The sequence below is a fragment of the Kitasatospora sp. NPDC127060 genome (assembly GCF_042724935.1).
GTDB lineage: Bacteria > Actinomycetota > Actinomycetes > Streptomycetales > Streptomycetaceae > Kitasatospora.
This window is the reverse complement of the sequence record NZ_JBHXEG010000011.1, coordinates 1-111,427: the sequence shown is the minus strand read 5'-3', so window position 1 is coordinate 111,427 and position 111,427 is coordinate 1. Positions and strand designations below refer to the sequence as shown.

Below are 111,427 nucleotides of genomic sequence, written 5' to 3'. Positions count from 1 at the left end.
GGCCACGCGGCGCACCGTCACCGCGGTGGTCATCCCGGCCGACGTGCAGGAACTCGACTACGAGCCCCCGGCCCACACGTTCAAGCAGGTCCCCTCCAGCCTCGGCCTCCCCCACTACGCGCCCGTCCCCGCCGAGGACGATCTCGCGAGGGCGGCGGAGGTCCTCAACGCGGGCGAGAAGGTGGCCATGCTGATCGGCCAGGGCGCCCGGCACGCCCGCGCCGAGGTCGAGCAGATCGCCGACCTGCTCGGCGCCGGGGTGGCGAAGGCGCTGCTCGGCAAGGACGCTCTGCCCGACACCCTGCCGTACGTCACCGGCTCGATCGGGCTCCTCGGCACCCGCGCGTCGTACGAGATGATGCGCGACTGCGACACCCTGCTGGTGGTGGGCTCCAGCTTCCCGTACACCCAGTTCCTGCCCGAGTTCGGCCAGGCGCGGGCGGTGCAGGTCGACCTGGACCCGTCCATGGTGGGCTTGCGCTACCCGTTCGAGGTCAACCTCGTCGGGGACGCCGTCGAGACGCTGCGGCGGCTGATCCCGCTGCTGGAGCCGAAGTCGGACGGCACCTGGCGCAAGACCGTCGAGGACAACAGTGCCCGCTGGTGGGAGGTGATGCAGCGCCGCGCCGAGGTGTCCGCGGACCCGATCAACCCGGAGTACGTCGTCCACGCCCTGGACTCGCTGCTGCCCGAGAACGCGATCGTGGCCGCGGACTCCGGCTCGGCGGCCAACTGGTACGCCCGCCACCTGCGGTTCCGCGACGGGATGCGCGGCTCGCTGTCGGGGACGCTGGCCACCATGGGGCCCGGGGTGCCGTACGTGATCGGCGCGAAGTTCGCCCACCCGGACCGGCCCGCGATCGCGATCGTCGGCGACGGCGCGATGCAGATGAACGGCCTGACCGAGCTGATCACCGCCGCGAAGTACTACCGGGAGTGGTCCGATCCGCGCCTGGTGGTGGCGGTGCTGAACAACCACGACCTGAACCAGGTGACCTGGGAGATGCGGGCGATGCAGGGCGCCCCGCAGTTCGAGCCGTCCCAGAGCCTGCCGGATGTGCGCTACGCCGACGTCGCCCAGTTGTTCGGGCTGCACGGACGCCGGGTGGAGCGCCCGGAGGACGTGGGGCCGGCCTGGAGCCAGGCGCTCTCGGCGGACCGACCGTTCGTGATCGACTTCCGTACCGACCCCGCGGTGCCGCCGATCCCGCCGCACGCGACCTGGGACCAGATCAAGGCCGCCGCCCTGTCCGTCCTCAAGGGCGACAGCGACCGGGGCTCCGTCCTCCGGCAAGGGGTGAAGGCCAAGGTCCAGGAGTTCCTGCCCGGCAACGGCGGGAACTGACCGATGACCGGCCATCAGGACGTCGATCTGGCCGCGCTGGAGCGGGCGCTCCGGACCGAGGTGGACGGCGAGGTCCGATTCGACGCGGGCAGCCGCGGCGCGTACGCGACCGACGGCTCGAACTACCGGCAGGTCCCGCTCGGCGTGGTCGTCCCGCGCACCGTCGAGGCCGGCGCGGCGGCGGTCGCCGTGTGCTCCCGGTTCGGCGCGCCGCTGCTGTCCCGGGGCGGTGGCACCAGCCTCGGGGGGCAGTGCACGAACGAGGCCGTGGTCATCGACTGGACCAAGTACTGCAACCGCCTGCTCTCGGTTGACACCGAGGCGCGGACCTGCGTGGTCGAGCCAGGCATCGTCCTGGACCAGCTCAACCGGCAACTCGCCCCGCACAAGCTGAAGTTCGGACCTAAACCGTCCACGCACACGCACTGCGCGCTGGGCGGGATGATCGGCAACAACAGCTGCGGGGCGTCCGCGCAGGCCTACGGCAAGACCGCCGACAACGTCCGCCGCCTGGAAGTCCTCACCTACGAGGGCATCCGGTTCTGGGCCGGACCGACCGGCGAGGAGGAGTTCGGGCGGATCGTGGCCGACGGCGGCCCCACCGCAAGGCTCTACCAGGGGCTGCGGCACATCGTGGCCCGCCACCTGGCCGAGATCCGCACGGGCTATCCGAAGATCCCGCGCCGGGTCTCGGGCTACAACCTGGACTCCCTGCTGCCGGAGAACGGCTTCGACGTCGCCCGGGCCCTGGTCGGCAGCGAGGGCACCCTGGTCACGGTCCTGCGAGCCGAGCTGGAGCTGGTCCAGGTGCCGGCCGCCGAGGCACTGCTGGTCCTCGGGTTCGACGACATCTACACCGCCGCCGACGCCGTGCCCCGGCTCCTGGAGCACAGCCGGCCCTCCCAGTTGGAGGCCATCGACGGGCGGATGGCCCAGCTGATGCGCGAGGAGCACGCCTACCTCGACTCCCTGGAACGGCTGCCCGAGGGCGACAGTTGGCTGCTGCTCCAGTTCACCGGTGACACGAAGGAGGAGGCGGACGCGCAGGGGTACGCGCTGTTGCGGGCGATCGGCCGCGACGAGGACGACCCGCGGGTGGTGCTCTCGGACGACCCCGCGCGCGAGCAGGAGATGCTGAAGGCCCGCGAGGCGGGCCTGGGCGTGACCGCCCGCCCGCCGGACGGCTCCGAGACCTGGGAGGGCTGGGAGGACTCCGCGGTCGCCCCGGAGAAGCTCGGCGCCTACCTGCGCGACCTTGAGCGCCTGTTCGACCGGTACGGCTACCAACAGGCCTCCCTGTACGGGCACTTCGGGCAGGGCTGTGTGCACACCCGGATCCCGTTCGAACTGCGCGACGGCAAGGGCGTCGAGGCGTTCCGGTCGTTCCTCTTCGACGCCGCCGACCTGGTCGCCTCCTACGGCGGCTCGCTGTCCGGCGAGCACGGCGACGGGCAGGCCCGCGGCGAACTGCTGCCCCGCATGTTCACCCCCGCACTCGTCGAGGCGATGGGCGAGGTGAAGGCGCTGTTCGACCCGGGCAACCGGATGAACCCCGGCAAGGTCGTCCACCCCCACCGCGTCGACGACAACCTGCGCCTGGGGGTCGACTGGCGGCCCCAGCCGCAGCAGACGCACTTCGCGTATCCCGACGACGACCACGACTTCGGCCAGGCGGTGCTGCGCTGCGTCGGCATCGGCAACTGCCGCACCCACCAGGGCGGCGTGATGTGCCCCTCGTACCGGGCCACGCAGGAGGAGGAGCACTCCACCCGCGGCCGGGCCCGGCTGCTGTTCGAGATGCTGGGCGGCCACGACGACTCCCCGGTCACCGGCGGGTGGCGCTCCACCGAGGTCCGCGACGCGCTCGACCTGTGCCTGGCCTGCAAGGGCTGCAAGTCCGACTGCCCGGTCGGCGTCGACATGGCCACCTACAAGGCCGAGTTCCTCGCCCACCACTACCAGGGCCGGCTCCGGCCGGCCGCCCACTACGCGATGGGCTGGCTCCCGCTGTGGGCCGGACTCGCCCAGGCCGCACCCCGACTGGCGAACTCCGCCCTGCACGCCCCGGTCATCGGCCGGATCGGGAAGACGCTGGCCGGGATCGACCCGCGCCGCACCGCACCGCTCTTCGCGCCGGAGTCGTTCCAGGAGGGCCGGCGCCGCGCCGGTCGGCCGCAACCCGACCCGGGTGATCCGCGCACCGTACTGCTGTGGCCGGACACCTTCACCAACCGCTTCCACCCCCACATCGCCCGAGCGGCCGTCCAGGTGCTGGAGGACGCCGGCTTCCGCGTCGCCGTCCCCGAGGAGCCGGTGTGCTGCGGTCTGACCTGGATCTCCACCGGGCAGCTCGCCACCGCCCGCCGCGTCCTGCACCGCACCACGCGGGTCCTGCGTCCGTGGCTGGAAGCCGGAACCCCGATCATCGGCCTCGAACCCTCGTGCACCGCGGTCTTCCGGGACGACGCCCCGAACCTGCTCGCCGGCGACCAGGACATCGCCCGGCTCGCGGCCCGGACGCGCACCTTCGCCGAACAACTCGTCCACCACGCCCCGGACGGATGGCAGCCACCTCGGCTCGACCGGGCGGCGACCGTGCAGACCCACTGCCACCAGCACGCCGCCCTCGGCACCGGGGCGGACCGCCAACTGATGGACCGCGCGGGCCTGGACGCGAGGATCCTCGACGAAGGCTGCTGCGGCCTGGCCGGCAACTTCGGTTTCGAACAGGGCCACTACGACCTGTCACAGGCCATCGCCGAGCAGGGCGTCCTGCCCGCCGTTCGCGACACCCCGTCGAGTTCCCTCGTGCTGGCCGACGGATTCAGCTGCCGCACCCAGATCGACCAGGCCGACACCGGCCGCACCGCCGTGCACCTGGCCGAAGCCCTCGCCCTGGCCCTGGCCGGGCCGCTGCCCGCCTCCCACCCGGAGTCGGCCGTCGCCCGCCCGCGACCGCGCCCGGCGGCGGCCAGGCTGCTCACCACCGGCCTGGCCGGCGCGGCGGCGGGGCTGGCGGCAGGAGCGGTCCTCGCCGCACGGCACCGCCACCGGTCCCGTAGGAGCCACCCTTCCCGCAGGAGGTAGACATGTGGAAATCGCTGCACGAGCGGCTGCACCGCGAGGCCCGCGCCTACGCCGGCGACGAAGACCGCCCGCTGGCCGCCTACTCGGGCTTGATGGCCCTCTACGCCGCCACGGCGGGCGCCGTCACGGCCGCGGCCACGGCCGACCGCCGCGCGCTGCCCGACCCGACCCCGTGGGACGTCGCCCTGAGCGCGCTGGCCACCCACCAACTGGCCCGCCTGCTCGCCAAGGATCCCGTCACCAGCCCGCTGCGCGCCCCGTTCACCCGCTTCGAAGGCACCTCCGGCCCGGCCGAACTCGAGGAGGAGGTGCGCGGCACCGGAGGCCGCAAGGCCATCGGCGAACTGCTCACCTGCCCGTTCTGCATCGGCCTGTGGGCGGCCACCGGCCTCACCGCCGGAGCCGTCTTCGCCCCGCGGGCCACCCGGCTCGCCGCCGCCACCCTGGCGGCACTCGCCGGAGCCGACTTCCTGCAGTTCGCCCGTGCGGCCGCCCAGCACGCGGCTGAGCAGACGTCATGACCTCCGCCGACCACTCCACCATCGCCGACCTGCGGGTACGGGTCCTCGACATCCCCACCGACGGCCCGGAGGCGGACGGGACGCTCGCCTGGGTTCACACCACCATGATCCTGGCCCAGGCCCGCAGCGGGGACACGAGCGGCCTGGGCTGGACCTACGGCGACCCGGCCACCGCCGACGTGATCACCGGCCGGCTCTCCGGCATCGTGACCGGCCGACCGGCACTCGACGTACCCGCCGCCAACGAGGCGATGAGCCGCGCGGTGCGCAACGCCGGCCGCCCCGGCCTGGTCTCCGGCGCCGTCTCCGCGATCGACATCGCCCTGTGGGACCTCAAGGCCCGCCTCCTCGGGCTGCCGCTGGCCGACCTCCTCGGCCGGGCCCGCACCGAGGTGCCCGTCTACGGCAGCGGCGGCTTCACCACCTACACCGACCACCGGCTGGCCGAGCAGCTCGACGGCTGGGCAGCGCAGGGCATCCCCCGCTTCAAGATCAAGATCGGTGAGGGGTGGGGCACCAACGAACGGCGCGACCTGCGACGCACCGGCCGAGCCCGCACCCTGGTAGGCGACGACGCCGAGCTCTACGTCGACGCCAACGGGGCCTACACCCGCAAACAGGCGGTCCGGATCGGCCGGGCCCTGACCGACCTGGGCGTGTCCTGGTTCGAGGAGCCCGTCTCCTCCGACGACCTCACCGGCCTCGCCCACCTGCGCGACGCCGTCACCGCCGACGTCGCCGCCGGTGAGTACGGCTACGACCTGCCCTACTTCGCCCGCATGATCCCGGCGGTCGACTGTCTCCAGGCCGACGCCACCCGCTGCGGCGGCCTCACCGTCTGGCTGCGAGCCGCCGCCCTCGCCGAGGCCCACGGCCTCCAACTGTCCGGCCACTGCGCCCCGCACGCCCACGCCCACGCCGCTGCCGCCGTGCCGAACCTGCGCCACCTGGAGTGGTTCCACGACCACGTCCGCATCGAGAACCTCGTCTTCGACGGCACCCTCGACCCGGCCGGCGGACACCTGCACCCGGGCCGCGACGGCGCGCCCGGGCTCGGTCTGACGGTCCGGGCCGACGTGGCGGAGCAGTACCGTGCGCGCACCTGACGCCGACGGTCGGGCCGAGTCGGCGCCCCCCGCCGCCACCAGCGGCGCTCCGGCCCCGCACGCCCTGCGGGACTACGCGCTGCTCGCCGACGGCGAGCGCGGCGCCCTGGTGGGACCGCGCGGCGACATCGTGTGGATGTGCGCACCCGCCTGGGACAGCGACGCCGTGTTCACCGCCCTGATCGGCGGCCACGGCTGGTACAGCGTCACCCCCACCGGCTCGTTCGTCTGGGGCGGCTACTACGAACCGGGCACCCTGATCTGGCGCTCCCGCTGGGTCACCACCAGCGGGATCACGGAGTGCCGCGAGGCCCTCGCCCACCCCGGCGACCCGCACCGCGCCGTGGTGCTGCGCCGGCTCCTGGCCGTCGACGGGGACGCCCGACTGGACGTGGAACTGAACCTGGCGGCCGGCTTCGGCACCGACCCGCTCCGGGAGCTGCACCGCGACGAGCGAGGCCGGTGGACGGGCCGCGCCGGCAGCCTCCACGTGCGATGGAGCGGGGCACCCGACGCCCACCCGGACGGCACGGTGCTGCGCAGCGCGCTGGCCCTGCCGGCCGGGGCCCACCATGACCTCGTGCTGGAGGTCTCCGACCGCCCGCTGCCCCGCAGCGAGCCGGCCGACCACCTGTGGCGGGCGACGCAGGAGAGCTGGTCCGCCTGCGTGCCGGGCCTCGCGCACACCCTGGGCAGCCGCGACGCCCGGCACGCGTACGCCGTGATGGCCGGCCTGACCACCTCGACCGGGGGCGCGGTGGCCGCGGCCACCACCAGCCTGCCGGAGCGGGCCGAGCAGGGCCGCAACTACGACTACCGGTACGTGTGGATCCGTGACCAGGCCTACATCGGCCAGGCCGACGCCGCAGCCGGCGGCCACCGGCTGCTGGACGACTCGGTGCGGTTCATCACCGCCCGCCTCCTCGAACACGGCTCCGACCTCGCCCCGGCCTACACCGCCACCGGGCACCCCGTGCCCGACCGGCGCACCCTGGACCTGCCCGGCTACCCGGGCGGCTTCGACGTCGTCGGCAACCGGGCCAACCGTCAGTTCCAGCTCGACGCGTTCGGCGAGAGCCTGCTGGTGCTCGCCGCGGCCGCCCGCCACGACCGCCTCGACGCGGGCGGCTGGCAAGCGGCACTGACCGCCGCCCGGGCCATCGCCGCCCGCCACCGGGAGCCGGACGCCGGCATCTGGGAACTCCACGACGACCGCTGGGCCCACAGCAGCCTCACCTGCGCAGCGGGCCTGCGGGCGATCGCCCAGGCCGCCCCGCGCGCCTCCACCGCACGGGCGGGGTCATGGGAAGCACTGGCGGACCGGATCATCGCCGAGACGTCCGCAGAGTGCCTCCACCCCTCCGGCCGCTGGCAACGCTCCGCGACCGACCGCGGCGTGGACGCGGCCCTGCTGATGCCCGCCCTGCGCGGCGCCCTGCCCGCCGAGGACCCCCGCACCATCGCCACCCTGCACGCGGTACGCGCCGACCTCACCCAGGACCACTACGTCTACCGGTTCCGCCACGACCAGCGACCCCTCGAAGACGCCGAAGGCGCCTTCCTGCTGTGCGGCTTCGCCATGGCCCTGGCCGAGCACCAACAGCACGACGACATCGAGGCGGTGCGCTGGTTCGAGCGCAACCGCGCCGCCTGCGGACCACCGGGCCTTTACGCGGAGGAGTTCGACGTCGCCCAGCGCCAGCTGCGCGGAAACCTTCCCCAGGCCTTCGTCCACGCGATGATGCTCGAAACCGCCGCCCGACTCGCCTCCGGTGGTCCGACGACCTGACGCCCGGCCCCCGTCGGTGTCATGCGCCGGGGCGGCGTGCGGCCATGAGGTCGGAGCTGGGGGCCCGCACGAGGTGCAGGCCGTGGGCGTGGAGTTCTTCGGCGAGCTGCTCGGGTGGGGCCGGCCACATGTCGAACGTCTCCCGGGCCTCGCGCAGCAGTTCCCCCTCCCGTTCGACGCGGTAGGTGAAGACCATGCGCAGGATGCCGCGGAAGGGCCGGCGGGTGACCTCCGCGCTGTACAGGTCCGGGCCCACCCGCACCGGCCCCAGCCTGCCCACCGCCTCGCACCCGGCGGGCAGGTCGGCGGGCGGAGGATCGAACAGGAGCAGGCCGCCCGGCAGGAGGGCTGCCGAGATCGCCCGCCAGGTGGAGCGCCTCGTGGCGGGGTCCAGGCATCCGATCACATTGGAGGCGACAGCCAGGTCCGCCACGGCGGCCAGCCCCGCCGTTGCGACGGCTTCGGGGTGCACGGTGACGCGAGCGCGCTGGTCCGCGCCCAGGTGGGCCAGGCGCGACAGCAGGGCGGCGCGCATGGCCGGGGCCGGCTCCACGGCGTGGACGGGCACGCCGGATCTCCGCAGCAGGACGTCGGTGACGATTCCCGTGCCCGCGCCGACGTCCAGGATCGCGTGCCGGGCGCGGGCGGCGGCCTCGGTGAAGCGGCGCTCGGCCAGACGGCGGTCGGTCTCGGCCTGAAGGAGGTCGAAGAACTCCGCGGTGACCGCGTAGCCGCCGGTGCCGCACACGCCCGGGCTACCTGCCCCGACCCGTGAAGCGGGTCGGTTCCGCGAGCGCGCTGCCATCGAGGCCGGCCAGGAGGTCGGCGACGTCCCGGTGGACTTCGAGTGCACCCGCCGAGCGCAGGGCCCGCTCGCCGAAGCCCCCCGAGAGCACCGCCACGCACACCACCTTCGCCTGGCCCGCGGCCTGCACGTCCCAGGGGGTGTCACCGACGAACAGCGCCTGCTCCGGTTCGGCTCCGGACTTGGCGAGGGCGGCGCGGACCAGGTCGGGGGCGGGCTTGCTGGCCTCCACGTCGTCGGCGCTGGTGGCGTGGTCGATCGCGTCGTCCGCGTCCAGTGCGCGGCGCATCACCTCCAGGTCCCGCCGGGAGGCGGAGGAGGCGAGGGTGATCGTCCAGCCGCGCCCCTTCAGCGCCCGCAGCAGCTCTGCCGCGCCGTCGAAGGCCCGCAACGAGGGCCAGAAGCGGGCGAACAGCGCCTGGTGCGCCGCGCTGATCGCCTCGTCCTCGCCGCGGTCGCGGTCCTCGCCCAGCAGATGGTCCAGGAGCTGGTCGCCGCCCATCCCGATCGCCCCGTGGATACGGGCCATCGCCGGGGTGTGACCGAACTGCGCGAGCGCCTCGCTCCACGCGATGGTGTGCCGGTAACTGGTGTCGAGCAACGTGCCGTCGACATCGAACAGCGCTGCGGCCGACATCGAACAACCTCCTTGGCTTCTGTCCCGGACCGGCCGGCCCGTCCTTCGACGCTACGTCCCACCGATCGGCACCGCACGGCACCCACCCCGTTTACCGCGCCGCGTTGGGGAAACCCGCAGCAGCATGGAAGCTGTGGAACCCGCACGCCGAACCGTCGTGATCACCGGGGCCAGCGCGGGCATCGGACGCGCCTGCGCGGTGGCGTTCGCCGCCCGCGGGGACCGGCTCGCGCTGATCGCCCGCGGCCGGGCAGGCCTGGACGGCGCGGTACGCGAAGCCGAGGAGGCAGGTGCCGACAGGGTCATCGCCATCGAGGCGGACGTCGCCGACGCCCGCGCGGTGGAGGCCGCCGCCGAACGGGCCGAGGCCGAACTCGGGCCGATCGACGTGTGGGTCAACGATGCGTTCGCCTCCGTCTTCGCGCCCTTCACCGAGATCGACCCCGAGGAGTTCCGGCGCGTCACGGAGGTCACCTACCTCGGCTACGTGTTCGCCACCCGCGCCGCGCTGGCGCGGATGCTGCCGCGCGACCGCGGGGCGATCGTGCAGGTCGGCTCGGCCATCGCCTACCGGGGCATCCCCCTGCAGAGCGCCTACAGCGGAGCCAAGCACGCCATCCAGGGCTTCAACGAGGCCCTGCGGTGCGAACTCCTCGCCTCCGGCACCCGGGTGCGCACCACGATGGTGCAGATGCCGGCCGTGAACACCCCGCAGTTCGACTGGGTCCGCTCCCGGCTGCCCAACCGGGCCCAGCCGGTGCCGCCGATCTACCAGAGCGAGGTCGCCGCGCGCGCCGTCCTGTTCGCGGCCGATCACCCCGGGCGGCGCGAGTACTGGGTCGGCGGCAGCACGGTGGCCACCCTGGTGGCGAACGCGATCGTGCCCGGGCTGCTGGACCGCTACCTGGCCAGAACGGGGTTCGGTTCCCAGCAGGAAGACCGCGGCCGGCGGGCCGCGGACCCGGACAACCTGTTCGAACCGGTCGACGTGAAGCGCGATTTCGGCGCCCACGGCCGGTTCGACGACCGGGCCCGCGGGCGCAGCCGGCAGCAGCAGGCGGCGCACGCCCTCGGCGGCCTCGCCGACGCGGTGCGGCACGCAGCCACACGGGTGCAAGCGGGTTTGCCCGCCGCCGGCGACGGGTTCCTCTCACGGATGCGGGGAGCACGCGCCCCGCAGCGATCGGACAGGAGTTTCTGACCATGCCTCGCGGATCGAGCCCCAAACGGGAGCGGCAGTACGAGCACATCAAGGACAGCGCGCTGGAGCGCGGCGAGAGCGAGAAGCGCGCCGAGGAGATCGCCGCCCGTACGGTGAACAAGGAACGCGCGCGACACGGGGAGTCGAAGACCGCCAGTCGCAGCTCGTTGAAGGACATGTCCTCCTCCCGCCGGGGCGGGCTGCGCTCGCACAGCGGTGCGCAGGGCCCCACGAAGGAGCAGCTGTACAACGAGGCCAAGCAACGCAACATCCACGGCCGCTCGAAGATGAACAAGAAGCAGCTCGAACACGCCCTGGGCCGTTAGGAGTTGGTGACCGTGGATACCGTTCCCGTGCCGCCCGACCCCGACATCACCCCCACTCCCCCGCCCCAGCCCCCGCAGCCGCCGGGCCCGCCCCAACCCGTGGAGCCGCCCGGTCCGCCGGAGCCGGTCAGGCCTCCCGTGCCACCGGATCCGCCGCCGCCCGGGCAGCCCCGCCCGCCGGAACCTCCCGACTGACCCGAAGCCGCGAGGCACGGCCGGTCCGTGGACCCGCCGGGTGCCGCCAGGCGGCCGGCCATGGCCAACGCCCGAGGACGACAGGAGGTCCGGTGCTCGCCCGGCTGGTGGAGATCGTGGTGTGGGGTGCCGTGCTGACCGGACTGACGGTTGTCCTCATCAGTTCGGTGTCACCCGTCGAGATGGCGGTGGCAGGCGCCGCCGCCCTGGGCGGGGGACTCGCCGCACAGCAGATGCGCCGGGCCGCCGGCGTCCGCATCGCGGGCGGCCGGGGCGCGGGGCGGGCACTCCTCGTCCTGCCACGCGCCGTCCTGCGGGGGCTCGCCGTACTGGTGGCGGACCTGGTCACCACGCCGACCGCCGGAGTGCGGCGCGTGAGGCTGCGCCCCGGTGCGGCGGCCGCCTGGGCCGGCGCGCTGATCGCCGCGTCGCCGGACACCTGCGTGATCGACGTCCCGAACGACGACGAGGTCGTCGTGCACGCCCTGCGCCCCGGTGCCGGGCCGGTCGAGGAGGCCGTGGCCAGCCCGGAAGCGGCGCCGTGAACGCCTGGAGCGCGGCCGCGCTGGTCCTGCTGGGAGGCCCGGCACCGGTGTGCCTGTGGGTGGCGGCGCGCGGCACCGCGATTCGCCGGCTGCTCGGGGCGTCGCTGCTGTCGACGTCGGTCGGCGCGGTGTTCCTGCTGCTGCCGATGGCGTACGACCGTTCCTCCTACCAGGACCTCGCGCTGATGCTGGCCGTCCTGGCCCCCGCCGGCACCCTCGTCTTCACCCGCTTCGTCGCGGGCCACCGGCACAACGCCCGCTCGCACGATTCCACGCCCGAGACCTGACAAGACCGCGCGCCGCTCGCCACGGGCGTGGGAGGGAGTCCGGATTGACGCCGCGCCATGTGATCGTGCTGGTACTGCTGTGGGCCGGTGTGGGGTGCGTGCTGCTGTCGGCGGCCGCGGTGCTGCGGCTGCGCGGCACGCTGATGCGCCTGCACGCCCTGGCCCCCGCGTCCTGTGCCGGATTGCCGCTGATCGCCGCGGCCGTCGCCCTCGACCAGGGGACCGGCCGGGGAGCCGCCAAGACGCTGTTCATCGGCCTGGTCTTCGCCGTCGGAGGGACGGTCACCACGATGGCCATCGGACGCGCCGCCCGCCAGGCCGGGGCCGACGACGGGAGCGGGGTGTGAACCAGTGGCTCATCGGCGTCGCCGTCGCCTTCGTCGTCATCGCCGCCACGGTCGCGGTCCTCACGCGTGACCCGGCCCGCCAGGCCGTCGTCCTGTCCGTGCTGGGCCTGGGCCTGGCGGTACTGTTCACGGTCCTCCAGGCCCCCGACGTGGCCCTGTCCCAGCTGGCCGTGGGCACCGCGCTGACCCCGCTGCTGATCCTGCTGACCGTCCGCAAGGCCACCCGCCGTTCCACCCGCACCGGCGACCCGGGCGCCACCGGCGACGACGGGGAGCAGAAGTGACGGCCCGCACCCGGTTGCTGGTGTTCCTGGCGTCCGCCGCCGTGATCGCCGCGTTCTTCACCGCCGCGTGCACCCGGCTCCCACCGTTCGGAACGGACAGCCACCCCTACGGGCAGCGGGCGGTGGCGGCGGCCCTCGACCGGCGCACCGCCAACGTCGTCTCCTCCGTCAACTTCGACGTCCGCGCCTTCGACACCCTCGGCGAGGAGTCCATCCTCTTCGGTACCGTCCTGGGTGCCACCCTGCTGCTGCGCCGGGCCCGCGACGAACGCCACCGCCGCGCCGAAGCCGAACGGGTCATGCCCACCACCCGCCTGTTCGGCAGCCTGCTGCTGCCCGTCACCCTGGTCGTGGGCGTGTACATCGTCGCGCACGGCCAGCTCAGCCCCGGCGGCGGCTTCCAGGGCGGCGTCGTCCTCGCCACCGCCCTGCATCTGGCCTACGTCGCCGCCGACTACCGCGCCTTGAAGAGGCTTCGCCCGCTGGCCGTCCTGGACGTCGCGGACTCGCTCGCCGCCGCGTCCTACAGCCTGGTCGGCCTGGCCGGGCTGATCGCCGGCGGCGCGTTCCTCAAGAACGTGCTGCCGCTGGGCACCTTCAACACCATCACCTCCGGCGGCACCGTTCCGGTCCTGAACGCGGCCGTGGGCATCGAGGTCGCCTGCGGCCTGATCGCGCTGCTCGCGCACTTCCTCGACCAGGCCGTCGAACTCACCGACCCCGACCAGCACGAGATCGGAGACAGCTGATGGGGACGTGGGTCTTCCTGGCCGCCGGATGGGTCCTGCTCATCGCGCTGTACGGCCTGGTCACCAGCCGCAACCTCATCCACGCCATCGGCTGCCTGGCCGTCGCCCAGTCCTCCACCTACCTCCTGCTCCTCGCCGTCGGCTACCGCACGGGCGCCACCGCCCCTGTCTACTCCGACCTCACCCCCGGCACCCGCCCGGTCGTCGACCCCGTCGTCCAGGCCCTGGCCCTGACCGACGTCGTCGTCGGTGCCACCGTCACCGCACTGCTCCTCGCCCTGACCATCCAGCTGCGCAAGCGCCACCACACCGTCGACCCCCAGGCCCTCACCGGTCTCAAGGGCTGATCGCATGGCCGGAGCCGCCCTGCTGCCCCTCGCCGTGGCCGTCCCGCTGCTCGGCGCGGTCCTGCTCGCCATCACCGGGCGCACCCTGCCCCGGACCGGCTGCGACATCCTCGCCACCACCTGCGCCGGCGCCGAGGTCGTCTGCCTCGCCCTGCTGTGGAGCCGCGCCGACGGGCAGGTGGCGACCGCGGATCTGGGCGGCTGGCCCGCCCGTCTGGGCATCGTGCTCGCCGCCGACCCCATCGGCGCGGGACTCGCGCTCCTCGTCGCGGTCCTGGTGCTCGCCGTCGTGGTCTACTCCTGGCGGTACTTCGAGGAACCCACCGGCCGACACGCCGGCGCCTTCCCCGCCCTGATCCTGCTGTTCGAAGCCGGCATGGCCGGTTTCGCGCTCACCGGCGACCTCTTCAACGCCTTCGTCTTCTTCGAACTCATGGGCGCCGCCGCCTACGCCCTGACCGGCTACCACATCGAAGACCCCCGTCCCCTGCACGGCGCCCTCACCTTCGGCATCGTCACCTCCTTCGCCGCCTACTGCTCCCTCCTCGGCATCGGCCTCCTCTACGCCCGCACCGGCGAACTCAACCTCGCCCGCCTCGGCCGGCAGCTGGCCGGCCACCACGCCGACGCGCTCACCGTCGTCGCGTTCGTCCTGATCTGCGCCGCCCTCCTGGTCAAGGCCGCCGCCGTGCCCTTCCACTTCTGGTTGCCCGACGCCCACGCGGTGGCGCCCACGCCGGTGTGCATGCTGATGTCCGGCGCCATGGTCGAACTCGGCGTCTACGGCATCGCCCGGATCTACTGGACGGTCTTCTCCGGCCCCGGCGGCATCCCCCAACCGGTCTTCCGCACCACCTTCACGACCCTCGGCGTGCTCACCGCCCTGGTCGGCGCGTTGATGTGCTGGCAGCAGCGCCATCTCAAGCGCCTGCTCGCGTTCTCCACCGTCAGCCACGTCGGACTCTTCCTCATCGGCGTCGCCCTGCTCACCCCCGACGGCGCCACCGGCACGGCGGTGTACGTCGGCGCGCACGGCCTGGTGAAGGCCGCGCTGTTCGCGCTCACCGGGGTCCTGCTGGACCGCTACGGCTCCGTCGACGAACACGGCCTGCACGGCAGAGCACGGGAGCTGCGCGCCGTGGGTGTGCTGTTCATCGTGGGCGCCCTGGCGCTGGCCGGGCTGCCCCCGTTCGGCACCGGCCTCGGCAAGGCCCTCACCGAGGACGCCGCCGGGCACTGGCAGCCCTGGCTGCCCGCCGTGTTCGTCATCGCCTCCGCCGTCACCGGCGCCGCCGCCCTCCGGGCGGGCCTGCGGATCTTCTTCGGCACCGGCCCAGCTCCGCGCACCCGGCCGGACCAGGACGAGACCACCGGCGAGGGCGAGGAGCCCGAGATCCGCACGCCGCAGCGCACCCTGCCACCCGTGATGGTCGTCGTCCCGGCCGTCCTGATCGGCCTCGCCGCGCTCCTCGGCGCGCTGCCTGCCGTCGCCGCCTCGCTCGCCCGCGGCGCGGCCCTCTTCACCGACCCCGCCGACTACGCCGCGGCCGTCCTCGCCCAGCCCGGCGCGGCACCCGGCGCACCGCCGGCGGCCGACTGGACCACGACCGGTGCGCTGCTCGGCCTGCTGTCCGCCGGCGTCGCAGCCGCCCTGGCCACCGGCGCGGTCCGCCGGAGCACTCCCCTACTGGCGGCCCGGCATCCCGCGGCCCGGGCCGTGCGGGCGCTGCGCCGCCTGCACTCCGGGCACCTGGGCGACTACCTCGCCTGGCTCGCCCTCGGCGTCGGGGTGCTGTGCGCCGCGATCGCCGCCCAGATCTGAACCCGGCCCCCTGCTGCGACGTCGACCGCCCGCTCGTTCGCGGTTGGCCGGGCACGCGGCGGCCCCGGCCGCTCGGACCGGGACCGCCGACAGCGCGTGGCCGCGACGGAGCCGTCAGCCAGGAGTGATCCGGCCGCGCCAGCCGCCCGCCTCCCGCCCCTCGTGCTCGATGAAGTCCTTGAAGCGGTGCAGGTCCCCCTTGACCCTGCGGTCGACCATGCCCAGCACGTCGCCGGTCTTCTCGGCGATCCCCTCGGGCTCGAAGTCGATGGCCAGGTTGACCCGGGTGTGCCGGTCGTCCAGCCGCTGGAAGGTGACGACGCCCTTCTGGCTGACGTCGCCGTCCGTCGTCCTCCAGGCGATCCGTTCGTCGGGCAACTGATCGACGATCTCGGTGTCGAACTCGCGGGAGACGCCGCCGATGCTGGTCCGCCAGTGGTTGTGCCGGTCGTCCAGCTGGGTCACCGCCTCGACACCCTCCATGAAGCGCGGGAACTCCTCGAACAGGGTCCACTGGTTGTACGCGGTGTGCAGCGGCACCTCGACGTCGACCGTCTCCTTCACCATGCTCATGTGGGCCTCCTTGCGGGTTTGGCGGTCGGGGCTCTCCCGGCCGCCAACGCGCCTGCCCGCTCGGCGGCGCCCCAACCGCTCTCACGAAACCGCGTTCGGCGACGGCGCCGCCGCACCGCGATCGACGCAGCCGGGCCTGACGGTTCTAAGGTCTGCGGCGGGCTTCGACCGCGGCGCGACCCGCCAGTGCGCCGGCGTAGACGGTGTAGCCCACCCCGATCAGCCAGGACTGGACGATCAGCACCGTGCCGACCGTCCCGTAGGAGACGGCGTTGGACACCAGCAGGGGTGCGAAGACCAGCCGGGAGAAGAGGCGGAGTCCGGCGAGTGCCACCATGGTCGCGACTGCTCCCGGCAGCAGGTCCCTGGTTGGGACGCGTCCGGCGAGCAGCAGGCGCTGGAGCCACCAGAACAGCAGGATGCCGCCGATGGTCGTCGCGGCGATGCGGACGGTGGGCTGCAGGGTCGAGTGGCGCCACGGCGTGCCGCTCAAGGCGGCGAGCACGATGTACCCGACCAGTGCGGCCAGGCCGAGGGCCTGGCGCCAGACCGTGTGCCACGGACCGCGGTCCAGCTCCCAGATGCGTTCGTAGACTCCCTGGATCGCGGCCATGAGGGAGACCCCGAAGACGGCCAGCGCGGCCAGGCCGAAGCCCGTGGTGGTGCTGAGCACCTGGCCCCGGGAGACGAAGAGCCGGTTGACGGCTACGGCGCCCTGGCCGCTCAGGCCGAGGCCGTCGGTGATCCACTCGGCGATCCCGGTGCCGCGCGAGGGGAAGGCCGCGGCGATGACGATGAGCAGCGGGACGAGGGTCACGAAGAACAGCGCGGCGAACGCCATCGACCGCTGGAGCAGTTCGATCGTGCGGCCCTGCTCCCATGCGCTGCGAGCAGCCTCTCGCAGGACCCGCCACGAGGCACGACTGGGCGGCGTGGGCCGGCTGCGGCGAGGCACGTCAGGCGCTCGGGGCGGCGGGCGACGGCGGGCGGTTCAGGGGCACTGGATCCTCACTGTTCTCGGCGCCCGTTGGCACATCCCGTCAGGATGCCATCCGGCGGCGTGCATCGGCGATCCGCCGTTCCAGCCTGCGCCCCGGGGTGGCGGAAACCCGCTTCAGGTCTGGTCCTCCAACCGGATCGCCTCTTCCAGGGATTCGACCGCTTTGTCGGTGTGTCCACTGCGCTGTTCGAGCAGAGCGGCGGCGATCGAGTCGAGTTTGCGCTGGATGGCGTGCTCGGCGCGCCGTTCCGAATTCTTGAGCAGGGCAAGGAGCAGCAGCGTCACGGCGGTCATCAGATCGCCGATCAGCAGCTCCCAGCCGAGGGCGAGGCCGGCCGCGTGGACGGCGACGAAGGCTGCCACCAGCAGCAGGCACACGAGGAAGAACACGGGCGAGCTGGTGAAGTTCGAGGCGCGTTCGGCCACCCGCCCGAAGCGGTTGTGCCCGCCGCCTTCGCGCTCAGCGGGATGCCGGAATGACATGGGCCCTGCCTGCCTGTCATGGGGTCCGGGTGCCGGGTCGCGGCGGGTTCGGCTCGTCGTTCCCCTCCGGGTGCCCGCCCTTGGCACGGACGTCCGCCGGGGTGGGAGCCACGATGTCGCGCGTGCGCGCGGACCGCTCCCGCTCGTGCTCTCCGTCCCGGGCGGTGTCCTGGTCGGAGGTGTGCTTGTCGGGCGCGTTCACGATGGTGTCCTCTCGCCTGGTGTCCGCTCCGGCCGGAGGGGACACCAGGCGGCTGCCCTGCTTCCCCGGTTCCACACCAGGCGCCCCGGTGACTCACCGCTCGTCGGCGTGTCACCGGGAGGAGCCACGCGCCCGGGAGCGGGGGCCACGGCGTTCCCCACCCTGCGCTCTGCTGCCGGCCGGACCGGCTCACCCCGTTCCCCGTCGCGGGCGCGGAGCGGCCCTGCGGACCCGGCCCGCAGGTGGTTCAGGAGACGGCCGGGCTGCGGCGCTCAAGCAGGATGACGTCGCGCCACCGGTCCTGGTGACGGCCAAGGCGTTCGCGTGTGCCGACAACCCGGAAACCGGCCTTGGTGTGCAGGGCGAGGCTGGCGGTGTTCTCCGGGAAGACGCCGGACTGCACGGTCCAGATCCCGGCGGCGTCGGTGGAGTCCAGCAGCGCCCGCAGCAGGGTCAGGCCCACGCCCCGACCCTGGGCGGCGGGGTGGACGTAGACGGAGTGCTCGACCACCCCGGCGTACGCGCACCGGTCCGAGACCGGCGCGACGGCAGCCCAGCCCAGCACCCGGCCGCCCCCGTCGAGGGCGACCAGGCGGTGCCGGGCGAGGCGGGAGGCGTCGAACGCCTCCCAGGTGGGGGCGGTGGTCTCGAAGGTGGCGTCGCCGCCGTCGATCCCGGCCTGGTAGATCGCCAGCACCTGGTCAGCGTGCTCGGGGAGCATCCCGGTGACGCTCACCCCGGTCGGGCTCACGCCACCGCCTCGATACCGAGCTCGGCGAGCAGGGCGCGGATGCGCCGCTCGATGGCGTCGCGGATCGGCCGAACGGCCTCCACGCCCTGGCCGGCCGGGTCCTCCAGCTTCCAGTCCAGGTACCGCTTGCCGGGGACGTAGGGGCAGGCGTCGCCGCAGCCCATGGTGATCACCACGTCCGACACCTGGACGGCCTCGGTGGTGAGAACCTTCGGGGTCTCGGCGGAGATGTCGATGCCGACCTCGCGCAGGGCCTCGACCACGGCCGGGTTCACGGTGTCGGCCGGGGCGGAGCCGGCGGAGCGGACCCGTACCCGGTCCCGGCCGAGGTGGGTGAGGAAGGCGGCGGCCATCTGGGAGCGGCCGGCGTTGTGGACGCAGACGAACAGCACGGACGGGACGGCTGGGGTGCTCACGGGCGGGTTCTTCTCTCTCGTGCGGTGTGGGATTGTCGTCGGGTCAGCGGCCGGAGGCGGCCGGGTGGTGCTCGCCGTGGGGCACGAGGACGTCGTCGGCGACCGCAGCGGCGGGCCTGCCGAACAGCACGGCGACCAGGCCGACGCCCACGGCCAGGCCGACCAGCTGGGCGGCGACGAACGCCGGGACGGAGGCGGGCGCGATGCCGGCGAAGGTGTCGGTGAACGCCCGGCCGATCGTCACGGCGGGGTTGGCGAAGCTGGTGGAGGAGGTGAACCAGTACGCGGCGCCGATGTAGGAGGCGACGGCGACCGGTGCGAAATGAGCCCGCTCGGCGCGGGCCAGGCCGAAGACCAGCAGGATCAGGCCGGCGGTGGCGACGACCTCGCCCAGCCACAGGTGCGGGGCCGAGCGGTCGTGACCGGACCAGTGGACGAGCGGCTCGGCGAACATCGCGTCGGCGAGGACGGCGCCGCCGATCGCTCCGGCGATCTGTGCGGGCACGTAGGCGGCGACCTCGCGCGGGCTCAGACCCTCGCGCTCCCTGCGGCCGGTCCACCAGGCGGCCAGGGTGACGACCGGGTTGAAGTGGGCGCCGGAGACCGGGCCGAGCAGGGCGATCAGCACACCGAGGCCGAGGACGGTGGCGAGCGAGTCGGCCAGCAGTTGCACGCCGACGTCGTGGGACAGCTCGGTGGCCTGGACACCGGCGCCGACCACGATCGCCACCAGGGCGGCGCTGCCGACCAGCTCGACGGCGGCCCGGCGGGCCAGGGGTATTCCGGTCATCTCGCCCCCACCGCCTCCGCGGTGCCGGCCGGGGCCTTCAGCAGGGACGACAGTCGGGCCAGGGCGGCGGGCAGTACCCAGTAGTAGACCCAGGTGCCGCGTCGCTCGGAGCCGACGAGGCCGGCCTCGCGCAGCACCTTCAGGTGGTGCGAGATGGTCGGCTGGGAGACGTCGAACGGGCCGGTCAGGTCGCAGACGCACGCCTCGCCGCCCTCATGTGAGGCGATCAGCGACAGCAGCCGCAGCCGCACCGGGTCCGACAGCGCCTTGAACGTCTTCGCCAGCTCGGCGGCGGTCTCTTCGCCCAGCGGCTCGCGGACCATCGGCGTGCAGCACGCCGCCTGATCGTCCTGGCCGAGCACCGGCAACTCCAGATTCGACATATGTCTATGTTGACAGCCATCTAAGCTTCGCGGCAAGCTCGCTGTATCGACATATGTCGAAACAAGACCTCGGATCGAGGAGCCCGCCATGTCCCGTGTTCAGCTCGCCCTGCGCGTCGCCGACCTCGAAGGCTCGATCGCCTTCTACTCCAAACTGTTCGGCACCGAGCCGACCAAGCTCCGCCCTGGCTACGCGAACTTCGCCATCACCGAGCCCCCACTCAAGCTCGTCCTGATCGAAGGCGAGAGTGGCGCGGACACCCGCCTGGACCACCTCGGCGTCGAGGTCGAGTCCACCGAGCAGGTCGCCGCCGCGAGCACCCGCCTCAAGGAGGCCGGCCTGGCCACCTTCGAGGAGAACGACACCTCCTGCTGCTATGCGCTCCAGGACAAGACGTGGGTGCACGGCCCCGGCAAGGAACCCTGGGAGGTCTACGTCGTCAAGGCCGACGCCGACACCCTCGACAAGGCGACCACCGCGCCGGACGCCTCCTGCTGCACCCCCGACGCATAGGCCGTCGACCCCGCCCTGTGGCTGAACCCGGACGCGGTGGAGCCAGGAGGGCCTCACGCGCGACGTACGCGGGATAGGGGCACCAGGGCGCCAGGGCGACACCCGTGGAGCCGCCAGCCCAAGGGGTGCGACGGCCTTCACAATCCAGGTCCGTGCAGTCGGCATAGCCTTCGGCGCCGGAGGCGGAGCTCGCCCCCGGCTCCGGAGCGGCCGGGTTCAGGCGCCGGTCGGGGTGTGGGTGTGCCAGGCGTTGTAGCCACCGAGGAGGTCGGAGACGTCGGCGCGACCGTGGTGGCGCAGCCTCGCCGCCCTGGGCCGCTGACCGGCCCGGACGGCACGGGGGTGCGTGCGGGCGCAGGACGGCCTCCTCCCCGTCGAAGGGCTGGCAACTGCCATCCGGTGGCCGGGAGTTCGAAGGCGACCCTGGCTCCCAGCTCCGCCCCCGCCCCCGCCCCCGGGCGGTGCCGCGCCAGGTCGGCGAAGGACCGCCGGGCGTCGATGGCCGTCTCCGGCGGGTGGTCACGGCCTGGCGGTCACCGCCCGGTGGTCACGGCTTGGTGGTCACGGCCTCCGCCGTGGGCGCCTTCCCCTCCTCCGGTTCGGCCGCCGGCACCACCGGCTCCGGCAGGCCGCGGAACAGCGCCCAGCTGAGCAGCGGCATCGCCACCAGCGGCACCAGCGCCGTCCGCAGCGAGGTCGCGTCCGCCAGCCCCCCGATCAGCGGGCTGGCCAGGCCGCCGACGCTCACCGTCAGCCCGAGGGTGATCCCACTCGCCGTGCCGATCCGCGACGGCAGGTAGTCCTGCCCGAGCGTGACCTGCAGCGAGAACGGCACGTACAGGCCCGCCGAGGCCAGCGCCACGCACCCGTACAGCCCCGGGCCGGGCACCACCAGCACCCCGGCCACCGCCACCGTCGCGGCCAGGTACGACCAGCGCGCCACCGCGACCCGCCCCCACCGCTCGGCCAGCGCCCCGCCCAGCAGCGAGCCCACCGCGCCGCCCGCGTACAGCACCACCAGCGCCGCCGTACCCGCCGCCGGGCCACCGCCGAGGCGCTGGGCGGCGTACAGCGACAGGAAGGTGCTCAGCCCGGTGAAGACGATCGACCGGCACACCACGGCCAGCGACAGCCTGACGAAGGAGGCCCGGTCGTCCCGCCCCGGCCGGCTCGCCGTGCCCACCCCGGCGGCCCGGCGCCGGGCCAGCTCACGCAGCACCGGCAGGCACAGCACCGCCCCCGCCAGGGCCGGCAGCACCAGCAGCGGGGTCAGCCGCAGCCCTCCGAGGCCGACCACGGCGGCGACCAGCAGCGGGGCCGCCGCGAAGCCCAGATTGCCGCCCAACGAGAACCAGGCCATCCCCCGGTGCCCGTCACCGCCCGAGCCGGCCACCGCTCGGGCCACCCGGGCCGACTCCGGGTGGTACGCCGCCACCCCGACGCCCGACAGCGCGACCCAGGCGAGCGTCAGCCCGTACGAACCGCCCGGCCCGCTGAGCGCGATGCCCGCGCCGCCCAGCAGCGTGCTCACCGGCAGCAGCCAGGGCAGTGGCCACCGGTCGGTCAGCGCCCCGAACAGCGGCTGCGCCACCGAGGACAGCAGCGACGCGGCCAGCACCACGCCCGAGACGGCTGCGTAGCCGTAGCCGCGCTCGGCGACCAGGAAGGGCACCAGGGCCGCCACCGCGCCCTGGTAGACGTCCACGCAGGAATGCCCGACGGACAGCAGGGCGATCGCGGTGTTCTGCGACAGTCGTTTCGTCGTTCCGGAGGTACGACCCGTTTGCGTGCTCACCCGGACATGCTCGAACCGGTGCCCCCTGTCAGACTTCCGATAATCTGCCAGGCAATGTCGAGAATCCGCCACGCTCCCGTCGCCCCCACCCGGGCCCGGCTCCTCGCCCACGGCACCGGGATCGACGCCCACCGCCACGACGACCACCAGATCGCCTACGCCGCCCGGGGCGTGGTCGCCATCACCACCGACGCCGGCTCCTGGGTCGCCCCCGGCAACCGCGCGCTCTGGATCCCGGCCGGCACCGTGCACGCCCACCAGGCGCACGGCGAACTCGAACTCCACCTCGTCGGCCTGCCCGCCACCGAGAACCCGCTCGGCCTCGACCGACCCACCGTGCTCGCCGTCGGCCCGCTGCTGCGCGAACTGATCGTCGCCCACACCCGCGCCCCGGACCGGGACGGCCCGGAGGGCTCCCGGCTGCGCGCCGTCCTGCTGGACCAACTGCGCGCCTCGCCCCAGCAGCCGCTGCACGTACCCACGCCCACCACCCCGCTGCTCCAGGCCCTGTGCGCCCTGCTGTACGCCGACCCCGCCGACCGCCGGACCCTCGCCGAACTCGGCCGGGCCGTCGGCGCCAGCGACCGGACCCTCTCCCGGCTCTTCCGCGCCGACCTCGGCATGACCTTCCCCCGGTGGCGCACCCAGTTGCGGCTGCACCGCGCCCTGGTGCTGCTCGCCGAGGGGCAGCCGGTCACCGCCGTCGCCCACCGCTGCGGCTGGTCCTCCGCCAGCGCCTTCATCGACGTCTTCCGCCGCACCTTCGGCCACACCCCTGGTCACGCCGCCGGTCACGTGCCCGGTCACCTCCCTTGGCGCCGCCCGGCGCGCTGACGGCCCCGGCTGTCGGCGCCGGGTGGCAGGCTGGGGGCATGTGCGGCCGCTTCGTCTCCACCACCACGCCCCAGGACCTCGTCTCACTGCTCGGAGAGCTCCGGTGGGACCCTGCCGAGACCTTCGCCCCGAGCTGGAACGTCGCCCCGACCGACCCGGTCCCGGCCGTCCTGGAGCGCGTGGACCGGGAGACCGGCGAGCTGCTGCGCCGACTCCGCCCGCTGCGCTGGGGCCTCGTCCCCTCCTGGTCCAAGGACCCGTCCGGCGGCGCCCGGATGATCAACGCCCGCTCGGAGACCGTCGACACCAAGCCCGCCTTCCGCAAGGCCTTCACCGCCCGGCGCTGCGTCATCCCCGCCGACGGCTACTACGAGTGGCGCGAAGTCCCCGCCGAGGGCGACCGCAAGAAGTACAAGCAGCCCTACTTCCTCAGCACCGGCGGCGTGATGCTGATGGCCGGCCTGTACGAGTTCTGGCGCGACCGCACCCGCGCCGACGACGACCCGCTCGCCTGGCTCGCCACCGCCACCGTCATCACCACCGACGCCACCGACTCGGCCGGCCGCGTCCACGACCGGATGCCGCTCACGATCGCCCCCGACGACCTGCCCGCCTGGCTCTCCCCCACCCACACCGACCCGGCCGAACTCCACCACCTGCTGCGCCGCCCCGCCGACGGCGCCCTGCGGGTCCGCGCCGTCCCACCGACCGTCAACAGCGTGCGCAACAACGGGCCCGAACTGCTCGCCACCGCCCCGGACCCGCTGGGGCTCGCCGACTGACGCTCTGCGAGGATTCCGCTGACAGTGCGTCCGACCGGCACTACGGTAGGCGGGCAGAGCAGGTCACGGGGGCGGGGGCGGCGCAGTGTTGATGTCCATGACGGCACACGTCCGCCCCGAGAGCGGCATGCCCGACCCGGAGCCCTACGAGCAGCGCCGCCGCCCCGGCTCGCCCTCGGCCGCCGGCGGCGACCCGCACGCCGCCGTCCTCCCGCCCGAGGCCGCCCGCGCCGCGCAGACCGTCGACGCCACCACCCCGGCGCCCAACCTGCCGCCCCGCGCCGCCGGCCGACTCGTCGGCCGGGAGGCCGAGTTGCGCGCCGTCGCCGAGGCCCTGGCACACGAGGACGGCGGCGGACTCGTCACCCAGGCCACCACCCTGCACGGCCTCGGCGGCGTCGGAAAGACCAGCCTCGCCCTGCACCACGCCTACGCCCGGGCCGACCACTACCGGCTGATCTGGTGGCTCACCGCCGAGTCCGCCGAGCAACTCGCCGAGGCCTTCGCCGGGCTCGCCGTCCACCTCCACCCCACCTGGGCCCTCACCGCCCCGCCCGGCCAGCAGGTCGAGTGGGCCATCGCCTGGCTGCGCGCCCACGACCGCTGGCTGCTGGTCTACGACAACGCCGAGGACCCCGCCCACCTCACCCCGTACGTCGGCCGACTCCTCGGCTGCGGGCACCAGTTGGTCACCAGTCGGCGCGCCGGCGGCTGGCACCCGGGCATCCGCCCGGTGCGCATCGACGTCCTCGACGCCCCCGAGGCCGCCCGGCTGCTCTGCGGGGCGGCCTACGGCGGCTCGACGGTCGAGCCGGCCGAACAGGACCAGGCCCGTGCCCTCGCCGACGAACTCGGCCACCTGCCGATCGCCCTCGCCCAGGCCGGCGCCTACGTCCAGCAGACCGGCACCGGCTTCGCCGCCTACCGCGAACTGCTGCGCGCCACCGGCCCGGTGGGGCCCGGCGCCGAGTCCACCGTCGCCCGGCTCTGGCGGACCACCCTGCGCACCGTCCAGCACACCGCGCCCTTCGCCGTCGAACTGCTGCGCACCCTCGCCTGGTACGCCCCCGAGGCCCTGCCGCGCGAACTGCTCACCCCCTTCGGGTCCCGCCGACCGGAGGAGGTGGACCGGGCGCTGCGGCTACTCGCCGACTACCACCTGATCACCCTCGGCGACACCGTCACCGTGCACCGGCTGCTCCAGGCGGTGCTGCGCAGCTCCGACTTCCGCGGACGCGCCGAACAGCACCTGGCCGGGGCGGCGGCCCGGCTCTGGCCGGACGCCCGGCCCGAGCTGCGGCGGGCACTGCTGCCGCACGTCCGGGAGCTGGCCGACAGCGGACCGTCCCAGGAACCGACCACCGAAACCATCGCGCTGTACGGACTGGCCGCGGGCGAACTCACCGACCGGGCCCAGCGGGTGTACGCCGTCCGGCTGGTGGAGGCGATGGCGGACGGGCAGCGCCGGCTCCTCGGCGCGGACCATCCGGACACCCTCACCACCCTCGGGCGGCTCGGCCGGCTGCAGGCCAAGACCGGCGACCCGGCACGGGCCGTGGAGCTGTGCCAGGACGTGGTCGCCCGGCGGACCAGGATCCAGGGCGTCGATCACCCGGCCACCCTCGCCGACCGCCACACCCTCGCCCAGGGCTACCGCCGGGCCGGCCAACACGCCCGGTCCGTCGAGGAGTTCCGAGGTGTCGTCGCCGACCGGGCGCGAGTGCTGGGGCCGGACCACCCCGACACGATGCACAGCCGGGCGAGCCTGGCCTACGCCCTGCAAGTGGCGGGGCAGCACCGGGAGTCGGTGGCCGAGTACGAGCGACTGGTGGCCGACGCCGAGCGGGCGCTCGGCCCCGACCACCCGCAGGTGGTGACCCGCCACAGCGGCCTCGCGTTCGCCCAACTCGCCGCCGGACAGCACCGATTGGCGATCGGCCGGTACGAGCAGGTGGTGGCCGACCGCACCCGCATCCTGGGCGCTGACCACCCCGACACCCTGAACGCCCGCAGCTGGCTCGCCGCCGCCCACTCCGACGCGGGCGACCACCTCGCCGCCATCGCCGCCTTCGAGGCCCTCGTCACGGACCGCACCCGGGTCCAGGGCCCGGAGCACCCGCAGACCCTCCACGCGCGTGGGCGGTTGGCGACGGCTCACCGGGAATCCGGCCAACTCTCGCTTTCGATACCCGAGTTCGGCGCTCTGGTTGCCGATTTCGTGCGGGTCCTCGGTCCCGACCACCCGCACACCCTCGGTGCCCGCTCCGATCTGGCCCGCGCCAACCGGCGGGCAGGTCAGGCCCGCACAGCGGTCGAGCAGCACCGTGCCCTGGTGGGCGACCGCACTCGGGTCCAGGGCCCCGAACACCCCGATACCCTGGCAGAACGCCGCCGCCTCGGCTATGCCCTGCGCATGGCCGGCTCGTCCCGCATCGCGGTGGGCGAGCTGGAACGGCTGGTTGCCGACCGGGCCCGGATCCAGGGGCGGGATCACCCGGACACCCTGGAAGAGCGCTCCGGCCTCGCCCGCGCCCTGCACTCCGCCGGACGTTCGCGCGAGGCGCTCTCTCTGCGGCGACGACTCCTCGCCGACCACCGTCGGCTCCACGGCCCTGAGCATTTCGAGACCTTCGATGCCCGCCTGGCCCTGGCCCGGGCGTACAGCCACGTCGGCGAGCACCGCCGCGCAGCCGAGCTGTGCGACGAACTGGTCCTCCACCGGGCCCGGATCCTGACAGCCGAACACCCCACCGTCCTCCACACCCGGATCTGGCAGGCCTGGCTGCACGGCGAGGCCGGACACCACGACCACGCCGTCAGGCTGCGCGAACTCCTGGTGGCCGACCGCAACACGACGCACGGACCCGATCACCCCGGCACGCTCGACTCACGCAAGGGTCTCGCCTACAACCTCCAAGCGGCAGGCCGCGTCCGAGAGGCGGTCACCGTCCGCGAGAGCCTGGTGTCCGACCGAACCCGCCTCCAGGGCCCCGACCACGACGAGACCCTCGACGCCCGGCTCAACCTGGCCACCGCACAGTGCGAGGCCGGCCACTACCGCCTGGCGGCCCGGCTGCTCGACGCGTTGGTCGAAGACGTCACCCGGCTCCTGGGAGCGGACCACCCACGCACCCTCGAAGCCCGGTTCTGGCTCGCCTCGGTGCACCGCAACTCCGGTGACCACCGCCGCGCCCAGGAGGTGTACGAGGCGGTCGCCACCGACCGCGCCAGGGTCCTCGGCCCCGCTCATCCCGACACGTTCGAGACCCGCTACTGGCTCGCCCACAACTGCCTGGAAGCAGAACACCACGCGCGCGCCGCGACGCTGTTCCGAACGCTGGCGGCAGACCTGTCGGGCGCGAACGGACCGGACCATCCCGACACCCTCGACGCGCGGGAGGCGCTGGCGGACGCCGTCTCCGGCACGGGTGACCACAGGCAGGCCCGGAAGCTGCACGACTCGGTCGTGGCCGACCGGAAGCGGGTTCAGGGCTCCGACCACCCGGACACCCTCCACGCCCGGTGGTCACGGGCATGTGCCTTCACCACGGCCGCCGACTACCGCCTCGCCGTCGAGCTCTACACCGAGCTGGTGTCAGACCATCGGCGCGTCCACGGCCCCGACCACCCCAGCACACTCGTAGCACGCTGGTGGCAAGCCATCGGGCACGTCCATGTGGGCGACCACCGGCGCGCGGTCGAGCTCTACACGGTCCTGGTGACCGACTGCACCCGCGTATACGGCCCGGAGCACTTCGACACCCTGTCCATCCGCAGTGGCCTGGCCTGGGCCACCCAATGCTCGGAGGACCACCCACGGGCCATCGCCCTGTGCCAAGAGCTCGTCATCGATCACACACGCATCCTGGGTGCGGACCACCCGTTCACCCTGGCCTGCCGGGACTCCCTCGCCTCCGCGTTCGAGGAGGCGGGAGAACACCGCAGGGCCATCACGCTCCACGAAGCCGTGGTGACCGACCGGACCCGCGTACAGGGCCCCGACCATCCGGACACACTCGCCTCCCGACGTGCACTCGCCTCCACCCACTGCGAGGCCGGCGACTTCCGGAGCGCGGCCACGCTGTACGAGCGTGTGGTCTCCGACGCCCAACGGGTACTCGGCCCGGAGCACCACAAGACCCTGGACGCCCGATTCGACCACGCCCGCTCGCTGGCGGCGGCGGGCGTCCACCGTGCTGCGGAGGAGGTGTGCACGGCGCTGCTGGCCGATCAGGAGAGGATTCAAGGTCATGACCACCCGCACACCCTGTCCGTGCGTTCTCAGCTCGCCCGGCTGGTACGCCGGACCGGTGATCTCAGCCGCTCCGATTCCCTGTTCACGGAACTGATCGCTCACCACACCCGGCTCCACGGTCCCGATCACCCCAACACCCTCGAGAAGCGCGCCGAGCTCGCGCTCAATCATCATCTCGCCGGTCGAGGCCGTCAGGAAATCGGTTGCCGACAGGCACTGGTGACTGACCATCAGCGCCTCAACGGGCCTGACCACATCGCCACGCTGACCGCCCGGGTCGAACTCGCCCACGCCACCCGCTCCGGGTGGCACCACAAGGAGGCCGACGCACTTTACCGGGCGCTCCGGAACGACTGCGCGCGGATCCTGGGGACCGGCCACCCCGCGACCGTCGCCGCTCGGAACGGCATCGCGTCGAACCTCTTCGCGGCGGGAGACTATGCGGAGTCCGCCGGACACTACCGCGACACCCTGGCCATCGCCGTCGAAGCGCTCGGGCCAGAACACTCCGGTGTGCAGATGATGCGACGCCACCTCGCTGCGGCCCTGCTCATGGGCGGCGAACACCGAGGCGCGATCGCCGAACTCCCGCCCTTGGCGAAGGACTGGGCCGAACCGATCGGTCCCCGTCTCCCCGCGCTGGTACGCGCCGGGTGCACGCTTGCCTTCGCCCATCACCTCGACGGGGAGCAGGAGGCGGCCGTGCGGCTGGCCGCCGACCTCGTCGACGCTGCCACCGGCGCCCTGGGTCTTCCGAACAGTACGACGATCACCGCCCGGCTGACCCAGGCGCTCCTGCTCGCCGACGGCGCCCGCCCGCTGCGGGCCGTCGTCCGGCTGGAGGAACTCGCCGAGGCCTGCGCCGCCAGCCGGGGCCCGCGCAGCGCCCTGACCCTGGAGGTCCGCCAGGCCCTCGCCCACGCCCGGCTGCGGGCCGGAGACGCCGAGGGGGCTCTCCGGGTCCACGAGCGGATCGTCGCCGACCGGATCCCGGTGGGCGACGCCTCCCCGGTCGCCGTTCTGCTCGCCGGCCACCGAGACGCCGACGACGTCGCCGCCAGTATCGGCGCCGCACGCCCCGGGCCGCTGCCGCTGTTGCCCACCCTGGCCGTAGGCCTGGCGCAGGCCCTCGCCGCAGACGGGCGCCGCGACACCGCCCGTGAGCTGCTGGCGGCAGTTCGCGCCGGGCGTGACGCCCTGATGGACCCCGGCCACCCGCTGGCGGCCGAGGCCCGTGCTGCGCTGGCCCGGCTCGACCACGTGGAGCCGACGCCGACCCCCACTCGCGCCGAGCTCAGCCGGCCCGCGCCCGCTGCCCTGCTCCCCCGCCGCTCGCGCGGCTCCATGCACCGCGTCGCCGAGTCGCCGAGCCCCCGCCCCGCCTGGCGCCCCCGGATCTCCCTCACCGAGGACCCCGCCGTTGGGGCCACCACCCACCTGGAGCTGCGCCTGGAGTCCGCCGACGGCGCCGCCGACCCGGCCGCCCTGCCGGAGCTGCGCCTGGTCGCCGCCGTCTCCCCGGACGCGCGGCTCGACCCGCCGGTGGCCGACCACAGCCCGGCCGGCGGGCCCGCCCGGTTCGCGCTCACCCCGGCCGCACCCGGCCCCCACACCGTCCGGATCACCGTCTTCGACCGGGGCCACGGCGCCGTCCTCCAGGACCTCGCCGCCGTCGTGGACGTCCCAGCCGATCCGCGAGTTCAGGAGCAGGAGTAGATCGACGTGCCCCGGGACCTCCAAGTCGTCGTCCGGCAGAATCCCTCCGCCGACTACACCCGGCTGCCCCAACAAGCGGGCCCCGCCAACGGGATGCCTCCCAAAGGCCCGGCACCCCTCGATCTGGTGGTCTCGCTCCGCCGCCACGGCGACGAACTGCACATCAGCGCCTTCCGCCCGGGCGAGCGTGCCCCCAGCACCCGTATGCACCGGGCGCAACTCGCCGTCCCCGCGACCGTTCTCCTCGCCAATGCCGCCCGGCTGCGAGGCATCTGGCGGGACCGGCTGATCGGCTACGACCCCGACCCGCTGAACCCCTACCCGTTCGCGACCGCCGTCGACTTCTCCCCGTACGCCGTCGTCGCCGAGCGCAAGGTGGCCGAACTCGCCGAGGAGGGACGGTACTTCCTGGAGACGATGTTCGACGGGGCGGACCGCAGCCTGGTGCGCTTCCGGGAGTACCTGAGCCGCACCCTCATCGAGCACGGCTCGCTGCGGATCAGCTTCGACTCCGACCTCCACCTCCCCTGGCCGATGCTCGCCGTGGACGGCGACCAGCCGGACCCGTGGGCGGACTTCCTCGGCCACCGGCACCAGATCGAGCAGACCGGCGCCGCCTACCCGCCGATCCAGCCGCCCAACTCGGCCCGCGCCAAGCCCGTCACCAGCCTCAACACCGACGACCAGCTGACCGGCATCGGCCGGGCGCCCGAGGTCCGCAAGCTGCTGGAGGACCGCTCCCAGCTGACCGTGCGGACCGAGTCCGACCTCCTCCTGGAGGCGCTGTCCACGGCCGTGCTGGACGAGGACGTCATGTACTTCTGGTGCCACGGCCAGTTCGTCGCCAACGACTCCCCGTACGAGCAGCTCGCCGTCCGGCTCTCCGACGACCGGCACATCGACGCCGAGCTGGTCCGCCGGCACCGCCGCCGCCACCTGGACCGGCCGGACGCCGTCTTCCGGCCGTTCGTGCTGCTGAACGCCTGCCACACCGGGCAGTCGGCGGCCGGCGAACTCGACCACCTGGGGCGGGCGTTGGTCGACCTCGGCGCGGACGGCGTACTCGGTCCGCAGCTGCAGATCCCGCAGGAGTTCGCCGCCGAGTACGCCTTCGCCTTCCTCGACCACTATCTGACCGGCGAGTTCACGGCCGGCGAGATCACCCAGCAGCTGGTGCGCTGGTTCGCCCGCGAGTACCGCAATCCGCTGGCACTGGCCTACTCCCTGCACTGCGGCATCGACAGCATCCTGGAGCTCAACCCGTGACCACCACCGCCGCACCGACCACCGGACCGACCGCCGTACGACCCGCTGTACGACCCGCCGCGGTGGACCTGGACGAGAGCGGTCGGCTGCTCGTGCCCGGGACGGCGACGCCCGTCCCCGACGCCCGGGTCGCCGAGCACCTGGCCCGGCACCTGCGGATCCCCGAGTGGGCGACCGACCTGTTCGTCTACGTCCACGGCTGGCAGACCGGCGCCGACGCCGCCCACCGGACGGCCGCCGCCCTGATCGACCGGGCCGCCGCCCTGCACCGCGCCGCCCCGGCCGCCTACCCCGGGCTCGCCGCCGGGTTCCGGCCCTGGTGCGTGGTCGTGCGCTGGCCCTCCTCCAGCCTGCCGTCCCTGTCCGGGTACCGGCGCATCCGGGACCGGGCGCACGCGATGAGCGCACGCGGCCAGGCCGGGCGCATCCTCGGCCACCTGCTCGGCTACCTGGACTCCGGCCGGGGCCGCCCGGACGCCCCGCGCGTCCTGGCCAACCGCCACGGCCAGTACCTCCACCTGCTCGGGCACTCCTTCGGCGGCCGGTTCCTCTGCGAGGCCGTCCAGTACGCGGCGGACCGCCCGGCCGGTCCGCCGGTGCTGGGCTGGTCGTCCCGGCCCGGCGACCCGAGCCGCCCGTTCACCGTCGACAGCGCCCTGGTCTTCCAGATGGCCGCGCCGCGCGACGCCTTCACCCGGCTGTTCCCCCGGCTGTTCCTCGGCCCGGGCCGGGCCGGTGCCCCGCTGCGCGGTCCGCTGGTGCTCACCCACTCCCGCTGGGACCGCGCCACCGGCTTCTGGCACCTGCGCGCCGAGGGCCTCCCGGGCATCGGCCACTCCGGCACCGGCTCCGCCCCGGTGGCCCAGTTCAGCACCCGGCTCCGCCCGGCCGACTCGCCGTACCCGCACGCCGAACTCGACCACCCGCTCGTCAACATCGACGCCGGCCACGTCTACCGGGGCGGCCTCGCCACCCGGCTGAACCCCTCCGGCGCCCACTCCGACTTCCAGCACCCGGAGTCCGCGCACCTGCTCCTCAGCCTGGCCGCCCACTCCCGCTGAGCCGCCCGCTCCCGCTGGCCCGGGCGCCACGGCCTCGCCGAGCGCCACGGCCGCGGGGCCGCTACGGCCTCGGGGCCGCAGGGCCGCTACGGGGTCTCCGCCCGGGTGAACCCGTGGCTGCGCTCCACCTTGGCCACGTGCAGCGTGTAGCTCTGGTACCACTCCGCCCGCCCGCGCCGCTGCGCCGCCCGGTGCTCCGCGTCGCGCTGCCACGCGCCGAGCGCCTCGGCGTCGCGGAAGTAGCCGACGGTGATGGCGAGACCGCCGGGTGACTGCGCGTGGTCCATGCCCAGGTACCCGGGAATGTCCTTCACCAGGTCCTCCATCCGCGCGTTGGTCTCCCGGTAGCCGGTCTGGTCGGGCGTCCGCACGGCGCTGAACACGGCCACGTAGTAAGGAGGTTCGAAGGCCTGGATGGGCGTGACGGCTGCTCCCTGGTGATCGCTCATGGCGCCACCGTAGGGTGCGGCGTGCCCGGCGATCCAGCTGTCCCACCCGATCGGGGACGCTTCAGGGACGCCCCGTCCCGGTGACGCGCGAAGGGCACCGGCCGGAGTGCCGCAACACCCCGGCCCGCGACACCCCGGCCCTGGCCGACCCCGGCCCTGACCGTTCAGACCGCCGGTGTCAGCGCTGGCGGACGGCCGTGAAGCCGCACACCGGTGTGCAGAGCGTGACGATGCCGCTGTAGCGGTAGTTGGTCCGCCCCCGCGAGATGGTGTGGACCGTCAACTTCTCCCGCAGGGTGGGCTGGTGGCAGCGCGGGCAGACGGCCTGGACCCGCTTGCCCCAGGGCCGCTGCGGGTTGAGCTTGGTGATCGACACGCCCATCAGCAGCACGGCGAGGCCGGTGCCGCCGAAGCCGACCGCCTGCCACACGCCCTTGCCGGACTCCCGGCGGTCGATCATCTCGTCGTAGCCGAAGGTGCCTCCGCCACCGTGGTTGGACCAGATCCGGCACTCGTCGGACCGGGTCATGGTCTTGCCGTCGCAGTCCGGGGGGCTGGTCGGGTCGGACTTGCCGACGACCAGCGCCAGGAAGAGGCCGAGGCCTGCCAGGAGGACCAGGAACACCAGCGCCGTCGCCCGGCTGCGGCCGGTCTGCAGGCGCGTGCGCTCCTTCACCGCCGTATCTATCACGGCGTGCGCCATGTTGCTGCCGTCGACCGCCACCACGTGTCTCCTGTTGTTCGCATTCGGTACCTCGACGTCCCCCGGCTGACCGGGGTCGACACGAACCCACCATCATCAGGGCGTTCCCGCCCTGGACTTGGTGAGATCTTGACCTCACCGTGACGTGTCCGACGCTCAACTCCGTTGCGTGAGCGACGCGAGGTAGCCGGCCGCCTTCTCGGGGTCGAGGAGCCACTCCTCGACGTCGGCCGGATCGTCGAAGGAGTTGGCGAACCGCTCGGCCACGGCCGCCAGTCGACCGGCCGCACCGAACAGCTCCACCGCGTGCGGGGGCGCCGGCCGGAGCATCGCGTTCGTCCAGGTGGTGACGGGCCGGGCGACGTCGGTCCAGAAGCGGTCGAACGCGGCCTGCTGGAAGTCCCGGTCGAAGGGCTTGTCGCCGTGCGCGAGGATCGCCTCCAGGTAGCGGGCGGCGCACTTGGCGGCGCTGTTGGCGCCCTGCCCGGTGACCGGGTCATTGGTGACGACGACGTCGGCGACGCCCAGCACGGAGCCGCCGCCCGGCAGTTCACCGACCGGACGGCGCACCACCGGGGTGAAGCGCCCGGCCAGGACGCCCCCGGCATCGGTGAGTTCGACGCCGGCCCGGGTGCGGTCGTACTCCCAAGGCGTGAAGGTCCTCATCAACTCCAGCATCACCCGCAGGTGTTCGGTCGGGTCGCGGAGCCCGTCGAAGGCGTCGGCCGGTCCGCCCGGGAGGGCCTCCCAGAGCAGGATGTCGCACGGCCCGTCGGCGGTCAGCGCCGGCATGGTGAAGAACTCGCCGACGCCGGGCACCAGGTTGCAGCGCACCGCCGGGAAGTCGTGCTCGGGGCGCGGCCCGAGCCCGTACACATAGCTCGCGGCCAGCGCCCGCTGCGGCCGCTGGTACGGGGAGCGCTCCTCGTCGCGCTCGAACAGCGAGGCCAGCCTGCCCTTGCCGGAGGCGACCAGCACCAAGTCGTAGGAGCCGGCGAGGTGTTCCAGGTCAGCGGCGTTCACCTGCCGCAGCTCCACCCGGCCGCCGCGCCCGGCGAAGGTCTCCAGCCAGGTGGACATCTTCAGCCGCTGGTCGACGGACTGGGCGTAGGCGTTCAGCCGCCCGACCCAGTCGATCACCCTGGTCCCGTCCGGGGTGCCGACCGAGACTCCCAAACCCTCGATCCGCGGCGCCCGTTCGGCCCACAGGTCCAGGCCGAGGGCACGTTCGGTGCGCAGCGCCGAGTCGAACATGCACTGACTGGACAGCACCCGCCCGTCCCGCACCTCCTGGGCGTCACGGTCCGTCAGCAGCGTGACGTCGTAGCCGTGGGACTGCAGCCCGAGGGCCAGTTGGAGGCCGGCCTGCCCGGCACCGACGATCAGAATCCTGCGCATCGCCCCTGCTCTCCTGGTGGTCCGCTCGACCCGGGCCGCCCGCTCCGGGCCGGTTGCCAGTGGCCTGGATATCAGTCCGGAGCGCGCGCGTCCACGGCGCGGACGGGGGCTCGCGCGCGCCGGGGCGGAGCCGTGCTGTGCCCGGGCGGATCCCGGCGGGTTCCCGGCGGGTTCCGGGCGGGTTCCGGGCGGGTTCCGGGCGGGTTCCGGGGCCGATCCCGGCGCGGATGCCGGCGCGGATGCCGGCGCGGATGCCGGGCGGATCCCGGCGCGATCGGATGTCGACTTGAAAAGTTCTTCAAGTTCATACAGGCTTGCGTGCCGCCGACCCCCGTGCCGCCCGGACAGAACAGGACAGTCAGAGACCATGAGCGACACCCTCCCGCCGTGCCCCTCGTGCTCCAGCGAGTACACCTACGAGATGAACGCCCTGATGGTCTGCCCGGAGTGCGGCCACGAGTGGGTGCCCGCCGAGGGCGGTGCCGGCGCCGAGGGCGCGGGCGCGGGTGAGCGGGTCATCCGGGACTCGGTCGGCAATGTGCTGAGCGACGGCGACACCGTCACCGTGGTCAAGGCCCTCAAGGTCAAGGGCAGCGTCTCGGGCATCAAGGCGGGCACCAAGGTCCGCAACATCCGCCTGGTCGACGGCGTGGACGGCCACGACATCGACTGCCGGATCGAGGGCTTCGGCGCGATGCAGCTCAAGTCCAGCGTGGTGAAGAAGGCCTGAGGCCCGCATGCCGCAGCGGTCCGGGTGAGCACCGCGCTCGTCCGGACCGTCGCCGTCACGGCCGGCCGGCCCGGCGGGGCCGCACCCGGCCGGCGGCGCGTGGCCAACCCACGCCGGACCCCGCAAGCTGATGTGGTCAGCGTGCGCGGGCGCACCCCGCGCCGGTCCCCCGTGACGAAGGATCCCCATGGCCGCCACCACCCCCACCCCCGCCGACGGCGTCGTGCGCGCCGTTCAGGTCGCCGCTCCCGGAGGGGAGCCGAAGCTGGTCGAGGTCCCGCTGCGCGAGCCCGGCCCCGGCACGGTCCGCATCGCCGTCGAGGCATGCGGCGTCTGCCACTCCGACCTGCTGATCGCCGGCGGCATGCTGCCCGGCACCTCTTTCCCGGTCACCCCCGGTCACGAGATCGCGGGCCGGATCGACGCCCTGGGCGAGGGCGTCCAGGACTGGAAGGTCGGTGACCGGGTCGCGGTGGGCTGGTTCGGCGGCAGCTGCGGGCGCTGCGAGGCCTGCCGCCACGGCGACGCCGTCCTCTGCCCCCAGCTGAAGGTGCCCGGCGCCGCCTACCCCGGCGGCTACGCCGACTCCGTGATCGTGCCCGCCGACGCGCTCGCGGCCGTTCCCGACGAGCTGACCGCCGCCGAGGCCGCACCGCTGGCCTGCGCCGGGATCACGGTGTTCAACGGCCTGCGCCGCTCCTCGGCCCGCCCGGGCGACACCGTGGCGATCCTCGGCCTCGGCGGGCTCGGCCATCTGGGGGTCCAGTTCGCCCGTGCGATGGGCTTCCGCACCGTCGCGATCGCCCGTGGTGCGGAGAAGGAGCCGCTGGCGTACCAGCTGGGCGCGGACCACTACATCGACAGCACCGCCGGCGACGTCGCGGAGGCCCTGCAGGCGCTCGGCGGCGCCAAGGTCGTCCTGGCCACCGTCACCAACTCCGACGCGATGTCCGCCACCGTGGACGGCCTGGGCCGCCGCGGCGAACTCATCGTCGTCGGCGCCTCCGTCGATCAACTCGCCATCAACCCGCTCCAGTTGATCGCCCGCGACCGTACCGTCCACGGACACTCCTCCGGCTCCGCGCTCGACACCGAGGACACCCTGCGGTTCGCCGCCCGGACCGGCGTGCGCGCCTGGATCGAGGAGCTACCGCTGGAGGAGAGCGCGGCGGCCGTCGCGAAGATGAGCAGCGGACGGGCCCGCTTCCGGATGGTCGTCACCACCGGCCGCTGAGCCGTTCCGGTCCCGGCCCCCTTCCCTTCCCGGTCCCTTCCCGGTCGCTTCCCGGTCCGTTCCGTTTTGCCCGCTCCGTCCGCCCCGCCTCCTTCGATCGCAGGTCAAGCGTTGGCAAAGACCCCGCCGTTGGGGGGCCGATCGGCAACGCTTAGGCTGATCGCGCTCGAACGACCCTCCGGGCGGCCGCCCTTACCGGCCGCACTCACCGACCCGGGGCGGGCGCGAGGACAACCGGAATACCCAGGGGGACGCAGCGCCATGCGCGAAGAGCACGAACACCATGCCACGGAGCAGTACGACGAGTACGACCACCTCGTGCACACCGGCCGCCAGGAGGACCCGGCCCGCCCGCGGTCCCGCCGCGTGTGGCTGGTGGCCGTCGGCGGGGTGTTCACCGCACTGGTGGTCGTGGCCGGGTACGGCGCCTACACCATGATGAACGCGGTGTCCGGCGGCCCTTCCGCCATCGGGAGCAGCGCCGACCCGACGGCCGCGAAGGAGTCGCGGACGCCGCCGACCACCGAACAGGCCGACGCGGTCGCCAAGGACTTCCTGGCGGCCTGGGGCCGTGGGGACCTCACCGTCGCCGCCGGCCTCACCGACCGTCCGGAGGCCGCCCGGATGGCGCTGACCTCGTTCCACGACGGCGTGTCGGCCCGCTCCCTCACCCTGACCGGCACCGGCCCCGCAGCCACCGGGACGGCGGGCGAGCCCACCGTCGGCTACCGGGTGCGGGCGGAGTTCGACGGCACCACCGAGGCCTGGGAGTACGAGAGCGCGCTGGGCGTCGTACGGGCCTCGGACGGCCGCGTGCTGGTGCGCTGGGCACCGACCGTGGTCCACCCCAAGCTCGCCGCGGGCCGCACCGTCACCGTGAAAGCCATGCCCAACCCGGTGTCGAAGCCCACCGACCGCAAGGGTCGGCCGCTGGACGCCTACCCCTCGTTGCGCTCCGTGCTGCCGCAGATCGCCCCGCCCGACGGTGCCGAGGTCGTCACCGGGCGGGCCGTGGTGCTCACCGGCGGGGGCCAGGACGCGGAGGAGCTGTTCGTGCTCACCCCGCCGAGCGCACCGCAGGTCAAGCTCACCATCGACGCCGACCTCCAGCAGGTCGCCGAGGAGGCGGTGAAGCAGCAGTCCGCGAACGGCAAGCCCGCCTCGCTGGTGGCAGTCCAGCCGAGCACCGGCAACATCCTCGCGATGGCCTACGCCCCGCAGCGCGACTTCAACCGCGCGGTCGGCGGCGGGCAGCCGCCCGGTTCGACCATGAAGGTGATCACCGCGGCGGCGCTGCTGGAGTCCGGGATGACCCCGGACACCGCCGCGCCCTGCAAGGAGACCACCAACTCCCCCAGGAGCTGGCACAACGACGAGCCCGGCAACCACCTCGACTACACGCTCAGCGACGACTTCATCCACTCCTGCAACACCGGCTTCATCGACAAGGGACTGGAGAAGCTCCAGCCCGGCACCCTGGGCACGGTCGCCCGCGACCAGTTCGGTCTGGGCCTGCAGTGGCGGATCGGCATCCCCAGCCGGGACGCCACCATCCCGCTCCCGGGGAACAAGGACGAGGCGGCGGCCGCGTACATCGGCCAGGGCCAGATCCAGGTGAACTCGCTGCTGATGGCCTCGGTCGCCGCCACCGTGCAGAGCGGAACGTTTCGCCAGCCCGTCCTGCGCACGGACGTCAAGCGCGTGACGACCGCAGGAAGACTGCCCGCCGAGGTCGCCCAGGGCCTGCGCTCGATGATGGCCCGGACCGCCGGCCAGGGTACCGCCCGAGCCCCGATGTCCGGACTGAGCGGCCAGATCGGTGCCAAGACCGGCACCGTCGAGGCCGGCTCGGACCAGGCCACCAACAGCTGGTTCATCGCCTACCGCAACGACCTCGCCGTCGCGGCCGAGGTCGAGGGCGGCGGCCACGGCAACAGCGCGGCGGGCGTGGCGGCCGCCCAGGTGCTGAAGGCGGGCGGCCGGGACTGACCGCGCCCGCGCCCACCGCGGTTCGACCCGCTCAGGGGTGTTCCCCCAGCACAGCCCGGTCCCCCCACCGCCGTCACCTGGCCGAGGGTGGCGTCGGGGGGTACGCCGTGACGGCGGTGTGGCCGTCGGGCATCATGGCGCAATGCCCGAACTGATCAACCCGACCGTACGGCTGCGGAGTTCGTTCCTGGCGGCGGTGGCCGAGTTCCGCGCCGAGCCCGGCGGTGCCGTCCCGTGGTTCGTCTCCGACGTCGAGCCGGCCGCCCTGGCCGATCCCGACGCGTTCGCCGGCTACGTCGCGCGCGTCCTCGCCGAGCGTACGGAGGCGGGCATGCGGACGGATGCGGGCGTGCCGATGACGACGCTGTGGTGGGCCGACCAGGGCGAGTTGCTGGGCCGACTGGCGATCCGGCACCGGCTGACGCCGAACCTGGAGCGGGTCGGCGGGCACATCGGTTACGACGTGCGGCCCGGCGCCCGGCAGCGGGGGCATGCGACGGCGATGCTCGCCGCCGCGCTGCCGGTGGCCGCCGCGCTGGGCATCACCGGGGCACTGCTGACCTGCGACGAGTCGAACACCGCGTCCCGGCGGGTGATCGAGGCCAATGGCGGCCATCTCGTCGCGGCGGACGGCGGCAAGCTCCGCTACCTCGTACCGACCAACGCCTGACACCCCGAGGCCCCGATCACTTCCGCAGCCCCGTTCCCCCGCCCCACCCACCACGATCGACTCTGGAAGCCTCTCACATCGGCAGCACCCCGACCCGATGGCCGCGGGCGCGGCACGGCTCCCAGGGGTCGGCATGGCGTCGTCCTGGCCTGAAGGACCGCCCCCACCAGCGAATTACCCACCGGGCTCCACCGGGCTCCACCGGGCCCGCCGACCTCGCCATGCGCCATCGGCGGGCCCAGGAGCCGGGGCCCAGGAGCCGGGCCCCGGGGGCCGGGCCCCGGGGGCCGGGGGCCGGGGTGGGTCAGTTGAACCGGTCCGGGTCCGGGCCGGTGCGCAGACCGCGGTCGCCTGCGGCGATGGCGGCGAGGTCCCGCACGGTGAGCTCGAAGTCGAGGACGTCGAGGTTCTCGCGGATCCGGGCCGGAGTGACGGACTTGGGGATGACGATGTTGCCCAGCTGGAGGTGCCAGCGCAGGACCACCTGGGCGGGCGACTTGCCGGTACGCCCGGCGATGGCGGTGACGGCCGGGTCGCCGAGGACGGCGCCCTGGGCCAGCGGACTCCAGGCCTCGGTGGCGATTCCGTGGGCGGTGTGGAAGGCGCGCAGTTCGCCCTGCTGGAGGCCTGGGTGGAGTTCGATCTGGTTGACGGCGGGGACGAGGTCGGTGGTGTCGAGCAGCCGCTTCAGGTGCGCGGGCTGGAAGTTGGAGACGCCGGCGGCGCGGATCCGGCCCTCGGCCGCGAGCCGCTCGATGGCGCGCCAGGTGTCGGGGTAGAGGTCGCGGGCGGGGGTGGGCCAGTGGATCAGGTAGAGGTCGACCTGGTCGAGCCCGAGTTTGGCGAGGCTGCTGTCGAAGGCGCGCAGGGTGGCGTCGTAACCCTGGTCGGCGTTCCACACCTTGGTCGTGACGAAGAGGTCCTGCCGGGCCAGGCCGGAGGCGGCCAGGGCGCGGCCGACGCCGGTCTCGTTGCCGTAGACGGCGGCGGTGTCGATGCTGCGGTACCCGGCTTCGAGGGCGGAGGTGACGGCGGCGGCGGTCTCGTCGTCGGGGATCTGGAAGACCCCGAAGCCGAGTTGGGGGATCTCGACGCCGTTGTTCAGCCGGACGGTCGGGACGTTGCGGGTGCTCATGGTGGTTCCGGTTCTCAGGAGGTGCGTTGGACGGGGGTGGAGTGGAGCGGCGGTCGACGGCCGCTCAGTGGTGGACGGGGGTCCGAGGCGCGGGGGCGGCGTCCACGGCCGGGCGGTGGTCGCGGCGCTCCAGGGCGGCGGACCAGACGGCCAGGACCAGCGCCGCCGCCGCGAGCAGGGCGCCGACCCAGTTGGGGGCGGTGTAGCCGAGGCCGGCGGAGATGACCAGGCCGCCGAGCCAGGCCGCGAGGGCGTTGCCGAGGTTGAACGCGCCGATGTTGACGGCCGAGGCGAGGGTCGGGGCGCCGTGGGCCTGGTCGAGGACGCGCTTCTGCAGCGGGGGGACGGTGGCGAAGCCGAGGGCGCCGACCAGCAGGACCGTCACGGCGGCGGCGATCTTGTCGTGCGCGGTGAGGGTGAACAGGGCCAGCACCACCGCCAGGCCGCCCAGCGTCCCGTACAGCAGGGGCATCAGCTTGCGGTCGGCGAACTTCCCGCCGAGCAGGTTGCCGAGGAACATCCCGGCGCCGAACAGGACCAGCAGCCAGGTGACGGCGCCGTCGGAGTAGCCGGCGACGTGGGTCATCATCGGGGCGATGTAGGTGATCGCGGCGAAGACCCCGCCGAAGCCGAGGACGGTCATCGCCATCGCCAGCAGCACCTGGGGGTTGCGGAACGCCGTCAACTCACCGCGCAGGCGGGTGCCTTCGGGGCGGGGCATGGCCGGGACGAGCTTGGCGATGCCGAGCAGGCCGAGCAGGCCCAGTGCCGCGACGCCGACGAACGTGGTGCGCCAGCCGACGGCCTGGCCGATGTAGGTGCCCAGCGGGACGCCGACGATGTTGGCGACGGTCAGCCCGGTGAACATGGTGGCGATGGCGCCGGCCTTCTTGTCCGGGGCGACGAGTTCGGCGGCCACCACCGAGCCGATGCCGAAGAACGCTCCGTGGGCCAGTGAGGTCACGATCCGCCCGACGAGCATCAGCGGGAGGCTCGGCGCGACGGCGGACAGCAGGTTGCCGACCACGAACAGGCCCATCAGCAGCATGAGCATCGTCTTGCGGCTGATCCTGGTACCCAGCACGGTCATCAACGGGGCGCCGATGACCACGCCGAGCGCGTAGCCGGTGACCAGCAGGCCGGCGGTGGGGACGGACACACCGTAGTCACCCGCGATCTGGGGCAGCAGACCCATGATCACGAACTCGGTGGTCCCGATCCCGAAGGCCCCGATGGCCAGGGCGAGGAGTGCGAGAGGCATGGCGCGACCCTTCATACGATGACTTCAGCGTCTTACAGGCCTCCACAATAGTTGCAGTCGCCTCATACTTGCAAACGCAACGTTTGCAGTCGCCAGAGACCCGCGTCCGCGCAAGTACCCGCGCCACTGCCACTGCCGCCACCGCCACCGCCACCGCCACCGCCACCGCCACCGTTCAAGATCGTCGATGTTCGCCCCGGCAGCACAGGGCCCGCCACGGACAGCAAAAAAGCGAGGAGTCCAGGGACTCCTCGCCACTGCCAAGCTACCGCGCGAGGGGGGCCTTGCGGCAAGGCCCCCCTCAGGGCGCACAATCGTCGCCCGAGGCCGGAACCTGGCGATTTGCGCGGTTCACACCGTACGCGCGCCGGTGTCCGATGTAGCGGCCTCGTCCGACACTCTCGTTCGACACCCACCGGGGGATGTTCCGATGATCGATGTGATCGTGGTCGGCGGCGGGCCGACCGGCCTGATGCTGGCGATCGAACTGCGGCTCCAGGGCGTGGAGGTGGTGGTCCTGGAGCGGCTGACCGAGCCGACCCGGGAGTCCCGCGGCCAGGGCCTGCACGTGCGCAGCGTGGAGATGATGGACCAGCGGGGACTGCTGGAGCGGTTCCTCGAAGTGGGCGGCCGGTTCCGGATCGGCGGCTTCTTCGGCCACATCCACAAGCCGTGGCCGGAGACCATGGACACCGCCCACGACTACGGCCTGAGCATCGAGCAGCCGGTCACCGAGCGGCTGCTCCGGGAGTACGCGCTGGAACTCGGCGCCGAGATCCGGCGCGGCCGGGAGGTGACCGGGCTCGACCAGGACGAGGACGGGGTGAGCGTCGAGCTGGCCGACGGCAGCCGGCTGCGCTCGCGCTACCTGGTGGGCTGCGACGGCGGCCGGAGCACGGTGCGCCGGCAGCTCGGCATCGCCTTCCCCGGCGAGCCCTCCCGGGTCGACACCCTGCTCGGCGAACTGTCGCTGGCCGCGGAGCCGGAGGTGATCGAGGCCGTGGTCACCGAGGTCCGCCGGAACGAGCTGCGCTTCGGGGCCGTCCCCCGCGGCGAGGGGGTCTACCGCATGGTCGTGCCCGCCGCGGACGTCCGCGAGGAGCGCGGCGACGCGCCCACCCTGGAGGAGTTCCGGCAGCAGCTGCGCGCCACGGCCGGCACCGACTTCGGCGCCCACTCGCCCAGCTGGCTGTCCCGCTTCGGCGACGCCACCCGGCAGGCCGAGCGCTACCGGGCCGGCCGGGCGTTCCTGGCCGGCGATGCGGCGCACATCCATCCGCCCACCGGCGGCCAGGGCCTCAACATCGGCATCCAGGACGCCTACAACCTCGGCTGGAAGCTCGCCGCCGCCGTTCAAGGCCGGGCCCCCGAGGGCCTGTTGGACAGCTACCACGCCGAACGCCACCCGATCGGCGCGCAGGTGCTGGCCAACACCCGGGCCCAGATGACGCTGCTGGGCTCCGAGCCCGGCGCGGTCGCACTGCGGGAGCTGCTCTCCACCCTGATGGACTTCGAGGAGGTGAACCGGTACGTCACGGAGATGGTCTTCGGGGTCGGGGTCCGCTACGACCTGGGCGAGGGCCCCGAGTTGCTCGGCCGGCGGTTGCGGGACGTCCGACTGAAGCAGGGGCGCCTGTACGAACTGATGCGCGGTGGCAGGGCGTTGCTGCTCGACTCCACCGGCGGCCTCTCGGTGGCGGGCTGGGCCGACCGCGTCGACCATGTCACCGACCCCGTCGAGGAGTTGGACGCGCCGGCGGTGCTGCTGCGGCCCGACGGCTACGCGGCCTGGGTCGGCGAGGACCAGGCGAGCCTGGACGACGCGCTCACCCGGTGGTTCGGCCCCGCCACGGCCTGAGCCGCTCAACTCCCCGGCGGCGGGCCCGAGTCGATCCGCAGCAGGGTGTGCTGCACCGTACCGTCCGGCTGGTACACGGTGCGGTACAGGTACGGATGGTCCGAGCCGGGGAGCAGCACGACGCCCTCCTCGACCAGCGGCCGCTGGTCGGCGATGGCCCGGAGCCTGCGGTCGGCGTCGTCGGGGAACTCCGGTTCCCGGGGGCGTCGGTGGCGTCCGGCCACGGCCTGTCCACCCGTCCTTCCGGTGGGTCTGGGCGCCGACGTGCCCCGCCCACCCGGGAGTCCGGGCCGGCGGGGCGTTCGGCGGCTGGTGCCGGGGGTCTCCGGGCTCTACGCCGAGGCGACCTGGATCATCGCGAACGGGGCGCCCTGCGGATCGGCGACCACCGCCATCCGGCCGGCCATCATGTCGAAGGGCGGGGCGAGGACGGTGCCGCCACCGCGGACCACGACGTCGACGGAGGAGTCCGCGTCGTCGACCGCGAAGTAGGTGAGCCAGTGCGCGGGGGTGCCGGGCGGGTCGTTGCTGAGCAGCGTGGCCCCGCCGACCGGGCGGCCGCCGATCTTCAGCTCCCAGTACTCGGTGTCGCCCTCCACCCGCTCGACCTCGATGCCGAAGGCCTCCCCGTAGAAAGCGGTGGCGCCCTTGATGTCGCTGGTGTGCAGCTCGTTCCAGGTCAGCGCGGCGGGCTCGTTGACCACCTGGGCCCCGGAGAAGTCCAGCGCCTGCCAGACGCCGAAGACCGCGCCCTGCGGGTCCGCGGCGATCAGCATCCGACCGAGGCTGCCGACGTCCATCACCGGGACGAGCAGGGTGCCGCCCGCCGCGACGACGGCGTCCTGGGTGGCCTGGGCGTCGGTGCTGGCCAGGTAGCTGGTCCACACGGTGGGCGGCTCCGGCATGCCCTCCGGGGCCATCGCCGGGCCGATGCCGGCCGCGGCCTTGCCGTCGAGCTGACAGACGGCGTAGCCGCCGAACTCGGCCGGGCCGGGCTGTCCCTGCCAGCCGAACAGGTCACGGTAGAAGTCCAGCGCGGCCTGCTGGTCCTTCGCCATCAGATCGACCCAGCACGGGGTGCCGGTCACGTACGGGGTGGTGACTTCGGGCATGGTCGCTCTTTCGCTCGTGCGGTCCCCCGCCAGTCACCCTCCCGTCCCGCCCAGGGATCCGCCACCCGACACGCCGACCGCCAGGCCTCACCCGTCCGGCTCAACGGAGCCGTCGGGCAGTCCCACGGGGGCCTCCGACCACGGGGTTTGACCGCCAGGCCCGGCAGGCCGCCGAACGGCACTTGCTGGCCGGCGCGACCGCCGATCACGGCGTCCGGATCTGGGACGTCTCGGACCAGTCGCCGCCCGGCCGGTCTGCGCCCCCGTCACCCCCGACCAGTGGCGCCGGTACTTCCCCGGCACCCCGTACGACCCGCCCTGCCGCTGACCACCCGCTGACCGGCCACCGGCCCCACTCCGCGCATCCGAACACCCCCCGGGCTCGTTGGTCCTGACGCGGCGCGGGCCGGTGTGCGCTCCGGCCCGCCCGGGCGAACGGGATCCGAGCGAGGAGTGCGACATGGGGCGAATCACCCGGCGGAACTTCGTGACGGGCGCCGCGGGAGCGCTCAGCGGGCTGGTCCCGCCCGGCCCGGCACTCGGGGCCGGCCCGGGCGGGCCACGACGGCAGGCCGTCCCGTCCCGGGCCGAGCACCGCGACGGGGAACGGGAAGGGGAACGGGACTTCCGCGGTATGTGGCTGGCGACCGTGGCCAACCGGGACTGGCCCTCCCGGCCCGGGCTCTCCGCCGGCGCCCAGCGCGCCGAACTCCTCGCCCGTCTCGACCAGGCGGTGGAACGGCGGCTGACCGCGGTGCTGTTCCAGGTCCGCCCGACCGCGGACGCGCTGTGGCCCTCCCCGTACGAGCCCTGGTCGGCCTGGCTCACCGGGGTGCAGGGGCAGGACCCCGGCTGGGACCCCTTGGGCACCGCCGTCATCGAGGCGCACCGGCGGGGTCTGGAACTGCACGCCTGGTTCAACCCGTACCGGGTCGCCACCCACGCGGATCCGTCCCGGCTGGTCCCGTCCCACCCCGCCCGCGTCCACCCCGACTGGGTGGTGACCTACGGCGGGAAGCTCCACTACGACCCGGGCCTGCCCGAGGTCCGCCGCTTCGTCCAGGACGCCGTGCTCGACGCCGTACACCGCTACGACCTCGACGGCGTCCACTTCGACGACTACTTCTACCCGTACCCGGTGGCCGCCCAGCGCTTCGACGACGACGCGGCGTACGCCCGGTACGGGACCGGGTTCCCGGACCGCGACGCGTGGCGGCGCGACAACATCGACCTCCTGGTGCGGGAGACGGCCGAGCGGATCAAGGAGATCGACGGCCGGGTGCGGTTCGGGATCAGCCCGTTCGGGGTGTGGCGCAACCAGGCGGCCGACGGACGCGGCTCGGCGACCACCGCGGGAGTGCAGGCCTACGACGACCTGCACGCCGACACCCGCAGGTGGGTGCGCGAGGGCTGGCTCGACTACCTCTGCCCGCAGCTGTACTGGCACATCGGCTTCGCCGCCGCCGACTACGCCGTCCTGGTGCCCTGGTGGGACGAGGTGGCCCGGGGCACCGGCGTCGACCTGTACCTCGGCGAGGCGCTGTACAAGGCCGGTGATCCGGCCCAGCCCGCCGCCTGGCAGGACCCGGCCGAACTGTCCCGCCACCTGACGCTGGCCCGGCGCTCGCCCTCCGTCCGCGGCCACTGCTTCTTCGCGGCGAGGGACGTCGCCGAGGACCGCATCGGGGCGATGGCACGGGTCGTCGCCGACCACTACCAGCCGGAAGCCCGCTGAGCCCGTCCGGCTCCCGCATTCCAGCGCAGGGCGCCGAGTTCGCAGGGCCTACGGTGCACAGCAGGACCGATGAGAGGCCGTGGGTGCGATGGAACCGACCATCCTGGCGGTCCCCGACTACCCGAACGCGCCGCTGCTGCGGAAGCGGCTCGACGAGGCCCTCGGAGACCGGCCGTCCGGCGAGGCGGGCTGGGTGACGGTGGTCGGCGGTGAGCAGGCGGAGGAGCTGGGCATGCACGGCTCGCCGACCCTGTTGATCGACGGCGTCGGCCCCTTCGCCGAGCCCGGTCAGCCCGCCGGCCTGTCCTGTCGGCTGTTCCGGGACGCCCACGGCGCGCTCTGCGGCGCGCCGACCGTCGAGCAGCTGCGGCAGGCGCTGCGCTCGGCTTCCTGGCGACAGCGACCGCCCTCGCCGAGCGCGCCCTGAACCGGGTGCCGGCCCCGGCCCGTTGATCGACGGCCCGGCCGGGTGCCGCTCCGGCGTTGATCCTGTGTTGATCGGGATGTGGGAGCCTACGGGCTCCACCGGGGGCCGGTGGACAACTTGCAGAGAGGCGCATTCGGATGGCCAAGCACCGCAGCAGCACCCGCATCGCAACCCGGCTCGCCTCGGTGGCGGTGGCCGTGGGGCTGGTCCTCCTGCCGCAGGTCGGCGCGTCGGCGCAGGCCGCGCAGCCGCAGGCGGGTACGCACCAGGCCGCCGGGAGCGCGACCGGGTCGGGTGACAAGCCGCGGATCGACGAGTGGAACGGCACCGGTGCCTGGTGCGTCAGCTGCGTGAAGCCCAAGCAGCGGTAGCCGTGGGGCTCACTCCTCGGCGGGCAGGATGACCAGCTCGCCGAGGAGGGTGGCGACATCGGCGGCGTCCGGGAGGCCGAGGCCTTCGAGGATGGCGTGCGCCTCGTGCAGGCGCTCCCGGGAGGCGGCCGGGCGCCCGAGTTCGGCGAGGGAGCGGCCGAGGACCACCAGTGCGTACCCCTGGTCGCGGCGGGCGCCGATCTCCACGGTGATCGCCAGGGCCGCCTCCGCCTCCTCGGCCGCCTGTTCCGGCCGGCTCAGCGCCAGCAGGGATTCGGCGAGGCGCACGCCCGCCAGTGCCTCCCGGTCGCGGCGGCCCGCGGCGGCGGCCACCGCCCGGCACTCCCGGCAGCGGTCGGCGGCCTCCTGGTAGCGGCCGAGGCCGTGCAGGGCGAGGCCGAGGACGTAGAGGGTGTACGCGGTGCCGACGGTGTCGCCGAGCGCCCGGACCTCGGGCAGGACCCGCTCGCAGGTGTCGGCAGCCTCCTCGGCCCGGCCGTGCCGGACCTTGGCGAGCGCGGCGTTGACGGTGCTGGTCACCGCGCCGGAGCGGTGGCCCAGTGCGCGGGCGAGTTCGACCGACTCCTCGAAGCGGCGGATCGCCTCCTCGTTGCGGCGCAGCGTCTGGGCGATCAGGCCGAGGTCGTTGAGCACCTGGCGCAGGATGACGGTGTCCCCGGCCGCACGGCTGGCCCGCTCGGCGAGTTCCGCCTCGGCGCGGGCCTCGTCCAGCCGGGTGGCAGCGAGGGCGAGTCCGCAGCGCAGGAACCGGGCCCGGCCTTCGGCGAAGCGGTCGCCTCCGGTGGTGGCGGCGCCGACCAGGGCGGTCACCGCCGCTTCCAGTCGGTCGCCGAGCTCGCCGGAGCCGAAGGGACTGAGGGCGATCAACAGGTCGATCACCGGGCGGAGTTCGGTGTCCGGGCCGGCCTCGTCGGCGATCCGCCCGGCCAGCGCGATGGCGCCGGGGCTCTCCGCCCGGACCCACTCCCGGGCGGCCGCGAGGTCCCGCAGCACCGGGCCGGTGGCCTGCCGCCCCTCGGTGGCGGGGCCGCCGAGCGCGCCGGCCACCGGGTCGCCGGGCACCGCGAGCTGGAACGCCGTACGCGCGCCGGCCAGCAGGTGGCCGAGCAGCCGGGCGCGGGCCGCCCGCTCCTCCTCGGGGCCGTCGGAGTCGTCGGAACCTCCGGGGCCGTCAAGGCCACCCACGCCCTCGGTTCGGGAGTTGCGGGAGCTGCGGGAGGTGGAACGGGCGAAGCCGCGCAGCAGGTCGTGGAAGCGGTACCGCCCGGCGCTGAGCGAGTCCAGCATCGCGGCGTCGACCAGGGATTCCAGCAGCTCCTCGGCCTGCTCCGCCGGGCGGTCGAGCAGTGCCGCGGCGGTGTCCAAGCCGAGGTCGGGACCCTCGCCCCAGGCGGCCAGCCGGAAGGCCCGGGCCTGGTCGGGGGTCAGCTGCCGGTAGCCGAGTTCGAAGGCCGCGCCGACGGCCAGGTCCCCCATCCGCAGCTCGTCGATCCGGCGCTGTTCGTCGGCGAGCCGCTCGCCGAGGCTGGCGATGGTCCAGCGCGGGCGCGCGGCCAGCCGGGCGGCGGTGATGCGGACGGCGAGCGGCAGGTAGCCGCAGGCGGCGGCGAGGTCCAGGGCGGCCTGCGGCTCGGCGTCCAGGCGGGGCCGGCCGATCACCCGGCCGAGCAGGTCGACGGCTTCCTCGGGGGTGAAGACGTCCAGGTCCAGGTGGACGACGGCGGGCAGGCTGCTGGGGCGGGTGCGGCTGGTGACCAGCGCGGCGCAGTCGGGCGAGCCGGGCAGCAGGGGGCGGATCTGCGCGGTGTCCCGGGCGTTGTCCAGGACGACCAGCAGGCGCCGACCGTCGGTGAGCGAGCGGAACAGCGCGGTGCGGTCGGCGGTGCTGTCGGGGACGGCCTCGGGCCGGGTACCGAGCGCGGCCAGGAAGGCGGCGAGTACGTCGGCGGGACTGGCCGGGAGGGCGTCGGCGCCGCGCAGGTCGGCGTACAGCTCGCCGTCGGGGAAGGCGCTGCGGGCGCCGTGGGCGGCGCGCACGGCCAGCGCCGTCTTGCCGACGCCGCCCATGCCGACCACCGACACCACCGGCAGGGCGTCCCGGGCGGGGGCGGTGAGGGCGGCCCGGATGGTCTCCACCTGGGCCGAGCGGCCGATGAAGTCTCCTGGTGCGGGCGGGAGTTGGGCCGGTCGCGGCGCACCGGAGGCAGCGGCCGCGGGTGGCGCGGGCGGCCCGGGAGCCTCGTCGGCCGCCACCACGGCCACCTGCGGCTCCACCGAGGCCTCCACGGACTCCTCCCCGCTCAGGATCCGCCGGTGCAGTTCGGTGAGCTCCGGCCCCGGCTCGACGCCCAGTTGCTCCACCAACACCTCGCGCACCCGCCGGAACGCCGCCAGCGCGTCGGCCAGCCGGCCGCTGCGGCTCAGCGCCCGCATCAGCAGGCCGTGCGGTCGCTCGCGCAGCGGGTGCTCGGTGGTCAGCGCGGTCAGCTCGGGAACGCAGCGCGCCGCCCGGCCGAGCATCAGGTCCAGGGCGAGGCGTTCCTCCAGCAGGGTGAGCCGTAGCTCCCCGAGCCGGTCGCGCTGACGCTGGGCGTACGGGCCGGGGATCCCGGCGAGTGGCTCGCCCTGCCACAACTCCAGTGCCTCGTTGAGCAGTTCACGCGCCTGTGCGGGCCGACCGGCCGCCGCCTCGGCCTCGGCGTAGGCCGCCAGCCGTTCGGCCCGCTGGGCGTCCACCGCCCCGGGGGGCAGCGCCAGCCGGTAGCCGTCGCCGAGCGAGACCAGGACGGCCGGCGTGCCGTGGCCCGGTTCCAGCAGTTTGCGCAGCCGCCAGGCGTAGGTGCGCACGGTGGTGGTCGCAGCCTGTGGCGGTTCGTCGCCCCAGAGCGCCTCGATCAAGTCTGCCGCACCGGCGGCCCCGCCCGGGCGCAGCAACAGGACCGCGAGCATCGCCTGCTGCTGCGGGCTGCCGAGCCGCAGCGCCTCGCCGTCGCGCCGCCCGCGCATCGGCCCCAGCAGCGAGAAGCCGAGCCCCGCGAGTCCCTCGACCACGCCGTGTCCTCCCGTTCGGCCGCGGGTCACGCGGCCGTTGATCTTCATTCGTTCGGTGCACAGAGTAAGCGCTGAAAAAGCCCGGTGCCGAGCCCCGGGCGGTGGCCACGGGCGCACGGCACGGCCGCGTTGATCGGTCGTCGATCGGAGCCGGGCGCGCGTTGACCTTCGGTCGATCGGGTGTTGATCGGTCGCGCCTAGTGTTCCTGGCGTCAGGAGGCTGCTGAGCCTGCGGAACAGCGGTCGGCGGCCCGGCCGCTTCTTCTGACGACAACACACTGGATCCCGTTGAAACGATGGTTGGCCATGAACGACATCCTCGAGCTCGATGTCCTGGAGATCAGCGCCCCGGCCCAGGAGGAGACCGAGGCGCAGCACGCGGCCGCCAGCGGCTCCTGGCCGTTCTCCTGCAACTCGACCCGCAACTCGCGCTGCTGCGACTGACCCCGAGTACTCGGTGCGGCGGCCCATTCCCCCCGGCCGCCGCACCGGCCCCCACCGCTTCCCCTCCGCCCCCGTAGGAGCCCGCCGTGCCGGACACGCCGACCTTCGCCTGCGGCGAGGTCGCCCTGCTGCGGGCCGCCGTGCGACCGGCCCGCTCCCTGCCCGAACACCCCTCCCCGCAGGACAGCGACCCCGCCGCACAGGACACCGCCCCCGCCCCGCAGGACACCGACCTCGACCAGCTGCGCGCCGCACTCCGCGACGGGCTGCTGCGCGAGGCCGTCGCCGTTTCCAGCCCCTCGCTCAGCCGGGTGCTCGACCTGGTCGAGGCGGGGCTGCCGATCCGTCCCAAGCAACAGCGCAAGGCGGCCCGGGCGCTCACCCGCTACCGGTTGCGGATGTCCGACCGGGCCACCCCGTTCGGTCTGATGGCCGGGGTCGCCACCGCCCGCTTCGCCGACCGGCCCGCCGTGCGCTGGGGCGGGCGGCCGCGCAAGTCCGCCCGGCCCGACCAGCAGTGGCTGACCGGGCTGGTCGCCGCGCTGGAGCACGAGTTGCCGGTGCTGCGCGGGCTGCGGGTGACCGCCAACGACCTGTGCCGGGTGCGCGACGACCGGCTGGTGCTGCCCTACCTCCCGGTGCCGGGCGCCGAGCAGCGCACGGCCGGGCGGGAGCTGTCGATCCGCCGCACCGCGGCGATCCGCACCGTGCTGGCGCACGCCGCCGAGCCGCTGCCCTGGACGGAGCTGCACCGCGCCGTGCTGGCCGCCCACCCGCAGGTCGAGGCCGCGGCGGTGGACTGGCTGCTCGGCGAACTGGTCCGCACCCAGATCCTGCTGACCGACCTGCTGCCGCCGGCCGCCGAGCCGGATCCGGTCGGGCACCTGCTGGCCCGGCTGCCCGACCTCCCAGTCAAGGCCGAACTGCTGGCCGTGCAGGCCGACTTGGCCGCGTACCAGGGCACCGCCCCCGGTGCCGGACTGCCCCGCTGGCGGGCCCTGACCGAGCGGATGCACCGGCTGCACCCGGCCGAGCGGCTGGTGCAGGTCGACCTCGGCCTCGACGTCGAGGTGCGGCTGCCGCCTGCCGTCCGCCGGGAGGTCGAGCGGGCCGCGGACGCCCTGTGGGCGGTCTCGGCGGGGCGTCCGGGCCCGGCGCACCTGCGGCAGTACCACGAGGACTTCCTGGAACGGTACGGCCTGGGCCGCGCCGTGCCGCTGCTCGAACTGCTCGACCCCGAACGCGGCCTGGGCGCGCCCGCCGGCTACCGGCTGCCGCGCAGCACCCGGGCGCTGCGGCCCGACGAGCCCGCCGACCCTCGCGACCAGCTGCTGCTGGCCCTCGCCCAGCGCGCCGCGGCCGACGGCGAGCGCGAACTGGTGCTCGACGCCGCGCTGCTGGCCCGGCTCAGCGCCAGCACCGGCACCGCGCCGCCCTCCCTGGACCTGCTGGCCGAGCTGCGGGCAGCCTCTCAAGAGGCGCTCGTGGCAGGCGAGTTCACCCTTGTGGTGAGCGGCATCGGCGCCACCGCCGGGGCGATGGCGGGCCGCTTCGCCCCGGTCCTGGGCGAGGCCGGCCGACCGCTGACCGAGACGGTGCGCACCCTGCCCACCGACAACCCGGAGGCCGTCCGCGCCCAGCTGGCCTTCCGCACCCCGCGCGCCCACACCGGCAACGTGGCCCGGGTACCGCAGCTGCTGCCGTACGCCATCACGCTCGCCCAGTTCGCCGACCGGACGGACCCGGCCGTCCTCGGCATCGACGACCTCGCGGTGGTCGCCGACCACGACCGGCTCGCGGTCGTCTCCCGCCGGCTCGGCCGGGAGGTGGTGCCGACGCTGCCGCACATGCTGGCCACCGACGTCCACGCGCCCAACGCCGCCCGGCTGCTGGACGAGCTCTCCCGCAGCGGCGCCGGCAGCTGGCCGCGCTGGCGCTGGGGCGCCGCCGACGCCCTGCCCTTCCTGCCCCGGGTGCGGTACGGGCGTACCGTGCTCAGCCCGGCCCGCTGGCTCCCCGAGGAGCCCGCGCTGCGCGACGCCGCCGTGCCGTACCGGCAGTGGTGCGCGCGGCTGGCGGAGTGGCGGCGGCGCTGGCGGGTGCCGCGCGTGGTGCGGAGCGTCAGCGAGGACCAGCGGATCACCCTCGACCTGGCGGACGACCGCCACCGGGAACTGCTGCACCACGCCTGGACCACCTCCGCCGACGGCCACCTCCAGGAGGTGCCGCCGGAGCCGACCGGCTGGCTCGGCGAGGACGGCCGCAGCAACGAGCTGGCGTTCCCGTTGATCCGCCGCTCCCCCGGGACGGCCCGCACCCCGGCCGTGGCCCCGCCCCGACGCCGCACGGTGCACGGCCCCGGCTCCTCACCCTGGCTGTACGCCAAGCTGTACTGCTCCACCGCCCGGCAGGACGAACTGCTCGACCGGCAGCTGCCCCAACTGCTGGCGGAGCTACCGGCGGCGGTCGACCGCTGGTTCTACATCCGCTACCTCGACCCCCGGCCGCACCTGCGGCTGCGCTTCCACGGCGACCCGACCGCGCTCTGCGCCGAACTGCTGCCCGCCCTCGGCGCCTGGGCCGACCGACTGGCCACCGCCGGCCTCGCCGAGCGACTCGTCCTGGACGGCTACGAACCCGAACTGGAACGCTACGGCGGCCCGGCCGCGATGGCGGCCGCCGAGCGGGTCTTCGCGGCGGACAGCCGCTCCTGCCTGGTCCAGCTGCGACTGCTGCGCGAACGCCGCCTGGATATCGCCCCGTTGACCCTGGTGGCGGCCAACTACGTCGATCTGGCCCACCACTTCGGCGACCTCGGACTGCTGACCCGGCTCCACCGAGCCACCGAACGGCACCAACTGCTGCCGGCCGTAAGGGAACAGGCGCGCGCCCTGATCGACCCCAGCGGCCACTGGACCGCACTCGGCCGACTGCCCGGCGGCAGCGAACTGCTCGCTTCCTGGGACGAACGGGCGGCCGCCGTGGCCGCCTACCGCACCCGCCTCGCCGAACGCTGGAGCAGCACCGACACCGCACTCGGCGCGCTGCTGCACATGCACCACAACCGGCTGATCGGGGTGGACCGCACCGGCGAGGAACGCTCGCTCGCGCTGGCCCGGCGCACCGTCCGGGCGTACCACGGGCGGCTGGCCGCGCTCGGCGAGGCCGGACCGGCACGCGGCCCGGCCGAAGCGGTACTCGGCGCGGCCGAGACGATCGAATGAGCCCGTCCACCGACCACGCCACCACGACCGCCACCGCCACCGCCACCGCCACCGCCGAGCGACCCGCCGACCCCGCAGGAGCGGCCGCATGAGCCCGTCCACCCACCACGCCGACACCATCACCCCGCTGCGCGAACGCGCCGCCACCGCCGTCGCCGCCACTGCCTCCCGGCTCGCCGACCCCGACCGGGTGGCCGCCGCGCTCGCCGCCACCGGCCGCCGGTGGGAGCCGAACGGCCTGGCCGGCGGCGCCCCCGGCATCGCCCTGCTGTACGCCGAACTCGCCCGCTACGACGACACGTTCCGCAACACGGCGCACACCTGGCTCGCCCTCGCCGCCCGCTCGGCCCGGACCGCCGCACCCGGTACCGGGCTGTACGACGCGGTGCCCGCGCTCTGCTTCGCCCTGCCGCGAGCGGCCTCCGGCCCGCAGGACTACCGGGCGGCCCGAGCCCACCTGCGCGGCGAGACCGCCGTCCTGGCCGGGCGGCTGGCCCGGCGCGAGCGGCAGCGGATCGCCGACGGCACGGACCACCCCGCACTGGAGTCCTACGACCTGATCTCCGGCCTGGCCGGGCTCGGCGCCGTCCTGCTCGACCAGGACCGCCCGGCCACGGAGGAGGCCCTGCGCGGCCTGGTGGCGCTCAGCGAACCGCGGGCCGGACTGCCCGGCTGGTGGGTCGCCCAGGACGTCCACCGCTACCGCGCCGTCACCCCCGGGCTGGGCCACGCCAACCTCGGGCTCGCACACGGCGCCCCGGGCCCGCTGGCGCTGCTCGTACTGGCCTGGCGGCAGGGGGTAAGGGTGCCGGGGCAGGCCGAGGCGATCACCCGGCTGGCGGAGTGGCTGCTCGGCGAGGTCCGGACGGACCGGGCCGGGCCCTGGTGGCCGTCCACCGTGGAGCTGACGCCCGGAACAGCGCGGGAACCCGGCCGCCCGTCCTGGTGCTACGGCACCCCCGGCATCGCCCGCGCTCTCCAGCTCGCCGGCCTCGCACTCGACGTCCCCTCCTGGTGCCGCACCGCCGAGGAGGCGCTGCTGGCCGCCCTGGACCGCAGCGGCGAGGCCCTCACCGACGCCGGGCTCTGCCACGGCTGGGCCGGACTGCTGCAGTGCAGCTGGCGGATCGCCCAGGACGGCACCGACCGCCGGACAGCCGAGCGACTCCCCGCCATCGCCGCCCGAATGCTCCAACTCACGGACTCGGACGGCCCGTTCGGCTTCGTCGGGCCCCGGACCAGGAACGGCTGGACGGACGACCCGGCCGGCTTCCTCACCGGCGCCGCCGGAGCCGCCCTCGCCCTGCACACCTTCGCCACCGACCGCGCCCCCGCCACCTGCTGGGACCGGGCCCTACTGCTCGCCTGACCGCCGCCACCACCCGATCGCCCACTCGCCACTCGCCCACGACGACCCGTCCACCGCCCTCGCCCGCATCCTCCGGCCCGCCCCGCCGCCCGCGACCACGACCGGATGCCCGCCGCCGCCCGGGTGCTCGGCACGCTGTACCAGCACGCGCGGGGGCCGGGCCTCCAAGGTCGCCGGTCTCCTGGCACTGATCGAGGCGCTGCTGGCCGATCCCGAGCTGGAGGCCCTCCGTCTGCCCTGGACGCCCTGACCGTCCGGGGCCGGCGGGCCTGGCGGGAATCGTCACCTCCGTGTCCTTGCCGCCAACCGGGCCCGCGGCCAGGCTGGAGGGGTGACCAGCCCGCGCATCGTCTTCGCCGTCTTCCCGGACTTCCAGATCCTCGACCTGACCGGCCCCCATGAGGTGTTCACCCAGGCGGGGCGGCTGACCGGGGGCGTCGTCATCGACACCGTGGCCGCCACGCCCGGTCCGGTGCCGGCCAGCGGCGGTCTCGCCGTCTCCCCGACCCGGACGACCGACGAGTTCGACGCGGCCGACCACCCGGTGGACACCCTCATCGCCGTCGGCGGTTCGGGTGTCCACCGGGCCTGCGAGGACGGCCGGTTCGTCGACTGGTTCGCCCGCACCGCCCGCCGCTCCCGGCGTACCGCCTCGGTGTGCAGCGGCGCCTTCCTGCTGGGCGCCGCCGGGCTGCTCCACGGGCGGCGCGCGGTCACCCACTGGTCGTGCTGCGCCCGGCTGGCCGAGCTCCACCCGCTTGCCACCGTCGACCCCGACCCGATCTTCGTCCGCGACGGCGAGCTGTGGACCTCGGCCGGGGTCACCGCCGGTCTGGACCTCGCGCTCGCCATGGCCGAGGCCGACCACGGCCCGGAGGTCTCCCGCACGATCGCCCGCCACCTGGTGATGTTCGTCCAACGCCCGGGCGGCCAGGCGCAGTTCAGCGCCCAACTGTCCGCCCAGCGACCGGAACGGGCGCCGCTGCGCGAGATCCTCGCCTGGATCGCCGACCACCCCGACTCCGACCTCGGCGTGCCCGCCCTGGCCGCCCGTGCCGCGATGAGCGAACGGAACTTCACCCGGGTCTTCCGGGCCGAGACCGGCCGTACCCCCGCCTCGTACGTCGAGAGCGTCCGGATCGAGGCCGCCCGGCGGCTGCTGGAGACGACGGCCGCCACCCTCGAATCCGTCGCCCGCTCCTGCGGCTTCGGCACCGTCGAAACCCTGCACCGCGGCTTCAAGCGCACCCTGCACGTCACCCCCGGCGAGTACCGCCGGCGCTTCTCCGCCCACCCCGTCCACGCCTGAAAGGCCCGCCCATGCGCATCGCCATCCCGCTCTTCGACGGATTCACCGCACTCGACGCCGTCGGCCCGTACGAGGTTCTCCGGATGCTGCCGGAGGCCGAGGTCCTCTTCGCCGCCGCCGCTCCGGGCGTCCACACCGACGGCGCCGGCTCGCTCGGGCTCCTCGCCACCGCCTCCTTCACCGACGTCACGGCGGCCGATGTCCTCCTCGTCCCCGGTGGCCCGGGCGCCCGCCGCGGGCTCACCGACCGGCCGCTGCTGGACTGGATCCGCCGCATCGACGCCACCAGCACCTGGACCACCTCGGTCTGCACCGGCTCCCTGCTGCTCGGCGCGGCCGGCCTGCTCGACGGCCTGGCGGCCACCACCCACTGGAGCGCCGTCGACACCCTGGAGTCGTACGGCGCCACCTACACGGCGCAGCGGGTCGTGGAGCAGCCCGGCGGCATCGTCACCGCCGCCGGTGTGTCCTCGGGCATCGACATGGCGCTGCGGCTGGCCGAACTGATCGCCGGCCGGGTGCCCGCCGAGGCCTTCCAGCTCGCCATCGAGTACGACCCCCAGCCGCCCTTCGACTCGGGCTCCTACGCCAAGGCCTCCCCTGAGGCGAAGGAGTACCTGGCACACCGTCCGCACCGCTCCGCCGCGCGACCGCAGGGCCGTCCGTAAATCGGTTGAACGCCGGCCGGGGGGCCGCCAGTCTTGCCCGGTGACTCTGGACCTGGCCCCCTACGACCTGACGTGGGCCGACGTGGACCCCGCCCGCCACCCCTTCGACCACGACGACGCCGACCGGGTGGTCCGCGCGCTCGGCCCGGCCCGCCGGGCGCCCGCCCGGCCCGACTTCTCCGTCCTCGACCCCGCGTCATCCGCGTGGCGCACGGACGTGGCCACCCCGTGGACCGACGCGGTGTCCCACGCGCTGGCGCGGCACTACGGCCGGTGGGCGCTGGGCTGGCGCTGGTCGGTCGGCGAGGCGGACCTCGACGGCGGGCCGGTCGGCTCCTGGTGCTGCACCTCGCACTCGATCTCCACCCCGGAGGAGACGGTCGAACGGGTCGTCGCCTCGCTGTGCGAGTGGCGCGACTGGCTGGAGCTGCTCGCCGGCCGGTTCGAGGCGTACCCGCTGGATCCCGCCGACATCGACGGCCAGCGGATCCTCTGGGAGCGTGCCGTCCGGAACCTGATCCAGCAGGTGAGCGACTTCACCGGTCACGAGAGCGCCTGGTACGGGCACTGCGCACTCGTGCTCACCTGGTTCCTCGAGCGCTGGGGATTCGAACCGGTGGCCGCCGAGCGGCTGGTCCGGCAGGCGATCGGCGGCCGGTTCAAGAGCTGGACCGCCCCGGACCTGGTGCTGATCGACGACGTCGCCGAGCGGATCGCGCGCTCGCTGCGCCCGGAGGACAGCGGCACCCGGCCGGACGGCCCCGCCCCGGACCACCTGGCGGACTGGCTCGCCCTACGGGGGGCCGTCGCCTGGCCCGAACCGGCCGCGGCTGCCGCGGGCGGACCGGTGACCCCGGCCCGCGACGGCGCCGCCGGGTCCATCCGCGCCTTCGACGGCGCCATCGACCCCGCCCGGGCGAACGGCCTGCTGGCCGCGCTCGAACTGCTGCGCGCCGACGCCGCCCGCGGTGCGGGCCTCGACTTCGAGCTGATCCGGCGCTGGCAGCAGCGCGTCCTGGGCGCCCCGCAGCCGCCGGGGTTCCGCAGCCTGCCCGCCTTCGCCAAGGAGGGCCGGGAGCGTTACGGCGTCGGACCGGACACCCGGGCCCGGTTCGACACCTGCCTGGCCGAGAGCACGCCGTCCGGCGAGCGCCCCCTCCCGCTGACCGCCCGCGCCGCCCGCGCCTACCTGGATGTGTGCTTCTTCCACCCCTTCGACGACGGCAACGCGCGCTGCGCCTTCCTCGCCCTGGTCTTCGTCCTGGCCCGCGAGGGCGTCGCGCTGGACAGCGTCGACCACCTGCGCCGGATCAGCTACCGCGCCGCCGACCCGTCGGCCCCGGTGTTCCTCACCAACTTCCTCAACTCCCACCTCGCGGAGACCCGCCGCCGGGCAGTCTGAGCACCCCCGCCGGTGCGCACCGGCCCTTTCAGCGGTACCAGGACCGGATCGCCGCCGCGCTCTCCCGCACATCGGCGTGCCCGGCGCGGATCCGGGCGGCCAGCTCGACGGCCTCCTTGGGCTCGGCGGTCACGATCACCCCGGAGGCGCTCAGGTAGGAGGCGGCGACCACGGCGGCGAAGTGCTCGTTGGCGGACTCCAGCGCCGGGACCCGGATCAGCTGGTGCATCAGCGCGGCCGCGCGCTGGTGCACGGCGCCGTACACCGGCACGTCCATGACCTCGTCGGCGTGCCGGGCCACGGCCGCGGCCAGGGTGCCGTAGTCGGCGACGTCCGGGTCGCTCGGCAGGAACTGGTGGGCGATGTCGAGCAGCCACGCCCGGTCGATCCGCAGGATCACGCCGCGTCCGCCGCGGTGTCGCGGGTGCTGCGCGGGTAGGGGCCGAACTCCTCCTCGAAGGCGGGCCCCCAGGCCTGGGCGAAGTGGGCGGCGGCGGTCAGGAACCGCTCGCGCCGCTCGTCCGCCTCCTCCGCCAGCACCCTGCGGGCGTAGTCCGGCAGGCTCATCCCGGCGGCCTCCGCGCGCTGCTCCAGGGCCTCGTGCACGGCGTCGTCCAGTCGGACGTTCAGCTGCTTCATGGCGGTGAGCGTAGCCGCCGCTACCGCCTGCTACAAGGCGGCCGGGCGGCCTCAGAACACCGGTGGCCGCCCCAGCCGGGCCATCCGCCACACCGTGGCCCAGCGGAGCGGGCGGCGCGGCGGGCACGGGGTACGGACGCCCTCCAGGAAGCCGGCGCACCACGCCCGCAGCCCGGCCGCCGGCGGACGTCGGCTCACCGTGTAAAGCGTCCAGGAGGCCAGGTAGAGCGGCACCAGCGGGGCCGGCAGGTGACGCTTGGCCAGCCAGACGCGGTTGCGGGCGGTCCGGCGGTAGTAGCCGGCGTGCCGGGCGGGGTCGGTGCGCGGGTGCCGGAGCAGCAGATCGGCGCGGTAGTGCACGGCCCAGCCGGCGTCGAGGACGCGCCAGGCGAGGTCGGTCTCCTCGTGCGCGTAGAAGAACTGCGCGCAGAACTCGCCCACTTGGGCGAAGACGTCCATCCGGATGGCATGGCCGCCGCCCAGGAAGCCGGTGACCTCCCCGGAGCGCAGCGGGTCGGCGGCGCCGAGGCGCGGGACGTGCCGGCGCTGGGTGTGTCCGGTCTCGTCGGCGATCCGGAAACCGACCACGCCGAGCCGCGGGTCGTCCTCGAAGGCCTCCCGGACCAGCCGGAAGGTGTCGCTGCGGGGCAGCAGTCCGTCGTCGTCCAGGTTCACCACGACGTCCACGCCGCCGAGCCGGCGCAGCCGTTCGACACCGGCGTTGCGGCCGCCTGGGATGCCCAGGTTCTCCGGGAGTTCCACCGCGTGCACCCAGGACGGGAGTTCGGGCAGCCGGACACCCTGGCCGAGGACCACGACCGTCGCGCCGCCGCCTTCCTGCGCGGCCACCGAGTCGAGCAGCGCGCGCAGTTCCCGCGGCCGGTCGCCCATCGTCAGCACCACCACGCCCAGCGTCACGCCCATCCGCCGCCGCTTCCTATCCGCCGTTCTCCACCCGGACCGCCCCGACCACCCGGACCTCCAGCGCGGGCCAGTGCGCCGCCCACCGGCCCAGCCGCTCCGCGTCCACCGGGCCCTGCGGGAGCAACGAGGCATCCGGGTGGAAGGTCACGCAGGTGCCGGTGGTCCCGTCCGGCTCGACCGGCTCCAGGCCGGTGACCGGCAGGCCGTGCTCGTAGCGCTGGGTCCAGGCACCGTTGAGCCGGCGGTTGGTGTGCAGCAGTCGGGTGCTGAGCGCCGCGACCACGGACATGCCCCGGCGCGGGTGCCCGTCCGGGAGCGCTTCCGCCTCCGGGTGGTCGAAGAAGCGCAGGTCCTTGGTCGCCATGACCGGCTTCTTCACCGCCTCGCCGCGCTCGTCGACCCTGGTGTCGGTGCCCCGCCCGTCGTCCCGGACGGAGACCGCACCGTCGGCGTGCAGGGTGACGACGCACCGGCCGCCCCCGCGCGCGTCCGCCTCGTCGGCGGCGTACGCCAGCACCTCCAGCGCCAGGTGCGCCGCCCCGCCGGGTGCGAAGCGCGCCGCGTCGGCCCGGATCCCTGCCAGGTGCTCACCGTCCACGGCGGCGGCCCAGTCATGCGTGGTGTTGCTCCAGGTGCCCCTGCTGGTTCCGTCCATCCGCAGAGTATGCGTCACCGATGCCACACAGATGGAGTGGGGCCGCTCACGCGAGACGACCGAACGTTCCGAACTCACCGGTCGGACCGGATCCGGTTTCTGCGCACGCCCCCACCGTTCCCGCTCCTCGTCCGTCCGATCACCTCACCCCGTACCCGGACCGACGAGCACGACCGGGCGGACAGTTCCTGGCTTCCGAACCGGCCTCCTTCACGACCGCCGGCCCACCGGAACCGTGGTGCACGGGGACCGGCGAGATTCCGCTTGCGGACTTACCGACGTCTGTCGGATTGCCGACCTCAAGCGGGCTGCACGGTCCTTCCCTGCCTTTGGACGGGGGGTGGACCGAGTTGTCCGCCATGTTGCGCCACTGCTGGGCTGCGACGCCCTGCATGAGCCGGTCGTTCAGGAAGCCCGGGGGCCAGCAGGTCCGCTCGTTGGCCTCCGCTCCGGAGAGCGAGGCGATGACGGTCGTGTCGCTCCAGCTGAAATCCGCGTCCTGGAGCAGGGCCCCTTCGAGGTTGGCTCCTCTGAGCTCGGCCGCCGTCACACGCGCTCCGATCAGGTTCGCGTTCCTGAGGTTCGCGCCGGTGAAATCAGCTCCCCGGAGATCGGCGTCACGGAATTCGAAGCCGCTGAGATCCTGGTGCTTGAAGTCCGCGTCCCTCAGGACCTTGCCGCTGAAGTTCAGTCCCTTGATCGAATGAGCATGCGAGTCGAACCCTGGGATCACAGAGGCGATCGCCACATCCGCCCGCCAGGCCGCCACCTCTTCGGACTTCCCGATGGCCTGCTGGAGGAACATCACCGAGAGCCCGACCGCGAAACCAGCGATCAAACCGCCGCCCACCCCGGAGAGCACACTGCTCTCGGCCTGCTTCTCCCCCGTCAGGGCGGGGTGGGCTGCAAGCCGCCAGGCGAGAACCGCAAGGAAGAATCCCGCGAGAACCAGGATTCCTACCAGTATCCATTGCCAAGGGCTGATTCCAGGCATGGGAGACCACAATCTGCGCACGTCACAGTCGAGTTCCGCCGACTGCCTATCGGGGCACGACCCGCACCCGTATAGACCCCGTCTCCACCAATACCAGTCCACGCCGGGCCCCGCCACCGCAGGCCGGTCGGCTCGGCCGCCCCGGCGCCGACCGCCGGGGCGGTTCGGATGCCGCCCGAGGCGGGGCCCGCATCGGGCACTCCTCGTCGAGCACTCCTCGCCGGTGGTCGGCGTTCGCAGCCGCGAGGCATCCCCGCCACTTCCACGAGCACAAGCGTGCCGAGGGCAAGCGCCACAGCCAGGCCGTCCTCGCGCCGGTCCCGTCGACGAGTGAACGTCCCACGAGCCCTGGTCCATGACGGGAGGTACTACGAGCAAGCGCTCTTTCTCACGTCAAGGACTTGACCGCGTTCATCAGGAAGTGACCAGGCGGCGGCCGCTGATCTCGGCCGGACGGATCCGCACCCAGCGGGGCCGGTCGCCGCCCGCCCAGGGAGCCGCGCCGGGCAGGCCGTCCAGGCGCTCGACTTCCTCCGGGTCGTCCACGTAGCGGGCCCTGCCGACGGCGAGCACGCTCCAGCCCCGGCCCAGGTACTCGTCGATGCGGTCGACCTGGAAGGACACCTCCGCGCCCGGTTCCGGGGCGGTGCCGGCGCGTTCGCCGGTGCGGTAGGCGAAGGAGGCCCGGTCGACCACGTAGTTGACGGGGTAGACGGCCGGGCCCGGGCGCACCGGCAGGGCGATCCGGCCGATCCCGTGGGTGCCGACCAGCTCCCAGCACTCGCCGTCGGTCAGGCCGAGCAGCCGGGGCCGCGGGCCGGGCGCGCCCTGGCCGGGCGGGGCGTCGGCGCGGCCCTCCAGGAGTTCCTCCCGGCTGGCGCCGAGGGCGGCGGCGATCCGCACGAACCCGCCGGGGTCGAACTCGGGCCCGGCTTCGAGCAGATGGCGCAGGTACCGGGGGGCCATCGCCGCCTGGTGGGCCAGGGCGTCCTCGGTGAGGCCGAGCCGCTCCCGGCGTTCGGCGATCCGGTGGGCCACGGCGGTGGGGTCGGGATCGGAGGTCTCGTGCACGGTGGTGGCTCCTCGGCTCGCCAAGGGGGTGCCCGGACCGGTGTCCGGGCGGTGACCAGGCCGGATACATCCAAGCGTCCGACTCGCGCCAAGTCGAGGAACAGCAGGGCCCCGTGCGTGTCGACGGCCGCCGCTGGTGGCGGGAACCCCGACCTCGATCCCCCGTCCGCCGCCTGCGATCATCCCCCTGACGCGGAATCATGTCCGCTTCGTTCAACGGGGAACAACGGGGAAGAAGGAGAAACATCCGTGATCGTCGTGACGGGCGCCACCGGTACGGTCGGGTCGAAGGTCGTCGTGGGGCTGCGGGAGCGCGGCCAGGAGGTGCGGGCGCTGGTGCGCGCCGGGTCCGCAGGCCCGGCCGAGTGGGACGCCGAGGTCGAGCGGGTCGCCGCCGACTTCACCGACCCGGCGTCGCTGGACGCCGCCCTGGACGGGGCCGACACCGTCTACCTGCTGGTCGCCGTGCACCCGGAGATGGCCCGGCACGAGCAGAACGTGATCGACGCCGCCGTCCGCACCGGCCGCCGCCCGCGGATCGTGCTGCACGCCGCCGCGGGCATCGAGTACCGGCCCGAGGGCGTGCGCTTCGTCGGCGCCCACCTGGCGGGCCTGGACCACCTGAAGGCCTCCGGCCTGCCGTGGACGGTCCTCGGCCCGAACGGCTTCTACCAGAACTTCCTGGGCACGGCCCCGACCGTCAAGGCCGGCCACCTGGCCGTGCCCGGCGGCGAGGGCGCGGTGTCGTACGTGGACGCCCGGGACGTCGCGGCGGCCGCGGTCGAGGTGCTGGCGACGGAGGGCCACGAGGGCGCGGCCTACACCCTGACCGGCCCGGCCGCGCTCACCCACGGCGAGCTGGCCGAGCAGCTGGGCACCGCCGCGGGCCACCCGGTCGCGTACGCCGCGCTCACCCCCGAGGTGGCCCTGGACGGCCTGCTCAACCTGGGCTGGGACCCGTGGCGCGCGGAGGGCATGGTCGAGTTGTACGGGCTGTACGCGTCCGGTCAGGCCTCGGCGGTGACTTCGGACATCGAGAAGCTGACCGGCCGTCCCCCGCGCTCCTTCGCCGAGTTCGCCGCCGAGCACGCGGACGCCTTCCGCGCCTGATCCGGTGCCGCCCGGGGCGGGTTCGAGACAGGTTCGGGGCGGGTTCGGGACGGGTTCGGGGCGGACCACCGCCCCGCCCCGCCCGGACCCCGCCCCCGCAGTCGTCCCGGTCCGTCGACGCTGCGTCAAGCTCCCCCCGCACACGCCTTACCGTGCGCTCCGGCCGGGCGCATACTGTGCTGCGCGCGGCGAGCGCCCGGCGACAGGGCCATCCCGGACCCGGCCCGGCCGCACCGCGACGGGGAGAAGGTAGATCAGGCGTGGCAGTACTCGTGATCGTCGTCGTGGTCGTCCTGCTGTGGCTGGTGACCGGCGTGCGGGTGGTGCAGCAGTACGAGCGCGGCGTGGTGTTCCGGCTGGGCAAGGTGCGCGGCCAGGTCCGCGAGCCGGGGCTGACGCTGCTGGTGCCGGTGGTCGACAAGATGCGCAAGGTCAACGTCCAGGTGGTCACCATGCCGGTGCCCGCCCAGGAGGGCATCACCAAGGACAACGTCTCGGTGAGCGTCGACGCGGTGCTGTACTTCCGCGTGGTCGAGCCGATCCGGGCCACCGTGGACGTGCAGAACTACGGCTTCGCGATGCTGCAGGTCGCCCAGACCTCGCTGCGCTCGATCATCGGCAAGAGCGAGCTGGACGACCTGCTGTCCGGCCGGGAGAACCTCCACCACGGCCTGGAGGTCATGCTGGAGAGCCCGGCGACCGGCTGGGGCGTGCACATCGACCGGGTGGAGATCAAGGACGTCAGCCTGCCCGACTCCATGAAGCGCTCGATGGCCCGCCAGGCCGAGGCGGACCGGGAGCGCCGGGCCCGTATCATCACCGCGGACGGCGAGTTCCAGGCCGCCGCCAAGCTCGCCCAGGCGGCGAGCATGATGGCCGACACCCCGGCCGCGATGCAGCTGCGCATGCTGCAGACGGTGGTCGAGGTCGCGGCCGAGAAGAACTCGACGCTGGTGCTGCCGTTCCCGGTGGAGCTGCTGCGCTTCTTCGAGGCCTCCACCGCCCGGCTCGCCGAGGGCGCGACCGCGCCCGAACCCGCCGAGGCCCCGGCCGTCCCGCCGCAGGGCGGCGCACCCACCGTCCAGGCCGACGACAGGTGACGTCCGGCCGGCCCGGGAAGTTCCCGGGCCGGCCATAGGTCAGCCCTATGACGTCATAGATCGGAACCGCCTACACCTCCGCGCGCGCAGCCGGTTGGCTGCAAGGGTCCAGACCACTATGGCCTGTCCTCGAACTCCTGTCCGCGGGAGTCCCAGGACAGGCCGCAGGTCCGCTGCGCCCGCCCGGAGGATTCGCCCGCATGACCCGCTCGATCCGAGTCGCCATCGTCGGAGCCGGCCCCGCCGGGATCTACGCCGCCGACGCCCTGCTCAAGTCCGACGCCGCCCAGGCACCCGGCGTCTCGATCGACCTGTTCGAGCGGATGCCCGCCCCGTTCGGCCTGATCCGCTACGGCGTGGCCCCCGACCACCCGCGGATCAAGGGCATCGTCACCGCCCTGCACCAGGTCCTGGACAAGCCCCAGGTCCGGCTGTTCGGCAACGTCGACTACCCGACCGACCTCACCCTGGACGACCTGCACCGCCACTACGACGCCGTGGTCTTCTCCACCGGCGCGATGGCCGACCGCGCGCTCGACCTGCCCGGCATCGACCTGGACGGCTCCTACGGCGCCGCCGACTTCGTCTCCTGGTACGACGGCCACCCGGACGTCCCGCGCACCTGGCCGCTGGAGGCCGAGAAGGTCGCCGTCCTCGGTGTCGGCAACGTCGCCCTGGACGTCGCCCGGATCCTCGCCAAGACCGCCGACGAGCTGCTGCCCACCGAGATCCCCCCGAACGTGTACGAGGGCCTGAAGGCCAACCGCGCCGTCGAGGTCCACGTCTTCGGCCGCCGCGGCCCCGCCCAGGCCAAGTTCAGCCCGATGGAGCTGCGCGAGCTCGACCACTCGCCCACCATCGAGGTCATCGTCAACCCCGAGGACATCGAGTACGACGAGGGCTCGATAGCCGAGCGCCGCGCCGTCAAGCACGTCGACCTGGTCGCCGCGACCGTCGAGAACTGGGCGATCCGCGACGTCGGCGACCGCCCCCACCGGGTGTACCTGCACTTCTTCGAGTCCCCGGTCGAGGTCCTCGGCGAGGACGGCAAGGTCGTCGGCCTGCGCACCGAGCGCACCGAGCTGGACGGCACCGGCAACGTGCGCGGCACCGGGCGGCACACCGACTGGGACGTCCAGTCGGTCTACCGCGCCGTCGGCTACTACTCCGACGAACTGCCCAAGCTGCCCTTCGACCCGGTCTCCGGCACCGTCCCGCACCAGGCCGGCCGGGTCCTGGACGGCGACGGCTCGCACGTCCCCGCCGTGTACGTCACCGGGTGGATCAAGCGCGGCCCGGTCGGCCTGATCGGCCACACCAAGGGCGACGCCAACGAGACCGTCGCCTGCCTGCTGGAGGACCACGCCACCGGCCGGCTGCCCGGCGCCGCCGAGCCCGACCCGGCGGCCATCGAGGAGCACCTGCGCGCCCGCGGCGTCCGGTTCACCACCTGGGACGGCTGGAAGCAGCTCGACGCCCACGAGCGCGAGCTCGGCCGGGCCGAGGACCGCGAGCGCGTCAAGGTCGTCGAGCGCGAGGAAATGCTCCGCAACAGCGGGGCCTGAGTCCCGGCCTCCGGGACTGGACCGCGGGCTCCGGGCCCGCGCCCGGCGACGGGGCCCGGTTCAGGCCCGGACCACCGGCAGCAGCACCTCGTCGACGATCGCCGCCGGGTCGAGCTCCACGGCGCCTCCGCCGCACATCTTGATCCGGTACAGCATCAGCGCCGGCACCACGTCGGTGACCAGCGGGGTGACCGCCCCGGGGCGCACCTCGCCCCGGGCGGTGCCCCGGTCGAGCACCTCGGCGATCAGCGCGGTGGTGGGCTCGACCACCCGCTGCTGCACCAGCTCCAGGAAGACCCTGGCGCGCTGGTGATCGATCTCGCTCATGATCGCGCGGACGGCGGCGCCCAGTTCGCTGAACATCGCGGTGCGCAGCCCGGCCACCACCTCCAGGAGGTCCCCGCGCAGGCTGCCGGTGTCGGGGGCCGGCCGGGCCGGGGGCAGGCCGGCCCGCAGCGCGTCCATCACCAGCTCCTCCTTGGAGGACCAGCGCCGGTAGAGGGCGGCCTTGCCGGTCTGCGCGGCGGCCGCCACGCCCTCCATGGTGAGCCGGGCGTAGCCGTCGGTGGTGAGCTGCTGGAGGGTCGCCCCGTAGATCGCGCTCTCCAGCGCCTCACCGCGCCGGCGGACCGGGGCGGTCGCCGCCGCCGCGCGCACGGTGCCGCCCTGCGTGGTTCGGGCTTGAGCGGTCATGGCCGCACACCTCCAGGGGTTCCCTGTTCACCAGGCCTACGGCCAATGTTAGTGAACGAACCCGTTCCCTCCCAAGGACCCCGCACGACCGGCCGCCGGGGCGCCGCCGCACCCGGGGGCCGCAGGGGTCGGCGCAGCGGTCCGCCCGGTACGGTCGGGATACCGCCCGTTCAGGTGACTCCCGGGCGCTGCGGGCCGGGGCGCCGGAGGTGGTTCCGCTACCAACGAGGGACCACCCGCCCCACCGAAAGGCAGCCCCACCATGGCCGTCCACACCACCTTCGACCGGAGCGCGACCGGCTACAGCCTCGCCCACGCCTACAACCTGGCCAAGGCCGCCGACCTCGCCTACCAGGACGAGGCCACCATCGACCGGCAGGCCCGCGACTGGGGCTTCGACACGGTGCGCCACCACGAGACCCGCTTCACCCCGCCGTTCCCGCTCCAGGACACCCAGGCCTACACCATGGCGAGCGACCGGATGATCGTCGTCGCCTTCCGCGGCACCGAGCCCAAGGAACTGCGCGACTGGCTCACCGACTCCACCACCCCGCCCTGGCCCGGCCCCGGCGGCACCGGTTACGTCCACTACGGCTTCGCCGAGGCCCTGGAGTCCGTCTTCCCCGACGTCCGCAAGGCCGTCACCGAACTGCGCACCGGCGACCAGACCGTCTGGTTCACCGGCCACAGCCTCGGCGGTGCCCTCGCCATGCTCGCCGCCGCCCGCCTCGCCCTGGAGGAGCCCCGGCTGACGGCCGACGGCGTGTACACCTTCGGCCAGCCCCGCACCTGCGACCGGCTCCTCACCGCCGCCTACGACAAGGCGCTCAAGGGCCGCAGCCACCGCTTCGTCAACAACAACGACGTCGTCGCCCAGCTGCCGCCCGAGCCGGCCTTCACCCACATCGAGGCCCTGCACTTCATCGACTCCTCGGGCACCGTCCAGCAGGGCTCCGGCGGCCTCCTCTCCGGCGTCGTCAACCGTGCCAAGGTCCTCGGCTCGGCCGCCTTCGAGCCCACCGGCGAAGGCATCCGCGACCACTTCATGCGCAACTACCTCGCGGCCCTGGAGAAGAACCTGTGACCGGCGGCCGCTGATCCTCGACGGTGCAGGGGCCGACTCCCACCGCGGGTGTCGGCCCCTGCGACACGCCTGCGGGAGAGCCGAGTTCACCGGCCCCGCTGCTCCGTCCGCAGCTCGGCCGCGCTGCCCGTCCGGGCACGCCGCGCCCTCCTCGCGCCGGACCGGCCACGGCCGACACGCGGACGGCACGCCGTGCGGGGCGGGCCGCCCCCGGCGAGACTCGGTCGCAGGACGGCGGCGGGACGCGCCCCGGGAGCGCGAAACGGAGGCGGTCATGCCGGAGCTGCCGGACACACCCGAGCGGCAGGGCGGTGGCCCCGCCCTTCACGAGGTGCTGCTGCACCGGGGTTACCTCGGGCTGCTGCTGGTCGCGGCGCTGGTCGGGGTCCCCGTCTCGCTGGTCGCCTTCGGGTTCGCCGGCCTGGAGCACGAGCTGCAGCACTGGATCTGGGAGAGCCTGCCGGACGCCGCCGGCTTCGCGCGGGCGCCCTGGTGGTGGCCGCTGCCCGCGCTGGCGCTGGCCGGACTGCTGCTCGCCCCGGTCGTCACCCGGATGCCCGGGCGCGGCGGCCATGTGCCGGTGGACGGGCTCGGCGGGCCGCCCAGCCCGCCGCGGGACGTCCCGGGGGTGGTGCTGGCCGCGCTGGTCTGCCTGCCGCTGGGTGCGGTGCTCGGCCCGGAGGCACCGCTGATGGCGCTGGGCGGCGGCCTGGCGCTGCTCGCCGTGCGGGCGCCGGCCCGGGCCCGGAACCCGCGCGTGGTACCGGTGCTGGGTGCGGCGGGGGCCTCGGCGGCGATCTCGACCATCTTCGGCAGCCCGCTGGTGGCGGCGGTGATGATGATCGAGGCGGCCGGGCTGGGCGGCCCGCAGCTGGTGGCGCTGGTCCTGCCCTGCCTGCTCGCCAGCGGTATCGGCGCGTTGGTGTTCACCGGTTTCGGGCACTGGACCGGGCTGGCCACCGGCGCGCTGTCGCTGCCGCACGTGCCCGCGTCCGCCACACCGGACCCCGGTGACTTCCTGTGGGGCGTGCCGCTGGCCGTCGCGGTCACGGTGGTCTGTGTGGCGGGGCAGGCGCTGGGCCGGCGGGTCAAGGCGTTCACCGGCGGCACCGGCGCCCGGCGGACCGCTCTGCGCACCGTCGGCTGCGCGGTCGCGGTCGGCGGCTGCATCGCCGCCTACGCGCTGATCACCGGCCGCTCGCCGGAGGAGGCCGCGCTCTCCGGCCAGGTCACCCTGGGCGCGCTCGCGGCCGACCCGGCCGCCTGGCCGGTGGGCGCGCTGCTCGCGCTGGTGCTGTGCAAGACGCTCGGCTGGGGCATCGCGCTGGGCAGCCTGCGCGGTGGTCCGATCTTCCCCGCCGTCCTGATCGGTGCCGCCCTCGGGGTGGCCTGCGCCCCGCTGCCGGGCCTGGGCACCGCGCCGGCGCTGGCCGCCGGGCTGGCCGCCTCCTGCACGGCGGTGACCAGGCTGCCGGTCACCAGCACCGTGCTGGCCGCGATGCTACTGGGCGGGCAGGCGGCGAACGCGATGCCGCTGCTGATCGTCGCCGGGGTCACGGCCTTCCTCACCGCCGAGCTGCTGCGCGGACGGACCCGGCACACCCGGAGGACCCCGGCACCGGCACGGGTCGACCGGGCCTGACGCCCCCGTCCGGCGGGCTTGTCAACGTTCGGCGCCACCGGTACCCGTACGGGGGACGGCAGGTGAACAAACGCCGATTCCCCGGTGCCCCGCCCGCCCCGTGAGCGATAACGGAGGTGCACCTGCCCGCCCCCACCCGAGGAACCGCCCGATGCCGATCAGCAACTACGGCGTGCTCGCCGCCACCGCCGTCGACCGGCGCCGCGAGGGCGCCACCGGCACCCCGCACTACCAGATCCACCTGCGCGACGCCGCCGGCACCGACTACCGCGCGGCCGTCAACGTGCTGTCCCAGCAGGCCCCTTCGAACCTGCTCTACCTGGCGGACGAGGACTTCCGGCACCCGGTCACCGCGCTGCTCCCGGCCGCCGGCAGCGGCTGGACGGCGCTGGACTCCCGACCGGACACGGCGAGCCTGGACTTCGTCCGGGGCAAGCTCTTCGACCGCACCGCGATGCACGTCCTGCCGCCCGACCTGCCGGGCCCCGGCAACGACCTCGCCGACCTGCTGGACCGCTACGTGCAGCGCGCGATCGCCGACCGGAGCGCCGCCCTGTACGTGTTCGGCCAGCGCTTCGGGCCCGAACCCGGCGTCCCGGACAAGGTGTTCGGCTTCCTGCCTGGCAACGGCGTGCACGACGTCCACATGAACCAGGGAAACAGCGGCCAGTTCCGCAAGGACGACGGGGTGTACCAGGACGGCGGCCTGCTGATCCACCTGCCGGCCGAGAACCGCTGGACGGCGGTGTTCCTCGCCTTCCAGTCGCAGTCCTGGCACACCGACGACCGCACCGGACACGCCCTGCCGGTCTCCGTCCCGCACCCCGCCCGGGAGCCGGAGCGGAGCCCCAGCAGCCAGGCGTAGCACGGCGGTCGGGTGCCCGGGGCCGGCGGCCGGTTCACTTCGCGATCGGCGGATTGGGCCGGGTCAGCCCCCGGTCGTAGGCGAAGATCACCGCCTGCACCCGGTCCCGGGCGCCGATCTTCGACAGCACCCGGCTGACGTGGGTCTTGACGGTGGATTCGGCCAGCACCAGCCGCTGGGCGATCTCGCTGTTGGTCCAGCCCCGGGCGATGGCCACCAGGATCTCCCGCTCGCGCTCGGTCAGCGCCTCCAGCCGAGGGTCCTCCACGGGCGCCGCGCCGGCCGGGCGGACCGGCAGGTGGTGGGCGTAGGCGTCGAGCAGCCGCCGGGTGATGGCGGGGGCCACCACGGCGTCGCCCTCGGCGACGGCCTGGATCCCGGCCAGCAGTTCCTCCGGCCGCGCGTCCTTCAGCAGGAAGCCGCTGGCCCCGGCGCGCAGCGCGGCGTGGGCGTACTCGTCGAGGTCGAAGGTGGTGAGGACCAGGATGCGCGAGCGCCCGCCCCCGGCGACGATCCGGCGGGTGGCCTCGATGCCGTCCATGCCGGGCATCCGGATGTCCATCAGGACGACGTCCGGCCGCAGGTCGGCGGTGAGCCGGACGGCCTCGGTGCCGTGCGCGGCCTCGCCGACCACCTCGGTGTCGGGCTGGCTCTCCAGCAGCATCCGGAAGCCGTAGCGCTGGAGTGGCTGGTCGTCCACGATGAGGACGGTGGTCACGGGTGGCCGCCTGTCGGGTCGGGGGTGAGGTCCAGGACGGCCTCCACGGTCCATCCTGCCCCAGGGCCGGGGCCCGCCGTGACCGTCCCGGCGTACAGGGCCGCGCGTTCGCGCATCCCGGCCAGGCCGTGCCCCTCGCCGTCGGGGCGCACCGGGCGGGCGCCGCCGGGCGGGCCGCTGTCCTGGACGCGCACCCGCAGCCGGGTGGCCTCGGCGGTCAGGGTGACGTGCGCCCGGGTGTCCGGGCCGGCGTGCTTGAGGGTGTTGGTGAGCGCCTCCTGGACGATCCGGTAGGCCATCAGCTGGACGCCGCGGTCCAGTCGGTCCGGGTCGCCGCCGACGGTGTACACCACCTGGGGGCCGGCGGCGCGGATCCGGGCGCACAGCCCGTCGAGGTCGGCGATGCCGGGCTGCGGGTTGAACTCGGCCTCCTGGTCGGCCTGGTCGCGCAGCACGCCGAGCATCCGGCGCAGTTCGCCGAGCGCCTGCCGGCTGGTCTCGCCGATCAGCTGGAGGGCCTCCCGGCCGCGCTCGGGGGAGGCCTGGGCGGCGTAGGCGCCGCCGTCGGCCAGAGTGACGATGACGGACAGGTTGTGGCCGATGATGTCGTGCATCTCCCGGGCCACCCGGGTGCGTTCGGTGGCCGTGGCGAGCCGGCTGCGCTGGTCGCGCTCGATCTCCAGCCGGGCGGCGCGCTCGCGCAGCCCGGCCAGCTGGGCGCGCCGGACGCGCACCGCGATGCCCAGGGCGACGGCCGCGGTGGCGGCGCTGACCAGGAAGAACAGCGCGTCCCCGACCGGCAACCCGCCGCCGGAGACCTCGACCGCGACGAGCGCCATCGCGCCGGCCATCGCCACACAGGACCACGCCAGGTGCCGCAGCCGGCCGTGCAGCGCCAGACTGTAGAGCGCCACCAGCAGGGCGGCGTCGGCGCGCAGGCCCACGCCCAGCGACCACTGCAGCACGAACACCGCCATGATCGCCGCGAAGGCCACGGCGGGCCGCCGGCGGCGCCACAGCAGCGGCACCACCAGGCCCGCCTGGAGGGCCAGGGTGGCCGGCAGCGGCGGCCGGACCAGGTTGATCCGGTGCTCGTGCGGGCCGCCCTCGCCGCGGCCCGAGAACTCGCCGTGGCCGGGGACGAGGTCGGGCAGGCAGAACACCAGGAACGCCGCGACCACCACGGCCGCGTCCAGCACCCACGGGTGCCGGCGGTCGGCCTCGCGCAGCCGCTGGCCGATCCGGGCCAGCCGGCCGAACAGGGGGTGGCCGGACAGCGCGTCGCCGGCCGCCGACGGGCCCGCGGGGGTGGCGTGGTCGTCCTCGCTCACCGGTGGTTCTCCCTGCTGGTCGTACGAACGGAAACGGTGCGGCGCCGGTCTGCTCCGGCGCCGCACCGCGAGTGTCCCAGGCTCCGCCGGGCTCAGGCGTCCGAGCGCGTCAGCCGTACGGCGGCGCCGGCGAGCGCGAGCACCGTCCAGCCGAGGAAGACCAGCAGGCCGGCCGTCGGCGAGAGGGTGGTCGAGTCGTGGTGCAGGGCGAACATCGCCTCACCGGCGTGGCTGGGCAGGTACGGGCTGATGTGGCTCTGCCAGGAGCTGGGCAGCAGCGCGGTCAGGCCCGGGATCAGCATCAGCGAGGCGACCAGGACGGCGATGCCGCCGGCCACCGAGCGCAGCAGCGCGCCGAGGGCGACGCCGATCACGCCGACCAGGCCGAGGTAGAGCCCGGCGCCCAGCAGGCCGCGCACCACGCCGGTGTCGGAGAGGGTCATCGCCGCGCGGGTGCCGGACAGGATGCCGCTGTCCGCCGAGAAGGTGGCGAACACCCCGACGGTGCCCAGCACCAGCGCGATCACGCCGTACACCGCCGCCTTGGACCACAGCACCGGCAGGCGGCGCGGCACGGCGGCCAGGGTGGAGCGGATCATGCCGGTCGAGTACTCGCCGGCCGCGACCAGCACCCCGAGGACGCCGAGCGCCAGCTGGGCGAAGTTGGTGCCGAAGAGGGAGAGGCTGAGCGTGCTCGCGGCGGCGAAGTCACGGTCCATCGGGCGGCCGGAGGTGATCCGCGACTTGAACTGGAAGGCCGCGATCAGGCCGAAGGCGACCAGGAACAGCAGCGCCAGGCCGAGGGTGATCCAGCTGGAGCGCAGCGACCACAGCTTGGCCCACTCCGAGCGCAGCACGCGCGCGGCCGTCACCTTGTAGGCGGGGCGGTCGGGGCGCGGCTCGGCGGCCGTGGAGGACGTCTGGCTGGGGGCGATCGTGGTCATGCCGCGCTCCTCTGGGTGTCGGCGGTGGTCGTGGTGCCGTGGTACTCGACGGCGTCCCGGGTGAGGTCCATGAAGGCCTCCTCCAGGGAGACCGTCCGGGGGGTCAGCTCGAACACCGCGATGCCCTGCTCGGCGGCGGTGAGCCCGATCTCCCGGGCCGTCCGCCCGGTGACCAGCAGTTCCTCCGAGCCGGAGCGGCCGGTGATCTCCACGCCCGGTCCGGCGAGCGCGGAGCGCAGCCGGGCCGGGTCGGCGCTGGCGACCTTGACGACGTCGCCGCCGGCCTGCTGGACCAGCTCCTGCACGGTGGTGTCGGCCAGCAGCTTGCCCCGCCCGACGATGATCAGGTGGTCGGCGACCAGCGAGACCTCGCTCATCAGGTGGGAGGAGACGAAGACGGTGCGGCCCTCGGCGGCGAGCGAGGTGAGCAGGTTGCGGATCCACAGCACGCCCTCGGGGTCGAGCCCGTTGACCGGCTCGTCCAGCATCACCGTGGCCGGGTCGCCCAGCAGGGCGGCCGCGATGCCGAGCCGCTGGCCCATCCCGAGCGAGAACGCCCCGGCACGCTTGCGGGCCACCGACTGCAGGCCGGTCAGCTCGATGACCTCCTCGACCCGGCGGCGCGGGATGCCGTGGGTGTGGGCCTGGGCCATCAGGTGGTTGAAGGCGGAGCGGCCGGGGTGGATCGACTTGGCCTCCAGCAGCGCGCCCACCTCCTGCAGCGGCGCGGCATGCTCGGCGTACCGGCGGCCGTTGACGCGCACCGAGCCGCTGGTGGGCGCGTCCAGTCCGACGATCATCCGCATGGTGGTCGACTTCCCCGCCCCGTTGGGCCCGAGGAACCCGGTCACCGCCCCCGGCCGGACCGTGAAGTCCAGCCCGTCCACGGCGGTCTTCTCCCCGTACCGCTTCGTCAGCTGGTGCGCCTCGATCATCGCTCGCCCTTACGTCCAGGGGCCGGGCCGTCCCGGCCGCCCACGGTTCCACGCTAGGGGCGGGCGCGGCCGGATCCGTGGCACCGCGGACTGATCATCGGACGGCGCGTAGTACCGCGGTACCACACCGTCGCCCTACCCGCGGAAACCCGCTTTCGCCGACCGCGCCGCCTGGCCGAGGATGGTGGGATGGACGATCGGAACGTGACCCTGCGTCAGATGACCCCGGCCGAGTACCAGTCGGCCACCGAGATCCGCGAGGCCGAGACCATCCAGGAGCTGGCCAAGCTGATGCCCGAGGAGCTGGCCCGCGAGCGCGCCCGCCAGGGCACCGCCAGGTTCCTCCCGGACGGCCCGGACACCCCCGGCCACCACCTGGTGGTCGCCGAGGATGAGTCGGGCCGGACGGTCGGCAGCGCCTGGATCGGCCCCGACCCCCGCGCGGAGTCCGGCAGCTCCACCGCCGCCCGGCTCTACGACCTCCGCGTGCTGCCCGAGCACCGCCGCAGCGGCTACGGCGTCTCGGCGATGTCCATGAGCAAGACCGTGCGCGGGTGACGGCCGCCGAGCCCTGCGCGGAGTGCGGCGCGCGCGGGTGTGCCGAGCTGTTCCACGGGCTGCTGGCACTGGACCACTCCCGGGCGGAGCCGTGGGGTCCGCTGCACGGGGTGTCGGTGTCCTGCTTCCTGTTGCAGCACCCGGGCCGGTTGCCCGGGGACGGCGGGGCGGGCGCCCGGGGGCTGCTGCGGGCGTACCTGGCCGGCGGGCTGCCGGCGGTGGAGCGGCTGGTCGGGCGAGCCCGGCGGGCGAACTCGCACCGGGTGACGGGCGGGGCGGGGCATCCCGGGCCCGGGCCTACGCCGGAGCCCGAGCCGCCGACCGCGCCGCGAGGCGGGTTCGCGGTGACGATCGAGCAGGTCGCGCTGGACCGGACGTTCCCGGCCGACGGCTTCGCCGACCGGGTGCGGGACTGGGCGGCGGCCACGCTGGCGGCCTGGGGCGGCGACGGCGGGTAGCCGCCCCGGGACCGGGACGGGACCGTGCGCGTGATCGTCCGCGCCGCCCGGGCCCGCAAGACCCCGGTCGGGAACAGCATGGCCGGCGAGTAGCGGAAGACCCGCCCGGGCGGCGCCGGCCGGGCGGGCAGCGGGGAACCGGCCTGACCGAGGGGCCCGGCCGCAGCACCCCGCCCGTGACCCGTCAGTCCCCGGGGATCCGCAGCTCGCACCAGACCGCCTTGCCCGCACCCGCCGGGCGCCAGCCCCAGCGCAGCGCGAGGCGGCTCAGCAGGAACAGGCCGAGGCCGCCGTTCTCGCCCCTGCCGTCCGAGGGGCGCGGCAGCGGGGGGCACCGACTCGCGTCGCTGACCTCGATCCGCAGCCGGCCCGGGCAGCGAACCAGGATCAGCGCCCCGGGCGCGCCGGTGTGCCGGACGGCGTTGCCGACCAGCTCGGAGACCAGCAGGACGGCGTCGGCCACCACCAGGGGATCGGCCACGTCGGCCAGGAAGGCGGCGGTGCAGGACCGCGCCTCGGCGACGGCCCCCGGCCGGGTGGACAACGGCAGGCGGCGGGCCCACGGCTGCACCGAGGAGCATGACCGCGCGGACGCCAGGCCGCCGCCCATCCGACCGCACCTCCCTCGTCGCTGTCGTGCCCGGTCACCACCGGAACCCGCCACCCGGCCTCCGTCCGCGGTCGAGCCGGGGGCTCAGGGACCCACGCTCAGAGCCCGGTCCTCAACACCCGCGGCTCAGTGCCCGAACAGGTGCCGACCGCGCCGCCGTTGCGGCTCGAGCGGGATGCCGGCGGCCCGGCCGCCCTGCTCGGCCGCGCGCTCCTCCGGGCTCACCGGCGGGGCGCCCCGGGCCTCCAGCGGCGGCGTCGGCTCGACCGGCGCGGTCGGCTCCACCCGCCGGTCCCCGACGTATCCGGCGGTCCGCACCGGGCGCCGGGAGGCGCGCCGGGACGGCCTCATCATGGCGAGTCCCAGGCAGAAGACCAGGGCGAGGGCGAGGCCCGCGAGGAAGATCCCGAGGCTGTCGAGCTTCACGAGATCGTTGCCGAGGATCGTCACCTGGTACTCCGGCCCGCCGCCGAGGTTGTCGGCGATCAGCAGCCCGGTGAAGGCGCCGGAGGCCGCCAGCAGCAGAAGTCCTAGCAGCAGCATGGGGGTTCCCCTTCCGTCCCGTTCTCGGCCCCCCGCTACCAGGCCGCGCCTACCCGGCGGATCCCGTCCGTAACGTTCCGGCGGGGGCGGGTGGCCGAGCGGCGCTACTCGACCTGGACGGCGATCAGGCAGGTGTCGTCGTCGGTGTCGGCGGGGCTGAGGTCGAGCAGCCGGTCCAGGTAGCGCTCCAGGTCCGGGCCGGGCGCCCCGGCGGTCCGGATCAGCTGGTCGACGGACTCCTCCACCGGGCGGTCCCGCCGCTCGACCAGGCCGTCGGTGTAGAGCAGCAGCACGTCGCCGGAGGACAGTCGGGCGGTGTGCTCCTCGTACCGGGCGTCGTCCAGGGCGCCGAGCAGCACGCCGTGCGGCAACGGCAGCACCTCGGCGCCGCCCGGTCCGATCAGGATCGGCGGCAGGTGGCCGGCCCGCGCCCAGCGCAGCCCGCCGCCGACCGGGTCGAGCAGCACGCACACGGCGGTGGCGGTGACCTGCCCCGGTTCGCGCAGGGCGACGGTGTTGGCCCACTCCAGCAGCCGGGCCGGGCCCGCGCCGGTGACGGCCAGGCCGCGCAGGGCGTGACGCAGCGCGACCATGCCGGTGGCCGCGCCGACGCCGTGCCCGGCGACGTCGCCGACGGCGAGCAGCACGCGCTTGCCGGGCAGCGGCAGCACGTCGTACCAGTCGCCGCCGACCCGGTGGCGTTCGGCGGCCGGACGGTAGCGCACGGCCGCCCGCAGGCCGGTCACCCCGAGCGGGGGCGGGGCGGCGGGCAGGATGGCCTGCTGGAGCCGCAGGGCCAGCTGGGCGCTCTCGGCCGTCTCCTGTTCGCTGTCGGCCAGTCGCGCCCGGGTGGCGCCGAGCGCGACCTCGGTGCGGTGCTGGGCGGAGACGTCGTGGTAGGCGCCGCGCACCGCGATGAGCCGGCCCTCGTCGTCGAGGACGGGTTCGGCGATGACCCGGGTGTAGCGGTAGCCGCCGTCCGGGCGGGCCAGCCGGACCACCGCGGAGGAGGTGCGCCGGTGGTGCCGGACGGTGTCGACCAGGCGGCGCACGGCGGATTCGTCGTCCGGGTGGACGTGCCGGTCGAGGCGGCCCAGCGGGACGGGCGGCGCGGCGCCGGGCAGGCCGAAGAGTTCCCGCAGGCCGTCGCTCCAGCGGATCCGGTCGGAGTCGGCGCGCTCCTCGAAGCCGGCGACCCGGGCCAGCCGCTGGGCCTGGCGCAGCAGCGCCGTCTGCTCGTCCTCGGCGGTCCGATCCTCCTCCTGCCAGCCGACCAGGAGCCGCCCGCCGAGCGGGGCGATCGCCAGCCGTACGGTGGCGGGCCGGGCGAGCCGGCCGTCCTGGAAGGCCAGCCGCACCGGCTCGCCCGGCTGGGGGACACCGGTGCGGTGCGCGCGCAGGAGCCGGGCGAACAGGCCGGTGGCGCCGGCGACCGGGTAGGCCTCCAGGAGGGAGCCGCCCTCCAGCGCGTCCCGGGGGCGGCCGAGCGGGTCGCGGAACTCGGCGTTGACCCGCCGGATCGTGAAGTCGGTGACCTGCCCGGTGCGGATCACCGGTTCCAGCAGGAGCGCGGGGGTGAGCAGTCCTTCCAGCAGGACGTCGGCCTCGTCGGGCGCCGGGGGCTCGCCGACCGGGCCGAGGAGGGTCGCGCAGAGTTCGGCCAGCGCGCGCAGCTGGTGGCGCTCGGACGGGCTGAGCGCGGGGGCGGGCCCGGTCCAGAGCACCTCCAGGGCGCCCTGGCGCCGACCCCGGTCCAGCAGCGGCAGGACCGCCCGGGCCGCCCCGGCGGCCACCGACGGCCCCCGGGCGGCCGGGTCGTCCGGGTCGTCCGGCCACAGTTCCGCCGCGCCGACGACGACCTGCTGGGCCGGGGTGGCGATGCCCGGCGGCACCCGGCTCCAGGCCGTGGCCTCTGCGGCGGCGAGGCCGCTGTGCGCGGCGAGGGCGAGCGCGCCGCCCGGCAGGCACTGCCAGACGGCGAGGGCCTGGACGCCCATCGAGGCCTCCAGTTGCTCCAGCAGGCTGTCGGCGGCCCGCTGGAGGTCGTGGTCGGCGGCGACGGGGGCGGGCCCGCCGGCCGACGGCCCGGCGTGCGGCGGGGCCGGGTCGGCCGGCGCCGGGTCGGGGTCCGGGTCCGGGTCCGGGTCCGGCTGGACGGGCACCGGCCCGGGCAGGCCGACGATGTCGCTGGCCAGGGCGGCCACCGGGACGCCGGCCTCGCGCGCCAGCCGGGTCAGCCGAGCGGCCGCCTCGGCGGGCAGGACGCCGAGGCGCTCGGTCAGGACGCCGGTGGCCAGGTCGACGACGGCTCCGGCCCGGGCCTCGGCCCGCAGCCGCTCGACGGTGTCCTGCAGCCGGCGGACGGTCGCCGCGAGGGCCGCTGCCGTTTCGTCCCCGGTCTGCCGCTCCGCGGTCATGACGGGTCCGGGCCGGTGGTCATGTCCCGTCCAGCCAGTCGCGCACCCGGTCGAGCAGCCGGCCGGTGTCGACGGGCTTGGTGACGTGGTCGTCGGCGCCCGCCGCCAGGCTCTTGTCCTTGTCGCCGGGCATGGCCTTGGCGGTGACGGCGATGACCGGCAGGCGTGCGAAGCGTTCGTCGGCGCGGATGGCGGCGATCGCGGCGTAGCCGTCGAGGCCGGGCATCATCACGTCCATCAGGACGAGGTCGGTCTCGGGGTGGGCGCGCAGCAGGTCGAGCCCGCTCGCGCCGTCGGGCGCGTGCAGCACGGTCAGTCCGCTCTCCTCCAGGGCGGAGGCCAGCGCGAAGACGTTGCGCACGTCGTCGTCGACGATCAGGACGGTGCGCCCGGCCAGCCGTCGGTCCGCGGGGGCGGCGGCCCCGGGGCCGGGGGCGCCCGGTCGGCGCTCCGGTGCGCCGTCCTCCTCCGGACGTTCGGGTTCGGTGAGCGGCAGGTGGAACGAGAAGCGGCTGCCCTGCCCGGCGGTGGAGCTGACGGTGAGGGCACCGCCGAGCAGCCGGGCGAGCTCCCGGCTGATCGACAGGCCGAGGCCGGTGCCGCCGTAGCGGCGGCCGGTGGTGCCGTCGGCCTGCTGGAAGGCGCCGAAGATGGTGTCCAGCTGGGCGGGGTCGATGCCGATGCCGGTGTCCTCGATGTGGAAGGCCACCGCGGCCTCCGCCCGGCCGAGTTCGGGCGGCAGCCGCGGCCCCTCGACGCGCTGGATCCGCAGCTCCACCCGGCCGCTGTCGGTGAACTTGACGGCGTTGGAGAGCAGGTTGCGCAGCACCTGGCGCAACCTGGCCTGGTCGGTCACGAGTTCGTCCGGCACGGCCCGGTCGACGGTGACCTCGAAACCGAGGCCCTTCTGGTCGGCGAGCGGCCGGAACCCGGACTCGACGTACTCCAACAGCTCGCGCACGGCGAAGGGTTCGGGGGTCAGCTCCATCTTTCCCGCCTCGATCTTGGACAGGTCGAGGATGTCGTTGATCAGCTGGAGCAGGTCGGTGCCGGCCGAGTGGATGACGCCCGCGTACTCGACCTGTTTGGCGGTGAGGTTGCCGGCGGCGTTCTGGGCCAGCAGCTGGGCGAGGATCAGCAGGCTGTTCAGCGGGGTCCGCAGTTCGTGGCTCATGTTGGCCAGGAACTCCGACTTGTACATCGAGGTGAGGCTCAACTGCCGGGCCCGTTCCTCCAGTTCCTGGCGGGCCTGCTCGATCTCCAGGTTCTTCGCCTCGATGTCGCGGTTGCGCTGGGCGAGCAGCGCGGCCTGCTCCTCCAGTTCGGCGTTGGAGCGCCGAAGCTCCTCCTGCCCGGCCTGCAACTCCTCGGACCGGGCCCGGAGTTCGCCGGTGAGCCGCTGGGACTCGCCGAGCAGTTCGTCGGTGCGCGCGTTGGCCAGCAGGTTGCCGATGTTGACGCCGCAGGCCTCGGCGAACTGCGCCAGGAAGTCCAGGTGGACCTCGGTGAAGGGGTGGACGGAGGCGAACTCCAGCACACCGAGCAGCCATTCCTCCAGGGCGATGGGCAGCAGGACGAGCGAGCGGGCGTCGGCGGCGCCGGCCCCGGAGGATATGACGGCGTAGCCGGGCGGCAGCTCGTCCACGGTGATGATCCGCCGGCTGCGCGCCGCCTGGCCCACCAGCGACTCGCCCAACTTCACCCGCTGATCCGCGAGTTCGCTGCGAGCGCGGCCGTAGGCGCTGATCCGGGCCAGTTCGGTGCCGCCCTCGGTCTCCTCCGCCAGGAAGAAGGCCCCGTACTGGGCGCCGACCAACGGGGTCAGCTCGTCGGTGATCATCTCGGCGACGGCCGTGATGTCCCGGCGGCTCTGGACGGCGGCGGAGAAGCGGGCCAGGTTGGTCTTCAGCCAGTCCTGCTCCTGGTTGGCCTGGATGGTCTCGCGCAGGGACTCCACCATGTCGTTGATGTTGTCCTTGAGTTCGGCGACCTCGCCGGAGGCGTCCACGCTGATCGAGCGGGTGAGGTCGCCGGCCGCGACGGCGCTGGTGACCTCGGCGATCGCCCGGACCTGCCGGGTGAGGTTGCCGGCCAGCTCGTTGACGGTCTCGGTGAGCCGCTTCCACGTCCCGGAGACCCCTTCCACCTCGGCCTGACCGCCGAGCCGCCCCTCGGTGCCGACCTCCCGGGCCACCCTGGTCACCTCGGCGGCGAAGGAACTCAGTTGCTCCACCATGGTGTTGACGGTGGTCTTCAGCTCCAGGATCTCGCCGCGCGCGTCCACGTCGATCTTGCGGGTGAGGTCCCCCCCGGCGACGGCCGTGGTCACCTGGGCGATGTTGCGCACCTGGCTGGTCAGGTTGTGCGCCATGAAGTTGACGCTGTCGGTGAGGTCCTTCCACGTCCCGGCGACGTTCGGCAGCCGGGCCTGGCCGCCCAGGATGCCTTCGGTGCCGACCTCGCGGGCCACTCGCGTCACCTCGTCGGCGAACACCGACAGGGTGTCCACCATGGTGTTGATCGCGGCCGCGAGCGCCGCGACCTCGCCCTTGGCCTCCACCGTGATCTTCTTGGAGAGGTCCCCGCGCGCCACCGCGGTCGCCACCTCGGACATCGAACGGACCTGCCCGGTGAGGTTGGAGGCCATCACGTTGACGTTGTCGGTGAGGTCCTTCCAGGTGCCCGAGACGCCCCGCACGGTGGCCTGCCCGCCCAGGTTCCCGGCCGTGCCGACCTCGCCCGCCACCCTGGTCACCTCGTCGGCGAAGGCGGAGAGCTGGTCGACCATCGTGTTGAGGGTCTCCTTGAGGTCCAGGATCTCGCCGCGCGCGTCCACCCGGATCTTCTGGGTGAGGTCGCCCCCGGCGACAGCGGTGGCCACCCGCGCGATCGCCCGGACCTGGCCGGTCAGGTTGCCGGCCATCGCGTTGACGGAGTCGGTGAGGTCCTTCCACGTCCCGGTGGCGTCCGGCGCTTGGGCCTGCCCGCCGAGCCGGCCCTCGGTGCCGACCTCGCGGGCCACCCTGGTCAGCTCGGAGGTGACCCGGGCCAGCTGTTCGGACATCCCGTTGAAGACCGTGGCGATCTCCCCCAGCACACCCGGCCGGTCCGGGTCCAGCCGGGTGCGGAAGTCGCCGTCGCGAACCGCCGTGAGCCCGGCGAGCAGTTGCCTCAGCGACTGTTCGGCAAGCCCGTTCACAGGGTGCTCGTCCATCGGTCCACCGTCCGGATCGCACGGCCGGGTGCTTCCAGGGCACCACGCCGGCCCGGGGCGGCGGGGCCACCGCCCTGCTCCCACTGTGCCACCGGAGGCCGGGGGCGTCAGCCGGTGCCGGCCCGCCCCGGATCGGCGTGCCCGGGATCAGGGGGGAGCGGCGAGCCCCCGGACCATCCGCAGCTCGGCGGCGGTCCGCAGCGGGTCGTCCGTGTCCACGGCGATCCCGGCGAAGGGCGCGGGCGGGCGCAGCCGCACGCACAGCACGGCGTGCCGGTGCCCGCGCAGCGCGACGAAGTCGCGTCCGTCCTTGTGCCGCCACACGCCCAGGCAGAGTGCGCCGGGGACGGCCAGCCCGGTGTCCCGCAGTCCGCGCAGCGCCCGCCAGCGGTCCGGCTGGACCTCCACCGCCGTGACGGCCTCCAGCGGCGCCCGGACCTCCCGGCGGCGGGCCACCAGGCGTTCCCACCACGCCAGCCGGACGACCAGGTCGCCACCGTCGACCAGCAAGCTGGCCATGCTCCGCTCCCTTCCGCCCCCACGCTTCCGCTCCCGCACGCTTCCGGCCCGGTCAGCCGGGGACGGTGTCCCGCACCCGGAAGGCGTCAGTGGCGCCGGTGAGTTCGAGCATCCGCAGCACCAGTGGCCGGGGCCGGGCCAGTTCGATCCGGCTGCCGTCGGCCGCCGCCCGGGCCCGGGCGTGGAGCAGCGCGTTGAGCCCGGTCGAGTCGCAGAACTCCAGCCCGGCGCAGTCGATCACGACGACGGTGGCGGGCTCGGCCAGGGCCGGTTCGAGGACGGCGTTCAACTCGGCGACCGAGTCGAGGTCGAGTTCGCCGTACAGGGCGATCACGGTGCCCCCGGCCCACGGCGAGGCGTGCGCCAGGAGGACCCCGGGCTCGCCGAGGCGCTCGGAGACCGGGCCCCGGCCCTTCGGCTGCCGGCCCACCATGGCGCTCCTCCTCGTGGTCCTTCGCCCGACGCTGGTCTCCCCCGACGGCCCCCGCAGCGCGCCTGTCCACTGCGGCGCCCGGGAAACACCGGACGGCGATGTCGACCGTTCCGGTCGGCCGGAGCGGTCAGCGGCCGGAAGCGGTTCGGTCCAGCGGGGACGGCACCTCCAGCCAGACCAGCTTGCCGCCGTCCTCGGGCACCGACCCCCAGGCCCGGGCCAGCCGGTCCACCACCCGCAGCCCGTGACCGCCCGGCCGGGCGGGGTCCGCGGACAGCCGCAGCCTCGGCGGCACCGGGCTGGCGTCCGCGACCTCCACCCGCAGCCGGGCGCCGTCCCAGTCCATCCGCAGCTCCCGCGGGCCGCCCGGCGCGTGCAGACACGCGTTGGTGACCAGCTCCGACACCATCAGCAGGACGTCCTCCGTCACCGCCAGCTGCTCCTCGTCGACGGCGGGCATCCACCCCCAGGACCGCAGCGCCGCCCGGCTGAACTCCCGGCTGCGCTGCACCGCGCCCTCGCTGCCCGCGAACGCCAGCCGCCTGGCCCGTCCCGGGCCCGGCGCGGGGGCACCGTCCGGCGGGAACACCGCGCGGCCCCTCACTCCCGGCCGGGTGCGGGGGGCTCGGCGACGGCCCCCGGTGCGGGGCCGGGATCGGGGCCAGGGTCGGGGTCGCGGTCGGCCCGGATCCGCAGCACGGTGTCGGCACCGGTGACCTCGAACAGCCGGGCCACGATGGGGCGCGGCCGAGCGACCTCCAGGGTCCGCCCGGCCGCCTCCGCGTCGATCCGGGCCCGCAGCAGGATGTTCAGCCCGGTGGAGTCGCAGAACCGCAGCTCGGCCAGGTCGACCACGATCCGGCGGACCCCGTCCCGCAGCGGCCGGGCCAGTACGGTGCGCAGCACGTCCGCCGAGTCGTGGTCCAGCTCCCCGGCCACCGTGACGATCCGCTCCGACGCCCGGTCCTCGGCCGCCACGTGCAGGCCCGTGCTCCACTGCTCGCCCTCGCTGGGGACCTCGGTTGGCCCTGGCATCGCGCGCTCCCGGTCCGGTCGGTACGGCAGGGCTGCCGTACCGACCATCATGCCGCGCGGCGGCCGGGACCGCCCGGACGGCCCTCGGAACCACCCGGACGGCCGCCCGCCGGAATCCCGCGCCGAGGTGTACGAGCCCCGCGGCCGGAGAGACGCTGGGGGCAGGACTTCCGTCCGAGAGGCTTCCGGAGGCGCAGGCCGAGGAAGCGGGAGGCGAGCCCCATGAGCGACCAGGACCCGACCCGCGACCGGGCCGCGCCCAAGGACCGGTCGGTACCGCACGAGACCCCCGGCTGAGCCCGCCGTGTCGCGACCCGCAGCGCGCGCCCTGACCGCGCCCCGCCGACCGCGGGGGGCCGGCCCATGGGCGTGAACGGCCCCGGACCGGGCCGACGCCCCCGGCCGCTCGGCAGCCGCCCGCCCCGGGTGGCCCTGCGCCGGGCCCGTCCGGCCGCGCCCCCTGAGCGCGTCCCGGCCGGGCTGCGCACCGCCGCCGGGTACATCTGGCGGCTGGGGCTGCTCGGGGTGGCCGCCTACCTGGCCGTCCAGGTTCTCGGCCAGCTGGAGGTGCCGGTGATCGCGCTGTTCGTGGCGCTGGTGATCACCTCGGTGCTGCGCCCTCTGGTCGACCTGCTCGCCCGGGCACTGCCCCGCTCGCTGGCCGTGCTGGTGGCCTTCGTGTGCGCGGTCGCGCTGGTCGGCGGGGTCCTGGCGCTGGTCGGCACGAACGTCGCCGACCAGTGGACCCAGATCGGCGACGAACTGCGCGGCGGCCTCGGGCGGATCGACCACTGGCTCACCCGCGCCCCCTTCCACCTGCGGCCCGGCACCGTCACGGACCTGCGGGCGAAGCTCGGCTCGTTCGTCTCGGCGCACCGCTCGGCGCTGCTGACCACGGCGCTCAGCGGGGCCGGCCGGGCCGTCGAGCTGGTCACCGGCCTGGCCCTCGCGGTGTTCTGCTCAGTGTTCTTCCTGCACTCCGGCGAGCGGATGTGGGCCTGGGCGCAGCACCAGCTCCCGTCCCGGGCCCGCCCCGCCTGGAGCCGGGCCGGCCAGGCCGCCTGGCAGACCTTCGCGGGCTACACCCGCGGGGTGCTGATCGTGGCGGCGACCAACGCGGTGCTGGTCGGCATCGCGCTGGCCGTCCTACGGGTGCCGCTGGTGCTGCCGCTGATGGTGCTGGAGTTCGTCGCCGCGCTGGTGCCGCTGATCGGCTCCCCGATCGCCCTGGCGGTCGCCGCGCTGGTGGCGCTCGCGGCGCGCGGGCCGGTGGTGGCGCTGCTGGTGCTGGCCCTGATCGTGGTGATCGGCCAGATCGAGGGGCATCTGCTGCATCCGCTGGTGCTGGGCTGGTCGGTGCGCATCCACCCGGTGGCGGTGGCCCTGTCGGTGATCGGCGGCGCCGTACTGGCCGGAGTGCTGGGCGCGGTGGTCGCGGTGCCCGTGGTGTCGGTGGCCTGGGCGGTGCTCAACGCACTGCGGGACCGCCGCGACGAACTGCGGGACCACCGCGCGCGGGGGCACCCGGGCTCCGGGCGCGATGCCCCGGCGGTGGGCGACCACCCGCGCCGCTCCCCGCGCGACCGCTGACGCCCGGAGCAGGGCCGGGCAGGGTCGAGAAGGCCACCGCCTAGGCTGGCCGCACGCCGTCGCACGGCGAGACACACGGGGAGAGGGGAACGTCCATGCGGACGGACGGACTGGTGGAGATCACTTCCGAGGACGAACTGCGCGAGCTGCTCGGTGCGCCGACCCCGCGGGACGCGGCCAAGGTGCGGACCTCCCTGCACGAGCACGACCGCGCTTGGCTGGCCGCCTCGCCGTTCTGCGTGGTCTCCACGGCGGCGGCGGACGGCAGCTGCGACGCCTCCCCGAAGGGCGACCCGGCCGGCTTCACCCTCGTCCTGGACGACACCACGATCGTGGTGCCCGAGCGCCCCGGCAACCGGCGCACCGACGGCTTCCGCAACGTCCTGGGCAACCCCCACGTCGGCCTGCTGTACGTGATCCCCGGCCGCGGCGACACCCTGCGGATCAACGGCCGGGCCCGCCTGCTGCGCGACGCGCCGTTCTTCGACCGGCTGGTGGTCAACGGCCACCGGCCGCCGGTGGCGCTGCTGGTCGAGATCGAGGAGGTGTTCCACCACTGCTCCAAGTCCTTCCTGCGCTCGGCGCTCTGGAAGCCGGAGTCCTGGGCCCCGGAGGCGGCGCCGTCCCGGGCGCGCATCGCCAAGAGCCTGGAGCGGCCGGACGAGGACCTGGCGGACCTCGAGCAGTACTACGGCCCGCGGTACGGCGCCCGGCTCTACGGGTGAGCCGGGGGCGCCGGGGGCGCCGGGGCGGCCCCACGACGGCGGGGTGACACTGGTCGGGGGTCCGGAGGCGCGGCAGCCCGCTCCGACCCCCCGCCCCGCCGTCCGCCCCGCCGTCCGCCCCGCCATCCGCCCTGTCCGAGGAGACCCGCCATGGCCGACCACTCCCCCGCCCACCTGCTCGCCGCCATCGAGCTCGGCGCTTCCGCCCGGGCTCACGGCAACCACCCGTTCGGCGCGCTGCTCACCGGTCCGGACGGGGACGTCCTGCTCACCGCCGAGAACACCGTGCTGACCGACCACGACGTCACCGCCCACGCGGAGATCAACCTGGTCCGCGAGGCCTCCCGCACCCTGGCCCCGCACCAGCTCGCCGAGGCCACCCTCTACTCCAGCACCGAGCCCTGCGCGATGTGCGCCGGGGCGATCTACTGGAGCGGCATCCGGCGGGTCGTCTACGCCCTCGCCGCGCCCGAACTGAACGCCATCGCGGGCGTCGACCCGGACGAGCCGGTCCTCGACCTGCCCTGCCGCGCGGTCTTCGCGGCCGGCGGCAACACCGTGGAGGTGTCCGGTCCGTACCTCTTCGAGGAGGCTTCGGCCGTGCACGTCGGCTACTGGGGGTAGCGGAGCACCCCGGTTGCTCCGACCGGGTGCTCCGGGCTCGGCCCCGGCGGAGGATCGGGATGCCCTGCCCGGCCGGGCCGGGCGTTTCGCACTAGGTTGCCCGCTATGGACGGAAACCAGGCTCACGGCCGGCGGGTGCCCGCGAACCGGCCGGAGCGCGCCGTACGGGCCGTGGACGGGCGGCTCCCGCTGACCGAGGCGGGCAGGCTGCTACTCCGCAAGGCGTTCCCCGACCACTGGTCGTTCCTGCTCGGCGAACTGGCCCTGTACAGCTTCGTCCTCCTGCTGCTGACCGGGGTGTTCCTCACCTTCTTCTTCAACCCGAGCATGGGCGACGTCGACTACCAGGGCCCCTACCTGCCGCTGCGCGGGGTCCGGATGTCCGAGGCGTACGCCTCGACCCTGCGGATCAGCTTCGAGGTGCGCGGCGGCCTACTGGTGCGTCAGATCCACCACTGGGCGGCCCTGCTGTTCGTCGCCTCGATCTGCGCGCACCTGCTGCGGGTGTTCTTCACCGGCGCCTTCCGCCGCCCGCGCGAGCTGAACTGGGTGATCGGGGTGACCCTGCTGACCCTCGCCCTGCTGGAGGGGTTCTCCGGCTACTCGCTGCCGGACGACACCCTGTCCGGCACCGGGCTCCGGATCGCCGAGGGCGTCCTGCTCTCGGTGCCGCTCGTCGGCAGCTACCTCACCTTCTTCGCCTTCGGCGGCGAGTTCCCCGGGCACGCGATCATCCCGCGGCTGTTCACCGTGCACATCCTGCTGGTGCCCGGTCTGCTGCTGGCGCTGATCGGGGCGCACCTGACCCTGGTGGTGGTGCTCAAGCACACCCAGTGGGCGGCGCCCGGCCGGACCAACCGGAACGTGGTGGGGCTCCCCTTCTTCCCCCAGTTCCTGGCCCGCACCACCGGCCTGGCCTTCACCGTCGGCGGCATCCTGGCGCTGTCCGCGCTGGCCGCGGAGATCAACCCGATCTGGCGCTACAGCGCCTACCGGCCCGACGTCGCCGGGGCGGGCGCCCAACCCGACTGGTACATCGGATTCATCGAGGGGGCACTGCGGCTGATGCCTGCGGCCGAGACCGGGGTGCTCGGGCACACCGTCTCCTGGAACGCCTTCCTGCCCGCCCTGGTGGTGCCGGGCCTGCTGTTCGGGGCGTTGTACGCCTACCCCTTCGTGGAGCGCTGGCTCACCCCGGGCGGCGGCGAGCACCACCTGTGCGACCGGCCGCGCAACAAGCCCGTCCGCACCGCGCTCGGGGCCGCCGGGGTCACCTGGTACACCGTGCTGCTGATCGCCGGCGGCAACGACGTGGTCGCGTACGTCTTCGGCGTCTCCGTCAACTCCCTGACCTGGGTGCTGCGGGCGGCGTTCTTCCTGGCGCCGGCGCTCGCGTTCCTGCTCACCCGGTGGCTCTGCCTCGCCCTGCAGGCCAGGGACCGCTCCCGGCTGCTGGAGGGCGACCCGACCGGGCGGATCGACCAGTCGATCGAGGGCGGCTTCGACGGGCACCACCGGCCGGTGCCGGCCGCCGAGCGGTACGCGCTGCTGGTGCGCGACGCCCCGCGACCGGACGAGCCGCGGCCCGGGGCGCCGCGCACCGAACGGGCCCGGGCCGCGCTCGGCTCCTGGTACCACGGCGACCGGGTCGAGCTGCCCGCCACCGAGCAGGAGGCCCGCGCCGTCGCGGCCGTCCTCACCGCGCCGGAGCACCCCGCACCGCCGGCGACCGACCGGCCCGCGCTCCCGGAGCGGCGCGGGCCGGTGAGCCGGCTGTTCCGCCGGCTCAGGCCCCGCCGTCGCCGCGGTCGTGGTACTGGAAGATGAAGCCGAACACGGCGAAGCCGAGCAGCACCGCCCCGCAGACGATCAGCCAGCGGGCGAACACCAGGCCCAGCGCGAAGACCACCAGGCCCGCCGCGGTGAGCACCGGGTAGCCGCTGCGGGCCGGGAAGAAGCCCACCTGCCCGGCGGACTCCACGATCTCGGCCTCCTTGCGGTCCTGCGGCCGCCCGCCGCCGCGCCGCTGGTGCTGGACGAACCAGAACAACGCGACCAGCCCCGACATCAGGAACGCCACCGTCAGGATCGCCTTGCCGGCAGGCTCGTGCGCCCAGAGGCCGTAGACCAGCCCGACCACCGCGAAGAACACCGTCATGACGGCGAACAGCCACCCCTCGGCCTTCATCCCGCCTCCCCCCGTCCGCTCCGGCCGACCTGCGGCTGTCCGGCGCCGCTCGGCGAGTCCTCCGGCGGCACCTCCGGGTGGTGCAGGTCGAAGGCCGGCGACTCGGAGCGGATCCGGGGCAGCACCAGGAAGTTGTGGTGCGGCGGCGGACAGGACGTGGCCCACTCGAGGGAGCGGCCCCAGCCCCACGGGTCGTCCTGGTCGACCCGGGTGCCGTGCCGGGTGGTGATCCAGACGTTGTAGAAGAACGGCAGGTTGGAGACGCCGAGCAGGAAGGCGCCGATCGAGGCGACCACGTTGAGCGTGGTGAAGCCGTCCACCGCCAGGTACGTCGCGTAGCGCCGGGGCATCCCCTGGGCGCCCAGCCAGTGCATCACCAGGAAGGTGGTCTGGAACCCGACGAACAGGATCCAGAACTGCACCTTCCCGAGCCGCTCGTCGAGCATCTTCCCGGTGATCTTCGGCCACCAGAAGTAGAAGCCCCCGAAGGTCGCGAACACGACCGTCCCGAACAGGACGTAGTGCAGGTGGGCCACCACGAAGTAGCTGTCGGTGACGTGGAAGTCGATCGGCGGCGCGGCCAGCAGCACCCCGCTCAGTCCGCCGAACAGGAAGGTCACCAGGAACCCGATCGACCACAGCATCGGGGTCTCGAAGGACAGCGAGCCGTGCCACATCGTCCCGATCCAGTTGAAGAACTTCACCCCGGTGGGCACCGCGATCAGGAAGGACATCATCGAGAAGAACGGCAGCAGCACCTGCCCGGTGGCGAACATGTGGTGCGCCCACACCGACATCGACAGCGAGGTGATGGCGATGGTCGCGCCGATCATCCCGTAGTAGCCGAACAGCGGCTTGCGGCTGAAGACCGGGATGATCTCGCTGACGACGCCGAAGAACGGCAACGCCACGATGTACACCTCCGGGTGGCCGAAGAACCAGAACAGGTGCTGCCAGAGCATCGCCCCGCCGTTGGCCGGGTCGAAGACGTGGGCGCCGAACCTGCGGTCCGCCTCCAGCAGCAGCAGGGCCGCGGTCAGCACCGGGAAGGCCAGCAGCACCATGATCGAGGTGAACAGCACGGTCCAGGTGAAGACCGGCATCCGGAACAGCGTCATGCCCGGTGCGCGCAGACAGGTGATGGTGGTGATGAAGTTGACCGAGCCCAGGATCGTCCCGAGACCGGCCACCACCAGGCCGAGCGCCCACAGGTCCGGTCCCGTCCCGGGCGAGTGCTCCGGCCCGTTCAGCGGAGCGTAGGCGAACCAGCCGAACGCGGGGGCGCCGCCCGCGGTGAGGAAGCCGCTCAGCACCATCAGCCCGCCCAGCAGGAACGCCCAGTAGGTGAAGGCGTTCAGCCGGGGGAAGGCCACGTCGGGCGCGCCGATCTGCAGCGGCATGATCGCGTTGGCGAAGCCGGCGAAGGTCGGGGTGGCGAACAGCAGCAGCATGATCGTGCCGTGCATGGTGAACAGCTGGTTGTACCGCTCGTTCGACAGGAACCCGGTGTCGGGGCCCAGCAGCTGCGTCCGCATCAGCAGCGCCATCAGGCCCCCGACCAGGAAGAACCCGAAGGCCGTCGCCAGGTAGAGGTTGCCGATCACCTTGTGGTCCGTGGTGAACAGCCAGCGCAGCAGCCGGCTGCCCCGCCGCACCCGCAGCCGGACGCGCGGCGGCGGGCCGGTGCCGACGGTGGTGTCGGCGGTGGTGTCGGACGCACTCATGGGACCTCCGCAGCGGAGCCGGACGAAACCCCCGGCAGGGCCCCGTCCTCCCCCGGAACGGCCCGGCCCCGCACACCGGGAGCGACCCTAGCGGCGGCGGGCCGGTGTCACCGGGCGCCACGCGGCACCGGCGGGCGTGCGGCGCCCCGGCTGCGCCGTCGGTGTGCGGATCCGCCCGATCCGGGCACACGCTGGTGTGGGCGGACCGCCACGGGCGTGGACGGACCCGCCACCCGCACACCGAGCCGGGAGGAGCCCGTCATGGCCGCACAGATCAGCTACCGGCGGATCTACGAGGACGCCTCGCCCCAGGACGGGCAACGGGTACTGGTGGACCGCGTCTGGCCGCGCGGCATGAAGAAGACGGACGCGCACCTGGACGAATGGCTGCGCGACGTCGCCCCGTCGACCGGACTGCGCAAGTGGTACGGCCACGACCCGGAGCGCTTCACCGAGTTCCGCCGCCGCTACCTCGCCGAGCTGCGCGACGCCGAGCACCGGGAGGCCGCCGGCCACCTGCGCGAGCTGGCCGCCCACGACCCGCTCACCCTGCTCACCGCCACCAAGGACGTCGACCACAGCCAGGCGGCCGTGCTCGCCGACTGGCTGGCGAAGAAGAAGCACTGAGCGGACGGGTGACCCGACATGACGGCGATCGTCGTCCTGTTCGAACTCGAACAGGACGAAGCCCTCGGACCGGACGGCGTGGAGCCGGTGGTGCTGGCCGTGCACGCGGCGGGCGGCGACCCGGAGGTGCCCGAGGACCCGCTCCCGCGCACCCTGTGCGGCCTGGACACCGACCCGATGGAACACTCCCACTACCGGCCCGCCCGCCCGGGCGAGCCCTGGTACCCGCCAGCCCTGGCCGATCGGCGCTGCGCCGCCTGCGAGGCCGCCCTGCGGGCCCTCTGAGCTCGCAGGGGGGTCGCGCGCCCGCAAAAGTGCTGCCCGCGGGCCGGCCTCGGGTCAGCCCCGGGCGGTGAAGCGGCGCCGCCCGAGCACCACCGCTGCCGTCAGCGGCACGGTCGCCACGGCGGTCACGCCGAACAGCAGGTCGAACCGCCCCTGACCGGCCGCTCCCCCGCCGAGCGCGGTGCCCAGGGCGCTGCCGACGAACAGCGCGGCGACGAAGCAGGAGACGGCCGTCCCACGCGCCTCGGGCACCACCGAGGTGGCCCACGCTTGGAGCGTCGAGTGCAGGAAGGCCCAGCCCGCGCCGAGCAGCACGGCCACCAGCGCGTACGTCCACACCCCCGGCACCAGGGCGGCGGCGCCGTAGCCGACCAGCACCAGGGCGCCGCCGATCGCCGCCAGGCCGTGCGCCGGGACGTACCGCGTCAGGGCCTTCACGGCACGGGTGAACACCAGCGTCCCCGCGCCGTACAGGGCGGTGATCGCACCGGCCGCGGCGTCGGAGAGGCCACGGTGCTCCAGCGCCGGCGCCACGAAGGTCAGCCCGCCCAGCAGCACCGCGCCCTCGACCAGGCCGAGCAGGGCGACGAGGTACGCGAACGGGCTGCGCAGCACCGCGCCGAGCTGCCCGGCCAGGCTGCCGGCCGGGGCGCGTTCCGGCTCCACCGCGCGGCGCAGCCCGATCGCGGCCGCCGCGGCGGCTATCGCGGGCACCACGAACACCAGCCGCCAGTTCAGCCAGTTGGCGACCATCCCGGCGAACAGCGCGGCCAGTCCGTTGCCGAGCCCGAGCGCCGCCATCAGGTCGGCCAGCGCGCCCTGCCGGCGCTCCGGCGCCACCGCGTCCCCGACGAAGCTCAGCGAGGACGGCACGACGGCGCCGAACGCGAAGCCGGTGACCACCCGCAGCGCGGTGAGCACCGCCAGGTTCGGCGCGGCGGCCGAGGCCAGGCCGGCCAGTGCGGCCACCGCCAGGGCGGTACGGATCACCCGCAGCCGCCCGATCCGGTCGGAGAGCACGCCCCAGACCGGTTGTGACAGTCCGTAGGCGAGCGCGTAGCCGCCGGCCAGGGCCACCGCGGAGGACAGCGGGACGTGCAGCGCGGCCGCGACGGTGACCAGCACCGGGCCGATGGCGAAGCGGTCGAAGTTGGCGGTGAACGCGGCGGCCGTCAACGGGAACGGCACCCTGGTGTCCGGCCGGGCGGCGACCGGAGCGGCGGTGCGGGCGATCGGAGTCATGCGTCCCATCCTCGGGCCGCCGCCGGACCCTCCCCGCCCCCAGGCGCTGACGGATCATCCTGGTAGTGGGAGTAACAGCCTCCGCCGGATCGCCGGACCGTACCCTGGGCCCACCATGAACGATCGTGAAACACAGCGCCGCACGGCGCTCGGCGCCTTCCTGCGCTCCCGGCGGGAACGCCTGACCCCGGGTGACGTCGGCCTGACCGGCGGCCCCCGGCGCCGGACGCCCGGGCTGCGCCGCGAGGAGGTGGCGCTGCTGTCCGGGGTGAGCGTGTCCTGGTACTCCTGGCTGGAGCAGGGGCGCCCGATCGCCGCCTCAGGCCAGGTCCTGGACGCGCTGGCCACCACCCTGCGACTCACCTCGGCCGAGCGGCGCCACGTCTTCGAGCTGGCCGGCGAGAACGACGCCGCCCCGCGCCCGGCCGCCGACGGCTGCCCCGCGGTCGGCGACCACCTGCGGGCCACCGTCGCGGCCCTCAGCCCCACCCCGGCCTGTCTGCTGGACCGGCACTGGGACATCCTCGCCCACAACGGGAGCGAGGCCGCCATCTACGACGGACTGGACCAACTGCCCGTCCAGCGGCGCAACATGATCTGGCTCTACTTCGGCTGGCCGCCGATGCGCACCGTCCTCAAGAACTGGGAGGCCGAGTCCTGGGCGGTGCTCGCCCAGTTCCGCGCCTCCGCCGACCGCCACCCCGGCGACCCACGCTTCGCCGAGATCGTCGCGGACGTCTCGACCACCGACCCCGGCTTCCGCGCCCGCTGGGAACGCCACGACGTGGCGGGCTTCAACCCGGCGCTCAAGCGCTTCGACCACCCGCGGCTCGGGCTACTGACGTTCCGCCAGGCCAAGCTGATCGCGGCCGAGGACCCGGATCTGCACCTCGTCGTCCGCCATCCGGCGGACCCGGGCACCCGCCGGGCGATGGCGGCGGTGGCCTCCTGCCCGACCGCACCGGTCGGCGACCCGGTCGAGGCGGCGGCCGACGCCGCCGGCCCTCCCGTGGTTGCGTCGGGTCGGCGCCCGCTCCCGGCGCCGACGGGTAGCGTGCGGCCACGGGCCGCGGCGGCACCGGGCGACGGCCCCGGGAACGGGAGGCGGCCATGAGCGGGAGCGGATCGATACCGGACCTGCCCGGACCGACGCCGCACCTCCCTGGTCCGACGCCGGACCGCCCCGGAGCGACGCCGGACCTCCCGGCGGGGCCGCCCCGCCGAACGGTGCTCCGGCTCGCCATCGTGCCCCTCGCCGCGCCGTCGGCGGCGGTGCTCGCGGCCTGCGGGGGCCCGGAGCCCGCGCCGGCCCCGGGCCCGTCGGCCTCCACCCGGTCGCCCTCGCCCCGGCCCACCACCGCGCGCCCCACAGCCGCCGGCCCGGCCGACTGGGCCGCGCTGGCCAAGGACCTCGGCGGCACGGTCATCGGTCCCCAGGACGGCCGCTACCAGGACGCGAGCCGGCTCTACCAGCCGCAGTTCGACGACCTCCGACCCGCCGGGATCGTCTACCCGGCCACCGCCCAGGACGTCACCACCTGCCTGGCCTTCGCCCGCCGCCACGCCGTCCCGGTCGCGGTGCGCAGCGGCGGGCACAGCTACGCGGGCTGGTCGTCGGGCCCCGGGATGGTCCTGGACGTCGGGGCGATGGCGGGGGTCGGCGGCTCGGGCGGCACGGCCACGGTGGGGGCCGGGGCGCGGCTGATCGACGTGTACGCGGGGCTGGCGGCCGACGGCGTGACCGTCCCGGCCGGCTCCTGCCCGAGCGTCGGCGTGGCCGGGCTGACCCTGGGCGGCGGCATCGGCGTCACCTGCCGGGCGTACGGGCTGACCTGCGACAGCCTCACCGGTGCCCAGGTGGTGACGGCGGACGGGCGGATCCGGCGGGTGGACGCGGACACCGACGCCGACCTGTTCTGGGCGCTGCGCGGCGGTGGTGGCGGCAACTTCGGCGTGGTCACCTCCTTCACCTTCCGCACCCACCCGGCGGCGACCTGCGCGTACGCCTTCCTCTCCTGGCCCTGGTCCGCCGCCGGGTCGGTGGTCGCGGCCTGGCAGAGCTGGGTGGCGGGCGCCCCGGACCAGCTCTGGGCGAACCTGCACCTGGACACCTGGCCGGACGGCAGGCTGCGCCTGACCAGCACCGTCAACCTGCTCGGTCCGCAGAGCGAACTCGCCGACCTGCTCGACCGGCTGGCCGTCGCCCCGGCCACCGCCTCCCTCCACACCGCGCCGTTCCTGGACACCATGAAGGTGCTGGGCGGAGTGGCCGGCTGGTCGCAGGCGGCCGCCCACCTACCGGGCAGCCTGCCCGGCCGGAGCCCCGACGGCCGACTGACCAGGGAGTCGTACGCGGCCCGGTCCGACTTCTACACCAGGCCGATCGACGCGGCCGGGATCGCGGCGCTGGTGGCCTCCGTCGACCGGTACGCCCGGACCGCACCGGAGGGCGGGAGTGCCTCGGTCGCCTTCGACGCGCTGGGCGGCGCGGTCGGCCGGGTCGCTCCCGGGGACACCGCCTTCGTCCACCGCGGCGCGCTGTTCTCGGCCCAGTACATCGCCAACTACCCTTCTCCCGGGGCCGGTTCGGGTCCGGGCGTGGAGCAGTCCCAGGCCTGGCTGCAGGACGTCTGGAGCACCATGCGCCCGTACGCCAGCGGCGAGGCCTACCAGAACTACCCCGATCCGCGCCTGGCCGACTGGGCCCGGGCGTACTACGGCGGCAACCTCGACCGGCTGCGCGGGGTGAAGCGCGGCTACGATCCGGACGGCCTCTTCACCTTCCCCCAGGCCATCACCCCGGCCTGACGCGTGCCCGGTCCGGCCCCGACCGGGCACGTCCCGGCTCAGCCGAAGCCGTATCCGCGCGGCGCCGTCACGTCGAGGGTGTCCCGAAGCATCGCCAGTGCCGCGCCGAGCGGGCTGGAGCGGCCGCCGCTCACCGTGATGTCGCCGGCGTCGGGGCAGCCGTAGACGACCGCCTTCTCCGGGCCGGTGATCGCGTGCAGCGGGTCGCCGGGCTCGGTCCGCTCCAGGCGGACCTCGACCAGCAGCGGCCGGTCGGCGCTCGCGCTCGCCACCGCCCGCAGCCGTTGCCCCCGAGCGTCCGCAGCCACCGCCGCGGCGCCCGTCCCCGCGTCCACCGCCTCCGTACCGACCCTGACGGCGGCCGGCTCCCAGCCCCACAGCAGGGCCGCGAGCAGTCGCACCTTGGTGGCGGCGTCGGCGCCCGACAGGTCGGCCGAGGGATCAGCCTCGGCGATGCCGCGCCGCTGGGCCTCGGCGACCGCCCGGTCCAGGGGGTCGCCCGCCGCCAGACGGTCGAGCACGAAGGTGGCGGTCCCGTTGGGGCAGGCCCGGATCGTCCGGCAGCCGAGACCGCGCACGCCGGTGCGCGCCAGGTCCGCGGTCGGCAGGGCCGCACCGGTCGCCCCGGAGATCCTGATCAGGCTGCCGCCCGACCGCGCGGCCCCGGCGAGTTCGCGCCAGTGGCTCAGCAGGTGGCTCTTCGTGGCGGTGACCACGTGCACCCCGCGCCCCAGCGCCAGACAGGCTTCCTCGGCGGCCTGCTCCCGCGCCTGCGGGGAGGACGGCAGCGACTGGACGAGCACCCGCGCGCCGGTGCGGTCGAGGGTCTGCGCCAGGGAGGCCAACGGGCCCCACTCCGCCCGCGGCGGGACCGGGCCACCGCCGTGGAGTTCGACCTGCGCCGAGCCGACCCGCACCGCCGCGAGCCTCGGCCGGACGCCGTACTCCTCCGCGATGCCGTCACCGTGCGTCAGCAGCCGCTCGGCGTAGGCGCGGCCGACCGGACCGTAGCCGGAGAGGACGACGGCCGGCTCACCGGCCGGCGGGGCCGAGGGGGCGACGGTCCGGACATCTGGTGCGGGCATCCCGCGAGGATACCCGTGGCTGTCCGGGCACCAGCCGGTGGCGGCTGCTGTTCGCCCGCTTCCACGGCCGGGCCACGCCGGGCCGGCGGAACTCGCCGAGGACACCCGGGGGTCAGCGCAGCAGCACGGCCAGCAGTTCCGCGAGGGTGGGCCCGGCGTCCGCCGGGTGGCGCAGTTGCTTGCTCGCGATCACATGGTAGTGGTTGACCCGCCCGCGGCGCTCGTGGGTGAGGTAGCCGGCCGCTTCGAGATCGGCGATGATCCGCTGCACGGCCCGCTCGGTGAGCAGGCAGCGGGCGGCGATGTCCCGCACCCGGATTCCGGGATCGCGGGCGATCTGCACCAGGACGCGGGCGTGATTGGTGAGGAAGGTCCACCCAAGGCCCGCTGGCCGCTCAGTCATGGTCCCAGCCTACGGCCGGTGCCTCACGCCCCGCTGCGACTCGGAAGCCGTCCCGATTCGCCGTCCGGCGCCGTTTGCCTCCCGCGACGGCGGCAACCCGCAGGAGTATGGCCTACCTAGGAGAACCCGTACCGACCGTCCCCCAGCCCCGCCCGCGGAGCGAGCACCCGGACCGGTCCCGGCCCTGGCTGACCGTCCGCACCGGCGGTGCGAGGACGGACGAACCCTCGGGCGCGGTGCTGTTCGGCCGCGACGGCACGCTCCTCCAGAACGTCTCCCCCAACGGCGATCCCGCCATGGTCCACCCGGCGGCGGGCGTCCGGGCCGCCGTCGCCGCGCTGCGCCGGGCGGGCCTCGCGCTCGGTGTGCTGAGCAACCAGCCCGGCGTGGCCCGGGGGCTCTTCGGGCGCGGGCAGGTCGAGACGGTCCACGCCCGGGCCGAGGCGCTGCTCGGCGCGATCGACGTGTGGGCGGTGTGCCCGCACGGGACGCGCGACGGCTGCGCCTGCCGGATGCCCGCTCCCGGACTGGTGACCGCCGCCTGCGGGGCGTTGGGCCTGCCGCCCTCGCGCGTCACCGTGATCGGCTGCGAGGACACCGTGCTCGCCGCCGCGTTGACGGCCGGCGCCCACGCGATCAGGCTCCCCGGGGCGACCGGGCCGATGGCCGGCCGGTACCGGCTCTGCACGCCGACGGCCTGTCCGGCGGCCGGGAGCCCGGCCGAGGCGGCCTACCTCCTGCTGCGGCACTGACCACCGCCCGGCGCCCGCCGGCCCGGCCCCGAACTCCAGGGCCACCGAACCCTCCGACCGCCGAACCCTCCGACCGCCGAACTCCAGGACCACCGAACTCCAGGACGGAGAAGTCGAGATGCGCACCTCCCCCGAATCCCCCGAGCCCGCCGACCGGGACGCCAAGGACGCGGCGCTGGACGCCGCCCGGGCCCCCGATCCGGACGGCCCGCTCACCACCGACCAGGGCGTCCGCGTCGACGACACCGACAACTCGCTCATCGTCGGCGACCGCGGCCCCACCCTGCTGGAGGACTTCCACCTGCGGGAGAAGCTCACCCACTTCGACCACGAGCGGATCCCCGAACGGGTCGTGCACGCGCGCGGCGCAGGTGCCTACGGCTTCTTCGAACCGTACGAGTCGCTGGCCGAGTTCACCTGCGCGGACTTCCTCCAGGAGGCCGGCCGCCGCACGCCCGTCTTCGTCCGCTTCTCCACCGTGCAGGGTCCGCGCGGCTCCGCGGACACGGTGCGCGACGTCCGCGGCTTCGCCGTCAAGTTCTACACCCGGCACGGCAACTACGACCTGGTCGGCAACAACATGCCGGTGTTCTTCATCCAGGACGCGGCCAAGTTCCCGGACTTCGTCCACGCGGTGAAGATGGAGCCCGACAACGAGATCCCCACCGGCGCCTCCGCCCACGACACCTTCTGGGACTTCTGCTCGCTCCAGCCGGAGTCCACCCACATGCTGATGTGGGTGATGTCCGACCGGGCCATCCCGCGCAGCTACCGGATGATGCAGGGCTTCGGCGTGCACACCTTCCGCCTGGTGAACGCCGACGGCCGGGGCACCTTCGTGAAGTTCCACTGGAAGCCGGTGCTCGGCGTCTTCTCCCAGGTGTGGGACGAGGCCCAGCTCACCGCCGGGCGCGACCCCGACTTCCACCGCCGGGACCTGTGGGAGGCGATCGCCGCGGGCGACTTCCCCGAGTGGGAGCTGGGCGTCCAACTGATCCCCGAGGAAGACGAGTTCGCCTACCCGTTCGACCTGCTGGACCCGACCAAGCTGGTCCCCGAGGAGCTGGTGCCGGTGCGCCCGATCGGGCGGATGGTCCTGGACCGCAACCCGCAGAACTTCTTCGCCGAGACCGAGCAGGCGGCCTTCCACACCGCCAACATCGTGCCCGGCATCGACTTCACCAACGACCCGCTGCTCCAGGGCCGCAACTTCTCCTACCTGGACACCCAGTTGATCCGCCTGGGCGGCCCCAACTTCTCCCAGCTGCCGGTCAACCGCCCGCTGGCCGAGGTCCGGGTCAACCACCGGGACGGATACGGCCAGCAGGTGGTGCACCCCGGAACGAGCTACGCGCCGAACTCCGTCGGCGGCGGTTGCCCGTTCACCATGGGCGGCGGCCACCTCGCCGAGGGGGTGTTCGAGCACTACCAGGAACGCATCGACGGCGCCGCGATCCGGCGGCGCAGCCCCAGCTTCGCCGACCACTACGGCCAGGCCGCGCTGTTCTGGCGCAGCATGGCGGACTGGGAGCAGCGGCACATCACCGCCGCGTTCGCCTTCGAGCTGGGCAAGGTCGAGGACGAGGAGGTCCGACGGCGGATGGTCGGCAACCTGGTGCACGTCGATCCGGGCTTGGCCGCCGAGGTCGCCCGGCGGATCGGCGTGCCGGAGCCCGAGGCCACCCCCGACGACCGGGCCACGGCCTCGGCCGGCAACCACGTCGCCGGGCCCCGGACCTCTCCGGCGCTGAGCCTGGAGAACCTGCGCGGCCCGGGCATCCGCACCCGCAGGATCGCCGTGCTGGCCGGGCCCGGCGTGGCCGGCGACCAGGTCCGGGCCGCCCGCGAGCACCTGGGCCGGGCGGGCGCGGGCGTGGAGACGCTCGCCGCGCACGGCGGCCACGTGCTGACCCAGGACGGTGAGCACCTGTCGGTGGACCGCCCGCTGCCCACCACGGCCTCGGTGCTGTACGACGCCCTGGTGGTGCCGGACGGCAGCGACCGTACGCTGCCCGCCGATCCGGACGCCGTCACCTTCCTCGCCGAGGCACTGCGGCACGGCAAGCCGGTCGCGCTGCTGGGCTCGGGCGTGGAGCTCGCCCGGGCGGCCGGGTTCACCGCGCCGGACGAGCTGGCCGGGGTGGCGGTCGGCGCGAACGGCGCGGGCGGGGCGGACAGCGCGAACGGGGCCGACGGCCTCCGGCCCGGGCCGGAGTTCTGGACGGAGTTCGCCGCTCTGGTGGCGCAGCACCGCTTCCCGTCGCGCTGACGCCGCCTCCCGGGGCGACGAGCGCGGCGAAGGCCCGTACGGCTTCCGTACGGGCCTTCTTCCGTTCGGGCCTTCGTGCTGGGTCCGGGAACGGCCGGGAGGCGGTCAGGCGGCGGCGTCGGCCCGGGCGCTCAGGGCGGCGTCGATGCCCCGCAGGAAGTCGTCGAGGTCCCCGGGGTTGCGGGAGGTGAGCAGCCGCCAGTCGTTGGCGTCGTCGGTGACCAGCGGCTCGTCCGTCCAGGTCGCGCCCGCGTTGGCGAGGTCGGTGCGCAGCGACGGGTAGGAGGTGAGCCGCTTGCCGTAGGCCACGCCCGCCTCGGCCAGCAGCCACGGCCCGTGGCAGATGGCGGCGACGGGCCGGCCGGAGGTGGTGAAGGCGAGCACCACGGCGACCGCCTCCAGGCGGAGCCGCAGGCTGTCCGCGTTGAGGGTGCCGCCGGGGATGAGCAGCAGGTCGTACCCGGCGGGGTCGATCTCGTCGAAGGTGTGGGTCGGGCGCACGCGCTCGCCCGGGTCCCGGTCGTGGACCAGGGTGCGGATGTCGTCCCGGTGCGGGGCCGCGATGTCGACCTGGACACCGTTGTCGCGCAGGTGCCGCACCGGAACGAGCAGTTCGTCCTGTTCCACGCCGTAGTTCGTCACGATCGCCAGGACCTTGGTGGGGTGGGTCATCGCTCCTCCTGGGCAGCGTCAGCGGGCCTCGGGCGCGGCCGATCCGCACCCCGGATGCCGGCGGGTACCCGGCCTCGGCGCGGCCACACGGGCACGGCCGGGCGGTTCACCGCTCGTCGTCCCGGCCCTCGTCGCCGTGGCGGCCCCAGGCGCGGGCGTCGATGTCCATGGGCTCCTTCACCCGTGCTCACCGGGCCTCCTCAGTGGTACGGCCGGGGTCCGTCCCGGCCGAGGGCGCGCCTGCCCGCCGCGGAGCGGCGTAACCATCCCACCGGGCCCGGCCCGGTGGCCGTCCGTGGTGTCCCGGGTTTGCATGGGGTGACCGAGCCCCGAGACCCCGGAGGTCCCCGTGTACGAGATGTGGGCCGAACACGACCCGGCGGTGTCACCACCCGCAGTGGTGTGGCACGTGGTGGCGAAGGACGACGCGACGGCGTCACTGTGCGGGCGGTTCCTCGAACCCGCCCAGCGGGTCGTCCCGGCGGGCGACGGCGCGGACGCGGAGGTACCGGACCGGTACTGCGACCCGTGCCTGGTGACCGTCCGTGAGGCGCTCGCGGCCGCCGGCGGCTGACCGACCGGAGGCCGCTCCGGACCGGGCCGGCGGGGTGCCGGCGGTCCAGCCGGGTGGCCCTGACCCGGGCCAGGGCCAGGGCCAGGGCCACCCGCGCATCCGCCTACGCCCGCGGCCGACTCACGGACGCCGTCACCCGGGCCGGGCGCCGCATCGAGGCGCTGAAGCGGTTCCGGGCACTGGGCAACCTCCTCCCGAAACCGTTCACCGACTCCGCCGACCCCGGCCGGGCCCTCATCGCCCCGCGGGACGGAATGACCGGCCCCGACCGGGCCGGGGCCGAGGGTTTGACCGGGCCCGGACCGGCAAGCCGCCCGGTATGAACGCATCGGCACTGCACACCCGCCCTTGGTCCCGTCGGCTGCGCCGCGCCCTTGAGGCGCCGGCGCACTGGGACGTCCTGGACACCCCCGCCCGCCCGCTCGCCGACGCGGTCGAGGCCCTGCCGCTGGGCCCGTACCGGGACGCCCTGCACGGCGTGTGGCTGGGCCACCCGCTCCACCCGGCCCTGGTCCAGCTGCCGATCGGCTGCTGGATGTCGGCAGGCCTGCTCGACCTGGCACCCGGTCGGCGCCGCTCGGCCGACGTGCTGGTGGCGGCGGGCCTACTGGCGGCCGGGCCGGCCGCCCTCGCCGGCTGGGTGGACTGGGCCCGGCTCGACCCACCGCGCCGGCGCACCGGGCTGGTGCACGCGCTCGCCAACTCCGGCGGCGTACTGCTGTACGGCGCCTCGCTGCTGGCCCGGTGCCGGGGACGGCGCGGGCGCGGGCGGCTGCTCGGCCTCGCCGGGCTGGCCGCCGTGTCGGGCGGCGCGGCGCTCGGCGGGCACCTGTCCTACCGGCAGGCCGCCGGACCCGACCGGGCCGCCGCGGTGCCCCGGCTGGCGCCGCCGGACTGGGTCACGCTCGGCGCCGTCGAGGACTTCCCCGTCGGCCGCCCGGTCCGCCGCAGGGCGGGCGAGCTGGCCGTGGTGGTGGTCCGCGACGGCGAGAACTGCCATGTGCTCGCGGAGCGCTGCTCCCACCTCTCCGGCCCGCTCTCCGAGGGCACCGTCGCCGACGGCTGCCTGCGCTGCCCGTGGCACGGCAGCGAGTTCCGCCTTCGCGACGGCCAGGTGGCGGGCGGACCGGCCACCGCGCCCCAGCCCGTGCTGGAGACCCGGGTGCTCTCCGGACATCTGGAGGCCCGGCTGCCCGGTGCCGCCTGACCGGCCCCCGGGCCGCGTCGACGCCGTTTCGGCCGGGCGGAGCGGGGCAGCCACCGGGCCGTGTTCGCCCCCGGCCCGACGGCCCCCCGCAGAGTGAGGTGACACCGCGATGACCGTCGAAACGATCAGGGACCGGCTGCTCGCCGAGTACGGCCGGACGTACGCCGAGGAGGCCGGCATCACGCTGCGGGACAAGCCTTCGCCGCTGTACCGGCTGCTGGTCCTGACCGTCCTCTGCTCGATCCGGATCAGCGCCGGGACGGCCGCCCGAGCCGCCCGGGAGCTGTCCGCCGCCGGGTACCGCACACCGGGCGCGATGGCCGGCTCCGGCTGGCAGGAGCGGGTGGACGCGCTGGGCCGGGCCCACTACGTCCGGTACGACGAGAGCACCGCCACCGCGCTCGGCGAGGGCGCGCACCTGGTGCTCGACCGCTGGCACGGCGACCTGCGCCGACTGCCGGAGGAGGCCGGCCACGACCCCGCCGCCCTGCGGGAGCTGCTGCGGGAGGTCCCGCGGATCGGCCCGGTGGGCGCGGGCATCTTCTGCCGGGAGGTCCAGGCGGTGTGGCCGTGGCTGCGCCCGTACTTCGACGAGCGGGCGTGCCGGGCGGCCCGGGAGCTGGGGCTGCCGCATTCGGCCCGCGGCCTCGGCGGACTGGTCCCGCCGGAGGAGCACGCCCGACTGGCCGCCGCGCTCGTCCGGGTCAGCCTGTCCAAGGACGCGGCGGAGCGTCTGCGGGCCGGGTGACCGGCGGTCCCGGATGTCCGTCGACCCGGCGGGCGGCTGTGGGAGGGTGGACCATGCCCTTGAGCGATTTCCACCTGCGTGCCTCGGTGGCGGTGTCCGACATCCGGCGAGCGGTCGCGTTCTACGAGGGGAAGCTGGGCCTGCGGGCGTTGTGGGCCGGTCCCAGCGCCGCCGTCCCCGACGGCAGCCGCGTCTACGGTTCCGGTGGTGTCCCGGCCCTGAACGTGTACCAGTCCGACACGGCCGGGAGGCCGGCGGCGACCATGGCGGTCTGGTACGTCGACGACATCGACCGGGTCGTCGGCGAACTCACCGCCGCCGGCGTCGACTTCGTGCGCTATGACGGGTTGGAGCACGACGCCGGGGGCATCACCGCCCGGGCCGGTGGTGGACGCATCGCGTGGTTCCGGGATCCGGACGGCAACACCTTCGCCGTCGAAGCCGACGTCTGAGTGCCGGAGCCGTCGACGAACTCCACCGTGATCCGGTGCGGGCGGTGCGGGCGGTCCGGGCGGTCCGGGCGGTGCTGCGAGTCCGTGATCGCTCCCGGGGCCTGACCACCGAACAGCCGCCTCCGTGAGACGCGTCAGGGCGGCGGATGTGACAGCTGTCAGTGCCGAACGGTGACGGAACGGGCTGTCGCGCGGGGGCCCGGCTCGGCGATGCTGATCACGAATCGGTCGAACACCCGTGGGCAGGAGCCCGGCGGGCGTTCGAGGGGGCGACGAGAGACGGGAACGTCAGCATGAAGGTATTGGTGGCCGGAGCCGGGATCGGCGGGCTGTGCCTGGCGCAGGGGCTGGTACGGGCGGGGATCGACGTCCGGGTGTTCGAGCGGGAGGCGGCCGCGGACAGCCGGTACCAGGGGTTCCGGATCGGGCTGGACGCGCCCGGGCTCGCAGCGCTGCGCCAGTGCCTGCCGCCCCGGCTGCACGGGCTACTGGAGGCCGTCACCGGGCCGCTCGCGGGCGAACGGCGGGTGGTGGACGAGCAGTTGACCGAAATCCGGCGGCTCGGCCGGACCGACGGGGGCACCGCCGCCGACCGGCACGTACTGCGGCAGCTGCTGCTCTCCGGGCTGGCGGACCGGGTGGAGTTCGGCCGGGCCGTGGTCGGCTACCAGGAGCTTGCGGACGGCCGGGTGGCCGCCCGGCTCGCGGACGGCGACACCGTGGAGGGCGACCTGCTGGTGGGCGCGGACGGCGTGGGCTCGGCGGTGCGCCGGCAGCTGCTGCCCGGGGCACGGGTCGTCGCCCTGCCCGGCAACTCGGTGCTCGGCCGCACCCCGATGACCGAGCGACTCGCCGCCCTGGTGCCGGGCGCGGGCACACTGGTGCAGGGGGCCGGGGTGAGCCTGCTGATCGGCCGGATGGAGTTCCGCCGGCCACCGCGGTCGGCGGCGGCCGAGCTGGCGCCGGAGGTCGAACTGCCGGACACCACCAGCTATCTGCGCTGGGTGGCGATGCTGCCCGAACCGCTCGACGCCCCGGCCGGGCCGGCCGACTGGGCGGGGGTTCGGGACCGGCTGCTCACGCTGATCGACGACTGGCACCCCGATCTGGTCGAGCTGGTCCGGCGGTCCGACGCGGGCAACAGCTCCCCGCTCACGATCCGCTACGCCGAGCCCGTACCCCACTGGGGCACCGGACCGGTCACGCTGCTCGGCGACGCGATCCACCCGATGCCGCCGAGCGCCGGCCAGGGCGCGAACACGGCGTTGCGCGACGCCGAGCTGCTCTGCCGCTCGCTCACCGCCGTCCACCGCGGTGAGGCCGAACCGGCGACCGCCGTCGAGGAGTACGAGCTGCTGATGCTCGATCGCGGGTTCGCCGCGGTGGCCGACGGCCTGGCCCGGCTGCCGGAGTTCACGCCCGCCCGCTGAGACGGGCCGGCACCCGGCGCGGCCTCCGGGCCGGGCCGGGCCGGGCCGGGCCGGGCCGGGCCGGGCCGGGCCGGGCCGGAGGCGAACGACGGCAAGGTTTCGCGGCCGCCCGCCCGGATAGCCGCTCCGGCGGAAGCGTCCCGAGGAAACGAGGCTGCGATGACCGCGTTCGGCTATTTCCTGTCTTGCGAGGAGTTCACCCCCGCCCAGCTGGTCGACCAGGCCCGACTGGCCGAACGGGCGGGCTTCACCCGGCTGGCGATCTCCGACCACTACCACCCGTGGAACGACGCCCAGGGCAACGGCCCGTTCGTCTGGGGTGTGATCGGCGCGCTCTCCGAGGCCACCCGGCTGCCGGTGACCACGCTGGTCACCTGTCCGACGATCCGGCTCCACCCCGCGGTGACGGCCCAGGCGGCCGCCACCGCGGACGTGCAGCTGCCCGGCGGGCTCCGGCTGGGCGTGGGCACCGGTGAGGCGCTCAACGAGCACGTCCTGGGCGACCGCTGGCCGCCGTTCGACGTCCGGGCGCAGATGCTGGAGGAGGCCGTGGCGGTGATGCGCGAGCTCTTCACCGGCGGTGTGGTCTCGCACCACGGCCCGCACTACACCGTGGAGAACGCCCGCCTCTACACCCCGCCGCGGGACGGCCGACTGCCGGTGTACGTCTCGGCGTTCGGGCCGAAGGCGGCCGAGGCCGCGGCGGCGTACGCGGACGGCCTGGTCACCATGACCCCGGACGCCGAACTGGTCGGCCGCTACCGGGCCGCGGGCGGCGCCGGGCCGGTGGTGGGCGGGCTGAAGGTGTGCTGGTCGGAGGACCGTGACCGGGCGGTCAAGACCGTCCACCGGCTCTGGCCGAGTGAGCTGTTGCCCGGCGAGCTGGCCCAGGTGCTGCCGACGCCGAGGCACTTCGAGCAGGCGACCGAGCTGGTCACCGAGGAGATGGTCGCCGACGCGGTCGTCTGCGGCGACGATCCCCAGCAGCACGCGGACCGGCTGCGGGGCTACGTCGGCGCGGGCTTCGACGAGGTGTACGTCGGCCAGATCGGCCCGGAGCAGGAAGGGTTCTTCGACTTCTACCGCGATCAGATCCTGCCCCTGGTGGCGTAGGACGCCCCTCCCGCCCAGCGCGCGGAGCGAGCACGTCCTCGTCGCCGACGGCGCACACCGCACACCGCACACCGCACACGACGGACCCCCCGTAGCGGGGCCAACCGCTACGGGGGGTCGGAAACGTCAGGACGGTGGCGGAGTCACTCGGGCTCGGCCGTCTCGTCGGGCTCGTCGGCCCAGCCGGGGGCGTCGCGGTCCTCCAGCTGTTCGCGCAGCCGGGCGAGGGTGCCGGACAGCAGCCGGGAGACGTGCATCTGTGAGACGCCGATCCGGGCGGCGATCTCGGACTGGGTGCAGCCGTCCCAGAAGCGGAACTTGAGCACGGTCTGCTCGCGTTCCGGCAGGTGGGCGAGCAGGGGGCGGACGGCGGTGCGGAAGTCGGCGAGTTCGATGCCGGGGTCGCAGCCGCCGAGGCGGTCCAGCATGGCGCTGCCGCTCTCGTCGGTGTCCTGCTCGCGCAGGGCGTCCAGCGAGCTGGGGCGGTAGACCCGGCCCGCCACCAGGCCCTCGGTGGCCTGCTCGACGCTGAGGTGCAGGTCCTCGGCGATCTCCTGCGGTTGCGGGAGGCGGCCGAGTTCCTGCTCCAGCCGGTCCGAGCCGCGGGCGACCGTGAGGTACAGCTCCTGCATGCTGCGGGGGACCCGCACGGGCCACGAGGTGTCCCGGAAGAAACGTTTCATCTCGCCGGCGATGGTGGGGATGGCGTAGGTGACGAACTCGACTCCGCGGGTGGGGTCGTAACCGTCCACGGCCTTGATCAGACCGATCGTGCCCACCTGGAGGATGTCGTCCATGTCCTCGGCACGGTGCCGGAACCGGGCCGCGATGAACCGCACCAGCGGCATGTTGAGCTCGATGATCGTGCCCCGGACGTAGCTGTAGGCGCTGCTCTCGCGGGCGAGGCCCGCCAGGCGCTCGAACAGCGCGTCGCTGAGCTCGCGCGCCTCGGTCTTGCCCATCGCGCGCAGTTCGGTGGTGGTGGGCCTCGGCGGCAGGTCGACCTCGGCGACGGTCGCGGACCCATCCCGGGGGGCGGTTTCCAGAGGGGTGGACACGTGTCCTCCTCGTATCGGGGCGAACGCCCGGCGACGGCCACGGACTGTCGTCCGTCGAGTCGTCGGCTCTTCCCCAGGACCACGGCCCGCTGTCGGCGCGATGGTCCCGGTGGCACCCTGTCCGGGCACCCGCGGCGGTTCGTCCGGCGAACCAGCCGCATGAATGGTTTACCCGACATACGACATCGAATTCATGTTTCGGCGAGATTTCTTGTGATCCGTCCGGGTACACGCGGTTTCGTGACGTTCCGGGACCAGGAGTCCGCTCCCGAGGAAAAGAGGTGCGCCATGACCGTTCCGACGCCCCCCGATCCGGACACCCAACCGATCCCTCACCCGAACCCCACGCCCCGGCCGGGCGAGGAACCCGATCCGGTGCCTCCGCCCGTCCCGCCGTTCCCGGACCCCGAGCCCTTCCCCGACGCCGACCCCGCGCCGCCGCAGCAGCCGCACCCCGGGCAGCGGTGAGGGCCCCGGGCCGCGCGGCGGACCAACGGTCGGCCGGAGCTGCGGACCAACGGTCGGCCGGTGCTGACGACGCCCGTCAGCCCGGCCGGCCGCGATCGTCGCTCCGGCCGTGACGGTCGGGCGGGGCGGACACCTCGGCCCAGACCAGCTTGCCCCCGTCGTCCGGCCGCGCGCCCCAGGCCCGGGCGAGCCGGTTCACCACCCGCAGCCCGTGCCCGCCCGGCCGACCGGCGTCGGCGGCCCGGCGCAGCCTCGGCCGTACCGGACTGGCGTCCGCGACCTCCGCCCGCAGGCGGATGCCGTCCCAGTTCAACCGCAGCTCGCGCGGACCGCCCGGGGCGTGCAGACAGGCGTTGGTGACCAGCTCCGAGACCAGCAGCAGGACGTCCTCCGCCACGGCCCGCCGCTCCTCGTCGACGGCGGGCAGCCAGTGCCAGGACCGCAGCGCCGCCCGGCTGAACTCCCGGCTGCGCCGCACCGCGCCCTCACTGCCCGCGAAGACGAGCCGCCTGGTCTCCCCGGCGGCCGTCGGGGAGCCCCGCGCGGAGCGGTCTGGGGGATACATCCGGGCCTCCTCACGCCTGGCCGGGAAGGTCACCTGGTTCGGCCGGAGGCCGTTCCTGCGGGGCCGCCCCGGAGAGGCCGGTGCCGCCCCGAGATCGGTACCGATCCGGAGGACGGCACCGGCGCCGGTGACCGCGAACGGCCGCGCCGCGCCGGACCGCAGGCCCCCGGACTCCACGTGCCCCTGGTTTCATGCTCCGCGTTTGCCCGACCCGCTCAGGGCTACACGCGCTCAGGTGAGGAGGCGAGGACGAACCATGGCGACGCCGAACAGCGAAGGCGGCGGTGACCACGCCCGCCGGTCCCGGACCGGACGCCGAGAGTCGCCCGAGGAACGGGCCGACCGACGCTGGCGCGACCTGCTCCAGGAGGTCCGGGTCGCCCAGACCGGCTCACAGATCCTCTTCGGGTTCCTGCTGAGCGTGGTCTTCATGCCCCGCTTCACCGAACTCGGCGCCTTCGACCGGGGGCTCTACGTCACCACCGTCGTCATCGGCGCGCTCGCCACCGGGGCGCTCACCTCCCCCGTCGCCTACCACCGGATCTTCGCCGGCCGCCGCCTGAAACCCGAACTGGTCAACGCCGCGGCCCGCCTGGTGGCCACCGGCCTGGTGCTGCTGGCCCTCACCATCGGCTCGGCCCTGCTCCTGCTGCTCAGCGTGGCGACCGATCACGCCATCGCCGGCGTGATCACCGCCGCCGTCATGCTCTGGTTCACCTCCTGCTGGCTGCTGCTGCCGCTGGCCCACCTGCACCGACGCGACGGCCGCGAGGACGGGCCCCCGGACGGACCGCGCCCCGACGGGCACTCCTGACGTTTCGGCCACCCGCCGCGGGCAAGACGCCCGCCATGAGGACCGTGACGGCCGTGGAACCGGATGGGGCACTTCGGCGGATCGCCTTCCTGCTGGAATGGGAGGGCGCCTCGCCGTACCGCGTCCGGGCCTTCCACACCGCCGCCGACGCGGTCCGCGACCTGCCACCCGGCCCCGTGGACGCGGCCCGGGCCCGGCGGCTGCCGGGCGTCGGACCGGTCACGGCCGAGGTGATCGCCCAGGCCTCGGCCGGAGAGCTGCCCGGCTACCTCGCCCGTCTGGAGCAGACGGCTGGAGCCGCCGCCCGGGCCGGGTGGGACCTGGTCGCCGAGGTGCGCGGCGACTGCCACCTGCACTCCGACTGGTCCGACGGCGGCCACCCGATCGAGGAGATGGCCGACGCCGCCCGCGCCCTCGGGCACCGCTGGGCCGTCCTCACTGACCACTCGCCCCGGCTGACCATCGCCCACGGACTCAGCCCAGAGCGGCTGAGGCACCAGCTCGACGTCGTGGCTGCCCACAATGCCGGCCACGACTCCTTCCGGCTGCTCACCGGGATCGAGTGCGACATCCTGGAGGACGGCTCGCTCGACCAGGAACCCGAACTGCTCGGCCGGCTCGACCTGGTGGTGGCCTCGGTGCACTCCAAGCTGCGCGCCGAAGCCGAGCCGATGACCGCCCGGATGTTGGCGGCGGTCCGCAACCCGCGCACCGACGTCCTGGGGCACTGCACCGGACGGATCGTCACCGGCCGCGGACGGCCGCCGTCCCGCTTCGACGCCGCGGCGGTCTTCGCCGCTTGCACCGCGACCGGGACGGCGGTGGAGATCAACTGCCGCCCCGAGCGCCGCGATCCGCCCGACGAGCTGCTCCGCCTGGCCGCCGAGGCGGGCTGCCTGTTCGCCGTGGACACCGACGCCCACGCGCCGCAGCAGCTGCACTGGTACACCTCGGGATACGCCCGGGCCGCACGGCTCGGCCTCGGACCGGACCGGTTGATCACCACCTGGTCGCGCGAGCGGCTGCTGGCCTGGGCGGGAACCGGGCGGCGCTGACACCCTCGGGGCCGTCGGGTTCCGGCACCGCGCCACCGGGTTCCGGTCCCCAGCCACCGGGTTCCCGCCCCCGACCCCGCCCGCGCGGGGACGGGTCGCGATCCGGCTGTCCGACCGG

General features: G+C 74.5%; 106 protein-coding genes (1 of these 106 cut by a window edge). 60 read left to right on the top strand and 46 right to left on the bottom strand.

What is annotated here, in order from left to right; genetic code table 11:
* The 5 genes in view from ACFWIS_RS09625 to ACFWIS_RS09605 are tightly spaced (at most 3 nt apart) and all read left to right on the top strand, a layout consistent with a single transcriptional unit that may run on beyond the window.
* Positions 1-1,345: the 3' portion of a thiamine pyrophosphate-requiring protein gene (locus ACFWIS_RS09625; RefSeq protein WP_380451946.1), read on the top strand. Its footprint begins 443 nt before the window's first position; 1,345 of the gene's 1,788 nt are visible here — the last part of the coding sequence; its start codon lies beyond the left edge, outside the window; its stop codon occupies positions 1,343-1,345.
* A gap of 3 nt (positions 1,346-1,348) precedes the next feature.
* On the top strand, positions 1,349-4,432 hold the full coding sequence (locus ACFWIS_RS09620) for an FAD-binding and (Fe-S)-binding domain-containing protein (protein ID WP_380451948.1): 3,084 nt from the start codon (positions 1,349-1,351) through the stop codon (positions 4,430-4,432).
* A gap of 2 nt (positions 4,433-4,434) precedes the next feature.
* Positions 4,435-4,953 (top strand): DUF1360 domain-containing protein, encoded by a 519-nt coding sequence (locus ACFWIS_RS09615; RefSeq protein ID WP_380451950.1) that lies wholly within the window; start codon positions 4,435-4,437, stop codon positions 4,951-4,953.
* On the top strand, positions 4,950-6,059 hold the full coding sequence (locus ACFWIS_RS09610) for an enolase C-terminal domain-like protein (RefSeq protein WP_380451952.1): 1,110 nt from the start codon (positions 4,950-4,952) through the stop codon (positions 6,057-6,059). The genes ACFWIS_RS09615 and ACFWIS_RS09610 overlap by 4 nt, the downstream gene beginning before the upstream one ends.
* Positions 6,046-7,848 carry a glycoside hydrolase family 15 protein gene (locus ACFWIS_RS09605; protein WP_380451954.1) on the top strand — a complete coding sequence of 601 codons (1,803 nt, stop codon included), beginning with the start codon at positions 6,046-6,048 and terminating at the stop codon, positions 7,846-7,848. The genes ACFWIS_RS09610 and ACFWIS_RS09605 overlap by 14 nt, the downstream gene beginning before the upstream one ends.
* A 19-nt stretch (positions 7,849-7,867) precedes the next feature.
* Here ACFWIS_RS09605 and ACFWIS_RS09600 read toward each other — a convergent pair whose 3' ends face one another.
* Entirely contained in the window at positions 7,868-8,596 is a 729-nt protein-coding gene (locus ACFWIS_RS09600; protein WP_380451956.1) for a class I SAM-dependent methyltransferase, read from the bottom strand.
* A gap of 7 nt (positions 8,597-8,603) precedes the next feature.
* A complete protein-coding gene (locus tag ACFWIS_RS09595) occupies positions 8,604-9,290 on the bottom strand; it encodes an HAD family hydrolase (protein ID WP_380451958.1) in 687 nt (228 codons plus the stop codon).
* Positions 9,291-9,414: 124 nt separating this feature from the next.
* Here ACFWIS_RS09595 and ACFWIS_RS09590 point away from each other — a divergent pair, with 124 nt between their 5' ends.
* From ACFWIS_RS09590 to ACFWIS_RS09550, 9 genes are all read left to right on the top strand, one after another.
* Complete coding sequence (locus ACFWIS_RS09590) at positions 9,415-10,491, top strand: SDR family oxidoreductase (RefSeq protein WP_380451960.1); 1,077 nt, start codon at positions 9,415-9,417, stop codon at positions 10,489-10,491.
* Between the two features lie 2 nt (positions 10,492-10,493).
* The gene (locus ACFWIS_RS09585) at positions 10,494-10,817 is read left to right on the top strand and encodes a plasmid stabilization protein (RefSeq protein ID WP_380451961.1); all 324 of its coding nucleotides are present in this window, start codon (positions 10,494-10,496) and stop codon (positions 10,815-10,817) included.
* A gap of 287 nt (positions 10,818-11,104) precedes the next feature.
* Entirely contained in the window at positions 11,105-11,557 is a 453-nt protein-coding gene (locus tag ACFWIS_RS09580; RefSeq protein WP_380451963.1) for a hypothetical protein, read from the top strand.
* Entirely contained in the window at positions 11,554-11,844 is a 291-nt protein-coding gene (locus ACFWIS_RS09575; protein ID WP_380451965.1) for a monovalent cation/H+ antiporter complex subunit F, read from the top strand. Before ACFWIS_RS09580 ends, ACFWIS_RS09575 begins: the two co-directional genes overlap by 4 nt.
* Before the next feature lie 44 nt (positions 11,845-11,888).
* Positions 11,889-12,191, top strand: coding sequence for a cation:proton antiporter (locus ACFWIS_RS09570; RefSeq protein ID WP_380451967.1), 303 nt, complete (start codon positions 11,889-11,891; stop codon positions 12,189-12,191).
* Entirely contained in the window at positions 12,188-12,475 is a 288-nt protein-coding gene (locus tag ACFWIS_RS09565; protein WP_380451968.1) for a Na(+)/H(+) antiporter subunit B, read from the top strand. The genes ACFWIS_RS09570 and ACFWIS_RS09565 overlap by 4 nt, the downstream gene beginning before the upstream one ends.
* Positions 12,472-13,224, top strand: coding sequence for an MnhB domain-containing protein (locus ACFWIS_RS09560; RefSeq protein WP_380451970.1), 753 nt, complete (start codon positions 12,472-12,474; stop codon positions 13,222-13,224). Before ACFWIS_RS09565 ends, ACFWIS_RS09560 begins: the two co-directional genes overlap by 4 nt.
* Positions 13,224-13,571, top strand: coding sequence for a sodium:proton antiporter (locus ACFWIS_RS09555; RefSeq protein ID WP_380451972.1), 348 nt, complete (start codon positions 13,224-13,226; stop codon positions 13,569-13,571). Before ACFWIS_RS09560 ends, ACFWIS_RS09555 begins: the two co-directional genes overlap by 1 nt.
* Before the next feature lie 4 nt (positions 13,572-13,575).
* Positions 13,576-15,393 carry a complex I subunit 5 family protein gene (locus tag ACFWIS_RS09550; RefSeq protein ID WP_380451974.1) on the top strand — a complete coding sequence of 606 codons (1,818 nt, stop codon included), beginning with the start codon at positions 13,576-13,578 and terminating at the stop codon, positions 15,391-15,393.
* 114 nt (positions 15,394-15,507) lie between these two features.
* On the opposite strand, the gene ACFWIS_RS09545 is transcribed toward ACFWIS_RS09550, so the two are convergent.
* The 8 genes from ACFWIS_RS09545 to ACFWIS_RS09510 all read right to left on the bottom strand — a co-directional run bounded on the left by ACFWIS_RS09545 (position 15,508) and on the right by ACFWIS_RS09510 (position 19,991).
* Positions 15,508-15,966, bottom strand: a complete 459-nt coding sequence (locus ACFWIS_RS09545; protein ID WP_380451976.1) for an SRPBCC family protein — start codon at positions 15,964-15,966, stop codon at positions 15,508-15,510.
* A gap of 145 nt (positions 15,967-16,111) precedes the next feature.
* Positions 16,112-16,921 carry a YhjD/YihY/BrkB family envelope integrity protein gene (locus ACFWIS_RS09540; protein ID WP_380451978.1) on the bottom strand — a complete coding sequence of 270 codons (810 nt, stop codon included), beginning with the start codon at positions 16,919-16,921 and terminating at the stop codon, positions 16,112-16,114.
* A gap of 159 nt (positions 16,922-17,080) precedes the next feature.
* Positions 17,081-17,449, bottom strand: a complete 369-nt coding sequence (locus ACFWIS_RS09535; RefSeq protein WP_380451980.1) for a low affinity iron permease family protein — start codon at positions 17,447-17,449, stop codon at positions 17,081-17,083.
* 16 nt (positions 17,450-17,465) lie between these two features.
* Positions 17,466-17,651, bottom strand: coding sequence for a hypothetical protein (locus tag ACFWIS_RS09530; RefSeq protein WP_380451982.1), 186 nt, complete (start codon positions 17,649-17,651; stop codon positions 17,466-17,468).
* Between the two features lie 247 nt (positions 17,652-17,898).
* The gene (locus ACFWIS_RS09525; RefSeq protein ID WP_380452183.1) at positions 17,899-18,372 is read right to left on the bottom strand and encodes a GNAT family N-acetyltransferase; all 474 of its coding nucleotides are present in this window, start codon (positions 18,370-18,372) and stop codon (positions 17,899-17,901) included.
* Positions 18,373-18,398: 26 nt separating this feature from the next.
* Positions 18,399-18,818 (bottom strand): arsenate reductase ArsC, encoded by a 420-nt coding sequence (locus ACFWIS_RS09520; RefSeq protein ID WP_380451984.1) that lies wholly within the window; start codon positions 18,816-18,818, stop codon positions 18,399-18,401.
* A 43-nt stretch (positions 18,819-18,861) separates the two neighbouring features.
* On the bottom strand, positions 18,862-19,608 hold the full coding sequence (locus tag ACFWIS_RS09515) for an aquaporin (protein WP_380451986.1): 747 nt from the start codon (positions 19,606-19,608) through the stop codon (positions 18,862-18,864).
* The gene (locus tag ACFWIS_RS09510; RefSeq protein WP_380451988.1) at positions 19,605-19,991 is read right to left on the bottom strand and encodes an ArsR/SmtB family transcription factor; all 387 of its coding nucleotides are present in this window, start codon (positions 19,989-19,991) and stop codon (positions 19,605-19,607) included. Before ACFWIS_RS09510 ends, ACFWIS_RS09515 begins: the two co-directional genes overlap by 4 nt.
* Positions 19,992-20,079: 88 nt before the next feature.
* Between ACFWIS_RS09510 and ACFWIS_RS09505 the strand changes: the two genes are divergently transcribed.
* The gene (locus tag ACFWIS_RS09505; protein WP_380451990.1) at positions 20,080-20,505 is read left to right on the top strand and encodes an ArsI/CadI family heavy metal resistance metalloenzyme; all 426 of its coding nucleotides are present in this window, start codon (positions 20,080-20,082) and stop codon (positions 20,503-20,505) included.
* Positions 20,506-21,052: 547 nt separating this feature from the next.
* On the opposite strand, the gene ACFWIS_RS09500 is transcribed toward ACFWIS_RS09505, so the two are convergent.
* Positions 21,053-22,258: an MFS transporter gene (locus tag ACFWIS_RS09500; RefSeq protein ID WP_380452186.1), complete on the bottom strand. Its 1,206-nt coding sequence runs from the start codon at positions 22,256-22,258 to the stop codon at positions 21,053-21,055.
* 96 nt (positions 22,259-22,354) lie between these two features.
* On the opposite strand from ACFWIS_RS09500, the gene ACFWIS_RS09495 reads away from it, so the two are divergent.
* From ACFWIS_RS09495 to ACFWIS_RS09475, 5 genes are all read left to right on the top strand, one after another.
* The gene (locus ACFWIS_RS09495; RefSeq protein WP_380451992.1) at positions 22,355-23,134 is read left to right on the top strand and encodes an AraC family transcriptional regulator; all 780 of its coding nucleotides are present in this window, start codon (positions 22,355-22,357) and stop codon (positions 23,132-23,134) included.
* A 38-nt stretch (positions 23,135-23,172) separates the two neighbouring features.
* Entirely contained in the window at positions 23,173-23,916 is a 744-nt protein-coding gene (locus ACFWIS_RS09490) for an SOS response-associated peptidase (protein ID WP_380451994.1), read from the top strand.
* 97 nt (positions 23,917-24,013) lie between these two features.
* Positions 24,014-29,887 carry a tetratricopeptide repeat protein gene (locus ACFWIS_RS09485; RefSeq protein ID WP_380451996.1) on the top strand — a complete coding sequence of 1,958 codons (5,874 nt, stop codon included), beginning with the start codon at positions 24,014-24,016 and terminating at the stop codon, positions 29,885-29,887.
* Between the two features lie 6 nt (positions 29,888-29,893).
* Positions 29,894-31,153 carry a CHAT domain-containing protein gene (locus ACFWIS_RS09480; protein ID WP_380451998.1) on the top strand — a complete coding sequence of 420 codons (1,260 nt, stop codon included), beginning with the start codon at positions 29,894-29,896 and terminating at the stop codon, positions 31,151-31,153.
* Entirely contained in the window at positions 31,150-32,214 is a 1,065-nt protein-coding gene (locus ACFWIS_RS09475) for a hypothetical protein (RefSeq protein WP_380452000.1), read from the top strand. Before ACFWIS_RS09480 ends, ACFWIS_RS09475 begins: the two co-directional genes overlap by 4 nt.
* A gap of 86 nt (positions 32,215-32,300) precedes the next feature.
* Here ACFWIS_RS09475 and ACFWIS_RS09470 read toward each other — a convergent pair whose 3' ends face one another.
* The 3 genes from ACFWIS_RS09470 to ACFWIS_RS09460 form a co-directional block, all read right to left on the bottom strand.
* Positions 32,301-32,663, bottom strand: coding sequence for an antibiotic biosynthesis monooxygenase family protein (locus tag ACFWIS_RS09470; RefSeq protein WP_380452002.1), 363 nt, complete (start codon positions 32,661-32,663; stop codon positions 32,301-32,303).
* A 178-nt stretch (positions 32,664-32,841) separates the two neighbouring features.
* Complete coding sequence (locus ACFWIS_RS09465) at positions 32,842-33,387, bottom strand: hypothetical protein (protein ID WP_380452004.1); 546 nt, start codon at positions 33,385-33,387, stop codon at positions 32,842-32,844.
* 135 nt (positions 33,388-33,522) lie between these two features.
* Positions 33,523-34,764 carry a styrene monooxygenase/indole monooxygenase family protein gene (locus tag ACFWIS_RS09460; RefSeq protein ID WP_380452006.1) on the bottom strand — a complete coding sequence of 414 codons (1,242 nt, stop codon included), beginning with the start codon at positions 34,762-34,764 and terminating at the stop codon, positions 33,523-33,525.
* Between the two features lie 367 nt (positions 34,765-35,131).
* Between ACFWIS_RS09460 and ACFWIS_RS09455 the strand changes: the two genes are divergently transcribed.
* From ACFWIS_RS09455 to ACFWIS_RS09440, 4 genes are all read left to right on the top strand, one after another.
* Positions 35,132-35,494, top strand: a complete 363-nt coding sequence (locus ACFWIS_RS09455; protein ID WP_380452008.1) for a zinc ribbon domain-containing protein YjdM — start codon at positions 35,132-35,134, stop codon at positions 35,492-35,494.
* A 187-nt stretch (positions 35,495-35,681) separates the two neighbouring features.
* Positions 35,682-36,728 carry an alcohol dehydrogenase catalytic domain-containing protein gene (locus ACFWIS_RS09450; RefSeq protein WP_380452010.1) on the top strand — a complete coding sequence of 349 codons (1,047 nt, stop codon included), beginning with the start codon at positions 35,682-35,684 and terminating at the stop codon, positions 36,726-36,728.
* 261 nt (positions 36,729-36,989) lie between these two features.
* Positions 36,990-38,717 (top strand): penicillin-binding transpeptidase domain-containing protein, encoded by a 1,728-nt coding sequence (locus ACFWIS_RS09445; RefSeq protein ID WP_380452012.1) that lies wholly within the window; start codon positions 36,990-36,992, stop codon positions 38,715-38,717.
* 142 nt (positions 38,718-38,859) lie between these two features.
* A complete protein-coding gene (locus ACFWIS_RS09440; protein ID WP_380452013.1) occupies positions 38,860-39,387 on the top strand; it encodes a GNAT family N-acetyltransferase in 528 nt (175 codons plus the stop codon).
* Positions 39,388-39,691: 304 nt separating this feature from the next.
* On the opposite strand, the gene ACFWIS_RS09435 is transcribed toward ACFWIS_RS09440, so the two are convergent.
* A complete protein-coding gene (locus ACFWIS_RS09435; RefSeq protein ID WP_380452015.1) occupies positions 39,692-40,522 on the bottom strand; it encodes an aldo/keto reductase in 831 nt (276 codons plus the stop codon).
* Between the two features lie 64 nt (positions 40,523-40,586).
* Positions 40,587-41,783, bottom strand: a complete 1,197-nt coding sequence (locus ACFWIS_RS09430) for an MFS transporter (protein WP_380452017.1) — start codon at positions 41,781-41,783, stop codon at positions 40,587-40,589.
* A 430-nt stretch (positions 41,784-42,213) separates the two neighbouring features.
* On the opposite strand from ACFWIS_RS09430, the gene rox reads away from it, so the two are divergent.
* Complete coding sequence (gene rox / locus ACFWIS_RS09425) at positions 42,214-43,641, top strand: rifampin monooxygenase (RefSeq protein WP_380452018.1); 1,428 nt, start codon at positions 42,214-42,216, stop codon at positions 43,639-43,641.
* Between the two features lie 5 nt (positions 43,642-43,646).
* On the opposite strand, the gene ACFWIS_RS09420 is transcribed toward rox, so the two are convergent.
* Together ACFWIS_RS09420 and ACFWIS_RS09415 are read right to left on the bottom strand one after the other, a co-directional pair.
* Positions 43,647-43,865, bottom strand: coding sequence for a hypothetical protein (locus ACFWIS_RS09420; protein ID WP_380452020.1), 219 nt, complete (start codon positions 43,863-43,865; stop codon positions 43,647-43,649).
* A 108-nt stretch (positions 43,866-43,973) separates the two neighbouring features.
* Positions 43,974-44,753, bottom strand: coding sequence for a VOC family protein (locus tag ACFWIS_RS09415; protein WP_380452022.1), 780 nt, complete (start codon positions 44,751-44,753; stop codon positions 43,974-43,976).
* 460 nt (positions 44,754-45,213) lie between these two features.
* On the opposite strand from ACFWIS_RS09415, the gene ACFWIS_RS09410 reads away from it, so the two are divergent.
* The 3 genes from ACFWIS_RS09410 (at position 45,214) to ACFWIS_RS09400 (ending at position 47,286) form a co-directional block, all read left to right on the top strand.
* Complete coding sequence (locus ACFWIS_RS09410) at positions 45,214-46,488, top strand: glycoside hydrolase family 10 protein (RefSeq protein ID WP_380452024.1); 1,275 nt, start codon at positions 45,214-45,216, stop codon at positions 46,486-46,488.
* Positions 46,489-46,576: 88 nt separating this feature from the next.
* A complete protein-coding gene (locus tag ACFWIS_RS09405) occupies positions 46,577-46,915 on the top strand; it encodes a hypothetical protein (RefSeq protein ID WP_380452187.1) in 339 nt (112 codons plus the stop codon).
* A gap of 137 nt (positions 46,916-47,052) precedes the next feature.
* Positions 47,053-47,286: a hypothetical protein gene (locus ACFWIS_RS09400; RefSeq protein WP_380452026.1), complete on the top strand. Its 234-nt coding sequence runs from the start codon at positions 47,053-47,055 to the stop codon at positions 47,284-47,286.
* Between the two features lie 9 nt (positions 47,287-47,295).
* On the opposite strand, the gene ACFWIS_RS09395 is transcribed toward ACFWIS_RS09400, so the two are convergent.
* Entirely contained in the window at positions 47,296-50,358 is a 3,063-nt protein-coding gene (locus ACFWIS_RS09395) for a BTAD domain-containing putative transcriptional regulator (protein WP_380452028.1), read from the bottom strand.
* Positions 50,359-50,664: 306 nt separating this feature from the next.
* On the opposite strand from ACFWIS_RS09395, the gene ACFWIS_RS09390 reads away from it, so the two are divergent.
* The 6 genes from ACFWIS_RS09390 (at position 50,665) to ACFWIS_RS09365 (ending at position 58,774) form a co-directional block, all read left to right on the top strand.
* On the top strand, positions 50,665-50,802 hold the full coding sequence (locus ACFWIS_RS09390) for a hypothetical protein (protein ID WP_380452030.1): 138 nt from the start codon (positions 50,665-50,667) through the stop codon (positions 50,800-50,802).
* A gap of 86 nt (positions 50,803-50,888) precedes the next feature.
* A complete protein-coding gene (locus ACFWIS_RS09385; RefSeq protein ID WP_380452032.1) occupies positions 50,889-54,026 on the top strand; it encodes a lantibiotic dehydratase in 3,138 nt (1,045 codons plus the stop codon).
* A gap of 88 nt (positions 54,027-54,114) precedes the next feature.
* Positions 54,115-55,395 (top strand): lanthionine synthetase C family protein, encoded by a 1,281-nt coding sequence (locus tag ACFWIS_RS09380; protein ID WP_380452034.1) that lies wholly within the window; start codon positions 54,115-54,117, stop codon positions 55,393-55,395.
* Positions 55,396-55,726: 331 nt separating this feature from the next.
* Positions 55,727-56,704, top strand: coding sequence for a GlxA family transcriptional regulator (locus ACFWIS_RS09375; protein ID WP_380452036.1), 978 nt, complete (start codon positions 55,727-55,729; stop codon positions 56,702-56,704).
* A gap of 11 nt (positions 56,705-56,715) precedes the next feature.
* Positions 56,716-57,372, top strand: a complete 657-nt coding sequence (locus ACFWIS_RS09370) for a DJ-1/PfpI family protein (RefSeq protein ID WP_380452038.1) — start codon at positions 56,716-56,718, stop codon at positions 57,370-57,372.
* A 40-nt stretch (positions 57,373-57,412) separates the two neighbouring features.
* Positions 57,413-58,774 (top strand): Fic family protein, encoded by a 1,362-nt coding sequence (locus tag ACFWIS_RS09365; RefSeq protein ID WP_380452040.1) that lies wholly within the window; start codon positions 57,413-57,415, stop codon positions 58,772-58,774.
* Between the two features lie 28 nt (positions 58,775-58,802).
* Here ACFWIS_RS09365 and ACFWIS_RS09360 read toward each other — a convergent pair whose 3' ends face one another.
* The 6 genes from ACFWIS_RS09360 to ACFWIS_RS09335 all read right to left on the bottom strand — a co-directional run bounded on the left by ACFWIS_RS09360 (position 58,803) and on the right by ACFWIS_RS09335 (position 63,057).
* A complete protein-coding gene (locus ACFWIS_RS09360; protein ID WP_380452042.1) occupies positions 58,803-59,174 on the bottom strand; it encodes a fic family toxin-antitoxin system, toxin component in 372 nt (123 codons plus the stop codon).
* Positions 59,171-59,413, bottom strand: coding sequence for a plasmid mobilization protein (locus ACFWIS_RS09355; RefSeq protein ID WP_380452044.1), 243 nt, complete (start codon positions 59,411-59,413; stop codon positions 59,171-59,173). Before ACFWIS_RS09355 ends, ACFWIS_RS09360 begins: the two co-directional genes overlap by 4 nt.
* A 51-nt stretch (positions 59,414-59,464) precedes the next feature.
* Positions 59,465-60,337, bottom strand: a complete 873-nt coding sequence (locus ACFWIS_RS09350; RefSeq protein ID WP_380452046.1) for a glycosyltransferase family 2 protein — start codon at positions 60,335-60,337, stop codon at positions 59,465-59,467.
* 13 nt (positions 60,338-60,350) lie between these two features.
* Positions 60,351-60,992: an ATP-binding protein gene (locus tag ACFWIS_RS09345; RefSeq protein ID WP_380452048.1), complete on the bottom strand. Its 642-nt coding sequence runs from the start codon at positions 60,990-60,992 to the stop codon at positions 60,351-60,353.
* Positions 60,993-61,131: 139 nt separating this feature from the next.
* Positions 61,132-61,986: a pentapeptide repeat-containing protein gene (locus ACFWIS_RS09340; protein WP_380452050.1), complete on the bottom strand. Its 855-nt coding sequence runs from the start codon at positions 61,984-61,986 to the stop codon at positions 61,132-61,134.
* Between the two features lie 414 nt (positions 61,987-62,400).
* On the bottom strand, positions 62,401-63,057 hold the full coding sequence (locus tag ACFWIS_RS09335) for a helix-turn-helix domain-containing protein (protein WP_380452052.1): 657 nt from the start codon (positions 63,055-63,057) through the stop codon (positions 62,401-62,403).
* 249 nt (positions 63,058-63,306) lie between these two features.
* Here ACFWIS_RS09335 and ACFWIS_RS09330 point away from each other — a divergent pair, with 249 nt between their 5' ends.
* The 3 genes from ACFWIS_RS09330 to ACFWIS_RS09320 all read left to right on the top strand — a co-directional run bounded on the left by ACFWIS_RS09330 (position 63,307) and on the right by ACFWIS_RS09320 (position 66,832).
* A complete protein-coding gene (locus ACFWIS_RS09330; RefSeq protein ID WP_380452055.1) occupies positions 63,307-64,167 on the top strand; it encodes an NAD(P)H-binding protein in 861 nt (286 codons plus the stop codon).
* Positions 64,168-64,427: 260 nt separating this feature from the next.
* The gene (locus tag ACFWIS_RS09325) at positions 64,428-65,267 is read left to right on the top strand and encodes a slipin family protein (RefSeq protein WP_380452058.1); all 840 of its coding nucleotides are present in this window, start codon (positions 64,428-64,430) and stop codon (positions 65,265-65,267) included.
* A gap of 200 nt (positions 65,268-65,467) precedes the next feature.
* On the top strand, positions 65,468-66,832 hold the full coding sequence (locus tag ACFWIS_RS09320) for an FAD-dependent oxidoreductase (RefSeq protein WP_380452061.1): 1,365 nt from the start codon (positions 65,468-65,470) through the stop codon (positions 66,830-66,832).
* 60 nt (positions 66,833-66,892) lie between these two features.
* Here the strand turns inward: ACFWIS_RS09320 and ACFWIS_RS09315 are convergent, their stop codons facing one another.
* Positions 66,893-67,525, bottom strand: coding sequence for a TetR-like C-terminal domain-containing protein (locus ACFWIS_RS09315; protein ID WP_380452063.1), 633 nt, complete (start codon positions 67,523-67,525; stop codon positions 66,893-66,895).
* A gap of 262 nt (positions 67,526-67,787) precedes the next feature.
* Between ACFWIS_RS09315 and ACFWIS_RS09310 the strand changes: the two genes are divergently transcribed.
* The 3 genes from ACFWIS_RS09310 to ACFWIS_RS09300 all read left to right on the top strand — a co-directional run bounded on the left by ACFWIS_RS09310 (position 67,788) and on the right by ACFWIS_RS09300 (position 71,116).
* The gene (locus tag ACFWIS_RS09310; protein ID WP_380452065.1) at positions 67,788-68,609 is read left to right on the top strand and encodes a lipase family protein; all 822 of its coding nucleotides are present in this window, start codon (positions 67,788-67,790) and stop codon (positions 68,607-68,609) included.
* 274 nt (positions 68,610-68,883) lie between these two features.
* A complete protein-coding gene (locus ACFWIS_RS09305) occupies positions 68,884-70,251 on the top strand; it encodes a chloride channel protein (protein WP_380452067.1) in 1,368 nt (455 codons plus the stop codon).
* A 151-nt stretch (positions 70,252-70,402) separates the two neighbouring features.
* Positions 70,403-71,116, top strand: a complete 714-nt coding sequence (locus tag ACFWIS_RS09300; protein WP_380452070.1) for a DUF2278 family protein — start codon at positions 70,403-70,405, stop codon at positions 71,114-71,116.
* A 34-nt stretch (positions 71,117-71,150) separates the two neighbouring features.
* On the opposite strand, the gene ACFWIS_RS09295 is transcribed toward ACFWIS_RS09300, so the two are convergent.
* The 4 genes from ACFWIS_RS09295 to ACFWIS_RS09280 all read right to left on the bottom strand — a co-directional run bounded on the left by ACFWIS_RS09295 (position 71,151) and on the right by ACFWIS_RS09280 (position 75,044).
* Positions 71,151-71,834: a response regulator gene (locus tag ACFWIS_RS09295; protein ID WP_380452073.1), complete on the bottom strand. Its 684-nt coding sequence runs from the start codon at positions 71,832-71,834 to the stop codon at positions 71,151-71,153.
* Positions 71,831-73,165 carry a histidine kinase gene (locus ACFWIS_RS09290; RefSeq protein ID WP_380452076.1) on the bottom strand — a complete coding sequence of 445 codons (1,335 nt, stop codon included), beginning with the start codon at positions 73,163-73,165 and terminating at the stop codon, positions 71,831-71,833. The genes ACFWIS_RS09295 and ACFWIS_RS09290 overlap by 4 nt, the downstream gene beginning before the upstream one ends.
* A gap of 92 nt (positions 73,166-73,257) precedes the next feature.
* Entirely contained in the window at positions 73,258-74,109 is an 852-nt protein-coding gene (locus tag ACFWIS_RS09285; RefSeq protein WP_380452079.1) for an ABC transporter permease, read from the bottom strand.
* Positions 74,106-75,044, bottom strand: a complete 939-nt coding sequence (locus ACFWIS_RS09280; protein WP_380452082.1) for an ATP-binding cassette domain-containing protein — start codon at positions 75,042-75,044, stop codon at positions 74,106-74,108. Before ACFWIS_RS09280 ends, ACFWIS_RS09285 begins: the two co-directional genes overlap by 4 nt.
* Before the next feature lie 189 nt (positions 75,045-75,233).
* Between ACFWIS_RS09280 and ACFWIS_RS09275 the strand changes: the two genes are divergently transcribed.
* A complete protein-coding gene (locus ACFWIS_RS09275; RefSeq protein ID WP_380452085.1) occupies positions 75,234-75,602 on the top strand; it encodes a GNAT family N-acetyltransferase in 369 nt (122 codons plus the stop codon).
* Positions 75,599-76,060, top strand: coding sequence for a DUF5946 family protein (locus tag ACFWIS_RS09270; protein WP_380452088.1), 462 nt, complete (start codon positions 75,599-75,601; stop codon positions 76,058-76,060). The genes ACFWIS_RS09275 and ACFWIS_RS09270 overlap by 4 nt, the downstream gene beginning before the upstream one ends.
* Positions 76,061-76,244: 184 nt before the next feature.
* On the opposite strand, the gene ACFWIS_RS09265 is transcribed toward ACFWIS_RS09270, so the two are convergent.
* From ACFWIS_RS09265 to ACFWIS_RS09230, 8 genes are all read right to left on the bottom strand, one after another.
* On the bottom strand, positions 76,245-76,670 hold the full coding sequence (locus tag ACFWIS_RS09265; protein WP_380452091.1) for an ATP-binding protein: 426 nt from the start codon (positions 76,668-76,670) through the stop codon (positions 76,245-76,247).
* Positions 76,671-76,796: 126 nt separating this feature from the next.
* Positions 76,797-77,213: a hypothetical protein gene (locus ACFWIS_RS09260; protein WP_380452094.1), complete on the bottom strand. Its 417-nt coding sequence runs from the start codon at positions 77,211-77,213 to the stop codon at positions 76,797-76,799.
* Between the two features lie 104 nt (positions 77,214-77,317).
* On the bottom strand, positions 77,318-79,630 hold the full coding sequence (locus ACFWIS_RS09255) for a SpoIIE family protein phosphatase (protein WP_380452097.1): 2,313 nt from the start codon (positions 79,628-79,630) through the stop codon (positions 77,318-77,320).
* A 19-nt stretch (positions 79,631-79,649) separates the two neighbouring features.
* Positions 79,650-82,844 (bottom strand): HAMP domain-containing protein, encoded by a 3,195-nt coding sequence (locus ACFWIS_RS09250; protein ID WP_380452100.1) that lies wholly within the window; start codon positions 82,842-82,844, stop codon positions 79,650-79,652.
* Positions 82,845-82,991: 147 nt separating this feature from the next.
* Positions 82,992-83,363, bottom strand: a complete 372-nt coding sequence (locus ACFWIS_RS09245; protein ID WP_380452103.1) for a hypothetical protein — start codon at positions 83,361-83,363, stop codon at positions 82,992-82,994.
* Positions 83,364-83,415: 52 nt separating this feature from the next.
* A complete protein-coding gene (locus tag ACFWIS_RS09240; RefSeq protein WP_380452106.1) occupies positions 83,416-83,796 on the bottom strand; it encodes an STAS domain-containing protein in 381 nt (126 codons plus the stop codon).
* A gap of 127 nt (positions 83,797-83,923) precedes the next feature.
* Positions 83,924-84,385 (bottom strand): ATP-binding protein, encoded by a 462-nt coding sequence (locus ACFWIS_RS09235; protein WP_380452109.1) that lies wholly within the window; start codon positions 84,383-84,385, stop codon positions 83,924-83,926.
* An 11-nt stretch (positions 84,386-84,396) separates the two neighbouring features.
* Positions 84,397-84,831: an STAS domain-containing protein gene (locus ACFWIS_RS09230; RefSeq protein ID WP_380452112.1), complete on the bottom strand. Its 435-nt coding sequence runs from the start codon at positions 84,829-84,831 to the stop codon at positions 84,397-84,399.
* A 363-nt stretch (positions 84,832-85,194) separates the two neighbouring features.
* On the opposite strand from ACFWIS_RS09230, the gene ACFWIS_RS09225 reads away from it, so the two are divergent.
* The 4 genes from ACFWIS_RS09225 (at position 85,195) to ACFWIS_RS09210 (ending at position 89,597) form a co-directional block, all read left to right on the top strand.
* Complete coding sequence (locus ACFWIS_RS09225; protein WP_380452115.1) at positions 85,195-86,421, top strand: AI-2E family transporter; 1,227 nt, start codon at positions 85,195-85,197, stop codon at positions 86,419-86,421.
* Between the two features lie 95 nt (positions 86,422-86,516).
* Complete coding sequence (locus ACFWIS_RS09220) at positions 86,517-87,146, top strand: pyridoxamine 5'-phosphate oxidase family protein (protein ID WP_380452118.1); 630 nt, start codon at positions 86,517-86,519, stop codon at positions 87,144-87,146.
* A 150-nt stretch (positions 87,147-87,296) separates the two neighbouring features.
* The gene (locus tag ACFWIS_RS09215; RefSeq protein WP_380452121.1) at positions 87,297-87,770 is read left to right on the top strand and encodes a nucleoside deaminase; all 474 of its coding nucleotides are present in this window, start codon (positions 87,297-87,299) and stop codon (positions 87,768-87,770) included.
* A gap of 105 nt (positions 87,771-87,875) precedes the next feature.
* On the top strand, positions 87,876-89,597 hold the full coding sequence (locus ACFWIS_RS09210) for a cytochrome bc complex cytochrome b subunit (protein WP_380452124.1): 1,722 nt from the start codon (positions 87,876-87,878) through the stop codon (positions 89,595-89,597).
* Here the strand turns inward: ACFWIS_RS09210 and ACFWIS_RS09205 are convergent.
* Together ACFWIS_RS09205 and ctaD are read right to left on the bottom strand one after the other, a co-directional pair.
* The gene (locus ACFWIS_RS09205) at positions 89,557-89,958 is read right to left on the bottom strand and encodes a cytochrome c oxidase subunit 4 (RefSeq protein WP_380452126.1); all 402 of its coding nucleotides are present in this window, start codon (positions 89,956-89,958) and stop codon (positions 89,557-89,559) included. The genes ACFWIS_RS09210 and ACFWIS_RS09205 overlap by 41 nt on opposite strands.
* Entirely contained in the window at positions 89,955-91,682 is a 1,728-nt protein-coding gene (gene ctaD, locus ACFWIS_RS09200; protein ID WP_380452129.1) for a cytochrome c oxidase subunit I, read from the bottom strand. The genes ACFWIS_RS09205 and ctaD overlap by 4 nt, the downstream gene beginning before the upstream one ends.
* A gap of 261 nt (positions 91,683-91,943) precedes the next feature.
* Here ctaD and ACFWIS_RS09195 point away from each other — a divergent pair, with 261 nt between their 5' ends.
* Positions 91,944-92,309: a DUF488 domain-containing protein gene (locus tag ACFWIS_RS09195; protein ID WP_380452132.1), complete on the top strand. Its 366-nt coding sequence runs from the start codon at positions 91,944-91,946 to the stop codon at positions 92,307-92,309.
* Between the two features lie 18 nt (positions 92,310-92,327).
* Positions 92,328-92,594, top strand: coding sequence for a hypothetical protein (locus ACFWIS_RS09190; RefSeq protein WP_380452134.1), 267 nt, complete (start codon positions 92,328-92,330; stop codon positions 92,592-92,594).
* A gap of 54 nt (positions 92,595-92,648) precedes the next feature.
* Here the strand turns inward: ACFWIS_RS09190 and ACFWIS_RS09185 are convergent, their stop codons facing one another.
* Positions 92,649-93,836: an MFS transporter gene (locus tag ACFWIS_RS09185; protein ID WP_380452137.1), complete on the bottom strand. Its 1,188-nt coding sequence runs from the start codon at positions 93,834-93,836 to the stop codon at positions 92,649-92,651.
* Positions 93,837-93,951: 115 nt separating this feature from the next.
* Here ACFWIS_RS09185 and ACFWIS_RS09180 point away from each other — a divergent pair, with 115 nt between their 5' ends.
* Both ACFWIS_RS09180 and ACFWIS_RS09175 read left to right on the top strand, forming a co-directional pair.
* The gene (locus ACFWIS_RS09180; RefSeq protein WP_380452140.1) at positions 93,952-94,950 is read left to right on the top strand and encodes a helix-turn-helix transcriptional regulator; all 999 of its coding nucleotides are present in this window, start codon (positions 93,952-93,954) and stop codon (positions 94,948-94,950) included.
* The gene (locus ACFWIS_RS09175; protein WP_380452142.1) at positions 94,947-96,644 is read left to right on the top strand and encodes an FAD-binding oxidoreductase; all 1,698 of its coding nucleotides are present in this window, start codon (positions 94,947-94,949) and stop codon (positions 96,642-96,644) included. Before ACFWIS_RS09180 ends, ACFWIS_RS09175 begins: the two co-directional genes overlap by 4 nt.
* A gap of 38 nt (positions 96,645-96,682) precedes the next feature.
* Here the strand turns inward: ACFWIS_RS09175 and ACFWIS_RS09170 are convergent, their stop codons facing one another.
* Positions 96,683-97,729 carry a homoserine dehydrogenase gene (locus ACFWIS_RS09170; protein WP_380452145.1) on the bottom strand — a complete coding sequence of 349 codons (1,047 nt, stop codon included), beginning with the start codon at positions 97,727-97,729 and terminating at the stop codon, positions 96,683-96,685.
* A 112-nt stretch (positions 97,730-97,841) separates the two neighbouring features.
* Positions 97,842-98,132, bottom strand: a complete 291-nt coding sequence (locus ACFWIS_RS09165) for a helix-turn-helix transcriptional regulator (RefSeq protein ID WP_380452148.1) — start codon at positions 98,130-98,132, stop codon at positions 97,842-97,844.
* A gap of 107 nt (positions 98,133-98,239) precedes the next feature.
* Between ACFWIS_RS09165 and ACFWIS_RS09160 the strand changes: the two genes are divergently transcribed.
* Together ACFWIS_RS09160 and ACFWIS_RS09155 are read left to right on the top strand one after the other, a co-directional pair.
* A complete protein-coding gene (locus ACFWIS_RS09160; protein ID WP_380452151.1) occupies positions 98,240-98,884 on the top strand; it encodes an HAD-IIIA family hydrolase in 645 nt (214 codons plus the stop codon).
* 118 nt (positions 98,885-99,002) lie between these two features.
* The gene (locus tag ACFWIS_RS09155; protein WP_380452154.1) at positions 99,003-101,153 is read left to right on the top strand and encodes a catalase; all 2,151 of its coding nucleotides are present in this window, start codon (positions 99,003-99,005) and stop codon (positions 101,151-101,153) included.
* Positions 101,154-101,258: 105 nt separating this feature from the next.
* Here the strand turns inward: ACFWIS_RS09155 and ACFWIS_RS09150 are convergent, their stop codons facing one another.
* Entirely contained in the window at positions 101,259-101,825 is a 567-nt protein-coding gene (locus tag ACFWIS_RS09150; RefSeq protein ID WP_380452156.1) for a DJ-1/PfpI/YhbO family deglycase/protease, read from the bottom strand.
* Between the two features lie 349 nt (positions 101,826-102,174).
* On the opposite strand from ACFWIS_RS09150, the gene ACFWIS_RS09145 reads away from it, so the two are divergent.
* From ACFWIS_RS09145 to ACFWIS_RS09120, 6 genes are all read left to right on the top strand, one after another.
* Positions 102,175-102,399, top strand: a complete 225-nt coding sequence (locus tag ACFWIS_RS09145; RefSeq protein WP_380452159.1) for a hypothetical protein — start codon at positions 102,175-102,177, stop codon at positions 102,397-102,399.
* Between the two features lie 319 nt (positions 102,400-102,718).
* Positions 102,719-103,606: a Rieske 2Fe-2S domain-containing protein gene (locus ACFWIS_RS09140; RefSeq protein ID WP_380452161.1), complete on the top strand. Its 888-nt coding sequence runs from the start codon at positions 102,719-102,721 to the stop codon at positions 103,604-103,606.
* Between the two features lie 109 nt (positions 103,607-103,715).
* Positions 103,716-104,354 carry an endonuclease gene (locus tag ACFWIS_RS09135; RefSeq protein ID WP_380452163.1) on the top strand — a complete coding sequence of 213 codons (639 nt, stop codon included), beginning with the start codon at positions 103,716-103,718 and terminating at the stop codon, positions 104,352-104,354.
* A 53-nt stretch (positions 104,355-104,407) separates the two neighbouring features.
* Entirely contained in the window at positions 104,408-104,806 is a 399-nt protein-coding gene (locus tag ACFWIS_RS09130; protein WP_380452166.1) for a VOC family protein, read from the top strand.
* A 293-nt stretch (positions 104,807-105,099) separates the two neighbouring features.
* Entirely contained in the window at positions 105,100-106,236 is a 1,137-nt protein-coding gene (locus ACFWIS_RS09125; RefSeq protein ID WP_380452168.1) for an FAD-dependent oxidoreductase, read from the top strand.
* Positions 106,237-106,395: 159 nt separating this feature from the next.
* On the top strand, positions 106,396-107,349 hold the full coding sequence (locus ACFWIS_RS09120) for a TIGR03557 family F420-dependent LLM class oxidoreductase (protein ID WP_380452170.1): 954 nt from the start codon (positions 106,396-106,398) through the stop codon (positions 107,347-107,349).
* Positions 107,350-107,492: 143 nt separating this feature from the next.
* Here the strand turns inward: ACFWIS_RS09120 and ACFWIS_RS09115 are convergent, their stop codons facing one another.
* Positions 107,493-108,407 (bottom strand): SigB/SigF/SigG family RNA polymerase sigma factor, encoded by a 915-nt coding sequence (locus tag ACFWIS_RS09115; RefSeq protein ID WP_380452173.1) that lies wholly within the window; start codon positions 108,405-108,407, stop codon positions 107,493-107,495.
* 544 nt (positions 108,408-108,951) lie between these two features.
* Entirely contained in the window at positions 108,952-109,440 is a 489-nt protein-coding gene (locus tag ACFWIS_RS09110; RefSeq protein WP_380452175.1) for an ATP-binding protein, read from the bottom strand.
* A 256-nt stretch (positions 109,441-109,696) separates the two neighbouring features.
* Between ACFWIS_RS09110 and ACFWIS_RS09105 the strand changes: the two genes are divergently transcribed.
* Positions 109,697-110,254, top strand: a complete 558-nt coding sequence (locus ACFWIS_RS09105; RefSeq protein ID WP_380452178.1) for a DUF6328 family protein — start codon at positions 109,697-109,699, stop codon at positions 110,252-110,254.
* Between the two features lie 53 nt (positions 110,255-110,307).
* Positions 110,308-111,309, top strand: a complete 1,002-nt coding sequence (locus ACFWIS_RS09100) for a PHP domain-containing protein (RefSeq protein WP_380452180.1) — start codon at positions 110,308-110,310, stop codon at positions 111,307-111,309.
* Positions 111,310-111,427 lie beyond the last annotated feature (118 nt).

What these genes read in the sequence shown, in the direction of transcription:
- ACFWIS_RS09620 (WP_380451948.1), top strand. Translation starts at nt 1,349, where the DNA reads ATGACCGGCCATCAGGACGTCGATCTGGCCGCGCTGGAGCGGGCGCTC.
- ACFWIS_RS09615 (WP_380451950.1), top strand. Translation starts at nt 4,435, where the DNA reads ATGTGGAAATCGCTGCACGAGCGGCTGCACCGCGAGGCCCGCGCCTAC.
- ACFWIS_RS09610 (WP_380451952.1), top strand. Translation starts at nt 4,950, where the DNA reads ATGACCTCCGCCGACCACTCCACCATCGCCGACCTGCGGGTACGGGTC.
- ACFWIS_RS09595 (WP_380451958.1), bottom strand. Translation starts at nt 9,290, where the DNA reads ATGTCGGCCGCAGCGCTGTTCGATGTCGACGGCACGTTGCTCGACACC.
- ACFWIS_RS09590 (WP_380451960.1), top strand. Translation starts at nt 9,415, where the DNA reads ATGGAAGCTGTGGAACCCGCACGCCGAACCGTCGTGATCACCGGGGCC.
- ACFWIS_RS09585 (WP_380451961.1), top strand. Translation starts at nt 10,494, where the DNA reads ATGCCTCGCGGATCGAGCCCCAAACGGGAGCGGCAGTACGAGCACATC.
- ACFWIS_RS09555 (WP_380451972.1), top strand. Translation starts at nt 13,224, where the DNA reads ATGGGGACGTGGGTCTTCCTGGCCGCCGGATGGGTCCTGCTCATCGCG.
- ACFWIS_RS09550 (WP_380451974.1), top strand. Translation starts at nt 13,576, where the DNA reads ATGGCCGGAGCCGCCCTGCTGCCCCTCGCCGTGGCCGTCCCGCTGCTC.
- ACFWIS_RS09545 (WP_380451976.1), bottom strand. Translation starts at nt 15,966, where the DNA reads ATGAGCATGGTGAAGGAGACGGTCGACGTCGAGGTGCCGCTGCACACC.
- ACFWIS_RS09535 (WP_380451980.1), bottom strand. Translation starts at nt 17,449, where the DNA reads ATGTCATTCCGGCATCCCGCTGAGCGCGAAGGCGGCGGGCACAACCGC.
- ACFWIS_RS09525 (WP_380452183.1), bottom strand. Translation starts at nt 18,372, where the DNA reads ATGCTCCCCGAGCACGCTGACCAGGTGCTGGCGATCTACCAGGCCGGG.
- ACFWIS_RS09515 (WP_380451986.1), bottom strand. Translation starts at nt 19,608, where the DNA reads ATGACCGGAATACCCCTGGCCCGCCGGGCCGCCGTCGAGCTGGTCGGC.
- ACFWIS_RS09510 (WP_380451988.1), bottom strand. Translation starts at nt 19,991, where the DNA reads ATGTCGAATCTGGAGTTGCCGGTGCTCGGCCAGGACGATCAGGCGGCG.
- ACFWIS_RS09505 (WP_380451990.1), top strand. Translation starts at nt 20,080, where the DNA reads ATGTCCCGTGTTCAGCTCGCCCTGCGCGTCGCCGACCTCGAAGGCTCG.
- ACFWIS_RS09495 (WP_380451992.1), top strand. Translation starts at nt 22,355, where the DNA reads ATGTCGAGAATCCGCCACGCTCCCGTCGCCCCCACCCGGGCCCGGCTC.
- ACFWIS_RS09490 (WP_380451994.1), top strand. Translation starts at nt 23,173, where the DNA reads ATGTGCGGCCGCTTCGTCTCCACCACCACGCCCCAGGACCTCGTCTCA.
- ACFWIS_RS09485 (WP_380451996.1), top strand. Translation starts at nt 24,014, where the DNA reads ATGACGGCACACGTCCGCCCCGAGAGCGGCATGCCCGACCCGGAGCCC.
- ACFWIS_RS09470 (WP_380452002.1), bottom strand. Translation starts at nt 32,663, where the DNA reads ATGAGCGATCACCAGGGAGCAGCCGTCACGCCCATCCAGGCCTTCGAA.
- ACFWIS_RS09460 (WP_380452006.1), bottom strand. Translation starts at nt 34,764, where the DNA reads ATGCGCAGGATTCTGATCGTCGGTGCCGGGCAGGCCGGCCTCCAACTG.
- ACFWIS_RS09455 (WP_380452008.1), top strand. Translation starts at nt 35,132, where the DNA reads ATGAGCGACACCCTCCCGCCGTGCCCCTCGTGCTCCAGCGAGTACACC.
- ACFWIS_RS09450 (WP_380452010.1), top strand. Translation starts at nt 35,682, where the DNA reads ATGGCCGCCACCACCCCCACCCCCGCCGACGGCGTCGTGCGCGCCGTT.
- ACFWIS_RS09445 (WP_380452012.1), top strand. Translation starts at nt 36,990, where the DNA reads ATGCGCGAAGAGCACGAACACCATGCCACGGAGCAGTACGACGAGTAC.
- ACFWIS_RS09440 (WP_380452013.1), top strand. Translation starts at nt 38,860, where the DNA reads ATGCCCGAACTGATCAACCCGACCGTACGGCTGCGGAGTTCGTTCCTG.
- ACFWIS_RS09435 (WP_380452015.1), bottom strand. Translation starts at nt 40,522, where the DNA reads ATGAGCACCCGCAACGTCCCGACCGTCCGGCTGAACAACGGCGTCGAG.
- ACFWIS_RS09430 (WP_380452017.1), bottom strand. Translation starts at nt 41,783, where the DNA reads ATGCCTCTCGCACTCCTCGCCCTGGCCATCGGGGCCTTCGGGATCGGG.
- rox (WP_380452018.1), top strand. Translation starts at nt 42,214, where the DNA reads ATGATCGATGTGATCGTGGTCGGCGGCGGGCCGACCGGCCTGATGCTG.
- ACFWIS_RS09415 (WP_380452022.1), bottom strand. Translation starts at nt 44,753, where the DNA reads ATGCCCGAAGTCACCACCCCGTACGTGACCGGCACCCCGTGCTGGGTC.
- ACFWIS_RS09410 (WP_380452024.1), top strand. Translation starts at nt 45,214, where the DNA reads ATGGGGCGAATCACCCGGCGGAACTTCGTGACGGGCGCCGCGGGAGCG.
- ACFWIS_RS09405 (WP_380452187.1), top strand. Translation starts at nt 46,577, where the DNA reads ATGGAACCGACCATCCTGGCGGTCCCCGACTACCCGAACGCGCCGCTG.
- ACFWIS_RS09400 (WP_380452026.1), top strand. Translation starts at nt 47,053, where the DNA reads ATGGCCAAGCACCGCAGCAGCACCCGCATCGCAACCCGGCTCGCCTCG.
- ACFWIS_RS09390 (WP_380452030.1), top strand. Translation starts at nt 50,665, where the DNA reads ATGAACGACATCCTCGAGCTCGATGTCCTGGAGATCAGCGCCCCGGCC.
- ACFWIS_RS09380 (WP_380452034.1), top strand. Translation starts at nt 54,115, where the DNA reads ATGAGCCCGTCCACCCACCACGCCGACACCATCACCCCGCTGCGCGAA.
- ACFWIS_RS09370 (WP_380452038.1), top strand. Translation starts at nt 56,716, where the DNA reads ATGCGCATCGCCATCCCGCTCTTCGACGGATTCACCGCACTCGACGCC.
- ACFWIS_RS09355 (WP_380452044.1), bottom strand. Translation starts at nt 59,413, where the DNA reads ATGAAGCAGCTGAACGTCCGACTGGACGACGCCGTGCACGAGGCCCTG.
- ACFWIS_RS09350 (WP_380452046.1), bottom strand. Translation starts at nt 60,337, where the DNA reads ATGGGCGTGACGCTGGGCGTGGTGGTGCTGACGATGGGCGACCGGCCG.
- ACFWIS_RS09345 (WP_380452048.1), bottom strand. Translation starts at nt 60,992, where the DNA reads ATGGACGGAACCAGCAGGGGCACCTGGAGCAACACCACGCATGACTGG.
- ACFWIS_RS09340 (WP_380452050.1), bottom strand. Translation starts at nt 61,986, where the DNA reads ATGCCTGGAATCAGCCCTTGGCAATGGATACTGGTAGGAATCCTGGTT.
- ACFWIS_RS09320 (WP_380452061.1), top strand. Translation starts at nt 65,468, where the DNA reads ATGACCCGCTCGATCCGAGTCGCCATCGTCGGAGCCGGCCCCGCCGGG.
- ACFWIS_RS09315 (WP_380452063.1), bottom strand. Translation starts at nt 67,525, where the DNA reads ATGACCGCTCAAGCCCGAACCACGCAGGGCGGCACCGTGCGCGCGGCG.
- ACFWIS_RS09310 (WP_380452065.1), top strand. Translation starts at nt 67,788, where the DNA reads ATGGCCGTCCACACCACCTTCGACCGGAGCGCGACCGGCTACAGCCTC.
- ACFWIS_RS09305 (WP_380452067.1), top strand. Translation starts at nt 68,884, where the DNA reads ATGCCGGAGCTGCCGGACACACCCGAGCGGCAGGGCGGTGGCCCCGCC.
- ACFWIS_RS09300 (WP_380452070.1), top strand. Translation starts at nt 70,403, where the DNA reads ATGCCGATCAGCAACTACGGCGTGCTCGCCGCCACCGCCGTCGACCGG.
- ACFWIS_RS09285 (WP_380452079.1), bottom strand. Translation starts at nt 74,109, where the DNA reads ATGACCACGATCGCCCCCAGCCAGACGTCCTCCACGGCCGCCGAGCCG.
- ACFWIS_RS09280 (WP_380452082.1), bottom strand. Translation starts at nt 75,044, where the DNA reads ATGATCGAGGCGCACCAGCTGACGAAGCGGTACGGGGAGAAGACCGCC.
- ACFWIS_RS09275 (WP_380452085.1), top strand. Translation starts at nt 75,234, where the DNA reads ATGGACGATCGGAACGTGACCCTGCGTCAGATGACCCCGGCCGAGTAC.
- ACFWIS_RS09265 (WP_380452091.1), bottom strand. Translation starts at nt 76,670, where the DNA reads ATGGGCGGCGGCCTGGCGTCCGCGCGGTCATGCTCCTCGGTGCAGCCG.
- ACFWIS_RS09260 (WP_380452094.1), bottom strand. Translation starts at nt 77,213, where the DNA reads ATGCTGCTGCTAGGACTTCTGCTGCTGGCGGCCTCCGGCGCCTTCACC.
- ACFWIS_RS09255 (WP_380452097.1), bottom strand. Translation starts at nt 79,630, where the DNA reads ATGACCGCGGAGCGGCAGACCGGGGACGAAACGGCAGCGGCCCTCGCG.
- ACFWIS_RS09250 (WP_380452100.1), bottom strand. Translation starts at nt 82,844, where the DNA reads ATGGACGAGCACCCTGTGAACGGGCTTGCCGAACAGTCGCTGAGGCAA.
- ACFWIS_RS09245 (WP_380452103.1), bottom strand. Translation starts at nt 83,363, where the DNA reads ATGGCCAGCTTGCTGGTCGACGGTGGCGACCTGGTCGTCCGGCTGGCG.
- ACFWIS_RS09240 (WP_380452106.1), bottom strand. Translation starts at nt 83,796, where the DNA reads ATGGTGGGCCGGCAGCCGAAGGGCCGGGGCCCGGTCTCCGAGCGCCTC.
- ACFWIS_RS09230 (WP_380452112.1), bottom strand. Translation starts at nt 84,831, where the DNA reads ATGCCAGGGCCAACCGAGGTCCCCAGCGAGGGCGAGCAGTGGAGCACG.
- ACFWIS_RS09225 (WP_380452115.1), top strand. Translation starts at nt 85,195, where the DNA reads ATGGGCGTGAACGGCCCCGGACCGGGCCGACGCCCCCGGCCGCTCGGC.
- ACFWIS_RS09220 (WP_380452118.1), top strand. Translation starts at nt 86,517, where the DNA reads ATGCGGACGGACGGACTGGTGGAGATCACTTCCGAGGACGAACTGCGC.
- ACFWIS_RS09215 (WP_380452121.1), top strand. Translation starts at nt 87,297, where the DNA reads ATGGCCGACCACTCCCCCGCCCACCTGCTCGCCGCCATCGAGCTCGGC.
- ACFWIS_RS09210 (WP_380452124.1), top strand. Translation starts at nt 87,876, where the DNA reads ATGGACGGAAACCAGGCTCACGGCCGGCGGGTGCCCGCGAACCGGCCG.
- ACFWIS_RS09205 (WP_380452126.1), bottom strand. Translation starts at nt 89,958, where the DNA reads ATGAAGGCCGAGGGGTGGCTGTTCGCCGTCATGACGGTGTTCTTCGCG.
- ctaD (WP_380452129.1), bottom strand. Translation starts at nt 91,682, where the DNA reads ATGAGTGCGTCCGACACCACCGCCGACACCACCGTCGGCACCGGCCCG.
- ACFWIS_RS09195 (WP_380452132.1), top strand. Translation starts at nt 91,944, where the DNA reads ATGGCCGCACAGATCAGCTACCGGCGGATCTACGAGGACGCCTCGCCC.
- ACFWIS_RS09190 (WP_380452134.1), top strand. Translation starts at nt 92,328, where the DNA reads ATGACGGCGATCGTCGTCCTGTTCGAACTCGAACAGGACGAAGCCCTC.
- ACFWIS_RS09185 (WP_380452137.1), bottom strand. Translation starts at nt 93,836, where the DNA reads ATGACTCCGATCGCCCGCACCGCCGCTCCGGTCGCCGCCCGGCCGGAC.
- ACFWIS_RS09180 (WP_380452140.1), top strand. Translation starts at nt 93,952, where the DNA reads ATGAACGATCGTGAAACACAGCGCCGCACGGCGCTCGGCGCCTTCCTG.
- ACFWIS_RS09175 (WP_380452142.1), top strand. Translation starts at nt 94,947, where the DNA reads ATGAGCGGGAGCGGATCGATACCGGACCTGCCCGGACCGACGCCGCAC.
- ACFWIS_RS09170 (WP_380452145.1), bottom strand. Translation starts at nt 97,729, where the DNA reads ATGCCCGCACCAGATGTCCGGACCGTCGCCCCCTCGGCCCCGCCGGCC.
- ACFWIS_RS09165 (WP_380452148.1), bottom strand. Translation starts at nt 98,132, where the DNA reads ATGACTGAGCGGCCAGCGGGCCTTGGGTGGACCTTCCTCACCAATCAC.
- ACFWIS_RS09160 (WP_380452151.1), top strand. Translation starts at nt 98,240, where the DNA reads ATGGCCTACCTAGGAGAACCCGTACCGACCGTCCCCCAGCCCCGCCCG.
- ACFWIS_RS09155 (WP_380452154.1), top strand. Translation starts at nt 99,003, where the DNA reads ATGCGCACCTCCCCCGAATCCCCCGAGCCCGCCGACCGGGACGCCAAG.
- ACFWIS_RS09150 (WP_380452156.1), bottom strand. Translation starts at nt 101,825, where the DNA reads ATGACCCACCCCACCAAGGTCCTGGCGATCGTGACGAACTACGGCGTG.
- ACFWIS_RS09140 (WP_380452161.1), top strand. Translation starts at nt 102,719, where the DNA reads ATGAACGCATCGGCACTGCACACCCGCCCTTGGTCCCGTCGGCTGCGC.
- ACFWIS_RS09135 (WP_380452163.1), top strand. Translation starts at nt 103,716, where the DNA reads ATGACCGTCGAAACGATCAGGGACCGGCTGCTCGCCGAGTACGGCCGG.
- ACFWIS_RS09130 (WP_380452166.1), top strand. Translation starts at nt 104,408, where the DNA reads ATGCCCTTGAGCGATTTCCACCTGCGTGCCTCGGTGGCGGTGTCCGAC.
- ACFWIS_RS09125 (WP_380452168.1), top strand. Translation starts at nt 105,100, where the DNA reads ATGAAGGTATTGGTGGCCGGAGCCGGGATCGGCGGGCTGTGCCTGGCG.
- ACFWIS_RS09120 (WP_380452170.1), top strand. Translation starts at nt 106,396, where the DNA reads ATGACCGCGTTCGGCTATTTCCTGTCTTGCGAGGAGTTCACCCCCGCC.
- ACFWIS_RS09110 (WP_380452175.1), bottom strand. Translation starts at nt 109,440, where the DNA reads ATGTATCCCCCAGACCGCTCCGCGCGGGGCTCCCCGACGGCCGCCGGG.
- ACFWIS_RS09105 (WP_380452178.1), top strand. Translation starts at nt 109,697, where the DNA reads ATGGCGACGCCGAACAGCGAAGGCGGCGGTGACCACGCCCGCCGGTCC.